Origin of the sequence: Nocardia jiangsuensis (assembly GCF_042650385.1) — a bacterium.
Lineage (GTDB): Bacteria > Actinomycetota > Actinomycetes > Mycobacteriales > Mycobacteriaceae > Nocardia > Nocardia jiangsuensis.
In genome coordinates, this window is sequence record NZ_JBHSAX010000017.1 from 509,752 (window position 1) to 594,796 (window position 85,045).

73 protein-coding genes (1 of these 73 cut by a window edge) are annotated in these 85,045 nt (G+C 72.5%); 50 read left to right on the forward strand and 23 right to left on the reverse strand.

All coding sequences use genetic code 11. The features are described from left to right. The 4 genes in view from ACFO0B_RS21440 to ACFO0B_RS21455 are tightly spaced (at most 17 nt apart) and all read right to left on the reverse strand, a layout consistent with a single transcriptional unit that may run on beyond the window. Positions 1-42, reverse strand: partial view of a hypothetical protein gene (locus ACFO0B_RS21440; protein ID WP_378614308.1) — the start only. The gene continues 1,041 nt to the left of window position 1, outside the view; the window shows 42 of its 1,083 coding nt (coding positions 1-42); the start codon lies at positions 40-42; its stop codon lies off the left edge, out of view. Between the two features lie 17 nt (positions 43-59). After that, on the reverse strand, positions 60-6,299 hold the full coding sequence (locus ACFO0B_RS21445) for a WXG100-like domain-containing protein (RefSeq protein WP_378614309.1): 6,240 nt from the start codon (positions 6,297-6,299) through the stop codon (positions 60-62). 9 nt (positions 6,300-6,308) lie between these two features. Next, a complete protein-coding gene (locus ACFO0B_RS21450; RefSeq protein ID WP_378614310.1) occupies positions 6,309-6,812 on the reverse strand; it encodes a YbaB/EbfC family nucleoid-associated protein in 504 nt (167 codons plus the stop codon). A 10-nt stretch (positions 6,813-6,822) separates the two neighbouring features. Beyond that, a complete protein-coding gene (locus ACFO0B_RS21455) occupies positions 6,823-7,134 on the reverse strand; it encodes a PE domain-containing protein (protein WP_378614311.1) in 312 nt (103 codons plus the stop codon). A gap of 313 nt (positions 7,135-7,447) precedes the next feature. On the opposite strand from ACFO0B_RS21455, the gene ACFO0B_RS21460 reads away from it, so the two are divergent. The 11 genes from ACFO0B_RS21460 to ACFO0B_RS21510 all read left to right on the forward strand — a co-directional run bounded on the left by ACFO0B_RS21460 (position 7,448) and on the right by ACFO0B_RS21510 (position 15,445). Further along, entirely contained in the window at positions 7,448-9,265 is a 1,818-nt protein-coding gene (locus ACFO0B_RS21460; protein ID WP_378614312.1) for a hypothetical protein, read from the forward strand. After that, positions 9,262-10,044, forward strand: a complete 783-nt coding sequence (locus tag ACFO0B_RS21465; RefSeq protein ID WP_378614313.1) for an ESX secretion-associated protein EspG — start codon at positions 9,262-9,264, stop codon at positions 10,042-10,044. The genes ACFO0B_RS21460 and ACFO0B_RS21465 overlap by 4 nt, the downstream gene beginning before the upstream one ends. 17 nt (positions 10,045-10,061) lie before the next feature. Further along, complete coding sequence (locus ACFO0B_RS21470; protein WP_378614314.1) at positions 10,062-10,406, forward strand: hypothetical protein; 345 nt, start codon at positions 10,062-10,064, stop codon at positions 10,404-10,406. A 79-nt stretch (positions 10,407-10,485) separates the two neighbouring features. Beyond that, positions 10,486-10,773, forward strand: coding sequence for a YbaB/EbfC family nucleoid-associated protein (locus tag ACFO0B_RS21475; protein WP_378614315.1), 288 nt, complete (start codon positions 10,486-10,488; stop codon positions 10,771-10,773). Positions 10,774-10,928: 155 nt separating this feature from the next. Continuing rightward, on the forward strand, positions 10,929-11,237 hold the full coding sequence (locus tag ACFO0B_RS21480; protein ID WP_378614316.1) for a hypothetical protein: 309 nt from the start codon (positions 10,929-10,931) through the stop codon (positions 11,235-11,237). After that, complete coding sequence (locus ACFO0B_RS21485; protein WP_378614317.1) at positions 11,234-12,556, forward strand: hypothetical protein; 1,323 nt, start codon at positions 11,234-11,236, stop codon at positions 12,554-12,556. The genes ACFO0B_RS21480 and ACFO0B_RS21485 overlap by 4 nt, the downstream gene beginning before the upstream one ends. Before the next feature lie 32 nt (positions 12,557-12,588). Next, positions 12,589-12,939, forward strand: coding sequence for a PE family protein (locus ACFO0B_RS21490; RefSeq protein WP_378614318.1), 351 nt, complete (start codon positions 12,589-12,591; stop codon positions 12,937-12,939). Between the two features lie 26 nt (positions 12,940-12,965). Continuing rightward, entirely contained in the window at positions 12,966-13,943 is a 978-nt protein-coding gene (locus ACFO0B_RS21495; protein WP_378614320.1) for a PPE domain-containing protein, read from the forward strand. Then, complete coding sequence (locus ACFO0B_RS21500; RefSeq protein WP_378614321.1) at positions 13,940-14,731, forward strand: ESX secretion-associated protein EspG; 792 nt, start codon at positions 13,940-13,942, stop codon at positions 14,729-14,731. The genes ACFO0B_RS21495 and ACFO0B_RS21500 overlap by 4 nt, the downstream gene beginning before the upstream one ends. Positions 14,732-14,829: 98 nt before the next feature. Next, on the forward strand, positions 14,830-15,126 hold the full coding sequence (locus ACFO0B_RS21505) for a WXG100 family type VII secretion target (protein WP_378614322.1): 297 nt from the start codon (positions 14,830-14,832) through the stop codon (positions 15,124-15,126). Positions 15,127-15,160: 34 nt separating this feature from the next. Then, on the forward strand, positions 15,161-15,445 hold the full coding sequence (locus ACFO0B_RS21510; protein WP_378614323.1) for a WXG100 family type VII secretion target: 285 nt from the start codon (positions 15,161-15,163) through the stop codon (positions 15,443-15,445). A 52-nt stretch (positions 15,446-15,497) separates the two neighbouring features. On the opposite strand, the gene eccE (ACFO0B_RS21515) is transcribed toward ACFO0B_RS21510, so the two are convergent. Then, positions 15,498-17,405, reverse strand: coding sequence for a type VII secretion protein EccE (gene eccE / locus ACFO0B_RS21515; protein WP_378614324.1), 1,908 nt, complete (start codon positions 17,403-17,405; stop codon positions 15,498-15,500). A gap of 241 nt (positions 17,406-17,646) precedes the next feature. On the opposite strand from eccE (ACFO0B_RS21515), the gene eccB reads away from it, so the two are divergent. Further along, complete coding sequence (eccB, locus tag ACFO0B_RS21520) at positions 17,647-19,143, forward strand: type VII secretion protein EccB (protein WP_378614326.1); 1,497 nt, start codon at positions 17,647-17,649, stop codon at positions 19,141-19,143. A 3-nt stretch (positions 19,144-19,146) separates the two neighbouring features. Here the strand turns inward: eccB and eccA are convergent, their stop codons facing one another. Further along, a complete protein-coding gene (gene eccA / locus ACFO0B_RS21525) occupies positions 19,147-20,970 on the reverse strand; it encodes a type VII secretion AAA-ATPase EccA (protein WP_378614327.1) in 1,824 nt (607 codons plus the stop codon). A gap of 275 nt (positions 20,971-21,245) precedes the next feature. Here eccA and eccD (ACFO0B_RS21530) point away from each other — a divergent pair, with 275 nt between their 5' ends. The 4 genes from eccD (ACFO0B_RS21530) to ACFO0B_RS21545 all read left to right on the forward strand — a co-directional run bounded on the left by eccD (ACFO0B_RS21530) (position 21,246) and on the right by ACFO0B_RS21545 (position 28,927). Then, positions 21,246-22,673, forward strand: coding sequence for a type VII secretion integral membrane protein EccD (gene eccD, locus ACFO0B_RS21530; protein WP_378614328.1), 1,428 nt, complete (start codon positions 21,246-21,248; stop codon positions 22,671-22,673). Next, entirely contained in the window at positions 22,670-24,133 is a 1,464-nt protein-coding gene (mycP, locus tag ACFO0B_RS21535) for a type VII secretion-associated serine protease mycosin (RefSeq protein WP_378614329.1), read from the forward strand. Before eccD (ACFO0B_RS21530) ends, mycP (ACFO0B_RS21535) begins: the two co-directional genes overlap by 4 nt. 9 nt (positions 24,134-24,142) lie before the next feature. Beyond that, entirely contained in the window at positions 24,143-28,198 is a 4,056-nt protein-coding gene (gene eccCa / locus ACFO0B_RS21540; protein WP_378614330.1) for a type VII secretion protein EccCa, read from the forward strand. Between the two features lie 339 nt (positions 28,199-28,537). Further along, positions 28,538-28,927, forward strand: a complete 390-nt coding sequence (locus ACFO0B_RS21545) for a DUF4254 domain-containing protein (protein ID WP_378614332.1) — start codon at positions 28,538-28,540, stop codon at positions 28,925-28,927. A 19-nt stretch (positions 28,928-28,946) separates the two neighbouring features. Here ACFO0B_RS21545 and ACFO0B_RS31540 read toward each other — a convergent pair whose 3' ends face one another. Continuing rightward, entirely contained in the window at positions 28,947-30,233 is a 1,287-nt protein-coding gene (locus tag ACFO0B_RS31540) for a nucleotide-binding protein (protein WP_449289803.1), read from the reverse strand. A 1,897-nt stretch (positions 30,234-32,130) separates the two neighbouring features. Between ACFO0B_RS31540 and infA the strand changes: the two genes are divergently transcribed. From infA to truA, 8 genes are all read left to right on the forward strand, one after another. Then, positions 32,131-32,352, forward strand: a complete 222-nt coding sequence (gene infA / locus ACFO0B_RS21555; protein WP_003418601.1) for a translation initiation factor IF-1 — start codon at positions 32,131-32,133, stop codon at positions 32,350-32,352. Between the two features lie 101 nt (positions 32,353-32,453). After that, positions 32,454-32,567 (forward strand): 50S ribosomal protein L36, encoded by a 114-nt coding sequence (gene rpmJ / locus ACFO0B_RS21560; RefSeq protein WP_040686659.1) that lies wholly within the window; start codon positions 32,454-32,456, stop codon positions 32,565-32,567. 186 nt (positions 32,568-32,753) lie between these two features. Then, complete coding sequence (gene rpsM, locus ACFO0B_RS21565; protein ID WP_067646720.1) at positions 32,754-33,125, forward strand: 30S ribosomal protein S13; 372 nt, start codon at positions 32,754-32,756, stop codon at positions 33,123-33,125. 8 nt (positions 33,126-33,133) lie between these two features. After that, on the forward strand, positions 33,134-33,547 hold the full coding sequence (gene rpsK / locus ACFO0B_RS21570; RefSeq protein ID WP_040731638.1) for a 30S ribosomal protein S11: 414 nt from the start codon (positions 33,134-33,136) through the stop codon (positions 33,545-33,547). Between the two features lie 24 nt (positions 33,548-33,571). Beyond that, on the forward strand, positions 33,572-34,177 hold the full coding sequence (gene rpsD / locus ACFO0B_RS21575; RefSeq protein ID WP_378614336.1) for a 30S ribosomal protein S4: 606 nt from the start codon (positions 33,572-33,574) through the stop codon (positions 34,175-34,177). A 100-nt stretch (positions 34,178-34,277) separates the two neighbouring features. Beyond that, the gene (locus tag ACFO0B_RS21580) at positions 34,278-35,336 is read left to right on the forward strand and encodes a DNA-directed RNA polymerase subunit alpha (protein ID WP_378614337.1); all 1,059 of its coding nucleotides are present in this window, start codon (positions 34,278-34,280) and stop codon (positions 35,334-35,336) included. Between the two features lie 127 nt (positions 35,337-35,463). Next, positions 35,464-36,003, forward strand: a complete 540-nt coding sequence (rplQ, locus tag ACFO0B_RS21585) for a 50S ribosomal protein L17 (protein WP_378614338.1) — start codon at positions 35,464-35,466, stop codon at positions 36,001-36,003. Between the two features lies 1 nt (position 36,004). Next, positions 36,005-36,868 carry a tRNA pseudouridine(38-40) synthase TruA gene (gene truA / locus ACFO0B_RS21590; protein ID WP_378614577.1) on the forward strand — a complete coding sequence of 288 codons (864 nt, stop codon included), beginning with the start codon at positions 36,005-36,007 and terminating at the stop codon, positions 36,866-36,868. 75 nt (positions 36,869-36,943) lie between these two features. On the opposite strand, the gene ACFO0B_RS21595 is transcribed toward truA, so the two are convergent. Both ACFO0B_RS21595 and ACFO0B_RS21600 read right to left on the reverse strand, forming a co-directional pair. Then, positions 36,944-37,258 (reverse strand): metal-sensitive transcriptional regulator, encoded by a 315-nt coding sequence (locus tag ACFO0B_RS21595; RefSeq protein WP_378614339.1) that lies wholly within the window; start codon positions 37,256-37,258, stop codon positions 36,944-36,946. Then, positions 37,255-38,205: an EamA family transporter gene (locus tag ACFO0B_RS21600; RefSeq protein WP_378614578.1), complete on the reverse strand. Its 951-nt coding sequence runs from the start codon at positions 38,203-38,205 to the stop codon at positions 37,255-37,257. Before ACFO0B_RS21600 ends, ACFO0B_RS21595 begins: the two co-directional genes overlap by 4 nt. Positions 38,206-38,313: 108 nt before the next feature. On the opposite strand from ACFO0B_RS21600, the gene ACFO0B_RS21605 reads away from it, so the two are divergent. After that, the gene (locus ACFO0B_RS21605; protein ID WP_378614340.1) at positions 38,314-39,123 is read left to right on the forward strand and encodes an S-methyl-5'-thioadenosine phosphorylase; all 810 of its coding nucleotides are present in this window, start codon (positions 38,314-38,316) and stop codon (positions 39,121-39,123) included. Beyond that, positions 39,120-39,707: an NADPH-dependent FMN reductase gene (locus ACFO0B_RS21610; protein ID WP_378614341.1), complete on the forward strand. Its 588-nt coding sequence runs from the start codon at positions 39,120-39,122 to the stop codon at positions 39,705-39,707. Before ACFO0B_RS21605 ends, ACFO0B_RS21610 begins: the two co-directional genes overlap by 4 nt. Positions 39,708-39,710: 3 nt before the next feature. Here the strand turns inward: ACFO0B_RS21610 and eccE (ACFO0B_RS21615) are convergent, their stop codons facing one another. The 4 genes from eccE (ACFO0B_RS21615) to eccD (ACFO0B_RS21630) form a co-directional block, all read right to left on the reverse strand. Next, entirely contained in the window at positions 39,711-41,354 is a 1,644-nt protein-coding gene (gene eccE / locus ACFO0B_RS21615) for a type VII secretion protein EccE (protein ID WP_378614342.1), read from the reverse strand. A gap of 137 nt (positions 41,355-41,491) precedes the next feature. Next, on the reverse strand, positions 41,492-42,298 hold the full coding sequence (locus ACFO0B_RS21620) for a potassium channel family protein (protein WP_378614343.1): 807 nt from the start codon (positions 42,296-42,298) through the stop codon (positions 41,492-41,494). 93 nt (positions 42,299-42,391) lie between these two features. Further along, positions 42,392-43,789: a type VII secretion-associated serine protease mycosin gene (mycP, locus tag ACFO0B_RS21625; RefSeq protein WP_378614344.1), complete on the reverse strand. Its 1,398-nt coding sequence runs from the start codon at positions 43,787-43,789 to the stop codon at positions 42,392-42,394. 5 nt (positions 43,790-43,794) lie between these two features. Then, positions 43,795-45,261 carry a type VII secretion integral membrane protein EccD gene (gene eccD / locus ACFO0B_RS21630; RefSeq protein ID WP_378614345.1) on the reverse strand — a complete coding sequence of 489 codons (1,467 nt, stop codon included), beginning with the start codon at positions 45,259-45,261 and terminating at the stop codon, positions 43,795-43,797. Positions 45,262-45,445: 184 nt separating this feature from the next. On the opposite strand from eccD (ACFO0B_RS21630), the gene eccCa (ACFO0B_RS21635) reads away from it, so the two are divergent. The 4 genes from eccCa (ACFO0B_RS21635) to ACFO0B_RS21650 all read left to right on the forward strand — a co-directional run bounded on the left by eccCa (ACFO0B_RS21635) (position 45,446) and on the right by ACFO0B_RS21650 (position 51,574). After that, a complete protein-coding gene (gene eccCa, locus ACFO0B_RS21635) occupies positions 45,446-49,480 on the forward strand; it encodes a type VII secretion protein EccCa (protein ID WP_378614346.1) in 4,035 nt (1,344 codons plus the stop codon). Beyond that, on the forward strand, positions 49,477-50,829 hold the full coding sequence (locus ACFO0B_RS21640) for a type VII secretion-associated protein (RefSeq protein ID WP_378614347.1): 1,353 nt from the start codon (positions 49,477-49,479) through the stop codon (positions 50,827-50,829). Before eccCa (ACFO0B_RS21635) ends, ACFO0B_RS21640 begins: the two co-directional genes overlap by 4 nt. Before the next feature lie 126 nt (positions 50,830-50,955). After that, positions 50,956-51,255 (forward strand): WXG100 family type VII secretion target, encoded by a 300-nt coding sequence (locus ACFO0B_RS21645; RefSeq protein WP_378614348.1) that lies wholly within the window; start codon positions 50,956-50,958, stop codon positions 51,253-51,255. A 31-nt stretch (positions 51,256-51,286) separates the two neighbouring features. Further along, the gene (locus ACFO0B_RS21650; RefSeq protein ID WP_378614349.1) at positions 51,287-51,574 is read left to right on the forward strand and encodes a WXG100 family type VII secretion target; all 288 of its coding nucleotides are present in this window, start codon (positions 51,287-51,289) and stop codon (positions 51,572-51,574) included. Positions 51,575-51,636: 62 nt separating this feature from the next. Here ACFO0B_RS21650 and ACFO0B_RS21655 read toward each other — a convergent pair whose 3' ends face one another. The 4 genes from ACFO0B_RS21655 to ACFO0B_RS21670 form a co-directional block, all read right to left on the reverse strand. Beyond that, positions 51,637-53,199, reverse strand: coding sequence for a serine/threonine-protein kinase (locus tag ACFO0B_RS21655; RefSeq protein ID WP_378614350.1), 1,563 nt, complete (start codon positions 53,197-53,199; stop codon positions 51,637-51,639). A gap of 76 nt (positions 53,200-53,275) precedes the next feature. Next, entirely contained in the window at positions 53,276-54,484 is a 1,209-nt protein-coding gene (locus tag ACFO0B_RS21660; protein WP_378614351.1) for a DUF7373 family lipoprotein, read from the reverse strand. A 19-nt stretch (positions 54,485-54,503) separates the two neighbouring features. After that, positions 54,504-55,718 carry a DUF7373 family lipoprotein gene (locus ACFO0B_RS21665; RefSeq protein WP_378614352.1) on the reverse strand — a complete coding sequence of 405 codons (1,215 nt, stop codon included), beginning with the start codon at positions 55,716-55,718 and terminating at the stop codon, positions 54,504-54,506. Positions 55,719-55,860: 142 nt separating this feature from the next. Continuing rightward, a complete protein-coding gene (locus ACFO0B_RS21670; RefSeq protein WP_378614354.1) occupies positions 55,861-57,054 on the reverse strand; it encodes a DUF7373 family lipoprotein in 1,194 nt (397 codons plus the stop codon). 208 nt (positions 57,055-57,262) lie between these two features. Here ACFO0B_RS21670 and ACFO0B_RS21675 point away from each other — a divergent pair, with 208 nt between their 5' ends. Next, positions 57,263-58,609 (forward strand): FHA domain-containing protein, encoded by a 1,347-nt coding sequence (locus ACFO0B_RS21675; protein ID WP_378614355.1) that lies wholly within the window; start codon positions 57,263-57,265, stop codon positions 58,607-58,609. A 27-nt stretch (positions 58,610-58,636) separates the two neighbouring features. Here the strand turns inward: ACFO0B_RS21675 and ACFO0B_RS21680 are convergent, their stop codons facing one another. After that, entirely contained in the window at positions 58,637-60,073 is a 1,437-nt protein-coding gene (locus ACFO0B_RS21680; RefSeq protein WP_378614356.1) for a metallopeptidase, read from the reverse strand. A gap of 116 nt (positions 60,074-60,189) precedes the next feature. Between ACFO0B_RS21680 and ACFO0B_RS21685 the strand changes: the two genes are divergently transcribed. From ACFO0B_RS21685 to glmM, 5 genes are all read left to right on the forward strand, one after another. Then, complete coding sequence (locus ACFO0B_RS21685) at positions 60,190-62,748, forward strand: FHA domain-containing protein (protein ID WP_378614357.1); 2,559 nt, start codon at positions 60,190-60,192, stop codon at positions 62,746-62,748. A gap of 37 nt (positions 62,749-62,785) precedes the next feature. Next, positions 62,786-64,228, forward strand: a complete 1,443-nt coding sequence (locus ACFO0B_RS21690) for a hypothetical protein (protein ID WP_378614358.1) — start codon at positions 62,786-62,788, stop codon at positions 64,226-64,228. A 159-nt stretch (positions 64,229-64,387) separates the two neighbouring features. Then, entirely contained in the window at positions 64,388-64,831 is a 444-nt protein-coding gene (gene rplM, locus ACFO0B_RS21695) for a 50S ribosomal protein L13 (protein WP_378614579.1), read from the forward strand. Next, positions 64,828-65,364, forward strand: a complete 537-nt coding sequence (gene rpsI, locus ACFO0B_RS21700; RefSeq protein WP_378614359.1) for a 30S ribosomal protein S9 — start codon at positions 64,828-64,830, stop codon at positions 65,362-65,364. Before rplM ends, rpsI begins: the two co-directional genes overlap by 4 nt. An 86-nt stretch (positions 65,365-65,450) precedes the next feature. Beyond that, positions 65,451-66,821 carry a phosphoglucosamine mutase gene (gene glmM, locus ACFO0B_RS21705; protein ID WP_378614360.1) on the forward strand — a complete coding sequence of 457 codons (1,371 nt, stop codon included), beginning with the start codon at positions 65,451-65,453 and terminating at the stop codon, positions 66,819-66,821. Here glmM and ACFO0B_RS21710 read toward each other — a convergent pair. After that, positions 66,818-67,255, reverse strand: a complete 438-nt coding sequence (locus ACFO0B_RS21710; RefSeq protein WP_378614362.1) for a hypothetical protein — start codon at positions 67,253-67,255, stop codon at positions 66,818-66,820. The two genes, glmM and ACFO0B_RS21710, sit on opposite strands and share 4 nt — an antisense overlap. Positions 67,256-67,258: 3 nt before the next feature. Next, a complete protein-coding gene (locus ACFO0B_RS21715; protein WP_378614363.1) occupies positions 67,259-68,893 on the reverse strand; it encodes an ABC-F family ATP-binding cassette domain-containing protein in 1,635 nt (544 codons plus the stop codon). 135 nt (positions 68,894-69,028) lie between these two features. On the opposite strand from ACFO0B_RS21715, the gene ACFO0B_RS21720 reads away from it, so the two are divergent. The 5 genes from ACFO0B_RS21720 to ACFO0B_RS21740 all read left to right on the forward strand — a co-directional run bounded on the left by ACFO0B_RS21720 (position 69,029) and on the right by ACFO0B_RS21740 (position 72,895). Beyond that, entirely contained in the window at positions 69,029-69,223 is a 195-nt protein-coding gene (locus tag ACFO0B_RS21720; protein ID WP_378614365.1) for a PspC domain-containing protein, read from the forward strand. A gap of 70 nt (positions 69,224-69,293) precedes the next feature. Next, entirely contained in the window at positions 69,294-69,599 is a 306-nt protein-coding gene (locus tag ACFO0B_RS21725) for a DUF6802 family protein (RefSeq protein ID WP_378614366.1), read from the forward strand. Positions 69,600-69,719: 120 nt separating this feature from the next. Next, positions 69,720-70,016 carry a hypothetical protein gene (locus ACFO0B_RS21730; RefSeq protein WP_378614367.1) on the forward strand — a complete coding sequence of 99 codons (297 nt, stop codon included), beginning with the start codon at positions 69,720-69,722 and terminating at the stop codon, positions 70,014-70,016. Position 70,017: 1 nt separating this feature from the next. Continuing rightward, a complete protein-coding gene (locus ACFO0B_RS21735; protein WP_378614369.1) occupies positions 70,018-72,024 on the forward strand; it encodes a hypothetical protein in 2,007 nt (668 codons plus the stop codon). Positions 72,025-72,202: 178 nt separating this feature from the next. Continuing rightward, positions 72,203-72,895: a hypothetical protein gene (locus ACFO0B_RS21740; protein ID WP_378614371.1), complete on the forward strand. Its 693-nt coding sequence runs from the start codon at positions 72,203-72,205 to the stop codon at positions 72,893-72,895. Here ACFO0B_RS21740 and ACFO0B_RS21745 read toward each other — a convergent pair. Then, complete coding sequence (locus tag ACFO0B_RS21745) at positions 72,868-73,731, reverse strand: hypothetical protein (RefSeq protein ID WP_378614372.1); 864 nt, start codon at positions 73,729-73,731, stop codon at positions 72,868-72,870. The genes ACFO0B_RS21740 and ACFO0B_RS21745 overlap by 28 nt on opposite strands. Positions 73,732-73,767: 36 nt before the next feature. Here ACFO0B_RS21745 and glmS point away from each other — a divergent pair, with 36 nt between their 5' ends. After that, positions 73,768-75,648 carry a glutamine--fructose-6-phosphate transaminase (isomerizing) gene (gene glmS, locus ACFO0B_RS21750; protein ID WP_378614373.1) on the forward strand — a complete coding sequence of 627 codons (1,881 nt, stop codon included), beginning with the start codon at positions 73,768-73,770 and terminating at the stop codon, positions 75,646-75,648. A gap of 24 nt (positions 75,649-75,672) precedes the next feature. On the opposite strand, the gene ACFO0B_RS21755 is transcribed toward glmS, so the two are convergent. Further along, complete coding sequence (locus ACFO0B_RS21755) at positions 75,673-76,086, reverse strand: cupredoxin domain-containing protein (RefSeq protein ID WP_378614374.1); 414 nt, start codon at positions 76,084-76,086, stop codon at positions 75,673-75,675. A 126-nt stretch (positions 76,087-76,212) separates the two neighbouring features. Between ACFO0B_RS21755 and ACFO0B_RS21760 the strand changes: the two genes are divergently transcribed. The 7 genes from ACFO0B_RS21760 (at position 76,213) to tsaD (ending at position 82,776) form a co-directional block, all read left to right on the forward strand. Beyond that, complete coding sequence (locus ACFO0B_RS21760; protein ID WP_378614375.1) at positions 76,213-77,739, forward strand: NAD(P)H-hydrate dehydratase; 1,527 nt, start codon at positions 76,213-76,215, stop codon at positions 77,737-77,739. A 65-nt stretch (positions 77,740-77,804) separates the two neighbouring features. Further along, a complete protein-coding gene (gene alr, locus ACFO0B_RS21765) occupies positions 77,805-78,932 on the forward strand; it encodes an alanine racemase (protein ID WP_378614376.1) in 1,128 nt (375 codons plus the stop codon). After that, a complete protein-coding gene (locus tag ACFO0B_RS21770) occupies positions 78,929-79,993 on the forward strand; it encodes an alpha/beta fold hydrolase (RefSeq protein ID WP_378614377.1) in 1,065 nt (354 codons plus the stop codon). The genes alr and ACFO0B_RS21770 overlap by 4 nt, the downstream gene beginning before the upstream one ends. Next, positions 79,986-80,432 (forward strand): tRNA (adenosine(37)-N6)-threonylcarbamoyltransferase complex ATPase subunit type 1 TsaE, encoded by a 447-nt coding sequence (gene tsaE, locus ACFO0B_RS21775; RefSeq protein ID WP_378614379.1) that lies wholly within the window; start codon positions 79,986-79,988, stop codon positions 80,430-80,432. The genes ACFO0B_RS21770 and tsaE overlap by 8 nt, the downstream gene beginning before the upstream one ends. Before the next feature lie 48 nt (positions 80,433-80,480). Continuing rightward, positions 80,481-81,203 (forward strand): tRNA (adenosine(37)-N6)-threonylcarbamoyltransferase complex dimerization subunit type 1 TsaB, encoded by a 723-nt coding sequence (gene tsaB, locus ACFO0B_RS21780; RefSeq protein ID WP_378614380.1) that lies wholly within the window; start codon positions 80,481-80,483, stop codon positions 81,201-81,203. A gap of 23 nt (positions 81,204-81,226) precedes the next feature. Next, on the forward strand, positions 81,227-81,736 hold the full coding sequence (gene rimI / locus ACFO0B_RS21785) for a ribosomal protein S18-alanine N-acetyltransferase (protein ID WP_378614580.1): 510 nt from the start codon (positions 81,227-81,229) through the stop codon (positions 81,734-81,736). After that, a complete protein-coding gene (gene tsaD / locus ACFO0B_RS21790) occupies positions 81,733-82,776 on the forward strand; it encodes a tRNA (adenosine(37)-N6)-threonylcarbamoyltransferase complex transferase subunit TsaD (protein ID WP_378614381.1) in 1,044 nt (347 codons plus the stop codon). Before rimI ends, tsaD begins: the two co-directional genes overlap by 4 nt. A 19-nt stretch (positions 82,777-82,795) precedes the next feature. Here tsaD and ACFO0B_RS21795 read toward each other — a convergent pair whose 3' ends face one another. Beyond that, positions 82,796-84,277: an Hsp70 family protein gene (locus ACFO0B_RS21795; protein ID WP_378614382.1), complete on the reverse strand. Its 1,482-nt coding sequence runs from the start codon at positions 84,275-84,277 to the stop codon at positions 82,796-82,798. A gap of 443 nt (positions 84,278-84,720) precedes the next feature. Here ACFO0B_RS21795 and groES point away from each other — a divergent pair, with 443 nt between their 5' ends. Next, entirely contained in the window at positions 84,721-85,023 is a 303-nt protein-coding gene (gene groES / locus ACFO0B_RS21800; protein WP_067646611.1) for a co-chaperone GroES, read from the forward strand. Positions 85,024-85,045: the final 22 nt, after the last annotated feature.

Consider the following 85,045-nt stretch of genomic DNA (forward strand, 5'->3'; position numbering starts at 1 on the left):
ACCGCGCAACCGGGTCCGGACTGCGCCGGTCGGCTCGGACATGTCGTCCTCCTTCGCGATCATCGGAGCAGGTGCCCCAGCCCGGTCACGATCAGTCCGATGGCCTGATACGCCGGGTGGCCGGAGTCCAGGTAGTTGGGCGCCACGTGATCGTCCGGGTTCCAGCCGGCCCCGGTGTCGCTGGGCCGGGAGCCGGATTCGAACACCGTCGCGCCGAAGGACGGGGTGGCCGGCGGCGGGCCGTGCGTCCTCGGCATCAGCAGGATGGAATCGTAGCGCGCCATCGTCGCGAAGACGTGCGCGCCGATCTCCGCCGGGGCGACCCCGGTCAGCCGCAGCTCGCCGACGTGCGGCACGCCCGTTCCCCAGCTGCCGACGAAGACCAGCGCGTCGGTGTTCAGCGCGTGGCCGTGCCCCGCCGCGTGCCCGCCCGCGACGCCGCCGTACGAGTGCGCGATGGTGGTGATGTGCGGCCGCGGCCCCCGGTGGGTGACCCGCAGCCCGTCGTGGAACCGCCGCACCGCGGGCGCGCCCTCCTCGGCCGCCACCGATCCCAGCGCGGCGTTCAGCGAGTTCGGGTTGTCGTAGGCGCCGAACAGCAGGACCGCCGTCGTCGCCTCCGGGTCGACGGCGGCCGCGGCCTGCCGCAGCTGCGCCAGCGTCTGCTCGGCGTAGCCGACGCCGCTGCGCCGCCGGAAGGCACCGGCCAGCTCGACCACCACGTTCCGCGCGGTGTCCGGATCGCCGAGCGCGTAGATGTAGCGCAGCTCGGCGTCCAGGTAGGAGAGCAGGTGCTCGCCGGAGTTGTTCAACATGCCGAGCATGTCGTCGATGACCCGCAGCCTGGTCTCGTCGTTCCGCTGCACGGCATCGGCCCGGAGCCGGGCCAGGGTCTGCCGGTTGTAGCGGTTCCGGTCGGCGTGCGGGATGCCGTCGCGGTTGCCGAGGTACGGATCGGTTCGGTACCGGTCGTCCCGTTCGGCCGGGGAGAGCCGGGACCACTCCTCGTGCACGGCCGCGGGTTCGGTCGGCGGACCGGCGGTGAGGGTGACCTCGGCATTCGGCGGCCAGCGGTACCAGCGGGCGCCGTCCTCCTCGATCAGGTTCCCCTCGGCGGCACGGGCCGGGAACCCGCCCGCCTCCGCCTGAGCGCCGAAGGTGTGGTGTGCCCGCAGGACCGCGCCGTGGAACCGCAGGGAGACGAAGTCCAGCGCTCTCGCGGCGCGGATCGCGGAGCGGGCGTCCGCGACCAACTGCCGATCGCCGGGTGTGAGCAGGGATTCCGCCCGCGCGACATCGGCGAGCAGCGCCTCGACCCGGCCGCGGCTCACCTCCGGCAGGCGGCTCGTGACGAGCTGCCTGCGCTGCGCGGCATCGAGCGTCCCCTCCCGCAGCCCGGTGGCCTCGACGAGGAGAAGGCTCTCCCAGCGCGTCCGCGCCCTCGCCTCGGGGTCCGCGGCGACCCGCTCCGCCTGATCGGCCAGCAACCCCAGCTCCAGGATGCGGCCCAGATCGTTCGGCGTCGGCACGGCGTCCGGCGCGGTACGGCCCGGCCGCAGCACGCCGTCCCGCGGGCGGTACGCGTGCTCCGCGGCGGAGTACCTGCGGTCCCCGGCGCCGGTGAGGTCGGTGATCCGGCTCTCCGGCTCGTAGGCGATCACCATCCGGTGGTCCGGGATCGGCGCGGCGAAGCGAGCCATGGCGGCCGCGTTCATGACGTTCCGGACGCCTGCGTCGATGGAGTACAGGTAGTTCTCGTTGCCCTGCCCATCGAAGACCTGGGTCTGCACGATGTGGAAGGCATCGGCGATCGCGGGCGGGTTGACCCGCCGGAGCGCCTGCAGGAGGAGGTCGGCCTGGATGTGCCCGCGGTCGCCGGCGTACCCGCTGTCGTCGGCCTGCTCCGACTTCATGTCCCACTGCACCTCGATCCGCGCGCCGGGGGCGAGCGCGGCGGGGAGGGCGCGGGCGAGGGCGTCGTAGTCGGCGGCGCCGAGGTGCGCGCTGACATTGTTGACGAAGATGCGGCCGATCCCGCCGTTGCCGCCGACGTTCAGGAACCGGCCCGCGCCGAGCAGGTCGGCGTAGACCGTCACCACGCCGGGCAGCGGGAGCGCGCCGGGGTCGAGCACGCCGAGGTCGCGGCGGCGCTGGCCGGCGCCGGTGTAGTCGCCGGTGAGCTCGGTCTGGATCACCAGGCCGCCGCCCGCGCGGTCGGCGTCCGGAGTCAGCTCGGCGGCGAAGGCGCTGCGCCCGACCCCGACGTCGACGGTGTGGCCGCCCGCCGCGGCGGCGCGCGCCGACGGCAGCGGGTCTGGCTCGAACGGGGCGCCGTCGGTGTGCCGCAGGTTCTGGTGCAGCGGCAGCCGGTGCTGGGGCCGCGGCCGGGAGAGCAGCTGCAGGGTGGAGTGGTCGCCGGTGGGATCGTGCACCACGAGGACGTAGTCCAGGTCGATGCCGTTGGCGGCGGCGCCGCGGTTGGCCTCGTCGATCAGGTGCAGCAGGTCGCGGAAGGAGAGCTCGGTGCCGCGCGGGCGGCCGGGCAGCTCCTGCTCCAGCCGGACGGTTCCGTTCGCCCGGTCGAGGACCGCGCCGATCCGGGTCGGCGCCGCGGCGAAGGCGTCGGCGGCGCGGTGCATGGCGGCGACATCGAGCACCGCGCGCAGCTCCGGGGTGGTGCTGGTCGCCAGCGCGTCGATGGCGTCGTGCAGGGCCGCCGCGCGCTGGGCCGGGTCGAGGGCGGGGGCGTTGATCGCCGTGGTGATCGGGGCGAGCACGGCGTCGAGCGCGGGCCGGATCGGGGCGCGGGCGGCGGCGGTCGAGCGGTCGAAGACCGGGTCGAAGATGCGCCGGGCCAGCTCCTCGTGCATGCGGCCGGCCAGGCCGAGTTGCTCGGCCGCCAGGATCGAGTCGGTGTACTCGCCGTCGAGGTGCTGTTCCAGCCGGTTCAGGTGCTCGGCGGTGCCGGTGTCGAAATCGGTGTCGGTGAGGTCGGGGGAGAACTGGGGGCGCAGGGCGAGCGCCTCCCGCTGCTCGAGGCGGATGCGCTGCGCGAGCGCGGGATCGGTGGCTGCCAGCGCGTCGAGGTCGTCGAGGTGGTCGATGTGCTCGGTCAGCGCTGCCCGGCGCGCGGCGAGCTCGCCTGCCTGGTTCGGGTCGGCGGCGGCGCGGTCGACGGCGGAGGCGAGCACCCGCAGTTCGGCGCTGCGGCCGGCCCGGCCGGGATCGGCGCCGTGCTCGACCTGCTGGATCGCGGCGAGCGCGTTCGCCACCGTGCGGGTGATGTCGGCGTCCCTGGTGCCGGTCGAGAGGACGACGTCGTAGCCGGTGCCGTCCGGCCGGGCGTGGTAGGTGGCCAGATGGTCGTCCGGCACCGGGCCGGCGAGCAGCCGGATCGTGCGGCGCGGGGCTCGGCCGGGTAGCTCGAAGACGTTGTCGCCGCGGTTCCAGATCAGCTCGCCCGGGGTGACCAGGCGCAGGTCGGGGATGACGCGGGCCAGGATGTCGGCGTCGGTGAGGCGGTCGCCGCTGCGGGCGGCGCCGTGTGCCGCACCGACCGCAGCCACCACGCCGGGTGGTCCGGGTTCGCCGATGCGGGCCAGTGGGCCGACCTCGTGCGGATGGGTTCCGACGGGGTGCAGCGGGTGGCCCTTCGCGTTGTAGGCGAGGACCAGGATTCGCGAAACGGGGTGCGCCGGGGTGTGTTCGGCGAGTGGCCGGGCGCCGCCGGGCAGGGCATCGTCGTGCACGGTGACGACGCCGTCGTCCAGGGTGAGGGTGTAGGCGTGGGCGCCGACGTCGTACTCGTTCGCCGGGCCCGGGTACTCGTCCACCACGACGACGGTGGCGCCGTCGCCGAGCGCGCGCAGGTCGGCGACGACCTGGTCGTGCGAGGTGGCCTCCCGCATCCGGGTGCCCGCGTGCTGCTCCACGGTCTCGGCATCGAGGCCGCCGGGGCCGGGGGGATCCGGGACGGAGACCGTACCCGGTTCGGTTCTGGCGGCGGCAACGGTGAGGGCGCTCGGGACGCAGTTGCCCGGGGTGCGGGTGTCGTCGCTGGTCGGGGTGTCCGGGGTTCGGTGGGGGACACTGCCGTCGCCGTTGCCCGCCGCTGTGGTGGGGCGGGGGCGCGGGGGCGGGGTGTCCGGGAGGAGCATCGGGGTGATGACGTCCGGGGTGGCGTGGTTCTGCACCCGCTGCGGCGCCTCGCTGCCGGTCGAGGTGGCGTCGATCGGCAGAGCCGGAAGCGCGGCGGCGGCTGCGCCGGCGCGCGATTCCCGCTGGGGCGCGGGGTCGGAGCCGGTGGCGTCCGCGGCCCGGGATCGTGCCGCCGGCTGGGCGCCGGTGATCGGTGTGCCGCCGGGGCGGTCGGGGGTGCTCGCCTGCGCGGCAGGCGTTGTACCCGGACCGGAGGGTGCCGTCCCCCCGCCCGGCGATCCGGCGGAGGGGTTCGATCCGGGCGGGCCGGTGTTCGCCGGCGCCGCGCTCGCGGACGGGGTCGATCGGGGCGCGCTCGCGTTCGCCGGTGTCGTGGTGGCGGAGGAGTGGGAACCGGGCGGGCTCGCGCTCGGCGACGATGTGGCGGAGGGCAGGCTCGAACCGGGCGCCGCGCTCGCGTTCGGCGGCGCCGTGGCGGAGGGAGATCCGGGCACCGGCGTCGCGCCCGCGGTGGTCACGGTCGAGCCGGGGTGTGCGGCGGTACCGTCGCCGGTGAACCGCCCGGAGTCCGCCGCGCGCGCGGCACCGTCGGCGCGGCCATCGGACGCGCCGTCCGCGGTCCGCGCGCCCACCTCGGCCGCCCCCCGATCGCCCTCCGCGGTTCGGGCGCCGGCCTCGCCGTCCCCTGCGTGCGTGCCGTCCCCGGCTCGGGTGCCCGCTTCGCTGTTCCCTGCGTGTGTGCCGTCCCCGGTTCGGGTGCCTGCTTCGCTGTTCCCTGCGTGTGTGCCGTCCCCGGTTCGGGTGCCTGTTTCGCTGGTGCCGTCCCCGGCACGCCCGCCGGACTCGCCCGCTGCGGTACCGGCACCGGGAGCGCCGTCCGCGGACCCGGCTGCGTTGCCCTCGACGCCGCCACCGTCACCTGCCCGGTTGTCCGCACCGCCTGCCCGATCGCCGTGCGAACCGGATTCGCCGCCCCGCGAGCCGGAGTCGACATCCGCGCCGTCCCGCGCGGCAGCCCCCGAACCCCCGCGCGACCCGCCACCACCCCCACCGGCCTGCGCACTCGAATCACCACCACCGCCCGGCGCCACGGTGGCAGCACCATCCCCCACCGGCGACTGCCCGGACGCGGGCGACATCCCGGGCGGGGGAGCGCCGGGCGCCGCGGCGGCCACGGGCGCGGAGCTGCTCCCCGGCGCGGGCATCGGCGCCCCGGAGAAGTCCGACAACCCCCGTGCCCCGTACACCGCGCTCGGCCCCATCCCACCGATGACCCCACCGGTCAACATGCGCGGATCGAACTCCCAGTTCCCGGTCGCCACCCCGGTGGCCACCCACCCGGCCCCGGCGCCGACGGCTCCCGCGCCCGCCCCGGTCACAGCGCCCCTGAACACCCCGGGCAGCGCACCGGGCAGCGCGCGGCCGAGCAGGTGCCCGGCCGGTCCGGCAGCACCGCCCGCGACGGCGGAGATGCCGGTATTCAATCCGATCTGCCCCCAGTCGAACCCGTCCCGGTGCCCGCCCCCGACCTGGATCGCCTGCACCGTGAACTCCTGGGCCGCCCCCTGCAGCGCCTCGACGATCGCCTCCTGGGTGATCTCGTAGACCAGCCGGGTGGTGATGGTGCGCGCGACCTGGTTGGTGATCATCCGCCCGACCAGGCGCTCGATGTAGCCGAGCAGCCGCATGCCGAGCCAGCGGAACGCCGCCTGGGTGGCCGCGATCGCCCCGGCCTGGGCGAACGGCGCGCCGGGGCCGAGGAAGAGCGCGTAGGCGAGCTCGGCGGCGAGCAGCACCAGCCCGGCGATGACGTTCAGCTTCGCGGCCTGCAGCTGGTCGCCCATCTGGTCGGCGGAGTCGGCGAGCGCCACGTAGTTCGCGGCGAGCTGCTCCAGCGAGCCGTCACCGGAGCGGAGCCCGTGCAGGAAGTCCGCCATGCCGTCCCGGCCCTCGCCCGCCGGGTAGACGGCGAGCGTGGTCCGGGTGGCGCCGTCGAGCTCGCCGAGCAGCTGTTCGACCTCGGCACCGATGGCGCGCAGCTCGCGCGACATCTCCCACATGGAGTCCTCGTTGCCGTGCGGCCAGTCACCGCCCGCGACCCACTCCAGCCATTCCAGGGCGGGCGGAATGTGCAGTGCCATCGCGGCCCGTCACCAACCGGAGTCGGTGACCCCGTGGCTCGGCCGCGGCTCCTCGACATCGGTGAAGCCGGGCGCCCCGGCGCGCTCGGCGGCGGTGATCCGGTCCGCGGCGTGCGGCGGGGTGGTCGGGGCGGCGGGCGCCGCGGGGATCTCGGCCGCGAAATCGGGCATGCCATCCACCATTTCGGCGAATTTCGGCAGCCGTGCACGTTCGTCCAGCAGTGGCGCCACCAGCTCCCGCGCCTTCCGCGCCACCTCGGCCGCCGCCTCCTGGGTGGCCGCGACCACGGCCTTCGCGATCTCGTCGGGGCGGAGTTCGTCGATCGACGGCGCGAACTTCAGATCGATCAGCACGCCGTCGGCGTTCACCGTCGCCTTGACGCGTTTGCCGCGCGCGCTCGCCACCGCGGTGAGCTGGGCGCGGCGCTGCTGGGCCAGGGCGAGCGCGGACATCCGGCCGCGGAAGTCGGCGAGCAGGGAGGCCGCTGTCGCCTCGGCGTCGTTGTTCGGCATCGGCCCCCGCTCAGAAGCTCTCGGTGGAGGCCAACTCGTTGTTGCGCAGCGCGCCCGCGGCCCGGGACTGTCCATCCGACACCTCGTCGAGCGTCTCCGCGACATTGCCGGTGCTGGTGGCCGTGCCATCCCCGCCCGCCGCGAAACCCTGCGCGCCCGCGGCGAACCGCGCCCCGAACTTGTCATCGCCCCAGGCGGCCGACCCCGGCGCGAGCGCGGCCTCGGCGCGCGCCGCCAGCGCCCGCAGCCGCGCACCGAGATCTCCGATCTGCGTCGACGCCCGGAGCAGCCCGTCCGGATCGACCTCGACTCTGCCTCCCACCGGACCCTCCTGTTCCCCGAGTACTTCGACTGTGCACCAGGATCCGGGCGAACTCAAGGTGAACACTATGCAATCAAATCCACATGTTCCGGTGGCTTGCGCGTGCCCGCACTGCGCGAGTTCATGATTCACACGCGCATCACCAGCAGTTCATCGGACTCGTGGGATGATCACCAACCGTGGGAAAGGTGTACTGTGCCAGGTTTTCGGGGCAGACGAGTCGCCGATTCCGTGTCAGGATGGCAGGGCGGGGAGTGGCCGGGTGTGGCCGACTGCCGCCCCCCGGCTGCGCAGACCCCAGAGGAGTTGACCGATGGCCGAACCGAATCCGTGGGGTGCCCTCAAGGGCGGCAGACTCCGGCTGGAGGGTGACGCCCCGCGCCGCGCCGCGGGCTACGCCGCGGATCTGTTGGACACCATCGAAGCGGTGATGCCGAACATCCCACCGCTGAAGTCGTTCACGGGGTTGTCCCCGCACATTCCGTCCGCGCAGCGGCTGCTGCAGAAATTCCATCTCGCGGGCGAGCACGCGGAGACGGTCCTGACGGACCACAAACGCATTCTGCGGGATATGGGCGAGGCCTTCATCGCCGCGCAGCAGAGCTACGACGGCACCGAAGAGGATGCGCGCCGTGACTTCGATGCGCTGCGCCGAGCCAGTACCGCGGGTGACGGCATCGATGTCGCCGCGCCGCTGGCAGACCGAAGACTGCCCGATTGGGCGGGCCGCTATCGGCGCGACGGGGCCGGCGAGTACACCCCGCCCGCTCCGCTCACCGGTGTGCAGTTGCCGCTCGACACCACCGCGGTGGACACCGAGCCGGTTCCCTGGATGAACTACACGCGCGCCTACCAGATCTGGCAGGACAGTCTCACGCCGGACGGGATTCACGGCGCGGGCGGGATCTGGAACTGGCTGTCGACCGAACTCGACACCGGATTCTCCACGTTCAACAACAACATCACCACACTCGTCAACGGTCAGTGGGAAGGGCAGGGCGCGGAGAGCGCCCGCAACGCTGTCAACGCCTACAAGGACAACGGCGGGCGGTTCGCGACGGCTGCCGGATTGATGGGCACCAACCTGGACAACGTGGCCGGCTGGTACTGGACCTTCACCGCCAATCTGACCAATATCTCGCCGGAGACCGCGTCCGATCAAACGATCAGGGAGGGAACCGAACTCGCGCAGTGGTCCTTCGCCGAGTGGTACATCCCCGGCGCGACGACCGCGGGCGCCGCCATCCCGATCATGCCCGCCGCGGTCACCCCGGTACGCGGCATCCCGATCCCCGACCCCGGCGCGGACGCGAGCAACAACCCGGCTGGCTACAACGGCGGTGGCGGTACCGGTGGTGGTGGCGGCACGGGCGGTGGCGGCACCGGTGGCGGCGGGGCGCAGGCGCTGCAGCAACAGGCACTGGCCGACGCGCGGAGCGCGGCGGGGGCGGAGCGGGCGGCCGCGCAGCAGCGGGCGGACGCGGCGGCGCAGCAGCGGGCGGACGAGATCGCGGCACAGCAGCGCGGCGCCGAGGCGGGGCAGGGGCAGCCGGGCGCGGGTGCCGGGCAGGGGCAGCTCGGCGCCGGGCCGGGAGCACCGGACGGGCAACAGGCGGCACAGCAGGCAGCGCAGCAGGCCCAGCAGGCTCTGCAACAGGGCTCGCAGGGGGCGCTGCAAGCACTGCAGGCCGCGCAGCAGGCCGCGCAGGAATCCCTCGGAGCCGGGATGCCGGTCCTGCCCGCCGGGCTGGCCGGGCTCAACCCGCGGGAGGAGATCGCGAAGGCGCTCGGCAAGGGCGGCGGTGGTGCCGGTGGCGGTGGTGCCGGTGCCGGTGCCGGTGCGGGCGGCGCGGGCGCCGGATTGCCGAGGGCGGATCCGTTGAGCGCGGCCGCGAAGCTCTTCCCCCGGGCGGACATCGCCACCGAAGCCATCGCCGCGAGCCGGGCGGGGCTCGCGCCGACCGCGGGTTCGCCCGGTGCGCCGGGCGGCATGGGTCCGGCGGGCGCGGGCGCAGGGGCCGGGCAGCAGCAGCGGGAGTACAAGCGGGCGGACTACCTGGACTCGATCGAGTACCTGGAGGAGGCGCTCGGTGACGCGCCGGTCGTCGCGAAGCCGATCGTCGAGCGATGAGCACCGTCCGGGAATTCGACGCGATCGAGTTCTTCACCCTGTGGGACGACGCGCGGCTCGGCATGCTGCCCGCGCCGTTCTACTACAGCACCGACATCGAGTCGCAGGCCGCCTTCGAGGTCGAGACCGGCCTGGCCAGGCAACGATTGGCCCGCTTCACCGAGCCGCCGCTCGGCGAGCTCGTCGAGGCGCTGGCCAGGCCCGATATCAGCCTCGTGCTCTCCGCCAGGGATTCGGACGATCCGATGCGAGTATCCGGATTGATCCGGGTGCTCGGCGTCCGGCGCGGCTCGGCCGGGTACGTGATCGAGCAGCACCCGGGCCGGACCTTCTTCCACAGCGGCGGATTCACGGTGACCCGGTGCGATGCCGTGCGGCTCGCAGCGGCCGCCGCCGAGGTACTGCCGGAGGAACCCGCGGGGGAACGACCCGAGACGCCGCTGCCGGAGAGCGGCGAGGTGGACTACGAGTTCGGCCGGTCCGCCGTGTACGACTCGTTCGACGACACCCCGGAGGAGCGGGCCCGCCGTTTCCTGGCCGCGCCGACCACGCGCACCGGGACGATCGAGATCGTGCAGGGGCGCTCGGTCTTCGGGCCACGCGGAATGACCAGGCACCGGCTGGAGTGGCGGGATGTGACCGGCGACGGCCGCTACGTCGTCGACGACCGCACTCCGCCGGTCGCCGTCGGTGCCGACACCGGACAGCTCACCGCCCTGATCAATACCCGCGTCGCCGCGGTGGTCAGGGCGATCAAGGACGAGCCGGTGCCGCGGTGAGCACGGAGGGAGCAGGGGTGAGCGACGCCGAACAGGTACTGCCCGCGGAGTGGAGCGCGGTCTCGCACTCCGGCGCGATCGTCGTGCGTACCACCGAGCAGGGGCTGCCGATCGGGTTGACCGTGGAGGCCGCGGAGCTGAAACGAAATCCGGCGGAGCTGGCGGCCGAGATCATGCGGCTGTGCCGCCGGTCGGCCGATCACGCCGGCCTGGCCCGGCGGGCGCAGCTACAGCAGGCCGGACTGGCACCGGAAATGCTGGCGCTCACCGGATTACCGACGCCGGAGGAAGTGGCGCGCCGCGAGCAGGCCGAGGAGGAGGAATTCGACATGGAGCCGCGGAGCTGGTTGCGGCCGGTCTGAACAGGCGCGCGGCGACAGCGGGAACATTACGAACCAATCGAGCGCCATCGACGCGAAAGGCGGGACGGTGTACGAAACGATGGACGAGCTGGAGGCGGGGGTGCGCAAACGGCTGTTCCGCCTGAAAGATCTCGCCGATGACATGTCGGGGGTCCGCGCCAGGCAGACATCCGAGGACGGCGCGGTGACCGTCGAGGTGGACGGCACCGGCGCGCTGCTCGATCTTGTTCTGACGCCGGCGATCTCGTCGTTGTCGCCGAAGGACTTCGAGCAGCTGGTGGTCGGCACCGCGAACGCTGCCGCGCGTGCGGCATTCGCGCTGCGGGCGGAACTCGTGACCGCCTTCAACGCGGAAGTAGTGGAGTAGACACCGGCAGTTCATGTTCGCCCGGCACAGTGTCGCGAGAGGCTCGACTGCCTTCGTGAATGCGGTGACGGGACCGGAGAACTCCGATCCGGATCGAGTATCCGGTGGATGAGTGCGAAACAACGGTCAGATGCATTACGAGATCGGGGAATACGATGAGCGAAGTGGCAGCGGAGTCCGGGGCGATTCACGCCTACGGTGCCGCGTCGGCGGCGATGGCGCAGGCGGTGGCGACAGCGGGAGCGGTGGACCAGGTCGCGACCGTCGCGGCGACGGTGCCGGTCTTCGGGTTGATCGGGCAGGATTTTCTGGCGGCATTCGCGGTGGCGCAGGCCAACCACATCTCCTCCGTGCTCGAGCTGGCCGCGGTGCACGCGGCCACCGCACTGACCGCGCACGAGGGTGCCGCCGCCTACGACGCCGGTGAGGCCGCCTCCGCCGGTGCGCTGAACGCCGCGCGATGAACGCCCCGATCGATCCGGCTATCGCCGAGCTGCTGCGCGGCAGCGCCCTCGCGCCGCTGATCGATCGCCCGGTGAACGACATCCTGCGCGACCTGGGGCTGCCGCAGCTGCCCGAACTCCCCGCACTGCCACCACTTCCCGAGTTTCCGCCGCTGCCGGTGCTCGACCTGGCCGCGCTCGCGCGCCCGCTCACCGACATGGCGAGCAGCTTCGGCACGGGCACGCTCGGCGCGGCGGCCGGGCCGGGCCCCGATCCGACCCAGGTACTGACCGGGATCACCACCGCGCTGCAGACCGCGACCACGCTCGGCAGCAGCGCGCTGCAGGTGGTCATGGCGCTGTGGCAGGGTGCGGGCGCGGAGGCCGCGAGCGGCAAGGCCACCCAGGCCTCGGCCAACGGCGCCGCGCTGCAGACCCAGAGCGTGCAGGAGAAGGCCGTTCTCACCGGCGCCGCCACCTCGGTCGGGGTCGGTGCTGGATTGATGAGCGCGGTCGTCGCGAAGTACACGGCATCGGTGGCGGCCGCGGCGCCGTTCCTCGCCGCGCCGGGCGGGCAGGCATTCCTGGTGGCCGCGACGGTCTCGGCGATCACCGAGGCGCTCGCCGTCGTCACCAAGACCAGGGTCGAGCTCACCGGGCACTCCGGGAACATGGGCGCGGCAGGCCAGAAGGTGCCGATCACCAACGCGCCGACCGGAGTCGACTCGTCGCAGCAGATCATGCAGCTGCTGCAGATGGTCACCCCGCTGCTCACCGCGGCGAGCACCGGCGCGCAGCAGCTGGCCACGCTGGCCACCGCGAACACCTCGCTGCTCGCACCGCAGCCGGTGGCGAAGCCGGGTGCGGATGGCGAGTACGGCCTCGATCCGGCGAAGCCGGAGGGCGAGCACTCCGGCGCCGGTGCCGGTGGCGCGGGCGGTGGCGGCTTCGGTGGCGGCGGCTTCGGTGGCGGCGGCGTCGGCGGTGCGGCCCCGGTCGCGGCCCCGCTGAACGCCTACTCCGGTACCCGCACGGCCGCCGTCGGTCCGGTGCCGACGAATCTCGCTCCCGGCGGCGGCGATCCGGCCGCCGCGACCCGCCCGGCAGCCACGATCGGCTCCGGCTCGCCCGGCGGCATGATGCCGATGGGTGCCGCGGCAGGGGCGGGGATGGGGGGTCCGCGCGGCGCGGGCGACGCCGGCGACACCCCCGGCTTCCTGGTCTCCGCGGCCCACGGCGACGAGGTGGTCGGCGAGCTCGGCGGTGCCTCGCTGCCGGTTGTCGGCGCCGCCGAGCCGGTGGGCGGCGACTCCCCGCCGGACAAAGAACTGACCCTCTAGATCCAGGACACGGCTCGATGCAGGAGGTTGCGATGGACCGCCGTGATGTGAGCACCCCCGATTTCCAGGGCGTGCAGTTCGACGAGGCGTCGGCGCTGGCCGCCGCGCAGGAGCTGGACGGCCTCGCCGACCGGCTGGAGCGCGACCTGCTCGGCGCCGAACCGGCGCTCTCGGTGCCGCCGGCCGGCGTCGACGAGGTGTCGGTGCGCGCCGCGACGACCATGACCGAGGTCGGCACCTCCTTCGGGGAGGCGGCCGCGGCGGGCGTGCTCGAGCTGCGCAAGCTGGCGGCGACGCTGCGCGACCAGGTGAACCAGTTCGGCCGCGCCGAACAGGACAACGCGACCGGTTTCAGTGGCACCGCCGTCGGCGGGGCTGCCTGACCCGGGGATTTCCCACGGAGTAGGCGATGATCGAACCACCTCAGCCCGGTTTCACCGGGGTGGTCTGGGAGGCGCGCGAGCCGGACCGGCTCGCCCGCGAGCTCACCACCGGTGCGGGCGCGGTGCCGCTCGCCGAGGCGGGCGCCGCCTGGGCCGACCTGGCGGGCACCTTCGGCGCCGCGGTGCTCGAGTACGAGCAGATCGTGCAGCGCATGCGCGGGGCCTGGCGGTCCGGCACCAGCCGAGCGGTGCTGGACCGGGTCGCGACGCTGCGCGACTGGCTCATCGACGCGTCCGCCGCCGCGGGCAGCAACGCGCTGCGGGCGCAGACCCAGGCGGCCGCGCACGAGCTGGCCCGGCTCACCATGCCGAACGCGGCCGACATCGCCGCCATCAGGGAGGTCCAGCGCACGCTGGAACAGATGACCGCCGCCATGGGCGCGCCGATCCGCGCCATCGCGGCGCAGACCGACGAGGACGCCGACGTGGCCAAGGCCGCCGCCTCCCGGGTGATGCGCACCTACGAGGCGGCGACCGAGCCGCTCGCCGTGCCGTGGTCGCAGCAGCAGCCCCCGGTACTCGCCTCGCCCGCGGCGCTGGCGGCCGAGCAGGGCGGCGCGCCGCGGCCGGCGCCGAGTACGCCGGTCGTCCCGGTCGCCGCGCCCGGGTTCGGCGGCTTCGGTGGCGTCGGGATCGCCCCGGTGCCGCGGGTGAAGACCGCCTACCAGGTCCGGCTGCCGATCGAGGGCAGCACCACCGAGACGGTGGAAACCGTGGTGTCGCAGCCCGTGCCGAGCAGCCAGGGCGGAGTGCCTCTGGTGCCCGGCGCGCTGGGTGGTGCCGCCGCCGCGCAGTCCGCGGAGGAGGAGTACCAGGCCAGGGCCGCCGAGGTGAGCGCCGATCTGCTCGGTCAGGACATCGGGATCGTCTCCGCGCCCGCCGTGCTCGGCGCGCCGGAGCCGCCGCCCGCCGCCGGGCCGATGGCCACCGGGGGTGCGGCGTGACGGTGGTGACCAACGACGGCATACTCGCGCTCGCCGAACGGCTCGGCGTGCAGACGCTGCCGCTGGTGCTGGGGGTCGGGCCGCGCCAGGACACCGTCGCCGAGTGGGCCGCGGCGCAGCGCGCGGCCACCGCGGAGCTGACGGCCGACGGCGTGATCGACGACTACGGCGAGGTCGTCCCCGACCTGGCGGACGCGCTGTACGTGCTGGCGCAGCCGGATCGGGAGCTGGTCGCGCGGATCGTCTCCGAGCAGGGGACGGTCCGGCTCTGCCTGGCGCTGCGCGCCGAGCGGCACGCGCTCGCGGTGCGCACCGGCGACCGCTTCGACGTCCGCGGCACCTGGTCGGACGGTTCAGGCAGCTCGCTGGCCGGGCCGGTGCTCGCCGCGCTCGGCCCGGCGAGCCCGGCCGACGTGGCGAGCGTCAGCGCGCCCGCCGCCGACCTGGGCGACCGGCTGGCCGCCGCCCGCACCTCCACCGACTTCGCCGACACGTTCTACGCGCTCGGCCTGCCGGACCGCGACGCCACCCGATACGGGATGGCCTTCGCGTCCTGTCATACCTACGCCGAGGTCGTGGCCTGTGCCCACGCCGACGGCGTAACCACCCGGCCGCCGGGCGCGGTCGCGGTGTACGACACCGGGCGGGGCCGCATCGTGGCCGCGCCGGGGGTCTCCCCGGACGGGGAACTCTGGTCCACCGTCACACCGGGCACCGATCACCGGATCGCCCAGGCGATCGCCGGTCTGATCGAGACCCTGCCCGGGGGGAGGTGGCTGCCGCAGTAATCGTTCGGAGATTCCCGCAGTAGAGCATGTCCGACTCGGGTGATGCCGACCGGCGTCACCTTCTGGCACGAAGCACACACCCAGAAGGAAGGTGCACCATGAGCGTGCAGTCAGAACACGAAGTCGCCGAGGCGGCGAAGACCGCGATGGCCGATGCCGTCACGGCCATCCGGACCACCCTGAACACCATCACCGAAGACGTCGAGGCCGCCCGGCGCGGCTGGCAGGGCGACGCGAACGCCGCGTTCGTGACCGCGGCCACCGAGTGGGAGTCCGAGGGCACCCGGCTGAACCGGGTCCTCGACGAGCTGCAGGAAGCGGTCGGCTCGGGTACCCAGCAGTACCGCACGATGGATTCCGACAACGAGGCCGGCTTCGGCGGCCTGCGGCTCTGATTCCGGCCGCCCGACAACTTGAAGGAGAGTTGACATGCTTTACGACGAAGCGACGATGACCGAGCTGTTCACCTCGCTCAACACGAACTACGGCAAGCTGCTGCAGCAGGCCAGCGACCTGCAGAGTGCCGCGGGCCAGTTGGCGACCGCCTGGGAGGGCAACGACGGTCTGGCGGCATTCCAGACCTCGAAGACCAAGTGGGACGGCGAGTACGAGGACACCACGACCCTGCTCAACCGCATCGCGGCCGAGGTCGAGAACGCCCTGCAGCGGGCGCTCGGCACCGACGGCAAGGTCGGCGACGGCTTCGGCTACTGAGCCAGGTCCGCGAACGGCCGGTCCGGGTTCCCCGGGCCGGCCGTTCGGTGTCTCAGCGTGCGGCGGTGAGTGATTCGCCGATGTACCACATCTCCTCCGGCGTGGTCACCATGTTCACCGTCGCGGTCGCCGCCGAGGTCCGGACGGTGATCTGGTTCGGCCGGTCCGGGTTCTGCACCAGCACCACGTCGGCCTCGAACTCGCCCTCCGGCTGCCCCGCCGGGCGGACGTGCACGATGGTCGCCCCACCGGCGAGCGCGGTGGGCGGCACCCCGTCGAAGACGACGACGGTGGCCGAGGGGAACGGCGCGCCGGGCAGCGGCGGCGGTGCGGCCGGGGGGTGGCTCGCGCCTGCCAGCCGCGGCGCCAGCGAGAGCGTCGCCGGCGCATCCACATTCGCCACCATCGTCTGCCAGCGCTCCGGCCGATCGGTGTGCACGACGGCGTGCGCGCCGAGCGCGATGGCGCGCAGGATCACCTGCTGCGCCAGGTCGATGTCGCCGATCACCGCCAGGTGCCTGGTGCCCTGTCCGACCAGCGGCACCGCGATGCCCTGGCCCCGGTCGTCGGCGCCGATCAGCTGGCCGCAGCCCGCGGTGGGCAGCGCGATCCCAGCCAGCGCGTCCAGCGGGCCGCGGTAGTCGCCCGCGCCGTCCCGCACCGCGCGGCGGGCGGGCAGCGAGTCCAGCAGCGCGCGGAACTGCTGCCCTGGCAGCGCGCGCAGTCCGGGCACCGGCGGCTCGGCGGGCTCCTCGGCGGTGTCGAACCGCACCAGCGCGCCGACCGTGATGGCGGGCGCGCCGTTCGGGCCCGGCCGGCCCGACGTGTCCGGGCGCATTCGCACGGTGACCGTCGTCGTCAGGCTCGGCGTCGCCCAGATGTCCGCGAAGCCGCGCGAGCCGACCAGCTCCGGGCCGATCTCGTAGCTGGTCAGGTAGACGTTGTCGTGCACGAGCGAGCGCGGGGTCTCGGTGAAGTCGGCCAGCGGGGTGCCCCGGCACAGCGTGCGCACCGCCGCGTTCAGCTCGCCCGCGGTCAGCACGGACACCGAGATACCGCGCGCGGCGAGCCGATTCGCCACCCGCCTCGTCGCGATGACGGCGGTGCGCAGCGACCCGGCGCTGCCGCCGCCGCGGCTCTCCACCGCCTGCGCATTGGCCAGCGGGTCCAGCCGCAGCACCAGCCACACCGTGCGGTGCGCGATGGCGGGCAGCGGGCCGATGATCCGGTCGTACAGCTGCGCGATGGCGCCGTTGCCCGCGGTGCGCGCGCCGGTGCTGATGACGTCGATGGCGGACAGATCGATGTCGAACTGGCTCAGGCAGCGGCCGATGTCGGTGAGCGGCAACACCTGGTCGGTGCTGAGCGCGCCGCGGCGCAGCAGGGTGAGCGCGTCCGGCGGCGGGTCGATCCGCATCATGGTGACGAGCTGTTCGTCGTCCCAGCGCACCCCGTAGCTGCCGCCCTCGGGCAGCGGCACGTCGAAGGCGTCGCCCGCGTCGCCCGCACCGGGTCTGGCCCGGCGCCAGCGAAAGGCCAGCACCCTCGCCAGCATCCCGACCGGGTTGCGCGGCTCGCGCCTGCGCACCGGCGCCACGCCGGCGAGCAGGATCACCGCGGGCACCGCGATCTGCACCGCGACGTGCGCGTCGAAGGCGATCGCCGGCCAGGCCGCCGCCGCGGCGACGAGCCCGAGCGGGATCATCAGCCGCAGCGGGATCAGCCGGAAGAGCCAGAACTCCGGGTCGCGCAGCGTCGCCTGGGCATCCCGCAGCGTGGTGTCCGGCTCGTCCGGTGCCGGTGGATCGTTCCGGCCGGAATTGCCGGAATCTGCCTCCGCATTCGGTGGGGGCGAATTCGGTGCCGTCGGGGAGCCGCTCTCGGGGGCTCGCGCCGAATTGTTCGATTCGAATTCCGGCGATGTCTCCCGGTTTTCGGGCGGAGGATTCGGATTGTTCACCGAAAAGTCACTCCCGGTTTCTCTTCCGCTATCGCTCGGAAATCCGCCGGTTCCGCGTTCGTGCGCATCCTGGTTCACGTTTCGTCAGCCTCGGTGTCGGGTCCGCCGGCCCCGGCGGGCACACCCGCCGACCGTGGACTCACACTACCGCGCCGAATTACCGCTGGCGGTACTGTGATCGGCGAAGCACGCGGTGCAATTCCGCGGGCGCGGGATGGAGGGGTTCGCCGATGGAGCAGCGGTGCCGGCTCAGCTGACCACGAGGGCGCAGGTCAACGGATATCGATTCCTGCTGCGCCGCCTCGATCACGCCCTGGTCCGGCGCGACGTCCGGATGCTGCACGATCCGATGCGCTCGCACAGCCGCTCGCTCTGGGTGGGCGCGGTGCTCGGGCTGCTGGTGGTGGCCGGCGCCGCGATCATGGCCTTCCTGCGCCCGCAGGGCGCCGTCGGCGACGCCATGATCGTCATGGGCAAGGACAGCGGCGCGCTGTACGTGGTGGTCGGTGCGGACAACGGCGAGCAGACGCTGCACCCGGTGCTGAATCTGGCCTCGGCCCGGCTGGTCACCGGCAGCAACGAGTCGCCGAAGTCGGTCAAGGACGGCAAGCTGGCGTCCATGCCGCGCGGCGCGCTGATCGGCATCCCCGGCGCGCCTGCCGCGCTGCCCGGCTCGGCGCAGGGTGACCGCTCGGAGTGGTCGCTCTGCGACACCGTGCAGCTCTCCATCACCGGAAGCGCGGCCTCCGCGAACGGCGTCACGACCACGGTGATCGCCGCGGCACCGCAGCTCGGCGAGCGGGTGCGGCGCGCTGCGGAGAACGAAGCGGTGCTGGTCAAGCGCTCGGACAAGACCTACCTGCTCTACGAAGGCAAGCGCGCCGAGGTGGACCCGAACAACTCGGTCGTCGCGCGCAGCCTGCAGCTCGCCACGCACCGGCCGCGGCCGGTCGGCACCGGGCTGCTCGGCGCGGCCACTGCGGTGCCGCCGCTGGCTCCGCCGGAGATCCCGCAGGCGGGTTCGCCGGGGCCGGGACCGCTCTCGGCGGTGCCGGTCGGCGGGATCATCTCGGTCGCGGGCAGCGGCCGTGGCGCCGGCGCGACCCTGTACGTGGTGCTCGCCGATGGCGTGCAGCGGGTCGGCGAGTTCACCGCCGAGGTGATCCGCACCGCGAACTCACAGGGCATGCGGGAGATCGCGACCGTCCCGCCGGATGCCCTGACCGGCGTCGCCATCCTGAACCGGCTGCCGGTCGACCACTTCCCCGAGCGGGCACCGGAGATCGTCTCCGCCGAGGACGCGCCGGTCGCCTGCGCCGCCTGGTCGAAGAACCGGCAGGAAGATCCGGACGCCGTCGACGGCCGCACCGACCGCGCGGCGCTCGCGCTGCTGGTCGGCGCCGAACTACCGCTGAACGACGGCAACGTGCCGGTGGAGCTGGCCACCTCGGACGGCACCGGCGACCGCGTCGACGCGGTGTACCTGAAACCGACCACCGGCGAGTTCGTGCACGTCACCGGGATGGATCCGGGCAGCCCGCGGCGCGGCAGCCTGTTCTACGTCGCGGACAACGGGATTCGGTACGAGATCCCCGACATGGAGACCGCGGCGGTGCTCGGCCTCGGCGACGCGCCGCGGCTGGCGCCGTGGGCGATCGTCGGGCAACTGGTGCCGGGCCCGACCCTGGCACCGAGGGACGCGCTCATGACGCACGACGTGCTGCCCGCCGCGAAGTAGCGCTCAGGAGCCGCCGAGCGAGGAGAGCACGCCGGTCAGCGCCGCCCGCATGTCCGGCGCCTCGATCCGCATGAGCACCGACTCGTCCACCGCCGAGAGATCCAGCGTCTCGTCGTTGGCCAGGCGGAACTCGCGCTCCTCCTCGGCCGCCTCGACGATGTTGCGGATGAAGCGGCCGTTGCCGGCCAGGTCGATGCCGCGGCGCGGCTGGCCGCTCTGGTCGACCCGCTCGGTGGTGTAGAGCTGCTCGCAGGCCTGCTCCAGCAGTTCCAGTGCGCCCTCGGACAACTCGGAGTCGCGGCTGCCGGCGATCAGCCTGCCGATCTGCCCCAGCTCCTCGGGGGTGTACGAGGGGAACTGCAGCCGCTTGGCGAAGCGCGAGGCCAGGCCGTCGTTGGCGGCGAGCAGGCGGTCGATCTCGCCGTCGTACCCGGCGATGATCACCACCAGCCGGTCGCGGTCGTTCTCCATCCTGGCCAGCAGCGTGTCCACCGCCTCCCGGCCGAAGGCGTCACCGCCGGAGAGGCCGGTCTGGATCAGGGTGTACGCCTCGTCGATGAAGAGCACGCCGTCCATCGCGGTGTCGATCAGCTTGTCGGTCTTGATGGCGGTGCTGCCCAGGTGCTGGCCGACCAGGTCCATCCGCTTGGCCTCGACCACCTTGTCGGTCTTGAGCAGGCCGACGCCGCAGTAGATCTTGGCCACCACCCGCGCGATGGTGGTCTTGCCGGTACCCGGCGGTCCGGTGAAGGCGAGGTGGTTGCCGCGCGGCACGCTCGCCATGCCCTTCTCGGCCCGGATCTTGGCCAGCTGTGCGGTGGCCTGCAACTTCGCCACCTGCGTCTTCACCGAGGCGAGGCCGATCTGCCTGTCCAGCTCGGCCCGTGCCTCGGCGAGGATCTTCTTGGCCCGGTCCTCCGCGTCGGCGTCGCGCATCTCCTCCATCGACGGCGCGGAGGCCGCATCCCACCTGTCCGTCCTGGCCTCGATGGATTCCCTGGTGGTGACGGTGATCCGGTAGGTCCGGTCGCGCATGGCCGCGGTGTTCGGCGCGAAATCCGGTGCCTGCGAGTAGACCTTCTCGAACAGCGCCTGCGCCTGCTCCTCCTGGCCGGTCTCGCGCAGGCACAGCCCGCGGCAGAACATGGCGGTGGTGCGGGCGGCCGGGATCGGGCCGCTCTCGGCCTGCTCCATCCGCCGGATCGCCTCGCCGAACAGCCCCAGCTGGGCGCAGGCGGTGCCGACCATGACGTGCGCGCCGGTGCCGAGGTACGGATCGTCCCACTCGGCCGAGCCGGCGAGCACGCTCATCACGTCCGGCCAGCGCTGGGTGGTGAAGTGCAGCACACCGCGGATGTAGGCGGTGATCCGGTCGTCCGCCGCGCGGTCCGGATCGCTGACCACCGCCCTGCGGTGCCGATCCAGCTCGTCGAGGACCTTTTCCGCCTCGTCGTACTGCTGCTCCGAGATCAGCTGCGCCGCTTGCGCGAGCCAGATCTCGGTGTAGCCGGCCAGCGGGTAGTCGATGTAGAGCCCGGCCAGGAAGCGGCCGGCCAGGGCGCGCGGCGGCAGCCCCAGCCTGCGCTGCTCCCGGTAGAGCGTCTCGGTGCTGGTGCGATGCAGGTTGGAGAGCACCTCCGGGGTGACCTCGCCCGCGGCGGCCCGGCCGAGCCAGGCGTCGCACATCGCCGGATCCCATTCGGTGGCACGCTGGAACGCCAATTTCGCGTACTCGAGATCACGCGTGGATTCCTGGCCGTCCACAACCAGACCCAGGGACAGGACGCCGGCGTCGAACGCACGCTGGGCTTGCCGATTGCCACTCATCGTTCGCGAACTCCGAATCTCGAAGCGCGATCGGTGCCGATCGCGTGGGCAGGGTCTGTCCGATAGATTAGGTTTCGCTGTCGGTAGGTTGCAACGTGGAGGTCCGGCATCCCTGGTCACGGTCTCGGTTTCGATTCGGCGCGTGTCGAATTCGACATCCGAGGTGACGAGCAGATGGAGTGTTCGGAAACGTTCGGAAAAGAACTGGGGTCGTTCGGCAATTGACCGAGTCACTGAGCGGGGGCGTCGAAGCCGTCGAACCGGAGCTGTGCCGAGTGTCCGTCATCGGTGGGAACACCCAGCTCGATGTCGGGCTGCCCGCGACCGTGCCGATCGCCTCCTTCATGGGCGATCTGGTCGCGCTGATCGAGTCGCGGGATCCGGCCCCGGTGGACGCGGAGGACGGCGGCGCACCGCTGCGCAGTGCGCACTGGACGCTGGCCAGGCTCGGCCGCGATCCGATCCCGCCGAGCCGCAGCCTCGGTGAGGCCGAGGTGTACGACGGCGAACTGCTCGTGCTGCGCGCGGTCGACGCCAAGGAGGCGCCTGCGCTCTTCGACGACGTCATCGACGCGGTGTCCCGGCTGACACACGACGGCTTTCACAGCTGGTCGCCTGCCGCGGCGCGCTGGACCGGGCTGGTCGGTGCGGCGGGCATCTCGGTGCTGGCGCTGCTGCTCTTCCTGCTCGACCGCGGGAACGGCGGCGGGATCGCCGCGCCGTTCATCGCGGTCGGCGCGGCGGCGGCGGGCACCGCGGGCGCCGTGGTGGCGGCCAGGCGCTACGCCGACGAGCGCACCGGCGTCTGGCTCTCGCTCTGCGCGCTGCTGCTCTTCTTCGGTGCCGCTGCGCTTTTCGTCCCCGGTGAGCTGGGCAGTCCGCACCTGCTGCTCGGCTTCGCGGTCACCCTCGTGCTCTCCGTCGCGCTCTACCGCGCCACCGCGGTCGGCGCGACGCTCTGCGCCGCGGTGGTGACCACATCGGTCTTCGGCGGGATCGTCGCGGCCGTGCGGATGATCTGGGACCCGGCGCTGCCGAAGATCGCCGCAGGCCTGCTGGTCGGCGGGATCGCGCTGATCTCGATGGTGCCGCGGCTGGCCGCGCTGCTCGCCCGGCTGCCGGTGCCGCCGGTGCCGACCGCGGGCGCCGCCATCGACCCCGCCGACCACGAGCACCGGCCGACCATCGAGGGCATCGGCGCCATCGGTGCCACCGCGCTGCCGTCCGCGGCCGGGCTCGGCAGGCGCGCCGAGGCCGCCAACCGCTACCAGACCGGGCTGCTGATCGGCTGTGCGCTGGCCGCCCTGCTCGGTGCGCTGGGCGCCGCCGACCCGCTCGGCCACCTGCGCTGGCAGGGGCTGACGCTGGCCGTGATCGCCGCGATCATCCTGTGCCTGCGCGGCCGCGCCTTCGCCGACCTGGCCCAGGCGGGCACGCTCATCGGGGCGGGCGCGCTGGTGGTGGTCGGGCTGCTCACCGGGCTCGCGCTCGGCGACACCGGGCTCGCGCTGCTCACCGGCGGCCTCCTGCTCGCGTTCGGCGCCGCGGCGGTCGCCGCGGGCGTGATCGGGCCGCACCTGGAGATCACGCCGGTGACAAGGCGCTTCGGCGAGATCTTCGAGTACCTGCTGATCTGCTCGGTGGTCCCGCTGGTGCTGTGGATCATGGGCGTGTACTCGATGGCAAGGAACTTGAACTTGTGAGCCCGCGCGCTGCCCGAAAGACCCGGTCGCCCGGTGGAATCAGGCGGGCCGCCGGACTCTGCGGTGCGCTCGCCGTACTGGCGGCCGGGGTCTTCGGCGCGCCGGGCCCGGCGATCGCCGCCGGGCCGCCGGGAATCGACGAGGGGGCGCTCGGCGCCGCGCAGGCGCTCAGCGGCAGGCCGGCCCCGCTGGAGCCGACCGAGCAGAGCTCGCTCTGCGCCGAGCCGCTGCTCACCGGCGCCGCGCCGGTCGAGCCGCCGATCTCGCAGGCGGTGCTGAACCTCCCGGCCGCCTGGCAGTTCAGCAGGGGCGGCGGGCAGAAGGTCGCGGTGATCGACACCGGGGTGAACCGGCACCCGCGGCTGCCCGCGCTGCAATCCGGCGGCGATTACGTCGCGGACAGCGACGGCACCGTCGACTGCGACGGCCACGGCACCCTGGTGGCGGGCATCATCGCCGCCCGCCCGGTGCCGGAGGACGCCTTCGCCGGGGTCGCGCCGGACGCCGAGATCCTCGCCATCCGCCAGCTCAGCCTGGCCTACGAACCCAAGGAGAACCGTGGCGCCGACCCGCCGCCCGGTGCCATCGCCGCCACCGGCTACGGCAATGTGCTCACCCTGGCCGCGGCCGTCGTCCGCGCGGTGGACATGGGCGCGACGGTGATCAACATCTCCGAGGTCGCCTGCGCCGCCGCGGGTTCGGACACCGCCGACGGCGCGCTCGGCGCCGCCGTCAAGTACGCCTACGACCGCAATGTGGTGGTGGTCGCGGCCGCGGGTAACCTGCAGACCGACGGCGCCTGCAAGACCCAGAACGAGGGCAGCGGCTGGAGCGGCTTCGCCACCGTGGCCAGCCCGGCCTGGTTCGAGCCGTACGTGCTCGCGGTCGGTTCGGTCGACCCGGACGGCAGGCCGTCCGAGCTCTCGCTGCACGGCCCGTGGGTGCGGGCCGCGGCGATCGGCCGCGGCATCGTCTCGCTGGACAGCAAGCCCGGCGGCACCGGCCTGGTGAACGGGGTGCGGACCGCCGAGGGGATCCGGCCGATCGAGGGCACCAGCTTCGCCGCGCCGTACGTCGCCGGGCTGGCCGCGCTGGTGCGCGCGCGCTTTCCCGAGCTGACCGCGGCCCAGGTGATGGAGCGGATCACCCGCACCGCGCAGGCGCCGGGGCGCGGCCGGGACGAGCGGATCGGGTACGGGCTGGTCGACCCGGTCGCCGCGCTCACCGCCGAGCTCCCGCCCGCCCCGGTGAGCGCGGGCGCGGAGCTGCCGCGGCCGCACGCGGGTCCGGTGCGCCCGCCCGGCCCGGACCCGCTGCCGCGCCGGGTCGCGGCGATCGGCACGGTGACCTGTCTCGCGCTGCTCGGCATCGGTGCCGCGCTGGCGATTCCGTTCCGCCGCAGGCACAGCGATCCGCTCTACGACGCGGATCCGCTCGACGTCGATCCCGCAGAGAGGTAGCAGCCGACCATGGTGACCGAAGGCTTCGTCCGGCGGCCCCGGATCGCCCCGCCCCGGGCCCCGGGTGGTGAGGTGGCGCTGAACTCGCCGCCGGAGATCCAGCGGCCGCTGCCCATGCCGCTGCTGATGAAGCTCATGCCGGTGGTCATGGTGGTCGCCGTCGTCGGCATGATCGCCATGATGGTGATGATGGGGCGCAACTTCCTGCAGAACCCCATGATGATGATGTTCCCGATGATGATGATCATGTCGATGGTCGGCATGATGGCCGGCTTCCGCGGCGGCGGCCCGAAGTCCGCCGCCGAGCTGAACGAGGAGCGCAAGGACTACTTCCGCTACCTCGACCAGCTCAGGAAGGACGTGCGGCGCACCGGGAACAAGCAGCTCGAGGCGCTGCTCTGGAGTCACCCGGAGCCGGCGGACCTGCCCTCGGTGATCGGGACGAGGCGGATGTGGGAGCGCCGCCCGGCGGACCCGGACTTCGGGCACGTGCGGGTCGGGGTCGGCAGCCACCGGCTGGCCACCAAACTGGGCAGGCCGGAGACCGGCCCGCTGGAGGATCTGGAGCCGGTCTCCACCGTGGCGCTGCGCCGCTTCGTGCGCACCCACTCGGTGGTGCACGAGCTGCCGACCGCGGTCTCGCTGCGCGCCTTCCCCGCCATCGACATCGCCGGCGACCCGGAGGAGTCGCGCACCCTGGTGCGCGCCATGCTGATGGAGTTCACCGCGTTCCACGGCCCCGACCACGTGGCCGTCGCCGTCGTCTGCGCCGATCCGGACGGCCCCACCTGGGCCTGGGCGAAATGGCTTCCGCACCTGCAGCACCCGGCGCAGCGCGACGGCATGGGCTCGGCCCGGATGATGTACGGCTCGCTCGGCGAACTGGAGACCGCGCTCGGCGACGAACTGCTGGAACGCGGCCGCTTCATGCGCAATCCGCAGCCCGGGCAGAGCAGGCTGCACCTCGTCGTCGTCATCGACGACGGCTACGTGAGCGGCAGCGAACGGCTGGTGTCCGAGTCCGGCCTCGACGCCGTCACCGTGCTCGACCTGACCGCGCCGGAGAACGGCCTCGCCGTGCGCCGCGGCCTGCAACTCGTGGTTGCCGACGGCGCGGTGAGCGCGCGCAGCGCGGCGGGCACCGAGCGCTTCGCCACCGCCGACCGGGTGAGCACCGCCGAGGCGGTGGCCTTCGCCCGCGGCCTCGCCCGCTACCGGATCGCCACCGCGGCGCAGATCGTCAGCCTCGGCGACGAGACCCGCACCGACCCCGGGCTGATGTCGCTGCTCCGCATCCCGGACGCCGCGCAGATCGACCCGACCCGGGTGTGGCGCCCGCGCACCGCGCGGGAGCGGCTGCGGGTGCCGATCGGCATCACCCCGGACGGCACCCCGGTGGAGCTCGACATCAAGGAGTCGGCGGAGAACGGCATGGGCCCGCACGGCCTGTGCATCGGGGCCACCGGCTCCGGCAAGTCCGAATTCCTGCGCACGCTGGTGCTCTCCATGGTGACGACGCACTCGCCCGACTACCTGAACCTGGTGCTGGTCGACTTCAAGGGCGGCGCCACCTTCCTCGGCCTCGACTCGCTGCCGCACGTGGCCGCGGTGATCACCAACCTCGAGGAAGAGCTCTCGATGGTGGACCGGATGAAGGACGCGCTGGCCGGCGAGATGAACCGCCGCCAGGAGCTGCTGCGCTCCGCGGGCAACTTCGCCAACGTCACCGACTACGAGAAGGCGAGGGCCGCGGGCGCACCGCTCGACCCGCTGCCCGCGCTCTTCGTCGTGGTCGACGAGTTCTCCGAGCTGCTCTCGCAGAAGCCGGATTTCGCCGACCTGTTCGTGATGATCGGCCGGCTCGGCCGCTCGCTGCACGTGCACCTGCTGCTCGCCTCGCAGCGGCTGGAGGAGAACAAGCTGCGCGGCCTCGACTCGCACCTCTCCTACCGGATCGGCCTGCGCACCTTCTCCGCCAACGAATCCCGCGCGGTACTCGGCATCACCGACGCCTACCACCTGCCGTCGGTGCCCGGCTCCGGCTACCTGAAGAGCGACGCCGACGACCCGCTGCGGTTCAACGCCACCTACGTCTCCGGCCCGTACGTCTCGCCGAGCACCGGCCGCGAGGCCGCGGGCGGGGTGATCGGGGGGCAGTCGCCCGCGGTCTTCACCGCGGCTCCGGTGTTGCTGCCGGAGCGGCCGGAACCCGTCGTCCGGCAGCGCACCGGGCTGCCCGACCTGCCCCCGCCGCCCGGCGCAGCCGCCGCGGCGGAGGAGGGGCTGCCGGACACCCTGCTCGGCGTGGTGGTCAAGCGCCTCACCGGGCACGGCCGACCGGCGCACGAGGTCTGGCTGCCGCCGCTGGACGAGTCGCCCACCGTCGACATGCTGCTGCCCGACCCGGACTGGCGCTCGCCGGTGAACCGGCACGGCCAGCTGTGGATGCCGATCGGCGTCATCGACAAGCCGTACGAACAGCGCCGCGACGTGCTGACCGTGAACCTGGCAGGCGCGCTCGGCAACGTCGCGGTGGTCGGCGGCCCGCAGTCAGGCAAGTCCACCGCGGTCCGCACCCTGATCATGGCCGCGGCCGCCACGCACACCCCGGAGCAGGTGCAGTTCTACTGCCTCGACTTCGGCGGCGGCAGCCTCTCCGGCCTCTCCGGGATCCCGCACGTCGGCTCGGTGGCCGGGCGGCTGGACAGCGACCGGGTGCGCCGCACCATCGCCGAGCTGACCACGCTGCTGCGGCAGCGCGAGGAGCGCTTCGCCGAGCTCGGCATCGAGTCCATGGCCGAGTTCCGGCGGCGCAAGTTCGCCCAGCTGGAGGCCAGGCTGATCAACGGCACCGAGGCCGACGCGAGCGACCCGCTCGCCGCCGACCAGTTCGGCGACGTCTTCCTGGTGATCGACGGGTGGGCCGCCGTGCGCGAGGAGTTCGACACGCTGGAACCGCAGATCAACGCCATCGCCGGCCAGGGGCTCTCGTTCGGTATCCACGTCATCCTGGCCGCCTCCCGCTGGGGCGAGATCCGGCCGGTGATCAAGGACCAGATCGGCACCAGGATCGAGCTGCGGCTCGGCGACCCCACCGACTCCGAGATGGGCAGGCGCACCGCCGCACTGGTGCCGCAGGGCCGCCCCGGCCGCGGCCTCACCCCGGATCAGCTGCACATGCTGGTCGCGCTGCCCCGGCTGGACTCCGACTCCGATCCGGGCACCCTCGCCGACGGCGTCGTCGCCGCCAAGCAGCAGCTGGAGCAGCTGTGGGGCGCCCGCCGCGCGCCCGAGGTGCGGATGCTGCCGCTGCAGACCGAGCGCGCGGACGTGCTCGCCGTCGCCGCCGAGCACGGAATCCGGACCAGCCCGACCCGGGTGGTGGTCGGGATCGGTGAGAACGAGCTGGCGCCGGTGGTCCTCGACTTCGGCACCGAGCCGCACTTCATGGCGCTCGCCGACGTGGAGTCCGGCAAGACGACGCTGCTGCGCAACATCGTCATGGGCATCCTGGAGAACGCCACCCCGGACCAGGCCAAGGTGATCCTGATCGACTACCGGCGCACCATGCTCGGCGTCGTCGACGGCGACCACCTCGCCGGCTACAGCACCTCGTCGCAGACCTCGGGGCAGATGATGGCCGGGCTGGCCAGGTACATGGCCGAGCGCATCCCCGGCTCGGACATCACCCCGCAGCAGCTGCGCGAGCGCTCCTGGTGGTCCGGTCCGGAGATCTACGTGGTGGTCGACGACTACGACATGGTCGCCACCGGGGTGAATCCGCTGCTGCCGCTGATGGAGTACGTGCCGCAGGCCCGCGACATCGGGCTGCACCTGATCATCGCCCGCCGGGCGGGCGGCGCCTCGAGGGCGCTCTTCGACAATGTCATGGGCGCCATGAAGAACATGTCGGTGGACGCGCTGCTGATGAGCGGCCCGCGCGAGGAGGGCAAGCTCTTCGGCGACGTCCGGCCGCAGCGGCTGCCGCCGGGGCGCGGCATGCTCATCTCCCGCTCGCGCGGGCTGGAGATGGTGCAGATCGCGCACCTGCCACCGATCCAGTAGCGCAGTGCGTACCCACCGGTCTTCGCTGTAAAACCATCGGCCGACAAGGAATTTCGGCAGGCAGGCGCTGGATAACGCTTCGGAAACGGGCTCCGGTCGCGGGCGGTACTTCGCTTGACAGGGTCCGGCTGGGGTTTAGTGTAGTCAACGTTCTGAACGCTCTGATCCGGTGTTGTGCGGCGATGACTGCGAGGCAACGTGGCAGGTTCGGATAGTTCTACGGTCGTGAAGACCTTTCCCGGTACGGCGAGGGGCGCCGATTCGGGGGATCGGGCCCCGGAAACGGGGCAGCTACCTTTTTCCGATCTGCTTCTCCGTGCGCTGCGGGGGCATCGGGTGGTGGGCGGACCGCTGCTGTGGTTCGCCCGCGATCTGGCGGTGCTGCACGAGCGGCGCATCGGCCCCGGTGGCCCGGAGTCGCCGATCGCGTCGGCGGCGCTGCTCGAGATCGATCGCCGCCGAGGTGAACTCGTGATGGCGATCGACGACTGGGTGGCGCGCAGCGTGCCGGAGCACCGGCTCGGCGCCACCCTGCACACCGAGACCATCGGTGCGGTGATCGACCGCCTCGCCGAGTCCTCGGTGCGCGCGCACCGCGCGCTGATGACCCTCGACGCCGCCGACGACCGGCTGCACAGCGCGTGGCACCACCTCGCCGAGCTGAGCGACGGCTACGACGACCTGGTGCGCGACGTGCTGGAGGGCAGGCGCAGGCTCCCGGAGTGGTGAGGGCCTGCTCTCCGCCTGCTCAGCCGCGGAAGACGGCGAAGTCGTCGGCCACCGTCGCCGCGAGCTCGACGTAGGCCCGCTTGGTGTTCTTGTGCAGGCGGTGCAGGTCGATCTCCGCACCCTCGGAGAGGTGCCCGTCGTAGGGGATGATGTGCACCGCGCGGCAGCGCGACAGGAAGTACTCGCGCAGGTGCTGCACCCCGACCGTCGGCGACCCCTCGCGCGGCAGGTTGATCACCACCACCGCATTGCGCACCAGGTGGTCGTGGCCGTGCAGGGAGAGCCAGTCCAGGGTGGCCGCCGCGCTGCGCGCGCCGTCGATGGCGGCCGACGAGATCAGCACCAGCGAGTGCGCGGTGTCGAGCACGCCGGTCATGGCCGAGTGCATGAGGCCGGTGCCGCAGTCGGTCAGGATGATGTTGTAGAAGCGCTGCAGAATGCGCGCGACCGCGCGGTACTCCTCGTCGCTGAACGCCTCGGAGGCGGCCGGGTCGCGCTCGCTCGCCAGCACCTCCAGCCGCGAGGTGCCCTGCGAGGTGTGCCTGCGGACGTCGGAGTAGCGCTGGATCGCGGGGTCGAGCAGCAGGTCGCGCACGGTCGAGCGGGTCTGCAGCGGCACCCGCTGGGAGAGCGTGCCGAAGTCCGGGTTGGCGTCGACCGCGATCACCCGGTCGCCGCGGATCGAGGCGAAGATCGAGCCGAGCCCCATGGTGGTCGTCGTCTTGCCGACGCCGCCCTTCAGCGAGAGCACCGCGATCCGGTAGTCGCCGCGGACCGGCTGCCGGATCCGGGCCACCAGCTCCTGCAACCGGCGCTCCTCGGCCGACATGCCCGGGTTGATGGCGCCGCCGGAGACGTGGTGCACGGCCTTGCGCCAGCCGCTGCCCGGCGACTTCTTCGCCCGGCGCATGGGGACGTCGTCCAGGGATGGGGGCGGGGTGGAGCCGTAGACGTTCGGCGGGGTCGCGTTGACCGGCCTGCCCGGCTGGAACGGGTGCTGGCCCGGGCCGGGGCCGTACGGCGGAATCTGGTTCGCCGGTGGCTGGTTCGGCCCCTGGCCGTACTGCGGGCGGAACTGGTTCGGGCCGGGGCCGTACGGCGGAGCCTGGTTCGCCAGCGGGTGGCCCGGGTCGGAGCGGTACTGGGCCTGCGGGAAGTGATTCGGCGGCAGCTGATTCGGTCCGGGCCGGTTCGGGTCGGGGCCGTACGCCGGGGCAGCCTGATCCTGGCCGGTCCCGAACTGCGGCGGAACCTGGCTCGCGAGCGGCTGATTCGGCTCCGACCGATACTGCTGGTGCCCCGGCAGCCGGTTCGGATCGCCGTCCTGCGGCGGCGCCCCGTTCGCGCCGGGGCCGTAGGGCGACGGCGCATCGCTCGTCGCGCCGGTGCCGTACGGGGAATACGGGGAAGATGCCTCGCCGGTCGGCGCGGAGCCGTAGGACGAGGGGGCCTCGTTCGCCGGGGCGGGGCCGTAGGCGGGGGGAACCTGGTTCGTCGGCGCGGTGCTGTAGGGCGGCGGCGACGGTGCGGGATGCGGTGCGGCCGAGCCGTTCCCGACGGGCGGGGTCGGGTAGGCGGTGGGCGCGGCGTGCGGGGGAGCGGGCGGGTAGAGCGGGCCCGCCGCGGGCAGGTCGAACTGCTGCGGCGCGACCGGCAGGCTCGGTGCCGAGCGGTACGCCGACGAATCCGGTTCCGGCGCGGGCGGTTCCGGTGCGCTCTCGGGCTGCTCGGCGCCGTGCGGCCCGCCACCGTTGCCGGTCGGCCCCTGCCACGGCGGCACGCTGCCGCCGGTGACCGGGGCGACCGGGGCGCGCGGCGGAAGCGCGTCCGGCGTACCGATCTGCCCGCGCTCCAGCGGCTCGTCCGGGTCGGGCTCCACCTCGGCATCCCGGTGCAGCGCGGAGAGCCCCTCGCGGAACTCGGCCAGATCGCGATGCGGCGCGGCCTCGTCCGGCTCCTCGTCCGTGGTGTTGCTGGGTACCGGCAGCCGTTCCGGTGGCGGCGGCAGTTCGGGCCGCGCCCTGCGCCGCTCCCTGATCACCGATGTCTCGCGCAGCCCGCCCGCGGCGCTCGCCCCAGCACCGAGCGGCTCGAACGCGCTCGAAGGCTGCGAGGGGTTGCGAGTCGGCAGCGTCGGCCGCGGGCTCTCCTCCGGCGCCACCGCGCCGGTGCGCGGATCCCGCAGCGCCTCGTCTCCCGGCCCGGCCTCCCGCAGCTCGTGCCGCGCGCGCCCGTTCCGATCGTCGTCCCGCCGAGCCTCAGCGGGCACGGGCTCGCCCCGCTGCCCGAGCGCATCGCTACCGAACCCCGCCGCCTGCTCGGCAGGCGGCCGCGGCACGGGAAGCTCCGCCTCGAACTCGCCGCGCTGCTGCCCGGAACCGAACTCCCCATCGCGCAATGCGAACTCGGCCCGCTGCTGCCCAGCTCCGGCCGCGCCGCCCTGCGGCGGAAATTCCGACGGCCGCGTTCGGTAGTCGGCGGCGTCGCTTCCCGGCGCGAACTCGGCCGGCTGCGCTCCCGAACCGGAATCGCCGTTCCCCGAGACGAACTCCCCGTATTGCGCTCCGTACCCGGGCTGACCGCTCCCGTCCTGCCGCGGCGCGAAAAGCCCCGAATCGCCCCCGGATTCACCATGCCCGAAGCCCCACCGCTCCGGCTCGACCGCCGCACGCCCGCCCGGCTCCGCCTGCTCGCCGCCGGCCGCGGGCGCCTCGTCTCCGCGCCGCCAACCGCGCCGCCGCTTCTCCCGCCGCCCGACCTCGGGCCGCTCCCCCTCGGGGGCGCGATTGCGGAACCGGGAACGGCGCGGCGCGGGCGCCTCGTCGTCGGACGGCAGGTTCTGCACGGGTGCTTCGTAGCCGACCTGCGTGACTTCGCTCTCCGAGAGCCACGGCGGCAGCATGGGGAGGCCGTCGTCGTTGCGGCTCACCTGTCCCCCTCGATGTGCTGGACCGTTTCGCTGGACTCAGGGGGTCAGTTTACGGGACCGTCCGGGCGCGGCGCGGAAGGGGCGATTTTGCCTGATCGGCGGCCCCTCGGTATCCTGGGAAGACGGTGCGCCTACAGGCATGCGTTCACCCGGGAACATTCGATCCGTTTTCGACGTTCGATTGTTCGCTGGTGCTCGGACGGTGCGGTGCCGGCGCCGGTAGGACCAGAGCAGTAATCACACCAGGTTGAGCGTAACCGGGATCGCGGAGGACATGGCGAAAAAAGACGGGGCCATCGAGGTCGAGGGTCGGGTTGTCGAGCCGCTGCCGAATGCGATGTTCCGGATCGAGCTCGAGAACGGACACAAGGTTCTCGCGCACATCAGCGGGAAGATGCGGCAGCACTACATCCGCATCCTTCCCGAGGATCGGGTGGTCGTCGAGCTGTCGCCCTACGACCTGTCCCGCGGCCGGATCGTCTACCGCTACAAGTGACGGGCTCGCCCCGGCGAGCACGCAGCAGAGCTTCCCCAGCCGTCGGGCTGGGGAAAAGTTGTGTCCACACACCGTGGGCCACAGTAAGAGATTGGACGGACGTGAAGGTTCAGCCGAGCGTCAAGAAGATCTGCGAGAAGTGCAAGGTGATCCGCCGGCACGGGCGGGTCATGGTGATCTGCGAGAACCTGCGGCACAAGCAGCGTCAGGGCTGACACCACCGAGCACCGATCGCTGATCGGGCTTGACCGAAGAAACTCCCAGCGCCAGCCACACGCTTGGGAACGGGTGGGTCGTGAGATCCACCCGGGCGTGTGCGCTCACCACCGGAACGGAGGCCGGTGCCCCAGACGAGGGGATGGACAGGGAGCAGACCTCCGCAACATTAAGGAACCTGCCAGATGGCACGTCTCATGGGCGTCGATCTCCCGCGCGAAAAGCGCATGGAGATCGCGCTGACCTACATTTTCGGCATCGGCCGTACCCGTTCCCACGAGATCCTCGCCGCCACCGGGGTCAGCCCCGACCTGCGGTCGAAGGATCTGAGCGACGACGACCTGACCCGGCTCCGCGACTACATCGAGGCGTCGGACCTGAAGGTCGAGGGCGACCTGCGCCGCGAGGTGCAGGCCGACATCCGCCGCAAGATCGAGATCGGTTGCTACCAGGGCATCCGGCATCGTCGCGGCCTGCCCGTGCGGGGCCAGCGCACCAAGACCAACGCGCGCACTCGCAAGGGCCCGAAGAAGACCGTCGCCGGTAAGAAGAAGTAAGGGAACCGATGCCTCCGAAGAGCCGGGCCTCGGGCCCGAAGAAGACCCAGAAGTCGCGTCGCAGGGAAAAGAAGAACGTCCCGCACGGCCACGCGCACATCAAGAGCACGTTCAACAACACGATCGTGTCGATCACCGACCCCGCGGGCAACGTCATCTCCTGGGCGTCCTCGGGCCACGTCGGGTTCAAGGGCTCGCGCAAGTCGACCCCGTTCGCCGCCCAGCTGGCCGCCGAGAACGCTGCCCGCAAGGCGCAGGAGAACGGCGTCAAGAAGGTCGACGTGTTCGTCAAGGGCCCGGGTTCGGGCCGCGAGACCGCGATCCGTTCGCTGCAGGCCGCTGGCCTGGAAGTGGGCACGATCTCCGATGTCACCCCGCAGCCGCACAACGGCTGCCGTCCGCCCAAGCGGCGTCGCGTCTAATAGCGGGAAAGGAAGTAGAACGACATGGCCCGTTATACCGGACCCATCACCCGCAAGTCGCGGCGTCTGCGCGTCGACCTGGTCGGCGGCGACCAGGCCTTCGAGCGGCGCCCCTACCCGCCCGGCCAGCACGGCCGGGCGCGGATCAAGGAGAGCGAGTACCTGCTCCAGCTGCAGGAGAAGCAGAAGGCCCGCTTCTCCTACGGCGTCATGGAGAAGCAGTTCCGCCGCTACTACGAAGAGGCGAACCGGCAGAAGGGCAAGACGGGTGACAACCTGCTTCGCCTGCTGGAGACCCGCCTCGACAACGTCGTCTACCGCGCCGGCATCGCCCGGACCCGGCGGCAGGCCCGTCAGCTCGTGAGCCACGGCCACTTCCTGGTCAACGGCAAGAAGGTCGACGTGCCCAGCTACCGCGTCAGCCAGTACGACATCATCGATGTCAAGGAGAAGTCGCTGCCGACGCTGCCCTTCCAGGTGGCGCGCGAGACCGTCGGCGACCGGCCCCTCCCGGGCTGGCTGCAGGTGCTCCCGGGCCGGCTGCGGATCCTGATCCATCAGGAGCCGGAGCGCGCCCAGATCGATGTGCCGCTGCAGGAACAGCTGATCGTCGAGTACTACTCGAAGTAGGTCAGCGCTGCTGGTGCGTGGCCGCCGTTCGCGGTGGCCACGCGCAACACCCCCACCACGAGGCGTCAAATAGCGGGCGCCCACACAGGAGGATGATCCCTTGCTGATTTCCCAGCGTCCGACGCTGACCGAAGAGGTCGTCGCGGAGAACCGCTCGAAGTTCACCATCGAACCACTCGAGCCGGGCTTCGGCTACACCCTCGGCAACTCGCTGCGCCGTACCCTGCTGTCCTCGATCCCGGGGGCCGCGGTCACGAGCATCCGCATCGACGGCGTGCTCCACGAGTTCACCACCGTCCCCGGGGTCAAGGAGGATGTCACCGACATCATCCTGAACCTCAAGGGCCTGGTCGTGTCCTCGGAGGAGGACGAGCCGGTGACGATGTACGTCCGCAAGCAGGGCCCAGGCACCGTCACCGCCGGTGACATCGTGCCCCCGGCCGGCGTCGTCGTACACAACCCGGACATGCACATCGCCACTCTGAACGACAAGGGCAAGCTCGAGATCGAGCTGGTCGTCGAGCGGGGCCGCGGCTATGTGCCCGCCGTGCAGAACAAGGCGTCCGGTGCGGAGATCGGCCGGATCCCGGTCGATTCGATCTACTCGCCGGTGCTCAAGGTGACCTACAAGGTCGAGGCCACCCGCGTCGAGCAGCGCACCGACTTCGACCGGCTCGTGCTGGACGTCGAGACCAAGAACTCCATCACCGCGCGGGACGCGCTCGCTTCGGCGGGCAAGACCCTGGTCGAGCTCTTCGGCCTGGCCCGCGAGCTGAATGTGGAGGCCGAGGGCATCGAGATCGGGCCGTCGCCCGCCGAGGCGGATCACATCGCCTCGTTCGGGCTGCCGATCGAGGACCTGGATCTCACCGTCCGCTCCTACAACTGCCTCAAGCGTGAGGGTGTGCACACGGTGGGCGAGCTCGTCGCCCGCACCGAGTCGGATCTGCTCGACATCCGCAACTTCGGCCAGAAGTCCATCGACGAGGTCAAGGTCAAGCTGCACGCGCTCGGCCTCTCGCTGAAGGACAGCCCGGCCTCGTTCGACCCGTCCTCCGTGGTCGGGTACGACGCGAACACCGGGACCTGGAGCGACAGCGGAACGTTCACCGATACCGACGGCGGCGAGCAGGACTACGCCGAGACCGAACAGCTCTAGGTCCCCCCGGGGAGGCATCCCCGGGCTGCGGCCTCTCATGCGCCGAGAGCGTCAGGCCCAGAGGCGGTAGCGGAGCGTAGCCGCCGCCGGGCCCCGCGAGGGGCGCAATCAACAAGGAGACAGTGAAATGCCCAAGCCCAAGAAGGGTGCTCGCTTCGGCGGGTCGGCGTCGCACCAGAAGGCGATCTTCGCCAACCTGGCGACGGCGCTCTTCGAGCACGGTCGGATCACGACCACCGAATCCAAGGCCAAGGCGCTGCGCCCGTACGCCGAGAAGCTGGTCACCAAGGCGAAGGGCGGCACCCTCGCCGACCGTCGCGAGGTGCTCAAGGTGATCCGGAACAAGACCGTCGTGCACGAGCTGTTCGCCACGATCGGCCCGTCGTTCGAGGGTCGCGAAGGCGGCTACACCCGCATCACCAAGACGCTGCCGCGCAAGGGCGACAACGCCCCCATGGCCGTGATCGAGCTGGTCCGGGAGAAGACCGTGTCCAACGAGGCCGATCGCGCTCGCCGCGTGGCCGCCTCCAAGAAGGCCGAGCCGGTCGCCGAGGCGCCCGCCGCCGAGGAGACCGAGGTCGAGGAGACCGAGGCGGAGGCCGCCGCCGAGGCGCCCGAGGCCGAGGCCGCCGAGGACAAGGCCGCCGAGGACAAGAAGGAATCCTGAGCTGACTCCGGATTCCGGCGACGAGCCCGTCACCCGCGAGGGTGGCGGGCTCGTTCGCGTGCGGCTCGACATCAGTTACGACGGGACCGATTTCACCGGGTGGGCTCGGCAGCCTGGGTTGCGGACCGTGCAGGGGGTGCTGGAGGAGTCGCTGAGCAAGGTTTTCCGCTCGCCCGTTCAGCTCACCGTGGCGGGGCGCACCGATGCGGGGGTGCATGCGGAGGGGCAGGTCGCGCACTTCGACACCGCGGGGGAGTTCGACGGGCCCAAGCTGGTGCATCGGCTGGCTCGGTTCCTGCCGAAGGACGTCCGGGTCACCGGTGCTCGGCCCGCGCCCGCGGATTTCGATGCTCGGTTCTCCGCTGTGCGGCGGCACTACGTCTATCGGTTGACCACCGCGCCGTACGGTGCCGATCCGCTTGCCGCACGCGGGGTGGTGCCCGCCAGGGCCGGCCTCGATGTGGCGGCCATGCGTGCGGCTTCGCGGAAGTTGCTGGGGCTGCACGATTTCGCGGCCTTCTGCCGTCGGCGCGAGGGGGCGACCACGGTGCGTGAGTTGCAGCGCTTCGACTGGGAGCAGTCGGGGTACGCGCTCACCGCTTTCGTCAGCGCGGATGCTTTCTGCTGGTCCATGGTGCGGAGTCTGGTCGGGGCGGTGCTCGCCGTCGGTGAGGGGCGGCGGACGCCCGAGTGGGTCGGGAGTCTGCTGCTCGAGCGGGAGCGCTCCAGTTCGGTCACCGTCGCCCCGGCGCACGGGCTCAGCCTGGTCGCCGTCGACTACCCGGCCGATGCCGATCTCGCCGCGCGCAACGCGCAGACCCGAGAAATGCGCACCGTGCCCGGACCGGGGTGCTGCGGCGGCTGATCTCGCATCCGCGTCCGGGGGCTCGACTTGTCTCCGCGCTGAGCTTGCGGCCGGAGGCGTGCCGGATCGCTCGGCTCAGGAGCGGACCAGGCGGGCGATCGCCTCGGTCGCCTCTTTGATCTTCGCCTCCGCTTCGGGGCCGCCCGCGACGGCGGCGTCGACGACGCAGTGGCTGATGTGATCCTCGAGCAGCCCGACCGCGACCGCCTGCAGCGCCTTCGTCATGGCCGAGACCTGGGTGAGGATGTCGATGCAGTACTTCTCCTCCTCGACCATGCGCTGCAACCCGCGCGCCTGCCCCTCGATGCGGCGCAGCCGCTTGAGGTAGTCGTCCTTCGCGGTGATGTAGCCGCGCCCGGTGTGGTCGTGCTCGCGACTGGCGTCGGTCACCGGCCCTCCTCGTCTGGTTCGATACCCCCCAAGGGTACAGCAATCACCGGCTCGGCGGCCCGGTTCGCGACCGCCAGACCGGCCACCACCAGCACCGATCCGACCAGCTGCAGCGGTGTCACCGCCTCGCCGAGCAGCAGCCAGGAGAGCCCGACCGCGAAGAGCACCTCGCTCAGCAGCACCAGCGACATGAGCGTGGCGCCGAGCCGGGCGGCGCCGGCGACCCCGCACAGGTAGGCGAGCACCGTGCTCACCAGGACGAGCAGGGTGAGCGCGAGCGGCACCGGCAGCTCGCGGTGGTCCATGAGCGCGGTGCCGGCGCCGACGACCAGCGGCAGCGCCCCGATCCCGATCAGCAGCCAGGTGGTCAACGCGGCGACGGTGAGCCCGGAGCCGAGCAGCGCGACCGGGCTGAGCCGGGCCGTACTGCGCTCGGAGAGCAGGAAGAAGACCGCGTTGCCGATCATGGAGAGCCCGGCCCAGGCCAGTCCGACCGGGTCCGGGCTGCCCGCGCCGAACACCTGGACCACCAGCGCGGCACCGGCCAGCGTCACCGCCGCGCCGGCCAGCGTTCCGGTGCTCGGCCGCCTGCGCCCGACCACCCAGTGCCAGGCGATCACCACGACCGGCGCCAGGAACTGGATCATCAGCGTCACCGCGACCTGCAGCGTCGCCAGCGAGAGAAAGAACGAGGCCTGCACCCCGGCCACCCCGACGGCGCCGAACGGAACGACGGTGCGCAGTTCACGGCGGCCCGCCCACAGCCCCCTCGGGTCGGCGAAGGCCGCCAGCAGAAGCATCACCGCGGCGGCACCGGTGAGCCGCGCCGCGAGCACCGCCCCCGCCGACCAGCCCGCGCCGAGCACCGCCTTCACCAGCGGCCCCGACGCCGCGAAGGCCAGTCCGGAGGCCACCGTCAACCACACGCCGAGCGCCGCACGCGACATCACAGCGCCCATCCTGCCGCGCACCGTGCTCGCCCGACCGGTCGGGGTGTGATCCACCCATCCGGCCCCGCCCGTCCGAGCCGCGCCGCCGCCACGGAGAATCGACCCATGACTTCGGACCGCAGGCCCGCCCTCGCCGTCATCGGTGGCAGTGGGTTCTACGACTTCTTCGACGGTGCCGCCGAGCAGCTCGAGGTGCAGACCCCCTACGGTGCGCCGAGCGCGCCGATCGCGGTCGGTGAGGTGGCGGGCAGGCCGGTCGCCTTCCTGCCGCGGCACGGCGGGAAGCACGAGTTCGCGCCGCACACCCTGCCGTACCGGGCCAACCTCTGGGCGCTGCGCACGCTCGGCGTGCGCCGGATCTTCGCGCCGTGCGCGGTGGGCAGCCTGCGCGCCGACTGGGGACCGGGCACCGTCGCGGTGCCGGACCAGCTCGTCGACCGCACCTCCGGCCGCGAGCAGACCTACTTCGACGGCGGCGGTGTGCACGTCTCGTTCGCCGACCCGTACTGCGCCGAGCTGCGCGCCGCCGTGCCGAAGTCCGGGGTGGCGGGGCTGTCGCTCGAGTCCGGCGGCACCATGGTCGTGGTGCAGGGCACCCGCTTCTCCACCCGCGCCGAGAGCCGCTGGTTCGCCGCGCAGGGCTGGGACCTGGTCAATATGACCGGCTACCCGGAATCGGTGCTCGCCCGCGAACTGGAGATGTGCTACGCCGCGGTGGCGTTGGTGACCGACCTGGACGCCGGGCTGGCGGCGGGCGACGGCGTGCACGCGGTCGACGTCTTCGCCGAGTTCGAGCGCAACCTGGTGCCGTTCAAGGAGCTCGTCCGGCGCGCGGTGGCCGCCACCGAGAGCACCGAGACCTGCGCCCGCTGCCGGGTGCACGACGGCGTCACGCTCCCCTTCGAGCTGCCGTGAGCGGCGCGGCCAGGCTCGGCCGGGCGCAGTCCCCGCTGCGGCTGGAGGTGATCGTCGGCAGCGTGCGGGCGGGCCGGTTCGCGCCGACCGTGGCGGACTGGTTCCTGCGTACGGTCAGGGCCGACCCCGATTTCGACACCGGCAAGCTGGATCTCCTGGAGTTCCCGCTGCCGCAGGACCTCAGCGAGAACGACGCGGTTCGCCTCTTCCGGCGCAGGCTGGCCGCCGCCGATGCCTTCGTGCTCGTCACCTCCGAGTACAACCACGGTTACCCGGCCGCGCTCAAGACCGCGATCGACAGCGCCAAGCACGAGTGGCGCGGCAAGCCCGTCGGCTTCGTCTCCTACGGCGGGGTCTCCGGCGGCCTGCGCGCGGTGGAGCAGCTGCGCCAGGTGGTGGCCGAGGTGCACATGGTCTCGGTTCGCGAGTCGGTGAGCTTCCACCGGGTCAGGGGGCAGTTCGGCGCCGAGGGCGAGACCGCCGACGGCGCCGCGATCGACGGCGCAGGCCGGATGCTGCGGCAGCTGAGCTGGTGGGGCAAGGCCCTGCGCACCGCGCGGGATGCCGGCCCCTACCCGGGCTGAGCGCTACTGGTTCGCCATCGCGCGACGGCCGCGCGGCTGCCCGATGTAGGTCGACTCGCGCGGAATGGAGACCAGCGTCAGGTGCGCCTGCGCGGTGCCGGTCCGCAGGATGACGTGGTTGCCGATGGCGCCCGGCTGGTGCAGCGAGAGGTCCGGCCTGGTGGCTGGCCAGGCCGACGGGTCGCCGGTGACGTAGATGGTGGTGACGCCCGCGTGCGGGGGCGGGGCGAGCACGCCGTCCACCACCGCCGCGGTGAAATCGGCGTCCGACTGGTGCGTCTCGACCGCGATCCCGAGCCGCTCCGGGTTGCCGATCGTTGTCACCAGGTTCTCCCAGGCGTGCGGGCGGTCGGTGCGGATCAGGATGCGCTCGCCGACCGCGAGCGCGCGGAACACCAGCTGCTGCGCCAGGTACAGCTCGCCGGCCAGGTAGACGGTGGAGATGCCGCTGCCGACGAGCCGCATGGCGACGCCGTTGCCCTCCTCGTCCGAGCCGATCAGCTGCCCGCAGCCGGAGGATGGCAGGTGCAGCGCGCCGAGCACCTCGATCGGGTACTCGGCCATCGGCACCGTCTCGTCCACGCCGGGCACGGCCAGCGGCAGGTGCGCCAGCAGCGCGTCCCGGTGCCTGCCGTTCATCGAGACCATGCCGGAGAGCTTGGGCTTCTCCGGCAGTTCGCGGGCGGAGAGCCGCCAGGCCGCGCCGATGCTCACCGACTCGGCGTTGCTGCCCGGCCGCAGCCGGACCGCGACCGTCGTGCCGCGCGACGGCGCCACCCAGAGCTGGGCGAGCAGGTCGGAGCCGAGCCGCCCGGGGTCGACCGCGGTGCCGATGTTCACCGCGTTGCCGATCTCGGCGTAGCGCCAGCGGTGAGCCAGCTCGCGCGGGTCGAAGCCGCCGGTCACCTGGAGCACGGCGGTGCGGATCTCGGATGCGGTGAGGATGCGGGCCGCGCAGTCCGCGTCCTCCAGCGCGCGCACGATGCGCTGGGTCGCGATGGTGACGGCGCGCGCCGCGCCGCTGTTGCCGCCGCCGCGCCGCTCGGCCGCGCCGGGACAGCGCACCGCGTCGAAGGCGATGGCCAGCCAGACCGTCCGGTGCGCGGTCGCGGGCAGCGGCCCGAGCAGCGATTCGTAGATCGCGCCGGCCGGGGTGCCGGAGCGGCTGCGGTGACCATGGCTGATGATGTCGATCCCGCTGAGCAGGATGTCGTGCTGATTCAGGCACTGCGCGAGCTCGGGCAGCGGCAGCAGGTGCGAGGCGTGCACGGTGGTGCGGGCGATCCGGGTGAGCCCGCCGAGCGGGGGAAGCACCTCGACCACCGTCACCACCCGGCTGCCGTCCCAGTACAGCCCGTGCGAGCGGCCGTCCGGGCCGCGGAAGTCGACGGTGTCGCCGAGCTCGTAGCCGCGCCGGGTGGAGTACCCCCAGGCGGTCGAGATCCAGTCCAGCACAGTGCGTTTGGCGACGGGGATGAGCGGTAGTACGGCCGCGGCGATGACGATGCCGAGCGCGGGCAGCCCGCCGAGCCCCGCGGTCAGCGCGATCAATCCGGCCCCCAGCCCGATGATCTGCGCGACCAGCAGATTCTGCAGTGATATCCGTCCGAGCAACGGGCGTGGGCCCGCGCCGACAGGTTCGGCCATCGTCGTCCCCCAAGCAACACCAATGCCGGCCGTTTCCGCTGGCCGAACTGAAAAGCAATCTCCGCGAAACTGTACTGTGTTGCGCCGGTGAGAGCACCGTTCGGGGGAAGGAACCGTGCCGGCCGCGGCCGCGGGTGTCAGCCGGTCGGGGCGGGGTCCGCGCCGACCGGCCGGTCGTCCGCCGCGCCGGGCGGCCCGTTCGCCGCGGCCGGCTCCCGGCGCAGCTCGGCGACCTCGGCGCGCAGCGCCCGCACCTCGTCGAGCAGCGTGCCGAGCTGCCGCTCGCTCTGGTCGGCACTCGCCTCGACCGCCTTCAGCTGGTCGAACACCCAGCTGGTCGTGGTTCCGATGGCGAAGCCGATCAGCCCGATGCCGAAGGTCATCAGGATCAGCGCGACCAGCCTGCCCTCCGGTGTCACCGGGTAGTAGTCGCCGTAGCCGACCGTCGTCACCGTGACCGCGGACCACCACAGCGCGTCCCCGTAGTTCTGGATCTTGGCGTCCGGCGCGCCGTATTCGGCGTCGAAGAAGGCAAGGCTGCACAGCAGGATCACCAGCAACGAACTGGTGCCGACGTAGATGGAGAGCCGGAAGCGGGTGAGCCGCGCCCGGTTCAGCGTGCCGAGCATGAGCAGCGCCGCGCGCACCAGCCGCAGCGGCCGGAACGGCGGAACCAGCACGATCAGCAACTCGAGCGGGTGCTTGCGCAGGAACTGCCAGCGGTCGCGGGAGAGCGCCATGCGGATGACGAAGTCGGCGGCGAAGGCCGCCCAGATCACCAGGTCGATCCGGGCCAGCCAGGTGTCGAGGTGCGGCGAGGCGCCGGTGTCGAGCACGTACCAGGCGTAGGTGCCGAGGAAGATTAGGGCGAGCAGCAGCATCGGCACATTGGTCGCGCGCTCCCAGGCCTCCCGGCGGCTCGGCGTCGCAGTCACCCTCGTCATGGCAGCTACCCGGTTCGATCGGACGTGGTCACCACATGTTTCGCGGTGCCGAGCGCCGACGCTACACGGTGCAGGCCCCTGGCACCCGGTGGCTCAGGTCGCGTCCTCGTGCACGCCGAAGCGGCGGCGGATCGGGAAGGAGGCCAGGTAGCCGAGCACACCGGCGGCCACGATCACCGCGGTGCCGATCAGCGCGACGTTCCGCGCGGTGTCGTCCGGGGCGGGTGCGGGTGCCGGGACCGCCAGCTGGACGCTCACCGCCGCGGCCGGGATCTTGGCGGGCAGCGCGGCGGGCACCTCGTTGGTGAGCGCCGCGACCGGGTCGACGGTGCCGTACCCGACGTAGGGGTTCCAGCCCTCGGCCGGGGCGTGCGCGGTGGCCTGGATCCGCCGGATGACCTCGGCGCTGCTCAGCTCCGGAAAGCGGGCGCGCACCAGCGCGGCGACCCCGGAGACGTACGGCGCGGCGAAGCTGGTGCCGCTGTAGGCGGTGTACTGGCCCTGGTTGGTGTACTTGCCGTTGGAGGTGCCGCCGGCGCGGGCGTCCAGCGAGACCACGTTCTCGCCGGGCGCGGCCACCCCGACCCACGGGCCCGGCACGGTGAACGCCGACGGCGCGCCCGCGGCATCGATCGAACCGACCGAGAGCACGTACTGGTCGAACCAGGCGGGCGCGACGTAGGAGGTGACCCGGGTCCACGGGTCGGCGCCGGGGTCGAGCGGGTCGAGCCCCGGGTTGCTCGACTTGCAGGCGTCGGTGTTGCCCGCCGAGGTCACGATCACGGCGTCGCGCTCCAGCGCGGCGTAGCGGACCGCCGCGCCGAGCGCGGCGAACTCGCGGCTCTCCGGCTTCTCGGTGGGGCAGGCGACCAGCGAGATATTGATGACGGTGGCGCCCGCGTCCGCGGCCCTGCGCACCGCCGAGGCCAGGGCGGAGACCTTGCCGTAGCCGTCCGGCATGTCGTCCGGGCCCTTGTTCCGGCCCGCCCCCTCCTCCTGGTAGAGCGCGCTGGTCTGCCTGATGCTGAGCAGCCGCGCCTCCGGCGCCACCCCCGAGAAGCCCTGGTCCGGCAGCTGGCTGGCGCCGATGATGCCCGCGACGACGGTGCCGTGCGCGTCGCAGTCCTCGCTGCCGTCGCCGCCGGCGGCGACGAAATCGCCGAGCGGAGTCAGGTTGGGCAGCCGGGGGTGCGGGGAGACGCCGGTGTCGATCACCGCGACCACCTGGCCGGCGCCGCGCGAGAACTGCCAGGCCCGATCCAGGTCGAGCGTCCGCTGGGTCGGCGGGACGGACGGGCCGTCCCCACCCTGCTGGGTGCTGTAGCAGGCGGCGTTCCCCGGGCGCTCGGTCTTGCCCGGCGGTGCCGCGGGGTCCCCGGCGGGCAGCGCCCCCGGGTCGACGATCGGCGGCCGGTTGTCGGCCAGCGCTGGTCCGGCGGCCAGCGTTGCCGCTACCCCGAGCGCGGCCGCGAGAGCCGCGAATCGCCGCACCGGGCTCACAACCCGCGGACGAGGGCGTAGAGCTCGGCCACCCAGAAGACCAGCGGCAGCACCGCGGCGACGAAGGCGTACTCCAGCAGCTCCACCGCGCGGCGCATCGGCGGCGTCGCGGTCTGGTTCGGCACCACCATGCCGAGGACGAGCGCCGCGACCAGCAGCAGCATGGCCGCACCGAAGACCAGCAGCGGCTGCTCCATCTCGATCGCCATCCCGACCAGCATGGCGAGCGCGATCCCCGCCCCGCCCGCGATCAGCACCACCGCCTGCTCGGCACCGGCGTAGGTGCGGCTGCGGAAGGCCAGCACCACCGCGCAGACCAGCGCGAGCGCGATCCCCTGCCAGTACGGCGTCTCCGCCTCCGGATCGGCCGCCGCCAGCGCCCCGGCCACGGTGACCAGCGTGGTCGCGGTGACCAGCCCGGCCAGGTACATCCTGGCCCGCTCCGACTTGGCGCGCAGCACCTCCATGGTCGGCAGCGCGCGGTGGTCGTCCGGATCGTCCTCGGTCGGGTCGATCGGGGTGCCCGGCGATGGCACCGGCGGCAGCGGCAGCTTGGCGAGCAGCATGGAGACCCGCGGCGCCAGCGAGAGCCCGCCGAGCGCGGCCGCGGCGAGCACCGCCCCGATGGCTCGCACCGGATGCTCGGTGAGCAGCCCCACCATGGCCGCGGGCGCCGTGAACACCGCCAGCGTCGCCGCGCCGATGAACAGCCCGAGCCCGACCCCGGTGACCCGCCACGCCAGCACCGCGGTCGCCCCGAGCAGCACCGAGCCGAGCAGGATGTGCGCCCAGCCGTAGTGATCGGGCACGTAGAGCATGCCCGCGCTGAACGCGGGCGGCAGCGCGCAGCCGGCGAGCACGAGCGAGGCCGAGGTGTCGCCGTACATCCGGCTCAGCACCATGCCGACCACCACCAGCAGGATCGCCACCGCCAGCGCGATCGAGCCGCTCACCCAGACCGGCATGGCATCCGGCGCGAGCAGCAGCCCGAGACAGCCGACCAGCATGGTCAGCGCCGCGAGCACCGCGCCGGTGAGCCGGGCGCTGCGCGGGGTCCAGCCGCGGAAGTGGTTCGCGTCGGCGATCGCGACGTTGTACATGATGTCGTCGAAGAGCGGGGTCGGCGCGGTCTGCGATGCGCTCTCCAGCATCAGCAGCTCGCCGTCGCGGACGCCGTGCTCGCCGAGGCTCAGCGAGTTGGAGAAGGGCGGGTGGCCGATCCGGGCCAGCACCCACTCGGCGGGCTCGAAGCGCTCGCCCTCGTTGTCGAACTCGTTGCTGCGGCTGTGCTGGGCGACCATGTCGACCACGCTCGGGATGACGAGCGCCACCGGGACATCCACCGGAATCGCCATGTCCACCTGGGTGTGCTTGGCCAGGATGGTGACCCGCGCGAGGTCGGGCGCGCGCACGATGCCGCGCGAGGAGTCCTCGTCGATGTGTCCGAGCCGCGTGTGCGTCACGGTGTCCCCCAACTTCGTTGCTCGAGTCGTGTTTCCGCAGGCCATACGCCGGGGAAGGCCCCCGGGCAGCAGCTTGCGAACCCACCCTCCGCCCAGCAGAATGCTGTGCGAACTGTACGACATGTCAGCCGTGGCCTCCATACCGAGGCTCTGCCGCGGCGGGCGAAGATGGGGGACGCAGTCGATGAGCACGGTCAGGTTCCAGCGGCGTGCCCGCCGGGAGATGCCACGAACGCCCGGCGGTGAGGTCACGCTGCAGCCGCCCCCCGAGATCCCGCGCGTCACACCGGGAAACCTGCTGCTCAAGCTGATGCCGGTGGTCATGGTGATCGGCATGGTCGGCATGATGGCGCTGCTCTTCACGCAGGGCGGCGGCATCGCGTCGAATCCGATGAGCCTGATGTTCCCGCTCATGATGCTGCTCTCGATGGCGGGCATGTTCGCCGGTCAGGGGGGTGGCAAGGGCCAGAAGGCGGCCGAGGCCAACGAGGACCGCAAGGACTACCTGCGCTACCTCGACCAGGTGCGCCGGGACGTGAACGACACCGCGGCCCAGCAGCGCGCCGCCGTCGAGTGGAGCCACCCGGAGCCCGAGCTGGTCTGGATGCTGGCAGGCACCAGCCGCATGTGGGAGCGGCGCGCGGGGGACAAGGACTTCTGCCACGCCAGGATCGGGCTCGGCGGGCAGCGGCTCGCCACCCGGCTGGTCGCGCCCGAGACCGGCCCGGTGGAGGAGCTGGAGCCGATCGCCGCGGTCTCGCTGCGCCGCTTCGTCCGGGCCCACTCCACCGTTCCCGACCTGCCGACCGCCATCGCGGTCAAGGGCTTCGCCACCATCGCGCTGGACGGCGACCGCGCCGAGGCCAGGGACATGACCCGCGCGATGCTGGTGCAGCTGGCCATGTTCCAGGCCCCCGACCAGGTGTTGATCGCCATCGTCGCGGGCCCGGACACCGCCCGCGAATGGGAGTGGACCAAGTGGCTCCCGCACACGCAGCACCCGGACGCGCAGGACGGCATCGGCACCCAGCGGATGTTCTTCGGCTCGATCCGGGAGGCGACGGCGGGTCTCCAGCCGCTGCTCGCCAACCGCGTGCGCTACTCGCGGAACCAGCCCGCCAACCCGAACATGGTGCACATCGTGCTCGTGGTCGACGGCGGCCTGCTCGAGGCCGAGGAGGAGCAGCTGCGCGAATCCGGGTACGAGGGCGTCACGCTCATCGACCTGTGCGGCTACGCCCCCCGGCTCGCCGTCTCCCGCGGCATCAAGATGATCGTGGAGAACGGCGAGTGCACCGGCCGCGGCGCCACCGGCAACCAGGAGCGCTTCGCCCTGATCGACCGGATCAGCGTGCAGCAGGCACAGCAGGTGGCGCGCAGGCTGGCGCCGTACCGGGCCGCGACCCAGCGCAGCAGCGACGTCGAGGTGGACGACACCGAGGCCATCTCCACCTGGTCGCAGCTGATGAGCCTCGGCGATCTCGGCGCCTTCAACCCGGAGCAGGCGTGGCGGCCGCGGTACGGAAGGGAGCGGCTGCGGGTGCCGTTCGGCATCGGCGCCGACGGGCTCCCGGTCGAACTGGACATCAAGGAGGCCGCGGAGAACGGCATGGGCCCGCACGGGCTCTGCATCGGCGCCACCGGCTCCGGCAAGTCCGAGTTCCTGCGCACGCTCGTGCTCAGCCTGCTCGCCACGCACTCGCCGGACCAGTTGAACCTGGTGCTCGTCGACTTCAAGGGCGGCGCGACCTTCCTCGGGCTGGACGGCGTCCCGCACGTCGCGGCCGTCATCACCAACCTCGAGGAGGAGGCCGACCTCGTCGACCGCATGAAGGACGCCCTCGCCGGCGAGATGAACCGCCGCCAGGAGGTGCTGCGCGCCGCGGGCAACTTCGTCAACGTCTCCGAGTACGAGAAGGCGCGGGCGGCCGGTGCCGACCTGGACCCGCTGCCCGCGCTGTTCGTCGTGCTCGACGAGTTCTCCGAGCTGCTCACCCAGCACCCGGACTTCGCCGAGCTCTTCGTGATGATCGGCCGGCTCGGCCGCTCCCTGCACGTGCACCTGCTGCTCGCCTCGCAGCGGCTGGAGGAGGGCAAGCTCAAGGGGCTGGAGAGCCACCTCTCCTACCGGATCGGGTTGAAGACCTTCTCCGCGAACGAGTCCCGCCAGGTGCTCGGCGTCCCGGACGCCTACAACCTGCCGAACAACCCCGGTGGCGGCTACCTCAAGGCCGACTCCGGCGAGATCCAGCGGTTCCAGGCCAGCTACGTCTCCGGCCCGTACGTCGGCGGCGGCCCGCAGCGCGAGGTCACCCAGGCCGGGGTGGCCGGCGGCGACATCGACGTCACCGCGCGGCAGTTCACCGCCGCCCACGTCGACTTCCGCCCGGTGGACCGGATTCCGCTCCCGGTGCGGGTGAACGCCGACCCGGAGCCGGGCGAGGAGGGCGAGCGCCTCTCCGACCTGGAGATGCTGGTCTCCCGGATCAACGGCCACGGCAGGCCCGCGCACGAGATCTGGCTGCCGCCGCTGGACGAGGCGCCGACGCTCGACCAGCTGGTGCCGCGCTCGATCCTCACCGGCGAGTACTCGGCGGTGGCCTCGCTGCGCGCGCCGGTCGGTATCGTCGACCGCCCCTACGACCAGCGCCGCGACCCGTTCCTGATCGACCTCTCCGGCGCCCGCGGCAATGTCGCGGTGGTCGGCGGGCCGCAGTCGGGCAAGTCGACCGCGGTGCGCGCCATGATCATGGCTCTCGCGCTCACGCACACCGCCGAGCAGGTGCAGTTCTACTGCCTCGACTTCGGCGGCGGCACGCTCACCGGCCTGCAGGGGCTGCCGCACGTCGGCTCGGTCGCAGGCAGGCTGGACGTGGACAAGGTGCGGCGCACCGTCGCCGAGATGACCACCATCGTCCGGCACCGGGAGCTGCGCTTCCGGCAGCTCGGCATCGAGTCCATGGTCGAGTACCGCAGGCTGCGCGCGATGGACCCGGCCAGCAGCCCGGCCGCGGCAGGCGCGCACGACGACGCCTTCGGCGACGTCTTCCTCGTCATCGACGGCTTCGGCTCGATCCGGCAGGATTTCGAGGCGCTGGAGCAGGTCGTGATGAACCTGGCCGGGCAGGGGCTCTCCTACGGCGTGCACGTCGTGGTCACGCTCTCCCGCTGGATGGAGGCGCGGCCCGCGCTCAAGGACCAGGTCGGCACCCGCATCGAGCTGCGGCTCGGCGACCCGATGGACTCCGACTTCGGCCGCAAGCTGGCGGCGCTGGTGCCACAGGGAAGGCCGGGCCGCGGCATGACGCCGGAGGGGCTGCACATGCTCACCGCGCTGCCCCGGATCGACGGCCGCCCGACCACCGACGACCTCGGCTCCGGCGCCGCCGCCGCGGTCGAGCAGATCGCGGCGCGCAACCCGGGCCGCCCCGCGCCGCAGGTGCGCATGCTGCCGGAGCGCTTCGACCGGGACGACCTGGTCCGCGCGCTGCCCGGCTGGCCGCGCACCCCGGACCAGCACGGCACCAACCTGCGGATTCCGATCGGGCTCAACGAGTCCGAGCTGGCGCCGGTCTTCCTCGACTTCGGCGAGCAGCCGCACTTCCTGGTCTTCGGCGACAGCGAGTGCGGCAAGACCAACCTGCTCCGGGTGATCTGCCAGGGCATCGTCGAGTCGAACGCGCCGGTGCAGGCCAAGATCATCCTCGGCGACTACCGGCGCTCGATGCTCGGCCTCGTCGACGGCGAGCACCTGGCCGGCTACGCGCCGTCCGAGGCCATGCTCACCGGCATGTCCGGCGAGCTGGCCAAGATCCTGAAGAGCCGGATGCCCGGCGCGGACGTCACCCAGCAGCAGCTGCGCGACCGCTCCTGGTGGACCGGGCCGGAGCTGTTCCTCGTGGTGGACGACTACGACCTGGTGGTCACCTCCGCGGGCAGCCCGCTCGCGCCGATCGTCGAGTACCTGGCACACGCCAAGGACATCGGCTTCCACCTGGTCCTCGCCCGCAGGGCGGGCGGCGCCTCGCGCTCGCTCTTCGAACCGGTGATCTCGCGGATGAAGGACGTCGGCACCACCGGGCTGATCATGAGCGGCAATCGGGACGAGGGCCAGCTCTTCGGCACCGTGCGCCCGAGCGAGCAGCCGCCCGGCCGCGGCACGCTGGTCGGCCGCTCCGGCACCGGGCTCTTCCAGGCCGCCTGGAGCCGGGACCGGTGAGCCCGACGGTCGCACTGCACATCGACGGTGACGACCTGCACGCCGTCGTCGGCCCCGACCCGCGCGGCGCCGTGGAGTGGAACGTCACGCTGGACGGGCTGCCCGCCGCCGCGGGCAGCGCGGGTGGCCCGCTCGCGGGCGAGCTGCGCCGGGACGCCGAGCGGCGCGGCACCGCGCTGCCGATCGAGGCGGTCGCAGTGGCCCATCCCACGCAGTGGGGCGCCCCCGCGCTGGCGCACGCGCTGGACGGGCTGTTGCCCGCCGTGGCGGCCGACGTCGCCGCCGTGCCGACCGCGCACGTCGCCGCCGCGCACTACCTGCGCAGCCGGGCGCTCACCCGCGCCAGCGTGCTCGTCGTCGAGTTCACCGCGCTCTCCAGCACGGTCGCCCTCGTGGACTGCGACAGCATCGAATCCACCGTGGTGGCCTGCGAACACGAGCCGACGCTCGGCGCGGGCGGATCCGCCCCGGCCACCGCCGAGCGATTGGCCGAACTCGCCGACCGCGTGCTCGACGACCACGCCCCGCACGCCGTGCTCATGGTCGGCGCCGCCGACCCCGAGGTGGGCGACCTGCTCCGCAGGCACCTGGCAACCCCGGCCTTCGTCCCCGAGGTGATCGCGCTCTCCGGCCGGGAGATCGCCAAGGCCGTATGGTCCGACACCCGCCGCCCGACCCCCGGCCGCGCCCCCGCGCTGCCCGGCAGACAGGCGATGGACGTGCAGGCGACCATCGGTGCCAACCTGCGCGCCCGCAGGCAGCCGCGGCGCCGCTCCCCGCTGGTCATCGGCGCCGCCGCGGTTTTCGTCGCGCTGGCCGCCGCGGCGGTGACAGCGGGCGTCACCCTGCTGCGCGCCCCCGCCGACGGCTCGGTCGCCGACAGCCCGGCCATCCCCGGCGCCGCCCGCCCCACCACCCCGCCCCCGAACAGCACGGCCGAGGCGGGCCGGGTCACCGTCACCGTCCCCGCGGAGTGGCGCCCAGCGGCCGCCGCCGACCCGGAACGGCTCGTGCTCACACCGGATTCCGCGGTGCGCGCCAGGATCACCGTCACCCAGTCCGTGCTCGCCGCGAACGCCGCCACCGAGGACGTCGCACGTGACCTGCAATCGGAGATCGCTCGCGCCGAACCGGGCCGATTCGGTACCGTGCAACGAGACGTCGTGTTCGGTGATCGCCCCGGCCTCGCCTACGACGAGTTTCCGGGGGACGGTTCCGAAGTCAGGTGGCACGTCATCGTCGACCGCGGTGTCCAGGCCGGCATCGGGTGTCAGTACGGCAGGGGGAGGTGGGACACAGTTCGGACCGCATGCGAAGAAGTGGCGCGGTCACTGACCGTTCGTCCCTGACGGTGTCGGAACCGGGGGGAGAACATGGGAACCGATGAGACGCGTATCGCGTCCAACACATATGTAGGGGATCGACCACCTCGCCCGGCGACGGTCAGGTCCAACTCGAGCGAGAGGTAATTCGGAATGTCCGATATTGTTGGTATTGATCAGGGCCGCGCCCGGCAGGCCACGGCTGATGTCGAGGCCGTCGTCAACGGGATGCGGGCCACCCTCCGTCGGATCCAGACCGTCGTGGACAGCGCGCGCGACGGCTGGCGCGGCACGGCGAACGGCGCGTTCGAGTCGGCCTCGGCGCGCTGGAGCGACGAGGGCCGTCGGCTCAACGCGCTGCTCGACGAGATGACCATCAAGCTGAACGAGGCGAACAGCCGGTACGGCCAGATGGAGCAGGATTCGTCCGGCGTCTTCAACCTGAAGGTCTAGTCTCAACACCGTTTTCCACAAGGGGAGAAGCATGGAGATCTACTACAACAAGGCCAAGATCATGCAGACGATCGCCGACCTCAAGTCGGCGCAGCAGGATCTGGGTAGCCAGGACAACGACATCAAGTCGGCCTCCACCAAGCTGGCCGGCGCCTGGGAGTCGGGTGCGGCGACCACCTTCCAGGAGGTGCAGACCCGGTGGAACAATGAGTTCACCGACACCCAGGACGCGATGAACCAGCTGATCAACGCGGTGCAGAGCGCCCTCGACGCGGCGATCGCGACCGACGGCCGGAACGCCAGCATGATCGGCGGCTAGGACCCGAACTCGGTTCGCGGGCTGCGCTTCGGCGCCGTCCGCGAACCGCCGGGCCGAATCGGCTACTTGATCCGCGATTTCAGCGTCGGGATCAGCTTCGTGAGCAAGGCCTGCTCCGAATTCGGACCCCATTCCTTCATGGCCGCCACCACCGCGGGATCATCGACGGCGATGATGGTGGCCTTCGATTTCGTCACCCAGGTCGGCAGACCGGCCAATCCGCCGCCGCCGGCCTTGGGATCGCTCCGGAGCACGATGAGATACCCCTGATCCACCAGGCGGCTGATGTCGATCTCGGCCATATAGTCCAGGTCTCTCGGCGAGGTCTCCTCGCCCTTCCTGGTGTAGTTGGCGTTGTAGGTCAGGCCGAGACCGGTCAGGAAGTCCGCCTGGGGGCTCGGAGTCAGATAGGCCGAGAGGTCTGATTCCAGGCTGCTGGTGCTCCCCTCGAAGCTGATCAGCATGACCGGTTTACCCGCGAAGGCCGGATTCTGTTGTCTGGCTTCTTCGATCGTCGCGGGTACGACGGCCGGGGCCGTCGTAGATGTAGTCGCGGCCAGCGGTTTACTCTCGGAATCGCTGCTCGATGTGATTGCCCACACCCCGCCCGCCGCGGCGATCGCGATCACCGCCGCTGCCACGCCGATCACGATTCCGCGCCGCCGGTTCGGCCGGGTGGCCCGTACGGTCGCGATTCCCGCCTCGGTCGGCACCTCTCCGCGAGGATCGGTGGGAAATCCGTAGCTGGGCACCGCATAGGCCGTCGGCGCCTGGCTGTACCCGCCACCGCTCAGTGCCGCGGTCGCCGCCTCCGCGAACTCGCGCGAATTCAGGAATCGCTGTGCAGGTTCCTTCGCCATGGCCCGCGCGAACACGTGGTCGATCGCGTGCGGCAGGCCGGGATCCACCTCGGTGGCCCGCGGCGGCGGCTGATGCAGGTGTCCCATCATGACCAGCGCCGGCTGATTCCCCGGGTACGGATTTCGGCCGGTCAGCAGCTTGAAGAACGAGCACGCCAGGCTGTACAGGTCGGCCCGGTGATCCAGCGGCATGCCGGCCAGCTGCTCCGGCGCCGCGTACGCGATGGTCGCCAGGAAGCTGCCGGTCTGGGTGAGCTCGTTCGCGTCGTCCGTCGATTTGGCGACACCGAAGTCGGTGAGCAGTACTCGCTCCTCGCCGTCCTCCGGGGTGGCGAGCAGAAAATTCGCGGGCTTGATGTCGCGGTGCAGCAACCCGCGCCGGTGCGCGTAGTCCAGCCCCTTACCCACCTCGGTGAGAATGTGCAGCGCGCGCCTGGACCCGAGCCCGCGGCCGACTCGCGCCAGCTCGGCGCCCGCGTCGGTGCCGTCGACGTACTGCATGGCGATCCACAGCTGTCCGGACTCTTCACCCCGGTTGTAGACCGAGACGATGTTCGGGTGGTCGAGACCGGCGGCCAGGTTCGCTTCGCGTTCGAACCGCGCCCGGAACTCGCGGTCGGTGGAGAGTTCGGCACTGAGCACCTTGAGCGCGTCGGTGCGCGGCAGGGTCGGATGTTTGGCCAGGTACACCGTGCCCATGCCGCCCGCGCCGAGCACCCGCAACACGCGGTACCCGCCGACGACCGTGCCCGCGTTGATCGGCATGTCCGGCATCTCCTGTTCTGCTTCCCCGCTGTCCCACCCCGGAAGACAGTACGGAAGCGGGCCTGACCCGCGGTAGCTAGTAGCTGTTCGCCAGGATCGCGTACTGGGCCGCCGCACGCTGATGGAGGTCGATGACCTGGTCACTCTCCACTGCGGCCACATAGCGTCCGTAGGGAACCATGCACCGGTAGCGCAATCCCGGCCCCGCGTCGGTGGCCTTGCTCCCGCACCGGACGTTCGGTACCGCTTCCGGCGTGTCGGCGGTGCCGGTGTACTTCTGGCCGAGCACGGCTCCGGCGAGGTCGAGCGCCGCCGCGGGGTCCCGGGTGCGGAACAGCAGTGTCGCGCCGGTGGAACCGGAGGTGACGAGCCGATCCACGCCCGCCGCCTCGAAGACCTTCCGGCGGTCGTACTGCTCGGTGACGTGCGCGAGCGCGCCGCGTGAGTTGTACCGCGCCTGGGTGAACGGGGAGGGCGCTCCGTCGGCGCCGGGGTTGAGGGTCCGGCTGAACATGCGATCGGGGTCGTACTCCAGGCGCAGGATGTCCTCCCTGGTGAGCGGCGGTAGCGCCGCGAGTAGCCTGCGCTGGTTGTCGAATGCCATGCGCACCAGATTGGTCAGCTGCGGAAGCGACGGTTTCGGGATCTCGGCCAGGACGTTGATCACATACGAGCCCTGCGCCACGGTAGCTCCCAGCGTGGGGATGCCGGGTCGCCAGTGCGCGTGCGCGTCCGGTGTATTCGGGATGCTCACGTTCTGATTCAGATCCGGTGCCACCGCGAAATCGGTCTGCTCGAGCTCGCGCGCGGTGCGCTCGGCGGTGGCGCCGTCCGGGAACTGCATGACCGAGACGGTGACCTTGGTCGCCTCGGGATCCTCCCGGTCCGGCTCCCTGTCGGTGACGGTGAGGGCCCAGCCGAACAACATCCGATTGCGTTCGACCACCTCCCCGTTGACGTCGGCCAGCACCTTCTTCGCGTCCGTGGTGGAGAGGATCGGCCCGCTGCCGCGGAGGTAGTGCAGGGTCGCGTCGATCTCGGCGCCGAGCACCATGTTGTCGGCCAGCCGCATGACCGCCAGCCGGGTGCCGTCCAGGAGCGTGTGCTTGTAGTCGTAGCGAAACTCCAGCGGAGCGGTGGAGTAGCTGCCGACGTCGAGGGTGCGCACGTCGATCTCGGCGGCGGTGGGCTGCCCGGACCGGGTACCACACCCGGTGGCGGCCAGCGCCAATACTCCGAGCACCGCGGGGATCAGACGCAATCGGTGCCGCATCGAAGCCTTCATCGAAGCCGTCCTCGATCTCTCAGTTCGTCTTCGCGAGGATCGCGTACTGCGCCGCGATCCGTTGCTGGGCGTCGAGCAACTGCCGCGCGGTCACCTCCGCGGTGTACCTGCCGAAGGTCACCCCGCAGTAGACCCCGACGGCAGACGCCGCACCGATGTACTCCAGACACTGCGCGAAGGGCAGGTTCGCCGGCGGCGCTGCCCTGCGGAAGAACCGGCTGGGTTCGGCGCGCTCGGTCAGCAGCTGTTCGGCAGCCGCGGCATCCCGGGTGCGATACAGGAAATTGCCGACCCAGGCGACGGCGTCGACGCCCGCGCGTTCGAACGATTCGGCATCGAGGCCCGGGTCCATCCCGATCTGCAGCCCGCCGTGCCGGTCGAAGACACCGGGAATGCCGAACTGGTTCTGGTCGATGGCGAGCGTGTTCAGTGTTCGTCCGAGCATGCCCGTCGGATCGACGTCGAGCTCCATCAGCTTGTCGACGGGGGTGGGGACGTAGCTCTCCAGCGCGGGTTTCATCTTCTCGATGCTGCGCGCCACCCTGGCACGGAGCTTGTCGGCATCGTTGGCCTGCAACTCGCGCATCACGTTGTCGTCGATGTGCGTGAAGAGCAGGAACTTGCCGACGGCGTAGAAGGAGTGGATCGAGCCGGGCCGGGAGCGATCGGTGTGCGCTCGCGCCTCCGGGAAGCCCGCGATCGGCTGGATCTCCGTTTCCGGGCCGAGCGCCGAGCGCTCGACCTCGGTGAAGGCGTCGGCAGCGCTCGCGGCATCCTGCTCACTTTCGAACAGCAGCGCCAGATTGTCGAGTTCGTACGACAGCTCCGGCTTGACCTCCGACCGGCCCGCGGTCACGAAGCCGGTGACGAAGCCCCGGATGAGCGGATCGAGCGCCGACGCCGGGGCGTAGAGCCGCATGCCGATGGCGGTACCGCCCATGGAGGTGAACATTCGCACCGGCGCGTTCATCGCCGAGTGCGTGACCTCGGGATCGATCTCCATCGGCAGCGGGAGGTGATCGCCGAGCCTCATGGCCTCCACGATGCGGGCCATGTCCAGGCTGGTCGGCTTCGTGTAGGTCTTCGGCTCGGTCGGCAGATTCCCGACGTCGAGCGCGGCGAGATCGACCTCAGGCCGGGCAGGCGCCGCCGAGTCACCCGTTCCGCACCCTGCCGTCACCGCGACGACCGCGGCCAGGAGGGCCGCGCACAGCCCTCGGCGTCTGTTCACCATCAGTCCCCTCCATCGCGGGCGCGGGGCTCCGGGACAACCCTCCGCGACCGGCGCGTGTGCCCGCGAGTCCTCCACTCGCGGGGCGAATACCCGAGAGAACATAGCACCCGGCTCGGACCGGGGGCCGGGTGTGAAGCGGGGGCTAGAGGCTGTTGGCGAGCAAGGCGTACTGCGCGGCGACCTTCTGCCTGACGTCGGGTTCCAGGTCGCTGCTGACCACGGCGACGTAGCGCTTGTAGGTGACGAAGCAGCTGAAGGCGTACTCGGTTTCCCTGTCGCCCGCGGCATTGAGCCGGAGGCACTTCGCGCCGGGGACGTCGTTCGGGGCGCCGATCGGGTCGTACTCGGCGCCCGCGCTGTCGATCAGGCCGGTCATGAAGGTGCGGGCGGCGTCGGTGTCGCGGAGGCGGTGCAGCAGGGTGTTGTCGACGACGGCGCTGCTGTCCAGCCCGGTCTCCTGGATCAGCTGCTGCCTGGCGGCCTGGTCGTCGGCGGCCTGCAGCATGCGGCCGGGGCCGTAGACGGCGAAGCGCTGCGGGTCGGGGGTGCGGTCGGCGCGGCTCTCCACCACGACCCGGGCGAGCATCCCCTCCGGGTCGACCGGCAGGTCGTCGAACTCGGCGGTGGGGGTGGGCCGGAAGCTGTCCAGCACCGGGACCTCGGCGGTCAGCGCCTTGTCCACCCAGCTCACCAGGTCGGCGCTGTCGGCCTTCGGCCGCTGCACGTAGAGCGAGATCACGAACTCACCGTGCGCGAGGAAGGCGCCGACGCTCGGGACGCCGGGGCGCCAGTGCAGGTAGGCGTCGGAGAACTTGGTGGAGGAGAGCTTCTGGTTCTCCGGCGCGACGTTGATGTCCGCGTCCTCCAGTTCCTTGGCGGCCGCGGCCGCGGCGCCCTGGTCGGGGAAGCGGAGCACGACGGTGGTGACCGCGGTGGCGTCGCTGACCGGGAGGGTCTCGCCCTTGGGGTCGGCGCGGTCGGCGCCGGCGGCGACGTAGCCGGTCAGGAACTTGCGGTTCTCCAGCACCGGGCGCGAGACGTCGGCGAGCAGCCCGATGGTGTCGTCGACGGTGGTCAGCACCGAGCTGGTGCGGCCGTGCGAGAGCGAGGGGTCGATATCGATCGACGGGACGACGGCGTCGGCCATCCGGATGCCCTCCAGCACGGCGCCGTGGCCGGCCGGGCTCACGTCGTAGCTGTGCCGGTCCACCTCGTACTTGCCGACCTCGAGCTTGCGCACGTCCGGCTCTCCGGCGACCGGAGCGCCGGGGATGCTGCAACCGGCGAGCAACCCCGCGACGGTCATCGTGGAAAGGCAGAGCGCGATGCGCGACATCCGAACCATCACAGGCCCCTCGATCCTCGGCGATGTGGATATGAAGTTACCGGAACCGGACGCCCCGTGGCGGGGCGAAGCAGCGGCGGGCAGCGGGACGCCGTAACCCGCGGTGCCATAGGCTTGATCGCGTGCCGACGACTCAGCGTTCACGCCGCAGCGGCGGCCTGTGCTGTGAATGTGGCCACCGCCGCCGGGGCCGGTCCCGGTGAGGGATCGCCAGGTCGAGGTCGTCGCCGGGCAGCACGCCGTCGCCAGGGTCGCGGGGGCGGTCGTCGTGGTCCGGCATCGCGGCCCGACCCGGCCGGTGCCGGATTCGCCGACCGCGGCCGCGGTGGAGTCGCTGGCCGAATTGGTCAGGGCGGCCTTCGAGCGGGAGGGCGGGGCCGGCGCGACGATCGCCCGCGAGGCCACCCGCTGGCTCATGAAGCACGCCGAGCAGATCAGCCCGGGGCAGCCGGTCGACTTCGGGATCCTCTCGGTGGGCGAGAACGGCGGGGTCGCGGTGTTCCTGCACGGCGCGGTCACCGCGGTGCTCGCCGGCGCGAACGGCACCGAGCAGCTGCGCGGCAGCGATGCCGCGTTCACGGTGGACCGGGTGGCGCCGGTGCCCGCTCGCGCGGTCGCGCTCTTCGTCGACGACCGGGACGGCCGGATCCCCGAGCTGCCCGCGGAGCGCGGCATCGGCTGGCTGGTCGAGGGGATCGCGCAGGGCGGCGGAGCGATCCTGTGGTCGGACGCCGCGCGCGCCGGGAGCCTCCCGCTGCCGGAGCCGAGCGGCGCGCACCGCAGGGCGGAGCCGCCGCCCATCCCGACCGCGCGGATCGAACGCGCCCCGCGCCGGGGGCAGACCGAGCCGCCGCGCCCCGCCGAGCGGGACGAGACCGAGGCCGCCGCCACCGCGCTGCTCGACCAGGTCGAGGCCACCGATGCGCTGCCTGCGACCGCCCGCCCCGCCGCCACCCTGCCGCCGGACCCGCACCGCGCGCCCACCCAGCACGGCACCGACCCGGCGCCGCCCCCGGACCCCGACCTGCAGCGCCGGTTGGAGGCGACCGCGCGGGCCGCCCCGCTCAATGCCAAGGTCATGGGGTTCAAGTGCGCGCGGGCGCACCCCACCGACCCGCGCTCGGCCTTCTGCACCGTCTGCGGCATGCCGGTGGACCAGACCCAGCCGCTGATCGAGGTGATCCGCCCGCCGCTCGGCCTCCTGCTGCTCGACGACGGCCTGACCTACCTGCTCGCCGCCGACGCGGTGATCGGCCGCGATCCGGACCACTCGGAGTCGGTGAGCCGCGGGATGGTGCCGCTCCAGGTGGAGGACACCTCGGGCGGCATGTCCCGCGCACACGCCGAGATCCGCCTGCTCAACTGGGACGTCGCCGTCCTCGACCTGGGCTCCACCAACGGAACCCGCACCCGCATGCCCGGCTACCGCGACTGGCTCCGCCTGGCCCCCCACCAGCCCATGCTGCTGGTCCCGGGCGCCGAGGTCATGATCGGCAACCGAGTGCTCCGCTTCGAACCCGCCGCGCCACCCCCCTTCGGCGGCTGAGTCTCCCGGGCCCCCGGGCCGAACGATTCAGCTGTATCTGGCCAGGCAGGTGCTCTCGCCGCCGAGTACTCCGGCTCGGAAGGCGTCGACCCGGGCGAACCCGCTCGGCACCGTCTTGCCCTCGACATCGCTGGCGGCGAGACCGTCGGTGAGCAGGCCGGAGACGGCCTCGTCCAGGTCGCCTGCGGCGAGCCGGATATCGCCCTGGTCGGCAGGGCGCCCGGATTCCGCGAGCTTGCCGGTGACCACGCCGGAGAGGCAGGCCGCGCGCAGCCCGGTCTTGGCGCCGACCAGGTCCTGGTCGTTGCTGTGCTGCACCGCGAGCGCGTAGCGGGAGATGAAGACGACGTAGCCGTTGTAGTCGCCGGTCACCTTGAGTGGAAGCGGGTCGTCCAGGTCGCCGACGGCGCCGCGCTCGGAGAGCTTGGGGATGTCGGTGGCGATCAGGTTGCTGGTCGGGCAGTAGGAGACCGGCTCGGTGGTGGCCCCGTCGCTGCACTCGATCTGCGCGCCGCCGTAGTTGTAGCGCGGCCGGTCGTCGAGCGGGAGGATCGCGGCCAGCGCCTTGCTCAGCTCGATCAGCGATTCCTTGGTGATGTCGAATTCACCGGTCTGGCCCTGGAAGCTGGTCGGCAGGTCGCCGCGGCGCTGGTTGATCTCCTCCTCGTCGATGCCGCGGCAGGCGCGCGGGCCGTCGGTGAAGCCGATCTGCACCGCGGTCACCCGCTCGAAGGCGGAGCCGTGCACGCTCTCCGGATCGTCGGGGTCGGAGTCGCGGATGGCGACGGTGGCGGCGAGCACCGAGTTCAGCCCGTCGGAGGTGTTGATGGTGAAGTGCTTCGACTTGCCCTCGGCCACGTGCCGCATGAAGGCGCCGGCGAAGCAGTCGGCCTGCTGCTCCTTGACGATCACCGGATCCCGGCCGGTGACGATCTTGGCCATGTTCTGGATGGCGTGGCCGTACTCGTGCGCCAGCACCATGACCACCGACATCTGCCCGAAGGTCTCGGACATGGTCGGCAGCAGCACCTCCCGATCCCAGCCGATGGAGTTGTCCAGCCGGCAGTAGGCGGCGTTCACCAGGCGGTAGGTGGTGTCCTCGCAGAACTCCGGCGCCGAATTGCGCGGCGCCTTCGCGCTCCAGGAGAGCAGCTTCTCGACCGGCTGGAACTCGCCGTCGAACTCGGTGCGGTAGACCTGCCGCCAGTAGGACTGGATGTCGTCGACGGCGTTCAGCGCGAGCCGGTCGATCTCGCCGCCGTCGCTGCCGGTGGCGGTGAGGTCGGTGGCGGGGGCGCCGGGGCGGGGCCCGCTCGGCCCGCTGGTGGTCGGCAGCCCGGCGACCTTGAACGGGTCGTCATAGATGGAGACGGCCCGGCCGTCGACCATGCGGGTGCATCCGGCGAGCAGCAGCACGAAACACAGGGCGGCCACGGCGGCGGTGGTCGCTCGACGATTCGGCAAGGCAGGATCCCCCCTCGGTCGGCCGTTCTGAGTTCCCCGCGGTCGGTCACCGGATCGGGACAAAAGGCGCGTCGGGGGCCCTTCCGCTGTCCGGGTGATGGCATAGTATCCGCTGCATGTCTTCACCGGGGGCGCAGTCCATCACCGTGCGCCATGAGGGAACCGAACGCGTTTTCGAACCGAGCCACAAGGTCACCCTTGGCCGGGCGCCGGAAGTCACGCTGTTCGTGGACAGCCCGCTGGTCTCCCGGGTACACGCGACGCTGACCTGGCAGGGCGGTTCCTGGGTGCTCGCCGACAACGGCAGCACCAACGGTGTTTTCGTGGACGCGCGGCGGTTGAGCAGGCCGGTCCCGATCGACCGGGCCACCCAGGTCCGGCTCGGCGACGCGATCAGCGGGCCGCTGCTGCACCTCATCCCGGCCGGTGCGCCCAGGCAGACCGGTGCCACCCCGGTGGCGCGGCCGCAGTCCGGGCCGCAGTGGCCGCAGCAACCGCAGCAGCGCCCGCCGTTCCCGCAGCAGCAGCCCCCGCAGCAGCGGCCGCAGTCGGGCCCGTTCCAGCAGCAGCCGCCGCAGTCGGGGGCCTTCCAGCAGCCGCCGCAATCGGGGCCGTTCCAGCAGCCGTCGGCGGCCCAGCCGCAGATCAACGTGAATATGACGACGCGGGCGGATTCCTCCTCGCTGCCGCCGGTCCGGGCCCGGCCGTCCACCGCGCCGATCGCGCGCGCGGACCGGCTTCCCCCCGGCGGGCTGACCATCGGCCGCACCTCGGACAACCAGATCGTGGTCAACGACCCGCTGGCCTCGCGCAGGCACGCGCGGCTGATCTCCGCCTCCGAGGGGCTGACCATCGAGGACCTCGGCTCCTCGAACGGCACCTTCGTCAACGGCGGCAGGCAGCAGCGCGCGGTGCTGCGCGAGCGCGACGTCGTCACCATCGGCAACATCGACTTCGAGGTCCAGCAGGGCGCGCTGGTGCACCGGCAGAAGCCGGTGGCCGAGCAGGGGCTGCACGTGCACGGCGTCGGCTTCACGGTGGAGAACAACAAGCAGCTGCTCGTCGATGTGAACCTGCAGGCGGGCAGCGGCACGCTGACCGCGCTGATCGGGCCGTCCGGTGCGGGCAAGTCCACGCTCTCCAAGCTGATCGCGGGCAGTACCAGGCCCTCCGGCGGCGTTGTCACCTTCGAGGGCCGCAACCTGCACGCGGAGTACGAGGCGCTGCGCTCCCGGATCGGCATGGTGCCGCAGGACGACGTGCTGCACCGGCAGCTCACCGTGCGGCAGGCGCTCGGCTACGCCGCCGAGCTCCGGCTGCCGTCCGACACCACCAAGGCCGACCGGCAGCAGGTGATCGACGGCGTGCTCGGCGCGCTCTGGCTGACCGAGCACGCCGACACCAGGGTCGACCGGCTCTCCGGCGGCCAGCGCAAGCGCGCCTCGGTGGCGCTGGAGCTGCTCACCGGCCCCTCGCTGCTGATCCTGGACGAGCCGACCTCCGGGCTCGACCCGGCGCTCGACCGCCAGGTCATGACCATGCTGCGCGAACTCGCCGACGCGGGCCGCGTGGTGATCGTCGTCACCCACTCGGTGGCCTGCCTCGACATGTGCGACCAGGTGCTGCTGCTCGCGCCGGGCGGCAAGACCGCCTTCTGCGGGCACCCGGCCGGGGTCGGGGCCGCGCTCGGCACCAGCGACTGGGCCGAGATCTTCGGCAAGGTCGCCGCCGATCCGGACCAGGCCTTCGCCGCCTACCGCTCGCGGCAGGCGTTCGTGCCGCCACCGCCACCGCCGCCGCCCTACGGCTCGGCGGGCAGCCCGCCCAAGTCGAGCAGCGTCAAGCAGTTCTCCACCGTGGCGCGGCGGCAGCTCCGGCTGATCTTCGCCGACCGCGGCTACCTGACCTTCCTGGTGGTGCTCCCGTTCATCCTCGGCGGGCTCTCCCTGGTCGTGCCCGGCAAGAACGGCTTCACCAGGGGCGGGCTCACCCAGGCGCCGGACGGCTCGCTGATCCCGTCCGGCGGTGCCGAGGCGCAGCAGCTGCTGGTGGTGCTGATCCTCGGCGCCTGCTTCATGGGGTCGACGCTCACCATTCGCGACCTGGTCGGCGAACGCACCATCTTCCAGCGCGAGCGTGCGGTCGGGCTGCTGCCCGGCTCGTACCTGTGGGCCAAGATCGCGGTCTTCAGCATCACCGCCTTCCTGCAGTCGGCGGTGCTGGTCGGCATCACGCTGGCGGGCAAGAAGGCGCCGGGCGAGGGGGCGGTGCTCGCCTCGGGCAGCGCCGAGCTGTACATCGACATCGCGGTGACCGCGGTCTGCTGCGTGGTGTTCGGGCTGCTGATGTCGAGCTTCGCCAAGTCCAGCGAGCAGGTCATGCCGATGCTGGTGGTCGCGGTCATGGCCCAGCTGGTGATGGCGGGCGGGCTCATCCCGGTGACCGACCGGGTGGTGCTGGAGCAGGTCTCCTGGCTCTTCCCGTCCCGCTGGGGGTACGCGGCGGGCGCGTCGACGGTCGACATCCGCTCGATCTTCCTCAGCGCCCAGCCGGACGGGCTGTGGAACCACGAACCCGGCATCTGGGCGCTGAACATCGGCATGGTGCTGCTGCTCACGCTGGTGCTCGCGCTGGTCACCCAGCGCAGGCTGCGGTTGAAGAAGTCGTCGGCATGACGGCGCCGAGCGGGGCTTGCGGGCACCAGGCACACTTATGCCTGTGACGGTGCGAGTTGGGGCGGTACATCTCGGCTGGGATGTGGTGTCCGTCGCCGCTGGCGGCGGGGAGACACCGATCCGCCCGGTGAAAGTGGAGGGTACGTACTCGACGCCCGCCTACCTGCTGGCGGACTCGTCGGGCAGGCTGCACACCGCGGGCGTCGACCGGCTGCGCCCGGATCTGGGCATGGCCATCGCCGACGTACGCGACATCCTCGGCCACCCGCAGATCGTGGTGGCCGGCGCCACCTGGCCGGCCGAGATGGTGTTCCGGGCGCGGCTCTACAACCCGCTCGCCTCGATCGGCAGCTACCTGCGCGGCAAACCGGACGTGGTCGCCATGCCGTACCCGGACGACTGGCCGGAGGAGAAGGTCGAGCTCTACGCCGAACTGGTCGAGCAGCTCGACGTCGAGGTGGAGCCGCTGCCGGAGAGCGTCGCGCTCTCCGGCTACGTGCGCGCGCTGAACCTGGTGAGCCCGCCGGACGAGCGGGACCCGAACGGGATCGGCGCCACCGGCGTCTACTGCGACGGCCGGACCGTGCTCGTCGTCGCGGTGCACGGTGACGACGAGCAGCCGACCGAATCGGTGGACGTGCACTTCGACCCGGCCGCGCTGCGCGAGGCGCGCGCCGCCGACGACGTGGTGATCGAGGTGATGGCCGCGGCCCGCTCGATCGGCGCGGACACCTCGACCATCCTGCTCGCGGGCAATGTCTACGACAACGAGCCGCTGCGCTTCGCCTTCCGCAACCACCTCGGGCAGCGCTTCCGGGTCGCCGACCACCCGATCCACGCGCTCGTCCTCGGCGCCGCGCACCTGCTGGTCGCCGAGGGCGACGCGGGCGAGCCGGAGCAGGGCGGCAGGCACGCCGAACGGTCCGCCGGCGAGCAGGGCGCCGGGGTGGAGCAGCCGGAGGCCGCGGCCTGGAGCAGCTCGGTGCAGCGGGACGAGCCCGAGCCGCCTGCCGGCTCCGGCAAGGGCGGGCTGTGGAACCGGATGCGGGACAACTTCTTCGGTGCCCCCGCCGTCGCGGGGGCGATGGCGCTCGCGGTGGTGGCGCTGCCCGGCGACGGGCAGGTCACCGCGGCCGAGCCGGTTCCAGCGCTCGCGGCCCCGGCCGCGGCGGGTGAACCGGCGCTGCCAGGGGCCGGGTTCGCGGGGTCGGGCACCGGCGGCTCGGCCGCCGTGCGGGCACCGGGAGCCCCGGTGCTGCCCGCCGGGTTCGGGGAGCCGGTCTCCTGCGCCGTGACCCCGCGGATCGCCGACGGGCACCGCGAGGGCATCGCCTCGGCCCGCGCCGAGCTGTGGTTCCGGACCGGCCGCGACACCGCGGCCGGGGAGCCGGACTGCGCCGTGCCCGGCGTGGACACCCTGCGCTACCTCATCCCCGGCCCGCCCGGGGCCCGCGACCCGGGCCCGCCGATCGCCATCTGAGCCGATTCGGTCGCCGAACCGGCGGCTGGTATCGTGGCCGATTGGCGTGTGGACATCCGGGTTCTCCCGGATGCGCTCGAGGCCCGGGTCTCCACCGGCCGCCGGAAACCCTCGACCACGCGCTGGGCCGGCAACACCGACGACAGACAGGGATGCACTGTGCCTACGTACAGCCCGAAGGCGGGTGACGTTACCCGCACGTGGTACGTCATCGACGCCACGGACGTAGTGCTCGGACGCCTTGCCGTGCAGGCAGCGACGCTGCTTCGGGGCAAGAACAAGCCGACCTACGCGCCGAACGTCGATGGTGGCGACTTCGTCATCATCATCAATGCCGACAAGATCTCGCTCAGCGGGAACAAGCGGCAGGACAAGCTGATCCACCACCACTCCGGCCACCCGGGCGGCCTCAAGTCGCGCTCTGTCGGTCAGGTCATGGAGACCCGCCCCGACCGGGTCGTGGAGAAGGCGATCAAGGGGATGATCCCCAAGAACAAGCTGGGCAACGCGATCGCGGGCAAGCTCAAGGTGTACGCGGGCCCGACCCATCCGCACGCCGCGCAGCAGCCCGTCCCGTTCGAGATCAAGCAGGTGGCCCAGTGACCGCTCCCGAAAACGACGCGCTGAACCCCGACGAGGTCGAGGTCGAGCTCACCGAGTACACCTCGGAGGATCCGAACGCCGAGGTCGTGACCGAGGACTACGGCTACGAGGCCGAGTCCGACGAGGACTACGCCCCGGTGCTGATCGACCGCCCGGTGCAGACCGTCGGCCGCCGCAAGGAGGCCGTCGTCCGCGTCCGCCTGGTGCCCGGCTCCGGCAACTTCGTGCTGAACGGCCGCACCATCGAGGACTACTTCCCGAACAAGGTGCACCAGCAGCTGGTGAAGTCCCCGCTGGTCACCGTCGAGCGCACCGAGTCGTTCGACATCTTCGCCCGGCTCGTCGGCGGCGGCCCCTCCGGCCAGGCGGGCGCGCTGCGCCTCGCCATCGCCAGGGCCCTGATCGAGGTCACCCCGGACGACCGCCCCGCGCTCAAGCGGGCCGGCTTCCTTACCCGTGACCCGCGCGCCACCGAGCGCAAGAAGTACGGCCTGAAGAAGGCCCGCAAGGCGCCTCAGTACTCGAAGCGCTGATCTACTCGATCGTCCGAGAGCAGGCCACCGGCGCCGCCGGTGGCCTGCTCTCGTGGTGTACGCGGAACTTTCTCGAGGACGTATAAATGGGACGTTTGTTCGGCACCGACGGCATTCGCGGGCTCGCCAACGGCTCGCTCGGCCCGGAACTCGCACTCCGGGTGGCCGGGGCGGCCGCCGAGGTGCTCGGCAGGGGCAAGGCCCGCCCGCTCGCGGTGATCGGCCGCGACCCGAGGGCGAGCGGCGAGATGCTGGAGGCGGCGGTCACCGCCGGGCTCACCGCGGCCGGGGTCGACGTGCTCTCGGTCGGCGTGCTGCCGACGCCTGCCGTCGCCTACCTGACCGGGCTCTACGACGCCTGCCTCGGCGTGATGATCTCGGCCTCGCACAACCCCATGCCGGACAACGGCATCAAGATCTTCGCGGCGGGCGGGCACAAGCTCGACGACGCGATCGAGGACCGGATCGAGGCCCTGATCAGGGCGGACACTCCGCAGCGGCCGACCGGCGCCGGCCTCGGCCGGGTGCGCAGCGCCTCCGCAGCCGCCGGGCCGGACGTGCCGGCGAAGTACTCGCTGGCCGGGACGCACGAGCGCTACGTCGAGCACCTGGTCGCCACCACCGGCGAGGACCTCGCCGGGCTCACCGTCGTGGTGGACTGCGCCAACGGCGCCGCCTCCGAGGTGGCCCCCGCGGTCTACCGGGCGGCGGGCGCGACCGTGATCGCGATCAACGCCGAGCCGGACGGGCTGAACATCAACGACGGCTGCGGCTCCACCCACCTCGGCCCGGTGCAGGCGGCGGTGCTGGAGTACGGCGCCGACCTCGGCCTCGCGCTCGACGGCGACGCCGACCGCTGCCTCGCGGTCGACGCCACCGGCGCCGTCGTCGACGGTGACGCCATCCTCGCGGTGCTCGCGATCGCCATGCGGGAGCGCGGCGAGCTGGCCGATGACACCCTGGTGGCGACGGTCATGAGCAACCTCGGGCTGCACATCGCCATGCGCGAGGCCGGGATCGCGCTGCGCACCACCGGCGTCGGCGACCGCTACGTGCTGGAGGAGCTGCGCCGCGGCGGGTTCAGCCTCGGCGGCGAGCAGTCCGGCCACGTCATCCTGCCCGCGCACGGCACCACCGGCGACGGCGTGCTCACCGGGCTGCACCTGATGGCGCGGATGGCCGCGACCGGGCGGAGCATGGCCGAGCTGGCGAGCGTGCTCAGCACGGTGCCGCAGGTGCTGGTGAACGTCCCGGTGAGCGACAAGTCGCTGGTGGCCGCGGCGCCCGCGGTGCGCGAGGCGGTGGCCGAGGCGGAGCGCTCGCTCGGCGACAGCGGCCGGGTGCTGCTGCGCCCCAGCGGAACCGAGGAGCTGGTCCGGGTGATGGTCGAGGCCACCGACCCGGCCAGGGCGCGTCAGCTCGCCGACGATCTGGCCCGCCTGGTCGGCTCGTTCTAGCCGAGCTGCCAGGCGCGCAGGAAGCCGGTGAAGAGCACGAGGAAGCCGCCGACCTCCGCGACGATCAGCAGCACGGTCGCGAGCTTCAGCGCGACCGGGATGTCGCCGCGGTACTGGTTGGTGGTGTCGCGGCGCCACCCGTGCAGCACATAGCTGGCGATCGCGCCGACGAAGAAGGCGAGCACCACCAGGTCGGCGGCGAGGTTCACCGCGGTCGGCCAGGCGCTCAGCTCGGTGAAGACCGCGAGCAGCAGCCCGGCGAAGGCGTAGAGCAGCGCCGCACGGTGCGCGATGTCGACGTACGGGTGCGCGGCGCCGTCCGGGGAGCTCCGCATGCCGCGGTACTTCCAGACCCCGAGCAGCAGCGCCGCCAGAAAGATCAACCCGGTGATCAGCAGCGTGACCCTGGTGTCGAGGCCGAGCGTGGCGATCAACGGTCACTCCTCCGTGAGCCTGCCGCCGGCCAGGTGCCAGCGGCGGGTGGCGCGCACCGAATCGAGCATCCGCCGATCGTGCGTGACCAGCAGCAGCGTGCCGTCGAAGGAGTCGACCGCCTGCTCCAGCTGCTCGATGGCTGGCAGGTCGAGGTGGTTGGTCGGCTCGTCCAGGACCAGCAGGTTCACCCCGCGGGCCTGGAGCAGTGCCAGTGCCGCCCGCGTCCGCTCGCCGGGGGAGAGCGTGGCACAGGGGCGCAGCACGTGCGGGCCGCGCAGCCCGAATTTGGCGAGCAGGGTCCGCACCTCGGCCTCGGGCAGCTCCGGTACCGCGGCGCCGAAGGTCTCGGCCAGGGGGGCGTCGGCCCGGAACAGCCCGCGCGCCTGGTCCACCTCGCCCACCAGCACGCCGGAGCCGGTGCTCGCGCTGCCGCTGTCCGGCTCGATCCGGCCGAGCAGCAGCCCGAGCAGCGTGGACTTGCCCGCGCCGTTCTCGCCGGTGAGCACGACCCGGTCGGCCCAGTTCAGCTGGGTGCTGATCGGGCCGAGGGTGAAGCCGCCGCGCCGCACCACCGCCGCGGAGAGCGTGCCGACCACCGAGCCGCTGCGCGGGGCAGCGGCGATCTCCATGCGCAGCTCCCACTCCTTGCGCGGCTCCTCGACCACGTCCAGCCGCTCGATCCGGCGCTGCGTCTGGCGGGCCTTGGCCGCCTGCTTCTCGGTGGACTCGGCGCGCATCTTGCGCCCGGCCTTGTCCGAGTCCTGCTTGCCCTTGCGCCGCGCGTTGCGCACCCCGTGCTCCAGCCAGTTGCGCTGCATCTGCGCGCGCGCCTCCAGCCCGGACTTCGTATCGGCGAACTCCTCGTACGCCTCGCGCGCGTGCCTGCGCGCGACGGCCCGCTCGGCCAGGTACGACTCGTAGCCGCCGTCGTAGTAGTCGACCTGCTGCTGCGCCAGATCCAGCTCCAGAATGCCGTTCACGGTGCGCGCCAGGAACTCCCGATCGTGGCTGACCACCATCATCGGCACCCGGATGCCGAGCACGAAGCGCTCCAGCCGGGCCAGGCCGTCCAGGTCGAGGTCGTTGGTCGGCTCGTCCAGCAGCAGCACGTCGTAGCGGGAGAGCAGCACCGAGGCCAGCCCGGCGCGGGCGGCCTGGCCGCCGGAGAGCGCCGTCATCGGGGTCTCGACGCCCCGCGGCAGGTTGCTGTCCAGCCCGAGTTCGGCGGAGATCTCCGCGGCGCGCTGCTCCAGGTCGGCGCCGCCGAGCGCGAGCCAGCGCTCCAGGGCGGGGGTGTAGTCGTCGGCGCCACCGTCGGCGAGCCGCTCGGCGGCGGCGTCCATCGCGCGCTGCGCCTCGGCAACCCCGGTGCGCCTGGCCAGGAAATCGAGCACGGTCTCGCCGGGCACCCGCTCCGGCTCCTGGGCGAGGTGCCCGACGGTCGCGTCCGGCGGGCTCAGCGTGATGCCGGCCGCCGGCGCGCCCGCCAGCAGCCGCAGCAGCGTCGACTTGCCCGCCCCGTTCACCCCGACCAGGCCGATCACGTCGCCGTCGGCCAGCGTGAGATCGAGATCCTCGAAGAGGGTGCGTTCGGCGTGTCCGGCCGCGAGACCGCGGGCGTGCAGGGTGGTGCTCACCCCCACGAGTCTGCCGTGTCCGGGTCCGACCCCGAGACCGGGCCGGGCGGAATGGGGGTCGATATGGGTACCGCGACCGATGCGGCGCGAACCCGGCTCGCGGAGAGTGGAAGTCGTCACGAGGAGGAGATCACCATGACCACCACACCGACCCGCCGCTTCACCCGCACCGCCGACAACCAGGTCGTCGCCGGGGTCTGCGGCGGCATCGCCCGCTACTTCGGCTGGAACCCGACCGTCGTGCGCATCGCGTTCGTGCTGTCCTGCCTGCTGCCCGGTCCGCAGTTCCTGGTGTACGCGGCGCTGTGGCTGCTGATGCCGAAGTACTGAGCATGCGCTCCGGGTCGGCGGGTGACAGGATGGAGGGCCACACCCGCCGATCGGCCTTGCAGGAGGAGCCGTGGTCAATTCGGCCGAGTTCCCCGGGATGGACCTCCCCGACGTGGATGCCGCCTCGCCGCTGCACGACCTCGGCGAGGTGGGGCTGGTGCACCCCACCCAGGACATCGACGGCGACGGCGCACTCGACTCGATCACCGAATCCGACGAGCACGGCCTCCGGGTCTGGACCGACGCCGACCGCGACGGCCTCGCCGACCACCTGACCGTGGTGGAGAAGGACGGCGACTACGCCGCCTGGGAATTCCACCACCACCCGGACGGCACCTCGGAGTGGGTGCGCACGGATCGGGGCAGGCTCGGCTGAGCCGCGATCCGGCGGAACCGCGAGCACCCCGGCCGCGTCGAAGGAGGGTAAGGCGGTTCCGGGCCGGGTGCGGGGCCGCCGCACATCCATCGGGCGAGCAGGAGCGGAGGGGGCGCAGCGATGAGCAGCGAGATCGTCGGGGTGAGCACCGGCGAACTGAAGCGTCTGGCGAACGAACTGCAGGGGTCGGCGAGTGCGGTGGGGAGCCTCGTGCAGGCCGTCTCCGACCATCCCGTCGGGCCGGGGGAGGTCGGCGCGAACTATCCGGCGGAGGGGGCGGCCGTCCGGGCCGGGCTGGCGGCGCTGGGGGAGCGGATCGCCGGCTGGTCCGGCGCGACGGCGGCCGCCGCCGAGTCGATTCTGGTCGCGGTGAACCGGCAGAGCGCGGCCGACCGCCCCGAGTCCGGCGAGCGGTGACATGACCTTCACCGTGCCGTCCGGGGCCACCGTCGCCCAGCTGCTGGAGCTGGGGTCGCAGAGCCTGCTCTACTTCGAGCACTTCGGCCCGCGCTACCAGCGCTGGGCGAAAACGGTGCCGGAGAACGGCGACTACGCCACCCTGCACCGCCGCTTCTCCGAGCAGAACGGGGTGTCCGAGGAGCGGATTCGCGCCACCGCCGACACACTGCGCGGGGTACTCGGCGCACTGCGCGAGCAATACCAGGCGCAGGGCGACAGCACGCGCGCGATCGCCGGGGTCTGGCAGGGGGCCGCGGCGACCGCCGAGATCTCGCTGCTGAACCGGCAACTCGCGGTCGCCGAGGTGGATATCGCCGCGCTCGCGGGGATCTCCGCCGAATTCGACCGGCTGCCGGAGGCGCTGCGTGCGGCGGTGCGCGGCAAGGCCGAGATCGTGCCGCAGATCCTGGAGCACGGCACCGAGCTGAAGATCGACGGGAAGACGCCGGAGGATGTCGATCTCATCATCGACGGGGCCGATGGGTTCGGGTGGACGCACACGCTGAGCGCCGGTTCCGCGGCGAGCCGGGCGCAGGCGCTGTTCCCGGATCTGCGGCTCGGGGTCTGGGAGGAGTTCGTGTACGGGGGCGGGGCCGTGCAGAGTCCGTGGTCGCCGTATCAGGATGTCATCGCGGAGCGGTGCCGGGGTTGGTTGGACGAGCTGTTCGTGCCGGATTACGAGCGGAAGGTTCAGAAGTTCGGCGAGCTCTGCACGGTTGTCGATGACGGGGTTCGGCGGGTGTACGAGGGGGTTGTGGGGAAGTTCGGGGGGTTGTCGGGGGAGGGGTATCCGCGGCCGGGGGATTCGGCGTCCGAGACGCCGGGTGAGCTGCCCTCGGGCACGGCGCCGGTGAGTACCGAGCCGATCGGCACCACGCCCGCGTCGACCACGCCCGTCGCGCCGACGCCGTCGGGTACCACGCCGTCCGAGGTATCGCCTTCTGCCACAGCGCCTTCTGCGACGTCGCCGGCAGCGACCACGACGCCGCCCACAGCTTCGCCCACGACGACCTCGCCCACGACGACCTCGCCCACGACGACCTCGACGCCGTCCACGACGACTTCGCCGACTACGGAGTCGCCGACGACGAGTACGCCGACCACGTCACCGTCACCGTCGCCGACGACGAGCACGCCCTCGACCACATCACCCCTCACCACGGCTCTGGAGGGGCTCAGCACGCTGAACTCGGCGGCGCAGACCCTGACACCCATCGCGCAGAGCGTGGCGCAATCCCTCGGCACCGGCCTCAGCGCCCTGACCGACTCGGTCACCGCGGGCATCGACGACGCCCTGGAACGTGTCCAGCAGGCATTCGAGCCGGTCGACGCGGATGGCGACGGCCGGCCCGACGACCGGGTGCTCGCCGGCTTCCCGCTCGGCGAGCAGCAGGCGGAGGTGGCGCTCGGCGCCGACGGGCAGCTCTCGCTCACCCTCACCGAACCGGGCGGATCGAGTGCCGAATACCGGCTGGAGACCGACGAGAACGGCCACCCCGTGCTGGTCCAGGTCGACCCGGAGACCGGCGAGAAGATCGAGCCCGCGGGTGAGGCGGCCCCCGGCGACGATCCGCGGCCCGGGCCCGCGCCGGACGACGCCACCGGCGCCCCGGCTCCGGACGCGAGCGGCCCGGCGCCGCAACGACCAGCCGACGCCGCTCCGGCACCCCCCGCTCCGGCGAATCCGGCGCCCGATGCCTCCGCTCCAGGTGACCTGGGCCCGCCGACCCCGGCTCCGGGTGATCCCGGTACGGCGGCTCCGGCACCGGGCGGGGTCGCGCCGACGAATCCCGCTCCCGCCGATCCGGCCCCGTCGAACAACCCCGGCACCGGGATACCGGCCACCCCGCGCCGGGAGGAGGACGGCGAACACCGCCCCCGGGAATTCCCGGACAGCACACCGGCCGAACCACCGGCCCCGGCCCCGGACAGCGGTGCCAGACTCTCTGAAGCAGGCCCCCTGTGAACCGCCGCCCGACCGGCACCCACCGCTGGTCCGCCTCCCTGCGCGGCGGCGCAGGCCACCGCCCGGCCCTGCGCTGCGCCGGTCCCATCGACCGCCGCGTCGACGCATCCGCCGACCCCACCCCCGACGACCCGACCCGAGACGAACCGGGCGCACCGGCGAAGGAAGGTGAATCCCCGTGACCCTCGAAGCCGACCTCGACCGCATAGCCGCCGAATCCACCCGCCGCTCCGCCGCCGTCATCGACGAACTGACCACCGCCAACGCCCGAACCGCCGCCATCGCCACCGACCTCGCGACCCGCTCCGCCCGCGCCATCGAGGCCATCCAGCGCCAGCGCCCACCCGCCGACCCCCGGCAGGAGCCCGGACCAGCGCAGCAGGAGGGCCGGCCGGACATGGCGCTCACGCCAGGCGAACCCGGGTGGCCGATACCCGAGCACTCGGACTCGGGCCCTGCGCCACAGGGAGCTGTGAGCTCGCGCAGCGACCGGGGGTGGCTGACACCCGAGGACCCGAGCCCCGCTTCCGCAGGCACCGCGGCCGCTACCGCTCGGACGCGCGGCGAGCCGGATCCGAGCCTTGCGCCGATGGCCGCGCCGGCGACCGGGGGCAGGCATGCCGCTCCGGACCCGGACGAGAACACCCGCCCGCTCTGGCGCGCCCCCGGCCCGGACGATGCCGAGGCGGGCACCGCACCCCTGCCGGTGATCGAGCCGAACGAGGAGCAGCGCCGCCGGGAGGAACTGCAGGAGCGCCGCGATGCGATCGCGCGCTCCATCGCCGCGCGCAGGGCGCAGAGCGTCGCCCGGCCGAGCGACCAGGACGACGAGGAGGGCGAGTACTACCGGCGCACCAGCTGGCTGATCTGACGCAGCCCGATCTTCCCCCTGCCCGCGTCCGGCTCGACCGGCGCGTGCGGGTCGACGGCGATGGTCCGCGGAATCTCCGCCTCGGGGTCCGCGAACGCGGCGTAGGTCTTGTCGCCGAGCAGGCTGTGCAGCAGGTACCCGGTGAGCAACGCTCGGGTCGCCCGCGCGTTCTTCGCCTCGAACTTGCCGATGCCGAAGGCGGCGAGCGAGCGCCGCCCCTCGATGAGGCCGTTGTGCGAGGCGCCCTCCAGGGTGCGTAGCACCAGCGGCCCGCCCCACGCCCTGGCCAGCGGCAGCGTGTCGGAGCTCACCGACTTGGCGTCCACCTCGCCGCCGAGCACGAAGGCGGGGATGTCCAGGTCCGGCGCGAGCTCCTCGGCGGCGGGCGCGGTGGGGGCGGGGAAGAGCGCGACGTACGCGGCCACCCGGCGCTGCGCGGCGGCGATGGCGGCGGCGCCCGCGCCCATGCCGTGCCCGGCGAGTGCCAGCTTTTCCGGGTGCACGCTGATCGAGCCGTTGCCGAGCCGGACGCCGGTGCAGATGTCCAGCGTGGTCAGCAGGTCGGTGGCGAGCCCGAGGTGCGAGGGGATCGGGCCGCGCTCGGTGTCCGGCGCGGCGGCGACGATGCCCCAGGAGGCGAGGTGCTGCAGCAGCTCGCGGTAGTTCCCCACCTTGGTCAGCCAGGCGTGCCCGAAGGCGACGGCGGGCAGGTTGGTGCCGCTCTCGGGGGTGAAGACGACGCCGGGCAGCCCGGCCACCGCGAGGTTCCCGCGGAGCACCCGGTGCGGGCCGCGGCTGGTCAGGGTGGTCACGAGTGATTTCACAGACGCCGACACGACGTGAACGGTAGCCGATAAGTACTGTGGGGAGCCATGTGCGGAATCGTGGGGTACGTCGGGTACCGGGATGCGCTCGGCGTCGTCGTCGACGCGTTGCGCCGCATGGAATATCGCGGGTACGACTCGGCGGGCGTCGCGATTCTGGACGGCGCGGGCGCGATTTCGGTGGAGCGCAAGGCGGGCAGGCTCGCCAATCTGGAGGCCGAGCTGGCCGAGGCCGGTGCGAGCCGGTTCGCGGGCACGACCGGCATGGGGCACACCCGCTGGGCGACGCACGGCGCGCCCACCGATCGCAACGCGCACCCGCACCGGGACGGCACCGGAACGGTCGCGGTGGTGCACAACGGCATCATCGAGAACTTCGCGCCGCTCCGCCGCGAGCTGGAGGACTCCGGTACCGAGCTGAGCAGCGACACCGACACCGAGGTCGCGGTGCACCTGGTGGCCGCGGCCTACGCCGATGGCCCCACCGCGGGCGACTTCGTGGCGAGCGCGCTGGCCGTGGTCCGGCGCCTGGAGGGCGCCTTCACGCTGGTCTTCACGCACGCCGACCACCCGGGCACGATCATCGCGGCGCGCCGCTCGACCCCGCTGGTGGTCGGCGTCGGCAAGGGCGAGATGTTCCTCGCCTCGGATGTCACCGCGTTCATCGAGCACACCAGGGAAGCGGTCGAGCTCGGCCAGGACCAGGCCGTCGTGATCACCGCCGACAGCTACCGGGTCACCGACTTCGACGGCGTCGACGCGGGCCACCGCACCCGCCCCTTCACCATCGACTGGGATCTGGCCGCCGCGGAGAAGGGTGGCCACGACTACTTCATGCTCAAGGAGATCGAGGAGCAGCCGGTCGCGGTGGCCGACACGCTCATCGGGCACTTCACCCAGGACGAGTCCGGCGGCCGGATCGTGCTGGACGAGCAGCGCCTGGCCGACCAGGAGCTGCGCGACTTCGACAAGGTCTTCGTGGTGGCCTGCGGCAGCGCCTACCACTCCGGGCTGCTGGCCAAGTACGCCATCGAGCACTGGACCCGGCTGCCGGTCGAGGTCGAGCTGGCCAGCGAGTTCCGCTACCGCGACCCGGTGCTCGACCGCTCCACCCTGGTCGTCGCCATCTCGCAGTCCGGTGAGACCGCGGACACGCTGGAGGCGGTGCGGCACGCCAAGGAGCAGAAGGCGCGGGTGCTCGCGATCTGCAACACCAACGGCGCGCAGATCCCGCGCGAGTCCGACGCGGTGCTCTACACCAGGGCGGGGCCGGAGATCGGCGTCGCCTCCACCAAGGCGTTCCTCGCGCAGGTGACGGCGAACTACCTGGTGGGGCTGGCGATCGCGCAGGCGCGCGGCACCAAGTACCCCGACGAGGTGGCGCGCGAGTTCGCCGAGCTGGAGGCGATGCCGAAGCTGGTCTCCCGGGTCCTGGAGACGGCGCCGCAGGTGCGGGCCATCGCGCGCGAGCTGGCGCAGGTGCCGACGGTGCTCTTTCTCGGCAGGCACGTCGGGTACCCGGTGGCGCTGGAGGGCGCGCTCAAGCTCAAGGAGCTCGCGTACATGCACGCGGAGGGGTTCGCCGCCGGTGAGCTCAAGCACGGCCCGATCGCGCTGATCGAGCAGGGGCTGCCGGTCATCGTGGTCATGCCGTCGCCGAAGGGGCGCGCGGTGCTGCACTCCAAGCTGCTCAGCAATATTCGGGAGATCCAGGCCCGCGGTGCGCGGACCATCGTGATCGCGGAGGAGGGCGACGACACGGTGCGGCCGTTCGCCGACGACCTCATCGAGATCCCGACTGCGCCGACGCTGTTCCAGCCGCTGCTCTCCACCGTGCCGCTGCAGATCTTCGCCGCCGAGGTGGCGCAGGCCCGCGGGTACGACGTGGACAAGCCGCGGAACCTGGCCAAATCGGTGACGGTCGAGTGAGCGGGGCGGGCCATCGCCCGCCCCCTACTGCACGACGACGGCGCCGCGCATCTCCGGGTGCAGCGAGCACAGGTAGCGGTAGTTGCCCGGTGCGATGAAGGTGTAGCTCCAGGAGCCCTCGTTCAGGATCGGGCTGTTGATGCCCATCGCCCGGTCGCCGATGCCCTGCACCGAGTGCGCCGCGCTGTCGGCGAATTCCCAGGTGACGGTATCGCCGACCCGGACCTCGAGCTCGGCGGGGGAGAAGGCCATCTCGTCCACCCGCACGGTGATCGTGCTCGGCTCGGTGGCCTGCTGTGAGGTCGGCACGCCCGCCGCGGCGGAGGTGGTGCTCGCCGGGGCGGCCGTGCCGGAATCGTCGGTGCCGCAGGCCGCCGTGCACGCGGCGACGGCGATGGCGATGGCGATGGCGATGGCGATGCGGCGGGAAGTGGGCATGATCGCCAAGCGTAGTCGGCGACCGGGGGCGGGCTCGCCGGCCGCGCCCCGCATCCGGCGCGCGGGGCACTGTGCGATGCTCGCGCAAGACCGGGCACGGGTAGTCGAGGCAGCGCAGGAGGGGTCATGGCGTTCTCCCGTCGGGGGTACTACAGCGCGGATCAGGTGCGGGCGGCCGAGGCCGAGCTCTTCACCCGGGTCGCGGACGGGGTGCCGATGCGGCGCGCGGCGCACGGGCTCGCCACCGTGGTGGCGCGCGAGCTCGCGGAGCGCACCGGCGGGGTGGCCGGGCGCCGGGTGACGCTGCTGGTGGGGTCGGGTGACAACGGCGGCGACGCGCTGTGGGCGGGCGCCGCGCTGCGCCGCCGCGGTGTCGCGGTCACCGCGCTGCTGCTGCAGCCGAAGCGGGCGCACGCCGCCGGGCTCGCCGCGCTGCGCCGGGTGGGTGGCCGGGTGCTGAACGCCAGTTGCGCGGTGCCACCGCACCCGGCGTCGATCGCGGCGCTCGACGCCGACCTGGTGCTCGACGGCATCGTCGGCATCTCCGGGCGCGGCTCCCTGCGCCCGGTCGCGGCGGCGCTCGTCGCCGCCGTCCGCGCACCGATCATCGCCGTCGACCTGCCGAGCGGTGTCGACCCGGAGACCGGAGCGGCCGACGGCCCGGCCGTGCGCGCCGCGGTGACCGTCGCCTTCGGCGCGCGGAAGCCGGTGCACGCGCTGGCCGGGCCGCGCTGCGGACGGATCGAACTGATCGAGATCGGACTGCGCCTGCCCGAACCGGAATTCGCCGCACTGGAGCCGGCGGAGATCGGGTCGCGCTGGCCGGTGCCGGGCGCGCACGACGACAAGTACAGCCAGGGGGCGACCGGCGTCGTGGCCGGTAGTGCCCGCTTCCCTGGCGCGGCGGTGCTCTGCGTCGGTGGCGCGGTGGCCGCGACCTCCGGCCTGGTGCGCTACGCAGGCACCGGCGCCGATGCGGTGCTCGCCCGCTTCCCCGAGGTCGTCGCCACCGAGGACCCCGCGAGCGCGGGCCGGGTGCAGTCCTGGGTGATCGGCCCCGGTGCGGGCACCGACGCGGCCGCCGCCGAACGGCTGCGCACGGTGCTCGGCACCGACCTCCCCGTTGTCGTCGACGCCGACGCCCTCACCATCCTGGCCGCCGACCACGCACCGCTGCGCGGTCGCGCCGCCCCGACCGTGCTCACCCCGCACGCGGGCGAGTTCGCCCGGCTCACCGGCGACCCCGTCGGCGCCGACCGGGTCGCCGCCGCCCGCGACCTGGCCCGCTCCTGGAACGTCACCGTTCTGCTCAAGGGCCGCGCGACGATCGTCGCCGCCCCCGACGGCACCGTCCTCGTCAACGAGGCGGGCGGCTCCTGGGCCGCCACCGCGGGCGCGGGCGACATCCTGGCGGGCGTCATCGGCGCCCTCCTCGCCGCGGGCCACGACCCCACCTGGGCCGCCGCGGCCGCCGCCCGCGCCCACTCCCTCGCCGCCAACCTCGCCGCCACCGCCACGGCAGCCCCGTCGGCCCCGACGCTCCCCGTCCCCGCGACATCCCCTGCGGCCGCACCCATTTCGGCGACCCCGCTCCTCGAACACCTCCGCCCCGCCATCGCGACGCTCCGCGCCACCGCCCCCACGACCCGGTGACCGGAGGCACGCCGGAACAGCCGCGAGCGCCGGTGCCCCCGATCACAGTGGCAGGATCGGGGACCGTGCATGCGCAAGTGGAGACCGTTGTCGACCTGGGCGCCATCGCGCACAATGTGCGGATCCTGCGGGAGCACGCGGGCACCGCGGCGCTGATGGTCGTGGTCAAGGCGGACGGCTACAACCACGGCGCGGTCGAGGTCGGCCGCGCCGCGCTGGCGGCCGGAGCCCGCGAGCTCGGGGTCACGACGGTGGCCGAGGCGGTGGCGCTGCGCGAGGCCGGGATCACCGCGCCGGTGCTGTGCTGGCTGAACGACGCCGCGGCCGACTTCGCCGCCGCCGTCCGTGCCGACGTGGAGATCGGCATCTCCTCGCTCGCGCACCTGGAGGCGGTGGCCGCGGCCGCCCGCGCCACCGGCTGCCCCGCGGTGCTGAGCCTCAAGGTGGACACCGGGCTGAACCGCAACGGCATCGCCGCGGCCGGCTACCCCGCGGTGCTGACCGCGCTGCGCGCCCTCGCCGACGAGGGGGTGGTGCGGCTGCGCGGCATCTTCTCGCACCTCGCGCACTCCGACGAGCCCGGCCACCCCTTCCTCGACGTGCAGCGCGCCCGCTTCGTCGAGGCGGTCGCGCTGGCGAAGGAGCACGGCCTGGAGCCCGATGTGCTGCACCTCGCCAACTCCGCGGCCGCGCTGACCAGGCCGGATCTCGCCTTCGACATGGTGCGGCCCGGCATCGCGGTGTACGGGCTGAACCCGGTCCCGCAGGTCGGCGATTTCGGACTGCGGCCGGCGATGACCTTCCGGGCCAGGGTGGCGCTGGTGAAGGAGGTCGCGGCGGGCGAGGGTGTCTCCTACGGCCACGAATGGATCGCTCCCCGGGACACCACGGTTGCGCTGATCCCCGCCGGGTACGCCGATGGTGTGTTCCGTACCCTCGGCGGCCGTTTCGACGTCTTCGTCGGCGGGGCACGGCATCCCGGCGTCGGCCGGGTGTGCATGGATCAGCTCGTGGTCGATCTGGGCGCGAACTCCGCCGGGGTCGGCCCCGGCGACGAAGCCGTGCTCTTCGGCGCGGGCTCCGGCGTGCCGGGCGCCCAGGAGTGGGCGGATCTGCTCGGGACCATCCACTATGAGGTGGTGTGCTCCCCGCGCGGCCGAGTGCGGCGGACTTTCACACAGGAGGACCGATGAAGCGGATCGTGCAGGGTGGCGCGGCGACCGCGGTCGCCGTGAGCGCGCTCGCCGTCGCGCACGTGCTGCGGCGCATGGGTTCCCGGGTGCTCTGGCCCGCGCGCGCCGACGAGTACCGGGACGAGGACTTCGGCCTGCTCGGCCGCGACCGCGCCGCCGTGGTGCACGCCACCGACGGCGTCCCGCTCGCGGTCCGCGAACACGGCCAGGCGGACGCCGCGGTCACCGTCGTCTTCGTTCACGGCTTCTGCAACGACATGACCTCCTACCATTTCCAGCGGCGCGATCTCCCCGTGCTCTGGGGCGACCGGGCCCGGCTGGTCTTCTACGACCAGCGCGGCCACGGCGAGTCCGGGGTCCCGGAGGCGGCGAACTGCACCGTGGCCCAGCTCGCCGACGATCTGGCCGCCGTGGTCGAGGCGCGCGCTCCGCACGGCCCGGTGGTGCTGGTCGGGCACTCGCTCGGCGGCATGGCGGTGCTGGCCGCCGCGGCCGCACACCAGGGGCTCTTCCGGCAGCGGGTCGCGGGCGTCGCCCTCATCTGCACCACCGCCGCGGGGATGACCACGGGCGGTATCGGCCAGCTGCTGCCGAACCCCGCGCTGGACGGTTTCCGGCTCGCGGTCCGGTTCGCGCCCGCGCTGGTGCAGGCCGGACGGGCCACCGCGCGGCACGTGATCACCCCGCTGCTGCACGTGAGTTCGTTCCACGGCCCGGTGAGCCCCACGGTCTCGCGCTTCACCACCTTGATGATCGACCGCACCCCGGTCGCGACCATCGTGAAGTTCCTGCAGGCCATCGAGGTGCACGACGAATCGGCGGCGCTGCCCGCGCTGGCCGGGGTGCCCGCGCTGGTGATCGGCGCCGGCTACGACCGGGTGATCCCGGTCAAGAACTCCGAGCTGCTGGCCCGCGAGATCCCCGAAGCCGAGCTGGTCCGGCTGGACGGCGGCGCGCACATGCCGCACCTGCAGTTCCCGGACGCCGTCAACGCGGCGCTGGACCGGCTCTTCGCCAGGGCGGTGCCCAGCGCGGGGACGCGAAGGGCCTCCGGTGGCTGATCCGGCCACCAGGCTGCTGCCGACGGTCGAGGACACCGAGGCGCTCGGCCGGGAACTCGCCGCCGGGCTGCGCGCCGGCGACCTGGTGGTGCTGGACGGCCCGCTCGGCGCGGGCAAGACCGCGCTCACCCGCGGCATCGCGGCCGGGCTCGACGTGCTCGGCCGGGTGAGCTCGCCGACCTTCGTGATCGCGCGGGCGCACCGGGCGGGCGGCCGCGGCGTCGGGCTGGTGCACGTCGACGCCTACCGGCTCGCCGGTGACCTGGACGAACTCGACGCGCTCGACCTGGACGCGGACCTGGACCGCGCGGTCGTCGTGGTCGAGTGGGGGCGCGGCGTGGTCGAGCACCTGACCGACCGGCACCTGCTCGTCCGGCTGGTCCGGGAGCCGGAATCCGATGTGCGAACGGCCAGTTGGGAGTGGGTCCGGGAGCGGTGAACCCGCGGCCCTTCGGCGGCGGTACCACCCGGTATCGTTGACCGAATCATGCTTGTACTCGCCGTCGACACCGCGACCCCCGCCGTCACCGCGGGGCTGGTGCACCTCGAGCAGACCGGAGCCGGGCCGATCCCGGAGCGGGTGCGCACCGTCGCCTCCCGGGTGCACGTCGACGCTCGCGCGCACGCCGAGGTGCTGACCCCGCAGATCCTGGAGTGTCTCGCCGAGTCCGGCTGTGCCCGTAGCGACATCGGGGCCGTCGTGGCCGGGGTCGGGCCGGGCCCGTTCACCGGGCTCCGCGTCGGCATGGCGACCGCGGCCGCCTTCGGGGACGCGCTCGGCATCCCGGTGTACGGCGTCTGCAGCCTGGACGCCATCGCCGCCGACGCCGGGCGGGAGCCGCCCGGCGAAATTCCCGCCCTCGGCGCCGATCCCGACGCCGCCGGGCTGCTCGTGGTGACCGACGCCAGGCGCCGCGAGGTGTACTGGGCGCGCTACCGCGACGGCCTGCGGGTCGCAGGCCCCGCGGTGGACAAGCCCGCCGACGTCGACCCGGACACCGTCGTGGCGATCGCGGGCTCGGCCTCGCACGTCGACCTCTTCGACCTGCCGGTGCTCCCGGTGGAGAGCCCGTCGCCGCGCGGGCTGGTCACCGTCGCCGCGCCCGCGCTGCTCGCGGGCACCGCGCCGGAGCCGCTGGTCCCGCTCTACCTGCGCAGGCCGGACGCGGTCGAGCGCAGCTACCGCACCCTCGACCGGACGGGAGCGTGATCGTGGCCATCCACATCGAGCCGATGCGGCCCCGCGACATCGAGCGCTGCGTCGAGCTGGAGCAGCTGCTCTTCCCGGAGGACGACCCGTGGCACGCGGTCGCCTTCCGCTCCGAGCTGGCCGGCTCGCACAACCGCTACATCGCGGCCCGTGACTCCGACGACAGGCTGGTCGGCTACGCCGGGATCGCGCTGCTCGGCGATGCCGCGTACCCGGAGGCCGAGGTGCACACCATCGGCGTCGACCCGGAGGTGCACCGCGCCGGCATCGGCACGCTGCTGCTGGAGTGGCTGCTGACCGAGGCCGCCAAGCGCGGCGGCCCGGTCTTCCTCGAGGTGCGCACCGACAACGCCCCCGCCATCGCGCTCTACGCCAAGCACGGCTTCCACATCATCGGGCTGCGCAAGAACTACTACCAGCCCAGCGGCGCCGACGCGTACACCATGCGCCGACCCGAGCTCGGCGACTTCCCCGGTCTGGTACCGGACGGCGGCCCCGGCGCGGCGGTGCGCGGCGACGAGGTGCTCTCGTGATCGTGCTCGGGATCGAGAGCTCCTGCGACGAAACCGGAGTCGGCGTGGTGCGGCTGCACCCCGGCGGCCGCTGCGAGCTGCTCGCCGACGAGGTCGCCTCCAGCGTCGAGCAGCACGCCCGCTTCGGCGGCGTCGTCCCGGAGATCGCCTCGCGGGCGCACCTGGAGGCCGTCGTTCCCGCCATGCGCCGGGCGCTGGCGACCGCGGGTATCACCAGGCCGGACGCGCTCGCCGTCACCATCGGGCCGGGCCTGGCCGGCGCGCTGCTGGTCGGGGTGGCCGCGGCCAAGGCGTACGCGGCCGCCTGGGACATCCCCTTCTACGCGCTGAACCACCTGGGCGGGCACGTCGCGGTGGACACCCTGGAGCACGGCCCGATGCCACCCTGTGTCGCGCTGCTGGTCTCCGGCGGGCACACGCACCTGCTGCGCGTCACCGACCTGGCCGAGCCGATCACCGAGCTGGGCAGCACCGTCGACGACGCGGCGGGCGAGGCCTTCGACAAGGTGGCGCGGCTGCTCGGGCTCGGCTTCCCCGGCGGCCCCGCGCTGGACGCCGCCGCGGCCACCGGCGACCCGGCGGCGATCGCCTTCCCGCGCGGCATGACCGGCCCGCGCGACGCGAGCTACGACTTCTCCTTCTCCGGCCTGAAGACGGCGGTGGCGCGGCACGTGGAGGCGGCGCAGCGGGCCGGGATCGCCCCCGAGGCGCTGCCGATCCCGGATATCGCGGCCTCCTTCCAGGAGGCCGTCGCCGACGTGCTGACCCGCAAAGCGGTGCGCGCCGCGCAGGACACCGGAGTGGACACCCTGGTCCTCGGCGGCGGCGCGACGGCCAACTCGCGGATCCGGTCGATGGCCGAGGAGCGCTGCGCGGCGGCCGGGCTCACGCTGCGGGTGCCGAAGCCGCGGCTCTGCACCGACAACGGGGTGATGATCGCCGCGCTCGGCGCGCACGTCATCGCGGGCGGCGCCGAGCCGTCTGCGCTCACGGTGGAGACCGACCCGGGGCTGCCGGTGTCGATCAGCCGGGTCGGCTGAGCCGGCCGGGGGGGCGACGTCAGCGCGGAACGGCGAGCGTCGGCAGGGGAGTCGAGCTCTCCGCGGGCGTGGTCGTTCCGCCCGCGGAGCCGGAGTCGGCCGGCGGCGCCAGCGGCATGCTGCTCGCGGCGGGGGTCTGCGCGTCCAGCGGCAGCGGAGACGGGGTGACCGTACGGGCAGGCGCGGTGCTCGGCATCTCCAGCCCGGGGCCGAGCGAGTTCGGGAACGGGATCGGCGGATTGTTCGGGTCCGGGCGCAGCGTCGGCGAGGTCGGCCCGGCGGGCTGGCTCGCGGTGACGGTGACCGGCGGGGTAGTCGTCTCCGGTGGCTCGGCGGTGGTGCCCGGCGCGACCACAGGTGTCGGCGGGACGGGAGGGGTGGTCGGCGTGGGGATCCCGCCGCTGCTCGTCGTGCCTGCGGGCGAGATCTCCTCGTCCGCGATCGGCGCGAATTCGCGCACCCCGTAGCCGATTACCAGCCCGACCACGACCAGCGCGCCGACCAGCACCCCGGCCACCTTGGTCACGGTCCGGCCGGAGGTGTCGGCGCGCACCGCCGCGATCGGAGCCTCCGGCAGCGCCTGCGCCTGATCGGCGACGAGCGCGGCACCCTTGGCGATCACGGCGTCCGGATCGGGCACGGTGAGCACCGGGATGCCGAGCCGGTCGTGCAGGGCGGAGAGCACCGCCGGGATATTGGCGCCGCCGCCGATCACGGTGACCGCCTCCGGCAGCCGCTCCGCGCGCTCGGCCGTGGTCGCGGTGAAGTGTGCGATATCGCCGAGCAGATCTTCGATCAGGTACTCGAAGTCCTCCCGGGTCAGCTTGAGCGGGCGGCCGGCCACGTGGTCGACGGTCACCGCGGGCGTCACCGAGAGGTGCTCCTTGGCGGCGCGCGCCCGGTTCACCAGCGTGTGCCGGTTCGGGCGGGTGCCGCGCCTGGCGAAGTGCTGGTCGACCAGGTGCCGGTAGATGAGCTCGTCGATGGCGTTGCCGCTCAGCACCGAGGTGCGCTCGGCGACGAGCACCGCGCCGTCCGCGCGGTCGGCCACCGTGACGGTGAGCCCGGTGGCGCCGAGGTCGACGACGGCGACGGTGCCGTACCGGTCGAGGAGGCCGGTGTGGCGCAGATAGGTGAGTGCGGCGGTGAACTCGGGGACCATCCGCAGATCCCGCTGCCTGCCGGTGGCGGCGCGGATGATCTGCTCCTGCTCCTTGCCGCGGTAGGCGACCGCGACGCTGGTCGGCGCCTCGGCCGGAACGGGCTCGGGGCGCTCGGTGTAGCGGCCGCCGACCGGGTGCACCGGCTCGCGCGGGTGCGTGGCGGGCAGCTGGGTGGTCATCAGCTCGATGGACGAGGTGACCAGGTCGCCGAGGTCGGAGTGCGCGGCGTCGGCGGAGACGACCCGGTAGTCGAAGGTCTGGGCGCCGTTCGGGGCGGTGACGACGGTGGCGGAGCAGACGACCTCGTTGCCTGCCGAGATCCCCAGAGATGTTCGCATGGTCACCTCCCCTCGCGCGCGGACTGTCCGTAGCTGGCGTGTGGTGTTTCGAGTTCGAAGGCTCCGCTGTCACTGTGACGGGGAGTCACTGTGAATTCCGGTACCACCGAGCTTCGATGCCCGGCAGGCGCCGCGGAGCGGCCGACACGGAACGCTCGACCATAGTGTCACGATCCGTTATCCGAACGTTACAGATTTACCACGCCCTTGGAAAGTCCCCCAGTTCTGGTGACTGGAGGGGGCGTGTCCCGGCCGGTACGCAGCGGTAGCAGAGTCAGGCCTTGAGCGCTGGCACTCGCATGTATAGAGTGCTAGTCGACGCTGTGTGAGGGCTCCGGCACCCGCGACGACGGGGCTGTACGCAGGGTCAGCACGAGACCGACCCCAACGGGTGGAGCAATAGGTTCCGCCCGACCGTAAACCCCGAAAGTGGAGGGCTCAACGTGGCGAGCGTGAACATCAAGCCGCTCGAGGACAAGATCCTCGTCCAGGCCAACGAGGCCGAGACGACGACCGCCTCCGGCCTGGTCATCCCCGACACGGCGAAGGAGAAGCCGCAGGAGGGCACCGTCGTCGCCGTCGGACCCGGTCGCTGGGACGACGAGGGCGAGAAGCGCATCCCCCTGGATGTCCAGGAGGGTGACACCGTCATCTACAGCAAGTACGGCGGCACCGAGATCAAGTACCAGGGCGGGGAGTACCTCATCCTGTCGGCGCGTGACGTCCTGGCCGTCGTCACCAAGTAGCCGTTCGGGCACCCGCGTTCCG

What these genes read in the sequence shown, in the direction of transcription:
- ACFO0B_RS21670 (WP_378614354.1), bottom strand. Translation starts at nt 57,054, where the DNA reads ATGTCGCGCATCGCGCTCTGCCTTTCCACGATGACCGTCGCGGGGTTG.
- ACFO0B_RS21510 (WP_378614323.1), top strand. Translation starts at nt 15,161, where the DNA reads ATGCTTTACGACGAAGCGACGATGACCGAGCTGTTCACCTCGCTCAAC.
- ACFO0B_RS21505 (WP_378614322.1), top strand. Translation starts at nt 14,830, where the DNA reads ATGAGCGTGCAGTCAGAACACGAAGTCGCCGAGGCGGCGAAGACCGCG.
- ACFO0B_RS21475 (WP_378614315.1), top strand. Translation starts at nt 10,486, where the DNA reads ATGGACGAGCTGGAGGCGGGGGTGCGCAAACGGCTGTTCCGCCTGAAA.
- ACFO0B_RS21685 (WP_378614357.1), top strand. Translation starts at nt 60,190, where the DNA reads ATGTCTTCACCGGGGGCGCAGTCCATCACCGTGCGCCATGAGGGAACC.
- ACFO0B_RS21650 (WP_378614349.1), top strand. Translation starts at nt 51,287, where the DNA reads ATGGAGATCTACTACAACAAGGCCAAGATCATGCAGACGATCGCCGAC.
- rpsM (WP_067646720.1), top strand. Translation starts at nt 32,754, where the DNA reads ATGGCACGTCTCATGGGCGTCGATCTCCCGCGCGAAAAGCGCATGGAG.
- eccA (WP_378614327.1), bottom strand. Translation starts at nt 20,970, where the DNA reads ATGAGTGGCAATCGGCAAGCCCAGCGTGCGTTCGACGCCGGCGTCCTG.
- infA (WP_003418601.1), top strand. Translation starts at nt 32,131, where the DNA reads ATGGCGAAAAAAGACGGGGCCATCGAGGTCGAGGGTCGGGTTGTCGAG.
- eccCa (WP_378614346.1), top strand. Translation starts at nt 45,446, where the DNA reads ATGAGCACGGTCAGGTTCCAGCGGCGTGCCCGCCGGGAGATGCCACGA.
- ACFO0B_RS21645 (WP_378614348.1), top strand. Translation starts at nt 50,956, where the DNA reads ATGTCCGATATTGTTGGTATTGATCAGGGCCGCGCCCGGCAGGCCACG.
- ACFO0B_RS21720 (WP_378614365.1), top strand. Translation starts at nt 69,029, where the DNA reads ATGACCACCACACCGACCCGCCGCTTCACCCGCACCGCCGACAACCAG.
- ACFO0B_RS21485 (WP_378614317.1), top strand. Translation starts at nt 11,234, where the DNA reads ATGAACGCCCCGATCGATCCGGCTATCGCCGAGCTGCTGCGCGGCAGC.
- ACFO0B_RS21620 (WP_378614343.1), bottom strand. Translation starts at nt 42,298, where the DNA reads ATGACGAGGGTGACTGCGACGCCGAGCCGCCGGGAGGCCTGGGAGCGC.
- ACFO0B_RS21460 (WP_378614312.1), top strand. Translation starts at nt 7,448, where the DNA reads ATGGCCGAACCGAATCCGTGGGGTGCCCTCAAGGGCGGCAGACTCCGG.
- ACFO0B_RS21755 (WP_378614374.1), bottom strand. Translation starts at nt 76,086, where the DNA reads ATGCCCACTTCCCGCCGCATCGCCATCGCCATCGCCATCGCCATCGCC.
- ACFO0B_RS21655 (WP_378614350.1), bottom strand. Translation starts at nt 53,199, where the DNA reads ATGCCGATCAACGCGGGCACGGTCGTCGGCGGGTACCGCGTGTTGCGG.
- ACFO0B_RS21735 (WP_378614369.1), top strand. Translation starts at nt 70,018, where the DNA reads ATGACCTTCACCGTGCCGTCCGGGGCCACCGTCGCCCAGCTGCTGGAG.
- ACFO0B_RS21730 (WP_378614367.1), top strand. Translation starts at nt 69,720, where the DNA reads ATGAGCAGCGAGATCGTCGGGGTGAGCACCGGCGAACTGAAGCGTCTG.
- glmS (WP_378614373.1), top strand. Translation starts at nt 73,768, where the DNA reads ATGTGCGGAATCGTGGGGTACGTCGGGTACCGGGATGCGCTCGGCGTC.
- ACFO0B_RS21795 (WP_378614382.1), bottom strand. Translation starts at nt 84,277, where the DNA reads ATGCGAACATCTCTGGGGATCTCGGCAGGCAACGAGGTCGTCTGCTCC.
- ACFO0B_RS21495 (WP_378614320.1), top strand. Translation starts at nt 12,966, where the DNA reads ATGATCGAACCACCTCAGCCCGGTTTCACCGGGGTGGTCTGGGAGGCG.
- ACFO0B_RS21465 (WP_378614313.1), top strand. Translation starts at nt 9,262, where the DNA reads ATGAGCACCGTCCGGGAATTCGACGCGATCGAGTTCTTCACCCTGTGG.
- ACFO0B_RS21760 (WP_378614375.1), top strand. Translation starts at nt 76,213, where the DNA reads ATGGCGTTCTCCCGTCGGGGGTACTACAGCGCGGATCAGGTGCGGGCG.
- ACFO0B_RS21665 (WP_378614352.1), bottom strand. Translation starts at nt 55,718, where the DNA reads ATGGTGAACAGACGCCGAGGGCTGTGCGCGGCCCTCCTGGCCGCGGTC.
- ACFO0B_RS21770 (WP_378614377.1), top strand. Translation starts at nt 78,929, where the DNA reads ATGAAGCGGATCGTGCAGGGTGGCGCGGCGACCGCGGTCGCCGTGAGC.
- rpsD (WP_378614336.1), top strand. Translation starts at nt 33,572, where the DNA reads ATGGCCCGTTATACCGGACCCATCACCCGCAAGTCGCGGCGTCTGCGC.
- ACFO0B_RS21480 (WP_378614316.1), top strand. Translation starts at nt 10,929, where the DNA reads ATGAGCGAAGTGGCAGCGGAGTCCGGGGCGATTCACGCCTACGGTGCC.
- ACFO0B_RS21450 (WP_378614310.1), bottom strand. Translation starts at nt 6,812, where the DNA reads ATGCCGAACAACGACGCCGAGGCGACAGCGGCCTCCCTGCTCGCCGAC.
- rimI (WP_378614580.1), top strand. Translation starts at nt 81,227, where the DNA reads ATGCGGCCCCGCGACATCGAGCGCTGCGTCGAGCTGGAGCAGCTGCTC.
- glmM (WP_378614360.1), top strand. Translation starts at nt 65,451, where the DNA reads ATGGGACGTTTGTTCGGCACCGACGGCATTCGCGGGCTCGCCAACGGC.
- rpsK (WP_040731638.1), top strand. Translation starts at nt 33,134, where the DNA reads ATGCCTCCGAAGAGCCGGGCCTCGGGCCCGAAGAAGACCCAGAAGTCG.
- ACFO0B_RS21605 (WP_378614340.1), top strand. Translation starts at nt 38,314, where the DNA reads ATGACTTCGGACCGCAGGCCCGCCCTCGCCGTCATCGGTGGCAGTGGG.
- rplQ (WP_378614338.1), top strand. Translation starts at nt 35,464, where the DNA reads ATGCCCAAGCCCAAGAAGGGTGCTCGCTTCGGCGGGTCGGCGTCGCAC.
- ACFO0B_RS21690 (WP_378614358.1), top strand. Translation starts at nt 62,786, where the DNA reads ATGCCTGTGACGGTGCGAGTTGGGGCGGTACATCTCGGCTGGGATGTG.
- eccCa (WP_378614330.1), top strand. Translation starts at nt 24,143, where the DNA reads ATGGTGACCGAAGGCTTCGTCCGGCGGCCCCGGATCGCCCCGCCCCGG.
- eccE (WP_378614342.1), bottom strand. Translation starts at nt 41,354, where the DNA reads ATGGCCGAACCTGTCGGCGCGGGCCCACGCCCGTTGCTCGGACGGATA.
- ACFO0B_RS21600 (WP_378614578.1), bottom strand. Translation starts at nt 38,205, where the DNA reads ATGTCGCGTGCGGCGCTCGGCGTGTGGTTGACGGTGGCCTCCGGACTG.
- ACFO0B_RS21660 (WP_378614351.1), bottom strand. Translation starts at nt 54,484, where the DNA reads ATGAAGGCTTCGATGCGGCACCGATTGCGTCTGATCCCCGCGGTGCTC.
- ACFO0B_RS21445 (WP_378614309.1), bottom strand. Translation starts at nt 6,299, where the DNA reads ATGGCACTGCACATTCCGCCCGCCCTGGAATGGCTGGAGTGGGTCGCG.
- tsaB (WP_378614380.1), top strand. Translation starts at nt 80,481, where the DNA reads ATGCTTGTACTCGCCGTCGACACCGCGACCCCCGCCGTCACCGCGGGG.
- ACFO0B_RS21490 (WP_378614318.1), top strand. Translation starts at nt 12,589, where the DNA reads ATGGACCGCCGTGATGTGAGCACCCCCGATTTCCAGGGCGTGCAGTTC.